Genomic DNA, 111,106 nt, shown 5'->3' with positions numbered 1-111,106 from the left:
CGATCACGCAGAGCGTGCCGAGCGCGTACCCCTCGGTGGTGACCAGCGGCGCGCCGGCATAGAACCGGATGCCGCCCTCCGTGTCGACCCACGGGTTGTCGGCGAACCGGGCGTCCTTGGTCGCGTCCGGCACCACGAGCAGGTCGCGGCCGAGGATCGCGTGCGCGCAGAACGACAGGTCGCGGGATGTCTCGGTGAAGTCGGTGCCGACCCGCGCCTTGAACCACTGCCGGTCCGTGTCGACCAGGGTCACCAACGACATCGGGGTGCCGCAGACGTTCGAGGCGAGTTGCACGATGTCGTCGAAATCCTGTTCGGGCGCACTGTCGAGGATGTCGAGCGCGTACAGGGCGGCGAGGCGGTCGGTTTCGTTGTCGGGCTGGGGAGCTTGCATGGTCACCTCCGGGACTCAATCCAGGAGTACACCGCATAAGTTGCCAAGCGGCGCTTACCGGTAAGTCCCTCGGTCTGACCTAAGCGCCGGCTCAGTGCTGGAAGCGGAACCAGTCGATGTTGCCGAACTCCTCCTTCTGCTTGCTGGTGAACGTCAGATAGACGGTGTGCACACCGGTGGTCGGCCGGATCGTCATGACGTACGTCGTGAACGCGAACCAGTTGCCGTTGTTCGGAATCGTCAACCGGCCGATCGGCGCCTCGGACCGGTCGTCGAGACGCAGCTCGACCTCACCGGTGCCACCCGCCGCCGCCCAATTGGCGGCACTGATCAACAGCTTGGTCGCGGGCACGTCGGTGAATCCGATGTCGTCATATCGCACCCAGTCGCCGGTGGTGATGAAGCCGACGTGAATTCCTGGTCCGCTTTCGTCGGCTTGGATCTCGACGCCGTTCTGCTCGTCGAATCGCTCCGCCTGAATGACGCTGTAGGCGGTCGCGTTCTCCGCCGGTTTCGTGGTGCCGGGCGGCTTGGCCGGTGCGGACCCGGGTCGAGCCCGTCCGGCCGGCTGCGCGGCCGGCGCACTGACCGATATATAGCTGTCCGGCACCGCCCCAGCCGGTGGCACCACCCCAGCCGAGGGCGCCACTGCCGGTGACGGTGCCGCCGACGGCAGAAGCAGGCCGGGAGCCCCAGGGGGGAGCCAGTCGCCGGTGATGCTGTTGGTCGAGGGGCCGGCCTCGGGTCGGTCCGGCCCGTTCAGGGCAAGCACCGCCACGATCGCCGCAACCGCCACGACCGCCCCCGCGACGAGCACCCGCCGATCCATCGGACGCGCCGGCACATCTGTCCGCCGTGCCACCCCCGCGCTCGGGCCGAGCGGCACCTCGGCCGGTCGCGGGTCAGCGACCCGGACGAACTCCGGCGTCTCCGCGGGCATTGTGCGCCACTCCGACGGCTCCTGGTCCGCCCTCATCACATAGGGCCGAAACAGCGAAGGATGCTCCTGCTCCGCCACCGCGATGTATCCCTTTCACCGGCCCCTATTCAGCTTTCGAGCATGATCCTAAGGGAAAGCGGCGAAATTTATCCATATCATTTTGTCGCTCAGAATAGGACAATAAAGCTTCCTACAAAATAGGAAGAACATTAAAAACGCCGCGGCCCGCGCATTTCGCGCGGGCCGCGGCGTTCGAAGTTCTCTTGGTGGAGCTGTGGGGATTTGAACCCCAGACCCCCTCGATGCGAACGAGGTGCGCTACCAGACTGCGCCACAGCCCCTTGCAGCCGTCGAACTCTGTCCGGCGGACCGCAGCAACACTAACAGGTAACCGGTGTGACCCGCGAACCGACCCTCCAGGATCAAGCGGTGTGGTGCCGGCCGCCCGCCTCGTACGCGCGACCGCGTAGACCACCCACCCGGCGGTACGACACCGAGCCGGTGGCCGGCAGCTCGTCCGGCTCGCGGTCCAGGCCCATCGCGGCCCGCCGTACCGCCTCCCGCTGCGCCGCCAGGCGCCGCTGCGCCTCCCGCCGCGCCGCCGCTCGCCGTGCCTGCTCCCGGCGCACCTCGGCCTGCCGGGCAGCCAGCCAGGCCGCTTCCCGCGCCTCCCAGCGCCGACGCCGCCGGTCGGCGACGGCCCGGTTGCGCAGGTGCACCAGGTAAAGGCCGAGCAGCGACACGGTGACCGCGAAGCTGATCCAGAAACCGGCGCTCACGGTCAGGACGCCGACCAGCTCGATGATGTTGAGAAGCAGCAGCGCCGCGAAGACGCGGCGCCGGCGGACCACCGCAGTGGCATGCCGGCGCGGTGGTGGGCGGCGCGTGGGGCGCCGACCCGGTGTCACCAGCCGGAGGCGACGCTGAGGCTTCTCGACTTCGGGCGAAGGCGCCAGGACCGTAACCGAAACGGCCCGGCCGGGGTTTATCGGTCGTCGTCCGGGCACGGTGCGCAGACGGCGGCGGCGCTGCAGCACCCGCGCCGTCGACGACGCCCGCTCCGCGGCCAGGCGCTCGGTGGCGTCGTACCGGCGGACGAGTGCCGGTGCGAGGGCGAGCAAGCCGGCCGCGGCGAGGACGGCGAGGAGCACCGAGGTGGGCACCCTCACCCCTCCCGTCAGCTATGACGGTCCGCTCTACACTCCCCTGGAGGCGGACCGCAAGACCCAATTCCCCGAGGCTACGGGCGCGAGCTGCGGAAATGCGCGCGCCGCGCCGGGCGCGTCGCGCTGCGAAGATCGGCGATCAGGCGCGTACGCGTCGCCAGCGCGCCAGGAGGCCACCGTCCGCGGCCACCTCCTCGCTGGTCAGGGCATATCCAAGATGGTCTCGCCAGCTGCCGTCGATATGCATGTAGCGCTGGTGGTACGCCTCCTCGCGGAAGCCGAGCTTCTCGACGACGCGGCGGGACGGGACGTTTTCCGGCCGGATGTTGACCTCGATGCGGTGCAGCAGACCGGCGTTGAACGCGTGGTCGACCGCGAGAGCGAGGGCGGTGGGGATGACGCCCCGGCCGGCGACCCGGGCATCGACCCAGTAACCCGCGTACGCGGAGCTGAACGCCCGCCGGACGATGTTGCCCAGATTGAGGTGCCCGACCAGCCGATCCTCGAAGCAGACCGCGAACGGCATGCTCTCGCCGCGCCGGGCCGCTCGCTTCATGTCCTGGTAGACGTAGTGGTAGGCGCGCACCGAGTTCATCTCGGCCCACGGTCCGGGCGGCGCCGACTCCCACGGGGCGAGCCATTTCTGGTTGGCGATCCGCACCTCGGACCAGACCTTGCCGTCGCCGCGCTTGTAGGGCCGCAGCAGAACGGGACCGTCGGTGAGGACGGCCGGCCATCCGGGCGTGGAGCCCAGCATCATCGCCTCCGGTCGAGCAACAAGACGTCCACGGTCGAGCCGGCGGCCGCTGTGGTGACCCGCTCGCCGAGGACCAGGAGTCCGTTCGCCTCGGCCAGGCCGGAGAGAGTGTACGGCCCACCGGCCAGCGGCTGCACCGTGTAACCCCCGCCCCGGCGCTCGGCGACGTGGGCGGGCCGGAACTCGCGCAGGCCGCCGGGGGACGAGACGGTCTCCAGCAGATGCGCCTTGACGCTCGGGCGGAACACCGGCTCGGCGCCGGCCAGCACCTGGATGACCGGCCGGGCGAGCACCTCGAAGCCGACCAGGGCGGCGCCGGGTTCGCCGGGCAGGCAGACGACCGGCACCTCCTCACCGCCGACGGTGCCGAAGCCGAGGGCGGCGCCGGGGCAGAGGGCCACGTCGGTGAACTCGACGACGCCGCGGCCGGGGTCACGGCGGGACAGCACCCGGCGCAGCATGTCGCCGGGCCCGGTGCCGGTGCCGCCGGTCGTGATGATCAGGTCGGCCCGCAGCGTCTGGTCCTCCAGCAGACCGCGCAGTCCTTCCGGGTCGTCGTCGCAGATGCCGATCCGGTAGGCCAGGGCGCCGGCCTCGACCGCGGCGGCGGTGAGCGCGTGCGAGTTGGCGTCGACGATCTGACCCGGCTGGCTCGGCCGGCCCACGTCGACGAGCTCGTCCCCGGTCGCCACGACGACGACCCGCGGGCTGGGCCGCACCATCACGTGTCCGATGCCGGACGCGGCGAACGTGGCCACCATGGCGGGCGTGACGTAGGTGCCGGTGGACGCCAGTACCTGGCCCGCGGCCACTTCCTCGCCCGCCCGCCGCACCCCGGAGCCGCGTTTCGGCGCGTGCAGGATCTCCACCGCGGCCATGCCCTGGTCGGTCCAGTGCACCGGCACCACCACGTCGGCGCCGATCGGCAACGGCGCGCCGGCCGCCACCGAGAAGCAGGTGCCGGGGGTGAGCCGCACCGGGCGCCAACTGGCCGCGCCGAGGTCACCGACCACGTTGAGCCGCACCGGCCGGCCCTCGATCTTGCCGAACGACGACGGGTGCGAGCCGACCCGGCCGGCCGACGCGAGGTCTTCCCAGCGGGCCGCGTATCCGTCGATGGCGGCCTGGTCGAAGGCCGGGTAGGGGTGCGGGGCGAGCACGTCACCGGCGAGCACGTTGCCGTGCGCCTGGGTGAGGTCGAGGTCGAGCGGAGGCAGCGCCCGCAACCTGCGCAGCACGCTGCCCAGGTATTCGGCGAGAGGCATCAGCTCGTTGGCGGCCGCCTCGGCATCGGCCGTGGCCGTCATCCCTTCGAACCGCCAGCAGCGGAACCGCGGGCGACGAACTCGGTCAGCCAGGTCCGGAACTCCTCGCCGATGTCCTCGCGCTCGCTGGCCAGCTGAACCACGGCCTGCAGGTAGCCGAGCGGCATGCCGGTGTCGTAGCGGTGGCCGCGGTAGACGATGCCGTGCACCGGCACACCGTCCTGCAGCAGTTGGAACATCGCGTCGGTCAGCTGGATCTCGCCGCCGCTGCCGGGCTTGGTGTTGGCGATCGCCTCGAAGATCGAGCCGGGCAGGATGTAGCGGCCCAGGACGGCCAGCCGGCTGGGCGCCTCCTCCGGCGACGGCTTCTCGACCAGCCCCGTCACCTTGACCACGTCGTCACCGAGGTCGGACGGCTCGACCGAGGCGATCCCGTAACGGGACGTCTCGTGCGGCGCCACCTCCATGAAGGCGAGCACGATGCCGCCGGTGCGGGCCTGCAGGTCGATCATGTCGGGCAGGAGCGGCTTGTCCTGTTCGACGAACTCGTCGCCGAGCAGCACCGCGAACGGGTTGTCGCCGACGTGCGAGGCGGCGCAGCCGACCGCGTGGCCGAGGCCGAGCGCCTCACCCTGGCGCACCGCGTAGATGTCGGCGAGCTCGCTGGTGCGGCGCACCGCGGCGAGCCGGGCCTCGTCGCCCTTCTCCTCGAGGCGCTGTTCCACGTCGGGGCGGCGATCGAAGTGGTCCACCATGGAGGTCTTGCCCCGGCCGGTGACCAGCAGTACGTCGGAGAGACCGGCCGCGGCCGCCTCCTCCACGATGTATTGCAGCACCGGTCGGTCCACGACCGGCAGCAGCTCCTTCGGCACGGCCTTGGTGGCCGGCAGGAACCTGGTGGCCAGACCGGCCGCGGGGATGACGGCCTTGACCGCCCGGCGGCCGGTCGCATGCGCGTTCGTGGTCATCGAGGTAACCGCACCTTTGCTCGGATCGTGCCTGGAAGTATGCCGCGAGACTAGCGGCCGCGTGCCTGACGCGGCGGTTGCGGCCCACCGATGGCGGTGGTCGGGGAATCAAAAAGACGGTAGGTGTCGCGTCCGGCGTTCTTGGCCGCGTACAGAGCGTCATCGGCGGCCCGGAGCACCTGCTGGGCGTCGGCGCCGTGCTCGGGAAAGACCGCCACCCCGATCGACACGGTCACGGTGATCTCGCCGCGGGCCTCGATCGAGAACGGGGTGCCCCGGACGGCCGTGCCGAGGCGGTCGGCGACGATCGCCCCGCCGTACGCGTCGGTCTCCGGCAACAGCACCACGAACTCCTCCCCGCCCTGGCGGAACGCGACGTCCACCTCACGCAACCCGACCCGGATCCGCCGGGCGAACTCGCCGAGCACCGCGTCCCCGGCCGCATGCCCGTAGGTGTCGTTGACCCCCTTGAAGTGATCGAGGTCGAGCACGAGCACGGCGAGCATCCGGCCGAAGCGACTGGCGCGTTCCACCTCCCGGCGCAACGACTCGCGGAGATAACGGTAGTTCCACAGGCCGGTGAGCGGGTCGGTGAGCGAAAGTCGCTGGGCTTCCTCGTGTACCCGAACATTGTTCACGGCAACCCCGGCCTGCCCGGCGAACGTACGCAGGGTCTGCAGATCGGTGTCCTCGAACTCGTCCCCGCCGACCCGGTCGTAGAGCGCGAGCACGCCGATGGTGGCGGGCGTGGAGTCGGCCGGCGCGAACGGGTCGTCGATCAGGGGCGCCCGGATCGGCACAGCCACGTACGTACGGCAGGGTGGCTCGACCGATCCGGTCTCGCCGTGCCCGCGCCGCGCCTCGCCGGCGGCCGCCACGCCGCCGAGAATTCCCGAGCCGACCGGCAGCGCGGGAAGCTCGGGTGCGTCCCAGTCGCCGGTCAGGCCGATCGCACAGCGCGGCATCAGCTTCTCGCCGGCCGGATCGAGCAGCAGCACCAGGCCGGCGCGGGCGCCGGTGGCGACGAGCGCGGTACGCAGGATCACCCGCAGGATCCGGTCGACGTCATGGGTGCTGGACAGCGTCTCGCCGAGGATCGCCAGATGCCCGCGAAGCTGGTCGCGGCTCGCGGTCAACGCCTGCACGTAGGCCTGCAGCTCGCGCGTCATCCGGTTGAACGTGGCGGCGAGGCGGCCCAGCTCGTCCGGGCGCCCGATCGGCACCCGGGTGTCCAGGTCACCGGCGGCCACCTGGTCGGCGGCGTGCGCGAGGTCGCCGAGCGGGCGCGTGGTGGAGGCGGCCAGCCAGCGCGCCACCAGCACCGCGGCGAGGCCGGCCGTGAGCACGACGGCGAGCAGGACGGCGTACAGGAAACCGGGGTTGCTCCTCGGCACGCTCAGCGTGAGCGGTAACGGCTGGCCCGGCTCCGGGCTCAGCGTGCGGCCTTCCGGCAGGTCACGCAGGCCGAGCCGGACTCCGGCACCGCTCGTCGCGGCCAGCCGGGTGAGGAAGTCGGCGTCCACCGACTGCACCGCGGTGATCTTGTCAGCGCCCGCGGTGGCGGTTGCCGAAATCGCGCTGAACTGCTGATTTGCCGGCTCCGCGCAGTCGCCGCGCGCCGTCTCCCCCGCACTCGAGGCCAGCTGCGCCCCCACCGGCGTGACCTCGACCTCGGTGGCCAGGCCGCGCGCGACGAGCTGACGGGCGACGGCGGCACGCTCGGCCGCCGGCACCACCGCGACCGCGTCGGCCGAGGCCTGCAGCTGCCGGCAGATCGCCCCGATTCCGGTACGCACGGTGGTCGCGGCATGATCGAGCCGCTCGGCCGCTCGATCCTGACTGACGGTGGCGACGGTAAGCGCGACGAAAATGGCCCCGAGCAGCACCGGGCCGAACACAACCACCAGGAACGCGGTGGTGAGCCGACCACGAAGCGTCACGCATCCTCCCGGAAGTGGCCGTCTTTGGAGCGATGCTGACATAGTGTGCACCGTTTGCCGCTTTTCGAAAGGGGGTGTTGCGTGCCCGATTTGACCGGTGACGGAAACGGATCTCCACCAGCCAAGGTCGCGCTGCGGAGTCAACTGATTACAGCACGCCGCACCATGTCCCCCGAGACCCGCTTGGCCGCGAATCGGCAACTTCAACGTCAAATCCTTGCTTGCGTACGCCGTGCGCACCCGCCCGTGATCGCTGCCTACGTCCCGATCGGCACCGAACCCGGCGGCCCCGACCTGCCCGAGGTCCTGGCCGCCCACGCCCCCGTGCTCCTGCCGGTCCTGCTCCCCGACGGCGACCTCGACTGGACCCGCTACACCGGCCCCTCCTCCCTGGCCCCCGCCCCCCGCGGCCTCCGCGAACCGACCGGCCCCCGCCTGGGCGTAGCCGCGATCGCCACCGCCGCCCTGATCCTGGTCCCCGCCCTGGCCGTAGACCACCGAGGCCACCGCCTGGGCAAAGGCGGCGGCTCCTACGACCGAGCCCTGACCCGCCTCCCAGCCCGCGTCGCCGCCCACCCCTCCCCACCCGTTTCCTCCCCGCCGACTTCCGCCCCGCCCCCCTCCCGGCCACCCGCCTCCGTGCCGCCTGCCGCCGCCCCGCCCGCCTCCCGGCCACCCGCTTCCGTGCCGCCTGCCGCCGCCCCGCCCGCCGCTTGGCCGTCCCCGGGCGCGCCGCCCGCGTCCGCTGCCGCCGGTTTCGCCCGTTCTGACATTTCCGACTTATCCGTCGGATGGCCCGCTCGGCAGTTGGTGGTGGCACTTCTCTACGACGGCGAGCTCCTCGACGAGGTGCCCGGCGAACCGCACGACCAGCCCGTCGACGCCGTCATCACACCTCGCGGTGGCTTCACTCTCAGCCGGGCCGTCGAGTGGACGAAATGACCTCCGATGGCGCAACATTGGCACTCGGAGTTGGCGAGTGCCAGCAGCCGACCTTTTCCGGAGGAGCCGTGCCCACCTATCAGTACGCCTGCACCGAGTGCGGTCACCAGCTCGAGGCCGTCCAGTCGTTCTCCGACCCGGCCCTGACCGAGTGCCCGAACTGCAGCGGCAAGCTCCGCAAGGTGTTCAACTCGGTCGGCATCGTCTTCAAGGGTTCCGGCTTCTACCGCAACGACTCCCGCTCCGGCGGAGTGAGCGCCGAGAAGCCGGCCGCGAGCGGCAGCGAATCGACAACGAAGTCGGATTCCTCGTCGTCGACCCCCTCGACCTCGACGCCGTCGTCCACCTCGGGCGCCTCGTCGTCGGGCAGTTCCTCGTCCGGCAGTTCGTCCAGCAGTTCGTCGTCCGGCAAATCGTCGTCCGGCGGATCCTCGTCGAGCAGCACCAAGGCCGCTTCGGCTTCCTGAGCAAAGCACTACCGCGGTTCACCGCACACACGCAGCGCGTCCGGCCATCGGCCCGACGCGCTGCTGCGCGTTGCCTCCGAACCCAGAATCGCCGCCCTACCAGAATCGGCGACGCCGTACGCGTTATCCACAGTTCCGGGTTGTCCACAACGCCTCAGCGAGCGATCGCCCAACCCGCCTAACGTCTGCCCCGGCGCCAACGACCACGGCGCCTCGGCAGGGGAGGGCATGAGATGGGCAGACCTCGCACGGCCCGATTCGGGTCTGCTCCACCCAAGGCACACGGGATCGCCGGCCACGACAGTGGCGAGGGGCGCCTTGATCCCGTGCGCTGGCACCGGCCGACCCGCGGCACGCTATTGCGTCTAGCTGCCGTCGCGGCCCTGCTGGTCACCGCAGCCGCGGTGTCGTGGTCACCATCCGCGCGATCCTGCGCGGACCCTCGGGCCGGCGTCGCGGCCGATCCCCCGCCAGTGTCAAGCGCGGCCGCGACGCCCCCGAGGGGCACCCCGTCCTCCGGCCCGGCTCCCCCGGCCGTGCCCGCGGGCAGCGTCGGTGTGCCGATCCGATTGGCCGATCCGGCCGCGTTGCGCCTGGTGCGCCCGGGCAACCGGGTCGACGTGCTCCGGGTGGATGCCGGTGCTCCGCCGGTGGCGACAGCCGCGCTCGTCCTTCAGGTCAGCGACGCCGGTGATCCCACAGCCGGAAGCCTGCTCCTGGCCTTGACGAGGGCCGAGGCCGAGGCAGCCGTTTCCGCACCCGGCCACGGTTTCGCGGTCCTGATCCGACCCGACTGACCGTCATCGTCAGCCGGCGGCCCACCAGCGAGGCCGGCGGCACCGCACCAGCCAGCCAGCCGGCAGCCCACCAGCCGGGCGGGCGGCGGTTCACCAGTGAGGCGGGCGGTCTTCGAAGAGCCGATCGTCGTTGGTGTCGGCGCGCTCGCCCCAGCCGAACTCGGTGTCGTCACGAGTCTGGTCGGGCAGGATCACGGCCTCCTCCGACTCGAAGTCAACCTCGCGCTCGCCGTCGCTGTCGCGCTCCGGCTCATCCAGAATGTCCACGGCTTAGAGGGTAAGCCGCGCCGCTGCGGCCGTCTTCCCCCTTCGGCTGTACCGTCGGTGAACGTGAGCTCCCCCACCGGCGTCCCGGACGACGACGCGTACTGGCAGCGGCCCGACCCGTCGTCCGCCCAACCCGACCCGCGCCCGGCGCCCACGCCCAGCCCTGGCAGCGACTATTCAGGCCCGCCGCAGGCACCGCCGCCCCACCCGGGATGGCGCCCGCCGACGTTCTCACCGCCTCCGCCGCCCCGCGCGCTGCCCGCACAGGACATGGACGCGCTGGACGAGGCCGAGGGCTCAGCGCGCACGGTGACCTACGGGGTGGGCCTGGTAGCCGGGGCGATCGCGATCATCCTGATCTGCCTGCTCTGTGCTCGAGCCCTGTTCTAGGCACACGCCGCTGGACGCCACGCTGCTGGACGCCCCGTTCCAGAAGACCCCGTCACCCGGCCGCCCCCTCAGCGGCCGGGTGACGCGCCCTCTAGTACTGGCCCCACACGGCGGTAGCGCCGGCGTCGCCGGTCCGGAAGACGTAGTAGCCGGACAGCACGGCCAGCACGACCATGACCGCGGCCAGGGCCCACTCGGCGATCTTGGGCAGGGCGCCACGGCCGGTCAGGACGACCATGACGATGCTCGCCACGCCCAGAGCCAGCGACAGCCAGAAAGTCGTCGAGCCGAAATTCATGTGGTTGTCGAGGATCTCCTTGCCCTTGCCCTTGAGCCCCTGGCTGATCAGCCGGTCGTAGAGCTTCTCGCCGGACTCCTTCGCGACGAAGGTCGAGACCGGCGCGGCGATCGACAGCAGCACCAAGGCCCAGCTGATCTTCGGGCGCCACTTGGCGACCAGCGCGTACACGATGGCGCCCAATGCCAGCAGCGGAACGAAGACGACCGCCGCATGCAGCACCAACGCGTGCACCGGCAGGCCATTCACCTGGTCGAACAAGACGCCTCCTTGATCATGTCGGACCGTCAGCTTAGAAGTATCTGACGGCGCAAGCATCCGCTGTGTGCGCTTACGCCCAGTCGCCCGATCCGGTTCACTTGGGGTTTCCCGAGAACCGTGTTGTCATGGAGAAATGTCCACCGGCGAAGACTTGCTGCGCGAACATGGTCTGCGGGTGACCAAGCCGCGCCTCGCCGTGTTGGAAGTCCTCACCGGGGGCGGCCATCTCGAGGTCGACGACATCGCCCGCCAGGTCCGCACCCGCCTCGACTCGGTCTCCACCCAGGCCGTCTACGACGTGCTCGGTGCACTGTCCCGGGCCGGCCTCGCCCGCCGCCTCGAACCGGCCGGCAGTCCCGCCCGCTTCGAGGCCCGCGTCGGCGACAACCACCACCACATCGTCTGCCGTGGCTGCGGGGAGATCGCGGACGTCGACTGCGCGGTCGGCGAGCGGCCGTGTCTCTCCCCGGGCAGCGGGCACGGTTTCGAGGTGGACGAGGCCGAGGTCACATTCTGGGGACTTTGCCCTGCGTGTCAGGCCCGTCGGCGGGCCGAGGCGACCGGCTGAGACGCTCCCGCGGGGGGCCGTTTCTGAACGGGTTCAAGTTTCCCCGGTTTCCGTGGCAACCTGGATCTCATGAGTGAGGACGTCGGGTTGTTCGGGCCGAGCTCGGTCACCTGGAAACTGCATCAGGATCCGATCCTCATGTTGGGCGGGCTCCGCTCGCTCTATCTTCAGGCACTGCACCCGCGCGCGGTCGCGGCCGTCGCGCAGAATTCCCACTATCGGGCCGACCCGTGGGGCCGGTTGAGCCGCACGTCCAATTACGTGGGCACGGTCATCTGGGGCACCACCGCGGAAGCCGAGGCCGCCGCGCTGCGAGTGCGTCGCATGCACGCCCGGATGCGGGCCACCGACCCGCGCACCGGCGAGCTCTTCCGCATCGACGAGCCCGACCTGCTGCGCTGGGTGCACGTGACCGAGGTCGAGTCGTTCCTGACCACAGCGTTACGGGCGGGCGTGCGCCTGACCCCGGCCGAGGTCGACGGCTACTACACCGAGCAGCTCAAAGCCGCCGAGCTGATGGGCATCGACCCGGCCACGGTCCCGACCACCGCCGACGAGACCGCCGACTACTACGCGAAGATTCTGCCCGACCTGGCCCTGACCAAGGCCGGCGTGGAGACCGCCATGTTCCTGACGGTGCCATCGGTGCCGGAGAATTGGGGCAGCCGCGCCTTCCGCCTCGGTCTGACACTGGGCCCGACCCGTTGGGCCTACACCGGCATAGCCGCGACGGCGCTGGCCCTGCTGCCGCCGTGGGCGCGTCGCCTCTACGGCGGCCTGGGCTGGCCCACCACCGACCTGACCGCCGACCTGTCGGCCCGGAGCCTGCGCTTCCTGCTCTCCACCGTCCTGGCCACGGTCCCCCGAAGCCTGCGCGTCGCCCCCATCCGCGAAGCCGCCCTGGCCCGAGCCGCCGCCGCTCGGGCCTGAGCGCCCAGCCATAAGCGCCCCGCCGCAAGCAGCGCCGCACGAAAGCTGCCCGCCGCAAGCAGCGCCGCACGAAAGCGAGCAGCCCCGCAGGTAAGCCGCCGGGCGAAAGCAAGCGAAGGCGGGCCGCGCTGCTAGCCCAGGCGGTCGACTGCCGTCCAAGGCTCCTTGGCCGGGGCCTCCGCGCCGGCCGGGCAGGAGCGGCGGAAGTCGCACCAGCTGCACAGCGAGCCTGGATTGGGGGGGAACTCCGCGTCGGGGTCGGCACCGGCCGCGACCGCCTTCTCGGCGGCCATGATGTCGCGGGCCGTGTCTTCCGCCCGGCGGACCTGGCGGGCCAGGGACTCCTCGGTGTGGTCATGGGCGGCCACCGTGCCGGTGGGCAGGTGGTGGAGCTCGACGCGGTAGCACGGTCGGCGGAAGACCCGCTGCGCCGCCCACGCGTAGAGCGCCAGCGCCATCGAGCCGCGGGCGTCGTCGGCGTCGAGGCCGGAGCGGCCGGTCTTGTAGTCGACGATCACCGCCTCGGCACCGTTGTCGCCGGCACGGGAGTCGATGCGGTCGGCGCGGCCGTTGAAGGCGAGCACCGCCGTCTTGGTGGCGACCACCCGTTCGACGCCGAGGGGCTCCTCAGCCGGGTCGAGGGTGGCGACGTAGGACTCGAGCCACTGCAGCGCCGTCTGGAAGGTCGCCCGCTCCTGATCGGCGTCGCGGTAGCCCTCGCGCACCCAGGTCGACTTGAGCAGGCTCGGCAGCGCGCCGGGGGCTCGGCGGTCGGTCGGCAGGGCATACCAGTTCTTCAAGGCGGTGTGGACGCTGGCGCCCAGCGAGTTGTGCGCCCAGGGCGGTCCCTTGGGCGGGGTGGGGCGGTCGACGTAGGAATAGCGGTAGCGCCGGGGGCAGTCGGCGAAGCTGCCGAGCTTGCTCGGGGTGCAGACGAACAGCCGCTCGGGCATGCCGTCGAAGCCGAGCTGCTCGGGAACCGCGGTGCGGGGTCGGGTGGAAGCCACGGGGTAATCCTGCCAGCACCCTCCGACAAGAATCTCAGGCCGCGAAGGCCGCCGCGTAGAGCTCCACGAACGCGTCGACGGCGTCGGCGATCAGCTGTACGGCGATGGCCGCCAGGAGCAGGCCGGCGATGCGGGTCAGCACCTCGATACCGGCCGGGCGGAGCAGTTTGACGATCCCCCCGGAGAACCGCAGCACCAACCAGACGGTCAGCATCACCAGGAGGATGCCGATGCCGATCACGGCGTACTCGCCCAGGCCCTCGGCCCGGCGTACGAAAAGCATTGTCGCGACGATCGCGCCCGGCCCGGCCAGCAGCGGGGTTCCGATCGGCACGAGCGCGACGTTGGTGGTCTGGCCCTGCGCCTCCGTCTCGTCGGCCTTGCCGGTGAGCAGTTGGAGCGCGACCAGGACGAGCAGCAGACCACCGGCGCCTTGCAGCGCGGGCAGTTGGACGTGCAGATAGTCGAGCAGCGTCTGCCCGGCCACCGCGAAGCCGACGATGACGCCGAGGGCGAGCAGCACCGCCTGCGTGCCCGCTTTCATCCGCTGGCGGGCGGGCATGGCTCCGGTCAGCGCCAGGAACACCGGCACCATGCCGGGCGGGTCGACGATGACCAGCAGGGTCACGTAGACCTCACCGAGGAACTTCAGATTCACCCGAACAAGGTATGGGGATCGGGTCCCGCGCGCAGGCTGGTGCGTCCAGCGTCACCCCAGGACCGGCACTCCGGTCGCGGCGGACACGATTTTCTCGTACGCCTCAAGCGCCGTGCGGAACGCACCCAGCTTGACCGTCTTGTGCGTGCCGTGGAAGTCGGACGAACCGGTGACCACCAGACCGAGGTCTTCCGCCAGGGCCCGCACGTGGGCCCGCTCGATGGGCGTGTGGTCCTCGTGGTCGGCCTCGAGTCCGAAGAGGCCGGCCTCGGCGAGTTCGGCGACCAGCCGGTCCGGCACCACCCGCCCGCGCACGGTGGCCCGGGGATGCGCGAAGACCGCGACCCCACCGGCTTCCCGGACCGCCCGCACGGCCTCGAAAACATCAAGATCATTTTTTGGTACGAAGTAGCGCGCCCCCAGCCAGCGGGAGGCGAACGCCTCGTTGGTCGTGTTGACCAGACCGGCCCGGATCAGCGCCTGGGCGATGTGCGGCCGGCCGACCGAGCCGCCCGCCGCGTAGCCGTGCACTTCTTCCCAGCTGATCGGCACCCCGTCGGCACGCAGTTTCGTCACGATCTTCTCGGCGCGCTGTTCGCGATCTTCCCGGAGGGCGGCGAGATCGGCCGCGAGCCGGGGCTCGGCCGGGTCGAAGAGGTAGGCGAGCAGGTGCAGCGCGATCGGGTAGCCCTCGCCCCCGGACCAGCGGCAGGACAACTCCGCACCACGCACGAGGGTGAGCCCCGCCGGCCGGCCCGCGGCCGCCTCGGCCCAGCCCCCGGTGGTGTCGTGATCGGTGATCGCCATGACGTCGAGGCCGGCTGCGGCTCCCGCGGTGACCAGTTGCGCGGGGGTGAGGGTGCCGTCGCTGGCGGTCGAGTGGCAGTGCAGGTCGATAGAGGTCACCCGAAAACGCTACCGGCCGCGCACAAGGCGCGACCGGGCGGAGACCAGATCACTTGGTCACAGAGTCAATTTGTCAGGCGTCGTCGCCGTCGCCGTCCTTGCCCAGGCGGGCTTCGACGGCCTGCGGTTCGTACATCTCCTCGACGACTCGCAGGTAGAGCTCGTTGGGGTTGGGCAGGTGCTTGACCTCGCGGAGCGCCTGGTCCTGGCCGGCCGACTCGAGCACGAACGTGCCGTAGCTGAGCATCCGGCCCAGGGCGGACTGCTCGTATTTCATGTCGGTCACCCGCAGAAGCGGCATCATGGCCACCCGTCGGGTGATGATGCCGTTGACGACCATCACCCGCTTGTTGGTCAGGATGAACCTGTCGAAATACCAGTCGAAGACCTTCCAGGCGACCCAGCCGATGACGCCCAGCCAGATCAGCACCGCCACCGTGACCAGGCCGTCGACATTTTGGCGGGTCAGGAAGCCGGCGAGGTATCCCAGCAGGAGGGTCGCACCGGCGCCGATGCCCAGCGGTGTGGACAGATGGATCCAGTGCCGCTTCCACTCGCCGCGGTAACGCTCGGTCGGGAAGAGATAGCGGGCGACCAGAGTGGTCGGCTCGTCCTCGAGCGGGAGCACCCGCCGAGGTCCGCCGCCGCCACCTTCGGGGCCTAGACCGGCTAGCTCTTCCTCGGTGATGAGGGGCGGCTCGTATTCGCCCGGGTCGGCATAACCCGCGTCGGGGTTGAATCCGGCGTCCGGCGAGAAACCGGGACCGTCCGAATAGGCACGCCGCCTGGCGTAGTCAGGATCGACATCGTCCTCGTAGCGAAAACCGAAGTTCTCGTCGTCCTCGTCGCGGGGGCGCCCAGCACCCTCGCTTCGAGGCTCGTGCGGCTCAGCAGGACCACCCATGTGGTGATGCTAAGCGACGAGGTTGGTGAAGAACTGGCCGAAGCCCCGGGCAATATCGGCGATCGTCCCTCCGAGGGAGGAGAACACGTCCGCCGCCGAGTTCGGATTGAAGGCAATGAAAAAGATCAAGAACGCGATACCAAGCCAGGTGAGAACCTTCTTGATCATGGCGGGCCTTCTCCTGTGGTTGCGGGTGACGGTCAGCGCCGCGGCAGTACTGACGGTATCAGCTTCGTCGCTCGGTGTGAACAATGTGACCGAAAAGCCGATACCTAACCCGCAGGTCAGAGCCGGTTTTCAGACCCTGCCCTGGAGGTAAGGCGACGGCGCTCCGTACACGAGCTCGGGCGGCACCCCCTCCGCCAGATCATGCAACACCACATGTTCGGCGAGGAAGTAGCCCGCGCTTGCGGGCCACGCTACCGCATAGAGCCACATTCCTTTGGCCTCACTCACGTAGGCGCTTCGATCCTCCGGGGACTTGACGCACCACAGTGGAGTGGGGTGGCCGGCCGCCTTGATCTTGGCGTGCGGGCCGGCATGTCCACTGGGGTCGGCCAGCGCCTCGGCGATCAGATATCCCGGGTCTATACCGGGGATACCGGCGAATCTGGTGCCCAGCCCGACACCCGGTTGCTCGGCGATCAGGACCACATCGGCGAGTCCGCCGCCGAGCGGTTCCGGGCCGCTGCACGAGACCGCGCTCGCCCGCACTCCACGCCGATCGTCGCCGGCCCAGCCGACCCCGGTGACCATCCAGCCGGCGGGCAGCGGCCACGGGCACCAGAACGGCACCCGGTCCGGCGACGGCCGGCGCAGCATGCTGTCGACGATCTCGGCGCTGATGTGCTCGGCGACGTGGAACGGAGGGACGTCGCCGCAGTTGTCACAGCGCCAGTCACTGTGCATCAGGTCCGGCTTGCGAACCTGTGCACTACACCTGGGGCAACTCAGCGTGACACCCACACACATAACCGTGAGCTGCCGCGGGTCCGCCGTCAAGCGGATCGGCAGAACCCGGATGCAACCGCGGAATTCACCCGGGCGGGGGCTCGGCGTGCGCCCGGATCCAGGCGTGCATCGCGATCCCGCTGGCCACCCCGGCGTTTATCGATCTGGTCGAGCCGTACTGGGCGATCGAGAAGAGCTGGCTGCACGCCGCTCGGGCATGCTCCGACAGACCCGGCCCCTCCTGGCCGAAGAGCAGCACGCAGCGCCGGGGCAGCCGGGTCGTCTCCATCGGCCGCGAGCCGGGCAGGTTGTCGATCCCGATCACCGGCAGGTCCTCGGCGGCGGCCCACCAGATGAACTCCTCGATCGTCGGGTGGTGCCGAACGTGCTGGTAGCGATCGGTGACCATGGCCCCGCGCCGGTTCCACTTGCGCAGGCCGACGATGTGCACCTCGGCGGCGAGGAAGGCGTTGGCGTTGCGCACCACGGTGCCGATGTTGAGATCGTGCTGCCAGTTCTCGATCGCGACGTGGAAGTCGTGCCGGTGCGTGTCCAGATCGGCCACCACGGCCTCACGCCGCCAATACCGATAGCGATCCACGACGTTGCGGCGGTCACCCTGCGCCAGCAGTTCCGGGTCGTAACGCGGGTCGACCGGCCACTCGCCCACCCAGGGGCCCACACCGACCTCGACGGAGTTGTCCTCGCCCGCAATCATGGGCCGTTACGCTACCCATCCGGGGGGAGACGCAATGAGCGGCGGGGCCCTCCCCGGCACCCGCCGCCCACGCTCTGTGAAAAAGAAGTCTGCCTTACCCTGCGTATCTACGTGAAGGTCTCTCGCATGTGAGGCAAATCACATTTAAGAATCTTTACTATTACTCTCAGCGACCAAGAAAGACCTGCTCAGCAGGGGTAACACCGGGCGCAGACGGCGATGTCCCGGTATTCGTCTCCAAAACGGACGTCGCAACTTGTTCGATAACTGAGAGCGCTCTCCTCACTTATCGTTACGATAAGTGGTCTAGGGTCAACATTGCGTTCCGAAAACGTGCCGCATGACACGTGTCGCCAGCCCGTCCCCGGGAATGGCACAAGGGGACGATGGGTTTCATCGCACGCAAGCCAATTTTCCCGCGGACGGAGACATCATGGCGACGGTTGCGCTGACCGCAGAGAACTTCGACGAGGCGACCAGCAAGGACGGCATCGTTCTGGTCGACTTCTGGGCCAGCTGGTGCGGCCCGTGCGTTCGCTTCGCACCGACGTACGAGCGGTCCTCGGAGAAGCACCCGCAGATCACCTTCGGCAAGGTCGACACCGAGGCCGAGCAGGCGCTCGCCGCGAAGTTCGACATTCGCTCGATCCCGACGATCATGGCCGTCCGAGACGGCGTCATCGTCTTCTCCCAGCCGGGCGCCCTGCCCGAGTCGGCCCTGGAAAACCTGATCGAGCAGGTCGAGAAGCTCGACATGGACGACGTGCGCAAGCAGCTGGCGGCCCACAGCCACTGAGCTCGGCCCCAAGCGACGGCCCGCGGACCATCCGGTCCGCGGGCCGCTTTTTGTCCGCCCGCCGACACGCCCCGATCGACTGGACAACGAGATCGAACATGTGTTCGAATTCTCGCCATGCGATGGTCCAACCTGTCGGCCCCCTCGGGCGGTCAAGGGCACGACGGCGACTCGCTCCCCGACAGGGCAGCGCCGGCGGCTCCACCCCTGCCGCTGGCGCTGCCCGGCGCCACCGTCCGCACCTTCGACACTCCTGGCTTCGCCGGCATGACGTTCTACGAGATCGAGGCCAAGAGCCTGATCAACCGGGTCCCGGGCCAGTCGCGGGTGCCGTTCCAGTGGACCATCAACCCCTATCGCGGCTGTTCGCACGCGTGCTCCTACTGCCTGGCCGGGGACACTCCGATCCTGCTGGCCGACGGCACCACCCGTCCCCTCGCCGAGCTGCGCACCGGTGACGCGATCATGGGCACCATGGGGGCCGGCGCCTGCCGGCGTTATGTGCCCACGACCGTCCTCGACCACTGGGAGACGCGCAAACCCGCCTTCCGGGTCACCCTGGCCGACGGCACCCGGCTGGTCGCGAGCGGCGACCACAGGTTCCTCACCGACCGCGGCTGGCGGCACGTCAGCCCGGCCGAGCCGCACCTGCCGGCCCTCGCCGTCGGCGACCTGATGTTCGGGGTCGGCCACTTCGCCGAGCCGCCCAAGGAGTCTCCTGACTACCAAGCCGGCTTCCTGTGCGGCCTCGTGCGGGGCGATGCCTCCGGCGGCCGCGCGGCCCGCGAGGGCGACGCCTGGGTGCGCGCCGACACCTACCTCGAAGACATCCCGCTGCACGAGGCGCTGCGCTGGCCCGAGCAGCCGAGCGGCGGCTGGTTCCGGGGCTTCCTGGCCGGGGCGTTCGGCTCCACCGGGCAGGCCGACCGGCTCGCGATCACCTTCACCAGCGGCGATCAGCAGTTCCTGAGCCGGATCACCGACGCGCTCACCCGGCTCGGCCTGCCCAGTCGGGCCCCGGTCCGCACCCGGCCCGGCGGGTCCGCCACCGTCGAGCTCGACCGCGACCTGTGGGCTGCGCTGCGTTTCCGGCACCTTACCGGGGCGGCCGGCGCGCCGCTCGATGCCTCCGGGGTGGGCGTGCGCAGCAGCCGCGAGCTGGCGGTGGCCGACATCGCGGAGCTCGGGCTGACCCTGCCGCTGTTCGACATCAGCACCGGCACCGGCGACTTCATCGCTGACGGCGTGGTCAGCCACAACTGCTTCGCCCGCAACACGCACACCTATCTCGACCTCGACGCCGGCCGCGACTTCGACACCAAGATCGTGGTGAAGGTCAACGCGGGCGAGCTGATCCGCCGCGAGCTGGCCGCGCCCCGGTGGTCGGGTGCGTCGATCGCGATGGGCACCAACGTCGACGTCTACCAACGCGCCGAGGGGCGCTATCGCCTGATGCCGGAGATCCTGGCGGCCCTGCGCGATCACGCCAACCCGTTCTCGATCCTCACCAAGGGCACGCTCATCCTGCGCGACCTCGAGCTGCTCCAACAGGCAGCCGAGGTGACCCGGGTCGGGCTCGCGGTCTCGGTCGGGTTCGTCGACGAGACGGTCTGGCGGGCGGTCGAGTCGGGTGCGCCGAGCCCGCGGCGACGACTCGAGGTGGTGCGGCGGCTCACCGACGCCGGTTTCGACATCGGCGTTCTGCTGGCCCCGATCCTGCCCGGCCTGACCGACGGCGAGGAGTCGATCGACCAGACGGTGGCCGCCATCGCCGCAGCCGGCGCCACCAGCGTCACGCCCATCCCGCTGCATCTGCGCCCGGGAGCCCGCGAGTGGTATGCAGCTTGGCTCACCCGCAACCATCCGGAGCTGGCGCCGCGTTACCGCGATCTCTTCGGTTCCGGTTCCTATTCGCCCCAGGCCTATCAGCACGAGATCGGCGCGCGGGTGCGCATGGCGGCCCGCCGACACGGCCTGCACCGCCCCGACCCGGTGCAGCTCCGTTCCGTCGACGCCCCGGCGACGCAAGCCGCCCCCGCGACGAGGGAGGACCGGCAGCTGACACTGTTGTGATGGCTACAGTCGGACCATGAGGGATGCGCAGCAGATTCTGGCCGAGGCCAACGTCATCGCCGTGGTCGGCGCCTCACGCGACCCCTTCAAGTCGGCTCACACCGTGCCCCGGCAGATGCTGCGGCACGGCTGGCGGATCATTCCGGTCAACCCGTTCGCCGACGAGGTCTTCGGAGTGCCGGCGGTTGCGACGCTTGCCGACATCGGCGAGCCGATCGACCTCGTCAACGTGTTCCGGCCGGCGCGCGACGCGGTCGACGTGGTCCGGCAGGCGATCGAGATCAAGGCACCGGCGGTGTGGCTGCAGAGCGGCATCTTCTCGACGGAGGCGCGGCGACTGGCCGAGGAGGCCGACATCGACTACATCGAAGATCGTTGTCTGGCTGTCGAACGGGCCGCGGGAAATCTCAGCAGACTGCCCTGACCGGGGCGCCTATCCTGCTCGCGGCCTAGTACGGTGCCGGGAAACGTAGGAGGACCCTGTGACATACCCGCCCTCCGGTGGTACGCCGGATCCATATCAGCCCGCCCAGCCGTACGGCCAGTCGAGCGACCCCACGACGCCGTACAACGCGGCGCCGGACCCGATAAGCGGCCAGCCCGGTGGCTACCCGCCGCCCACCAGCGGCCAGCCCTACGGTCAGCCGCCGCCCTACGGTCAGCCGCCGTACGGTCAGCCGGGCCCCTATGGACAGCCCGTCTACGTGCAGACGCCGGGCACCAACACGATGGCGATCCTGGCCCTGGTGTTCGCGTTCATCTTCGCGCCGGTCTCGATCATCCTCGGGCACATCGCCAAGAAGCAGATCCGGCAGAGCGGTGAGCAGGGCGACGGCCTGGCCACGGCCGGTCTCTGGCTGGGTTACATCTTCACCGGCTTGATGGTGCTCGTCTGTATCGGCTACGGCATCATCATCGCCTTCGCGGTCAGCAACAGCAGCAGCACGTACTGATCCGGATGCGGAGAGCCGGGCCGGCCCGGCTCTCCGGAAGATCAGCGGAACTCCGCCTCGCGCACGCTGTTGCCACCGTCGACGACGAGCATCTGGCCGGTGATGTAGGACGCCGCCGGCGAGCAGAGGAACGCGATCGCGGCCGCGACCTCGTCCGGCGCTCCGGGACGGCCGATCGGCGTACCCAGACCCTGTTTGATCTCCGTCACGGTGGACGCGGCCGTGTAGATCGTGCCGGGCGCCACACAGTTGACGTTGACGCCGTCGGCGACCAGCTCCATCGCCAAGGCCCGGGTGAGGCCGACGACGCCCGCCTTGGCCGCCGCGTAGGCCGCCTCGGTGGGCAGCGCGTTCACCGGGCCGGCGGTGGCCGCGAGGTTGACGATGCGACCCCAGCCCTGCTCCGCCATGCCGCCCTGGAAAGCACGACTGCACAGGAACGCGGTGCTGAGGTTGCGGTCGATCTCCGACTTCCACTCGTCGTAGGTCAGCTGCGACACCGGGCGGAGCACCTCGGGCGAGGCCCGGCTCGCCAGGCCCGCGTTGTTGACGAGCACTTCGACGTCACCGAGCTGGTCGACGATCGCGTCGGCGAGCGCACCCACCTCGGCCTCGTCGGTCAGGTCGGCCACGAAACCGGTGACACCCAGCTCGGCGGCCCGTTCGTGAATGCGCCGGGTGGTCGAGACGATCGCCACCCGGGCGCCGAGGTCACGCAGGCGGCGAGCGGTCGCGTAACCGATGCCGTCGGGGCTGCCCGCCCCCGTGACCAGCGCGACCTTCCCGTCGAGGCGGAGCGTCACCGGAGCCTCGTCCGGGTCGCCGGCCTCGGCGAGGGCGGATTCGGATGCCTCCGTGAGGGCGGGATCCGCTGCCTCGGCGGAGCTGGCGCGCGGCCGTCGACCGGCGGCCGGTCGAGTCGCGTCGCGGCGGGAACGGCTTCCGCTGGAGGAGCGGGCGTCGAAGACCATGCGAGCGATCCTGCCCGGTCAGTTGGGCAAGGGCAAACATCGCACCCCCGTGGCGCACGAGACCTGCTTGTTTACAGTGACTTCGCAGAAACCGCACGGAGGACCCGATGACCGACCCCTACCAGCCGTACCAGCCGTCGAACCCGACGCCGCCGCCCCCGGACCCCTATCAGCCGCCGATGCCGCCGATGTCGGCCCCGATGCCGCCGGACCCGTACGCCCAGCCGGCCTACTACCAACCGTCGGCCTACCCGTACGGTTATCAGCCGCCGCGGGAGACCGAGGGCCTGGCCATCGCGTCGCTGGTGGTCTCGTGCGCGGCGGTGCTCGGCATCTGCCTCTACGGCTTCGGGGCGCTGCTCGGCATCGTCGGTGCGATCCTCGGCCACGTCGCCCGCAGCCGGATCAAGCACAACGGCAACAACGGTGCCGGCATGGCACTGGCCGGCATCATCGTCGGCTGGACGATCAGCGGCATCGCCGTCGCCGCGATCGCCGCCATCGTGATCTACGGCGTGGCCGGCGGCGGTTTCTCCTGACGCCGTCGCCCCGGGGAGCTGCCACTCCCCCGAATCAGGTCACGAACCGGGTGGGGGCGCGATCCGGCTGGTGGGCGAGGGCAGCGGGCGGACCGGGTCGGCCGGGACGAAGACCAGCGGCGCCCGCGAGCCGTACCGGGCGAGCAGCGCCGTCCGGGCCTTGAGCGGGTCGACGGTGCCGATCTCGACGCCGCTGCCGTCGTGGCGGGCGCCGAGGCTGACGATCGAGACGTTCTGGTGGCCCCAGTACGGCAGGTCGGCCAGGATGCGGTCGTGCCAGACGGCCAGGGACGTGGCGGTGTGGTCGGCGTCCTGGACGAGGACGCAGGTGTCCTCGGCCACCTTGCGGATGACGTCGTCGAAAGCGCCGGACGGCACCCGGTAGACGACGGCCCGCACCCGCTCCTGGTCGACTTCGATGCCGGCGTAGCTGTCGGCGAACCGGGACCGGCCGGCCTCCTCGATGCGGCCCATCACGGCCTCGAGCTTGGCCGGCGTGGTCGGCATGGTGACACCGCCCATCGTGACCTGCTCGGGCGTGCGCTCGACCGCGCAGCCGGCTGTGCTCCAGCCTCCGGTCAGGCCCGGGGAGTCGACGATCTCGCCGTCGCCGGGGTCGCCACACCCGCCGATCATGAGAGCCATCCCGAGCACCAGACCCGGCCCGATCCGCAATCGATCGCGATACATCGCATGCCCCCTATCTACCCGCCCCCGACCGCGGCCGCCAACCAGCGCCCCGATCAGTTCAACGAACGAGCCGGGCGTCAGTCGGTGCGGGCGGGGTCGACCACCGGCCGGTTTGCCCTGGTGGCGCCGAGGATGACCACCACCACGCCGGCCAGGAGCAGGCCCAGGCCGGGCAGTGCGTCGACTCGCGGCTGCTGACCGAGCCAGAGCCAGGCCAGCAGGGCCGCGCCGGGAACCTCGAGCAGGATCAACACGCTCACCGTCGTCGCCGAGGTGCGCTGCAGGGCGTAGTTGAACATCGAATGGCCGAGCAGTTGGGCGCCCGCCACCAGGGCCAGGATCGCCGCCCAGGTCCGATTGTCGTAACCGCCCAGCCGTACCCCGCCGATCAGGCAGACCAGAAGCAGCAGAACCGCGCAGGACCCATAACAGATCCAGGTGTACGTGGTGGTGCTCAACGTCGCGCGGGCCTGCTCGCCGAGCGCCGTGTAGACCGCGGCGAAGATCGCTCCGAACACGGCGAGCACGTCGGCGAGTACGGCCGTGCCGGAGACGCCGACGTCGAGGCCGGTGGTCCAGGCGGCCCCCCCGACCGCCAGTGCGATGCCGATCCAGCCCGCGGTCGAGGGACGACGGCCCTGGCCGGCGGCGATCAGGCCCTGCCACACCGGCTGGGTGGCGCCGAGCGCGGTGGCGGTGGCCACCGAGCCCAGCTGGACGCTCGGCATCCAGGTGGCGAAGTGCGCGGCCAGGGCGACGCCGGCCAGCAGGCAGAAGGTCAGCGCACGCCGGCCGCCGCCGGTGAGCTCGCCGCGGCGGCGGCCGAGGGTGACCGGGGTCAGCACCACCGTGGCCAGTCCGTTTCGCCAGAAGGCGATAGCCAGTGCCGGAGCGGTCGCGAAAGCGATGAGCGGCCCCGAGGAGGAGACTGCCAGAACCGCCACTACCAGGGAAAACGCCGTCAGTACGCGTGGTGAGCGAGCATTCATCCCCGGCCGTCGCTTCTTGCAGAGTTGTTCAGCACATTTATCGACTGCTATTGAACGGAAAGTAACGTGGCGACTACAGTCGCCAACGCTTCTTCGCCCTTTTTGAACCATCCGATGCCCGGGAGGCTGATTTACCATGCCCGCATACCGTGCGGTCGTGTTTGACTTTTTTGGCACGTTGACCCGCGCGGTCCAACGCGGACCACAGCACGCCGAGATCGCCCGATCCCTCGGCGTCGACCCGGAAGCGGTGCGCGGCGTGCTCGACCGCACCTTCCGGGCGCGGGCCCGGGGCCGGTACGGCAACGCGGAAGCCACCCTACGGTGGGTCATCGAGCAGGCCGGCGGGCGGCCCCGGGCGTCGCAGGTCCGAGCCGGGGTGCCGGCCCGGATCAACGCGTTGCGGGCCGACACCCGGCTGCGCTCCGATGCGGTCAGCGTGCTCACCGCCCTCCAGCGGCGCGGCCTCGCCACCGCGGTGATCAGCGACTGCACCCACGAACTGCCGGCCTTCCTGCCGAGTCTGCCGGTCGCGCCGCTGCTCGACGCGACGATCTATTCCGTACGCCAGGGGGTCTGCAAGCCAGACCCGCGCATCTACCTGGCCGCCTGCGATGAGCTAGCAGTCCGCCCGGCCGAATGCCTGTACGTCGGGGACGGCGGCAGTCACGAGCTCACCGGAGCCGCCGCGGTCGGCATGACACCGGTCCGGCTGGCCGCCCCCGACCTGGCCCGTCACCTGGTCTTCGACTCGGACACCAACTTCGCCGGGCGCACCGTGCGGTCGCTTTCCGAGGTGATCGGCTTGATCGACAGTCTGCAGCCGGCGTCGCAGCCGGTAGCCTGATGCGGTGACGTCTGCGGTCTTGGATGAGGCACTGAAGAAGGCGGCGCTGGCCTGGGTCTCGATCGGGGACGGGCCGGCGCTCGGGCTCTGGTGCATGCCGCTGGAGGGCTCGCTGATCGTGGTCAGCGGGCCCGGTGAGCAATACGCCCCGGGCCTCGCCGAGGCGAGCACGGCGTCGGTGCGCCTGCGCGGTGACAACGGCGGCCTGATCGTGGTCAGCGACATGGCGGTGACCCGTCTCCAGCCCGGTTCCGAGGAATGGACGACGGTTGCCCCGCAACTCGCGCAGAAGCGACTCAACGCCTCCGGCACGTTCGACGAGCTGGTGGCCCGGTGGGCCGCGGCGGGTTGCGCGATCGTCCGGCTGACCCCGCCGGAGCAGCACGCGCCGCTGGCTTCACCCGACCTGCCCACCGACTCCGGCGCCGCCGTCCCCCGGCAGACCCCGGCCCGCAACCAGACCCGCAAGCCGTTCAAGCTGCACCGGGTGCGTCGCTCCTGACCGGTCACCGGGCGGAGATCAGCCGACGAACGGGGGGACGACGATCTCGCCTCGGGCGATCGGGACCACGTGGCCGGCCACCGTCGCGGCGACGGCGCGCCCCTCGACCGCGGTCACGGTGCAGTCCAGCATCGACGGGCGCTTCACCTCGGAGCCCTGGTGGACCCGGTAGCCCGAGACCTCGGACGGGGGCAACCAGCCCGCGGCGACCAGCCAGACGCCCAGGCCCAGGGCGGCCGAGCCGGTCGCCGGGTCCTCCGGGACGGCGCTGCCCGGGCACATCACCCGGGAGTGGGCCTCGCGCGACTCGGGTGACCAGGCGAAGTAGCAGATGTCGGGGACGCCGAGCCGAGCCGCGGCGGCGCCGTCGATCTGGATGTCGGCGAGCTGCTCCCGGCGTACGGGAAGAAACACCCAGCTCAGGCCGCACCCGGCCGGACGTGGCGCGGCGAGCGCACTCTCGGCCGGCAGGCCGGCCACCGCCAGCAGCGGGGCCGCGTCCAGGGGTTCGCCGAGCGTCGGCTCACCACCGGTGAGCGTCGCCGAACCGGCCGGACGCACCTCGAGTGACAGCAGGCCGGCGCCGCACTCCTGAACCACCCGACCGGCTGGGAACTCGCCCCGGCGCATCAGGGTGACCGCGGCGCCGACGCTCGGATGGCCGGCGAACGGGAGTTCCGACTCCGGGGTGAAGATCCGGACTCGATAGGTCGCGCCCGGCCGGGAGGGCGGCAGCACGAACACGGTCTCGGCGAGGTTGAACTCCCGGGCCAGGGTGTGCAGCTGAGCACCGGCGAGGTCGTCGGCCCCGTAGACGACCGCCAGGGGGTTGCCGGCGAACGGGCGGTCGGTGAACACGTCGACGATCTCGTACGCCAAGGTGGACATGTCGGGACCCTAACCTAGGCTGGTTCGGTGACCATGGGGACGAGGGTTTATCTGGCCCGGCTCGCCGGCCTGGGTGTGTTCGACCCCAACGGCGACCGGGTGGGCCGGGTGCGTGACGCCGTCGTTCGGCTGCGCACCACCAACCGGCCGCCGCAGGTGGTGGGGCTGGTCGCCGAGATGGCGCTGCGCCGGCGGATCTTCCTGCCGATCGGCCGGGTCACCTCGATGGATTCCGAAGCGGTGGTGCTGAGCACCGGCACGCTCAACCTGCGCCGGTTCGAGAAGCGGCCGAACGAGTTGCTCGTGGTGGAGGACCTGCTCGACCGCCGGGTCACGGTCATGCCGGAAACCGGCGACGGACCCGGCCAGCCGGGCAATGTGGTCGACATCGGCATGGACCTGACCCGCAACAACGAGTGGGTGGTCACCCGGCTCGCCGTGCGTGAGCACACCGGGCGGCTGGCCCGGCGCGGGCACGTCTACCAGGCCGAGTACGAACGCGTTCACAACCTGTTCGGCCCGACCGACACGCAGGGCACGTCCAACCTGCTGGCGCTGCTCGAGCCGATGCGCCCGGCCGACATGGCGAACGCGCTGCAGGACCTGCCGGACGCCCGCCGCAACGAGGTGGCGGCCGCCCTGAGCGACCGTAAACTCGCCGACGTGCTGGAGGAGCTGCCCGAGCACGACCAGGTGGAGATCCTGGTGCAGCTGGACCGGGAACGGGCCGCCGACGTGCTCGAACGGATGGACCCGGACGACGCCGCCGACCTGCTCGCCGAGCTGCCCAAGGCGGAGCAGACGGTGCTGCTCGACCTGATGGAGCCGGAAGAGGCAGCCCCGGTCCGCCAGCTGATGAGCTACCAACCGGGCACGGCCGGTTCGGTGATGACGTCCGAGCCGGTGATCATGACACCGGACGCGACGGTGGCCGAGGCGCTGGCCCGCATCCGCGAACCCGATCTGTCGCCGGTGGTGGCCGCCCAGGTCTTCGTCGCCCGTGCGCCCTCGGCCACCCCGACGGGTAAGTACCTCGGCATGGTGCATTTTCAGCGGCTGCTGCGCGAGCCGCCGGCCTCCATCCTGGGTGGCATCGTCGACAACGACCTGGAACCGCTGCGGCCGCAGATCGGGCTCGCCGAGATGACCCGGCGGATGGCCACCTACGACCTGGTGGCGATGCCAGTGGTGGACAGCACGCACCGACTGCTGGGCGCGGTGACGGTCGACGACGTGCTCGACCATTCGCTGCCGCGCGACTGGCGCGACCGGGACACCGCCGACGATGACGAAAACGGGATCGAGCTGTGAGCACGGAGCCACGCCGGGACCGGCTGGACCAGCCGGTCGAGCCGGGCCGGGTGCGCCTGCCCCGGTTCAACCCGGAGACGTTCGGACAGTGGTCCGAGAACATCGCCCGCTACATGGGCACGGCCCAGTTCATCGTGTGGATGACGCTGGTGATCGCGGGCTGGTTCCTGTGGAACACGCTGACCCCGGCGCACCTGCAGTTCGACCCGTACACCTTCACGTTCCTGACCTTGATCCTGTCCTTGCAGGCGTCCTACGCGGCCCCGCTGATCCTGCTCGCGCAGAACCGGCAGACCGACCGCGACCGCCTGACCATGGAGGAGGACCGGCGCCGGGCCGCGATGCAGAAGGCGGACACGGAATACCTGGCCCGGGAGATCGCCTCGCTGCGGATCGCGCTGGGCGAGGTGGCCACCCGCGACTTCCTGCGCAGCGAGCTGGCGCGACTGGCCGACGAACTGGACGAGGCGGCCCACCGGCGGGAGAAGCGGGCCCGCTCGGAGTGGGAGGAAGAGCGCACCTGACGCCGAAGTAAAGTTGTTCATATGGCTACGCCGGTTACACCTGCTCCCACGCTCGAGGATGCGATCCAGGCCGCCCTGGCGACCGTCGACGACCCCGAGATCCGCCGCCCGATCACCGACCTCGGCATGGTCAAGGGCTTCACCGTCGCCGGCAGCACCGTCAAGGTCGAGCTGCTCCTCACCGTGGCCGGCTGCCCCCTGCGCGACAAGCTCAACAACGACATCACCGCCGCGCTCACCGCGATTCCGGGGATCACCGGGGTGGTGGTCGACTTCGGGGTGATGTCCGAGGAGCAGCGCAAGGCGCTGCAGAGCACGCTGCGCGGTGGTTCCGCGACTGCCGAACCGGTGATTCCGTTCGCCCAGCCCGGCTCCCGCACCAGGGTGTACGCGGTGGCCAGCGGCAAGGGCGGGGTCGGCAAGTCGAGCGTGACCGTCAACCTGGCGGCCGCCCTGGCCCAGCGTGGCCTGTCGGTCGGCGTGCTCGACGCGGACATCTACGGCCACTCGGTACCCCGCATGCTCGGCGTCGACGGCCGGCCCACCCGGGTCGAAGAAATGATCATGCCGCCGCAGTCGCACGGCGTGAAGGTGATCTCGATCGGCATGTTCACGGCCGGCAACGCGGCAGTGGTGTGGCGTGGCCCGATGCTGCACCGCGCACTGCAGCAGTTCCTCGCCGACGTCTACTGGGGCGACCTGGACGTGCTGCTGCTCGACCTCCCGCCGGGCACCGGTGACGTGGCGATCTCGCTGGCCCAGCTGCTGCCCAACGCCGAGATCCTGGTCGTGACCACCCCGCAGGCGGCGGCCGCCGAGGTGGCCGAGCGGGCCGGCGCGATCGCGCTGCAGACCCACCAGCGCCTCGTCGGTGTGGTGGAGAACATGTCTTGGCTGGAGATGCCGGACGGCTCCCGCATGGAGGTCTTCGGCTCGGGCGGCGGCCAGACCGTGGCCGACTCGCTGACCCGGACCGTCGGCGCCTCGGTGCCGCTGCTCGGGCAGATCCCGCTCGACACCCGAGTGCGTGAAGCCGGCGACGCCGGCACCCCCATCGTGCTGGCCGACCCGGAGGCACCGGCGGCCAAGGCCCTGGACGCGGTGGCCGACCGGCTGGCCCTGCGACGCGAGTCGCTGGTCGGCAAGCCGCTGGGCCTGATGGTCAACGCGCGACGCTGAGGACCTAGGTCGCGTCGAGGTCGAAAGCCCGCTTCTCCACCGCGCCGGTCCTCGGTGCGGTGGAGGCGGGCTTCTTGATGTCGGCCGCGGCCGCCACGTCGGTCAGATCCGCCTTGACCCCGTTGAGGTCGGTCTTCACATCCTCCAGCAGACCCTGCAGCGGCTTGCGGAGCGCCGCCTCGTCCTCCTCGCTGAGGATGTGCTTGCGGATGAACGCCTTCGGGTGCAGGTCCTGCAGCTGGAGGTCGGTGCCCAACTCGCGGTTGAGGTCGGTGGTGGCGTTCTGCGCCATCGCCCGCAGACCGCGCAGCATCTTCAGGCCGTCGCCGATCACCTTGGGCAGGCGCTCACCGAAGATCAGCAGCGCCAGCAGCAGCAGCGCGCCGATCTCCCACCAGTTCAGGTTCTCGAACATGAGGCGGCCTCCCTCTCGGTCCGGCGCCTAGCCTACGGCCTAGTTCGAGTCGGCGACCAGAGTGACCGATGCGGACTCGGTCTTGGTCCCGCGGCGGTACTCGACGGGGATCACCGTACCCGGTGCGTACTTACGGACCAGCGCGATCAGATCGCTGCCGTCCTCGAGGATGTGGTGGTCGAGACGGGTCACCACGTCACCGGCCTTGAGCCCGGCGGAGCCCGCGGGACCGGCCGGGTCGACCGAGCGCAGCCGGGCCCCGGCCGTGGAGGTGCCGGTCACGACCTCGGCGCCGATCACGGTGCGGCGGGCCTTGCCGTGGTCGATGATGTCGCCGGCGATCCGCTTGGCCTGGTTGATCGGGATCGCGAAGGCCAGACCGATGTTGCCGGCCTGGGTCTCGGTGCCGCTCACCGAGCGGATCACCGAGTTGACCCCGACGACCTGACCGGCCGCGTTGACCAGCGGGCCGCCGGAGTTGCCCTGGTTGACCGCGGCGTCGGTCTGCACGGCCGCGTAATAGCGGGTGGTGCCGCCCGGCTCACCGGCCTGGATGGTGCGGTCGAGCGCGCTGACGATGCCTGCGGTCACGGTGTTGACCAAGGCCAGCGGCGAACCGAAGGCGAACACCGGGTCGCCGACCGCGAGCTGGTCGGAATCGCCCAGCGAGACCGCGGGAAGCCCGGACTTTGCGACCTTGATCACGGCGATGTCGGACTCGGGGTCACGGCCGACCAGTTTGGCCGAGGCGGTCGAGCCGTCGCTGAACGACACCGACATGGTCTCGCCGGCCCCTTCGACCACATGGTCGTTGGTGATCACGTAACCGTCGGTGGAGACGATGAAGCCGGAGCCGATCGCCCCGGTCACCCGGACCGTGACGACGCTCGGCAGCACCTTGCTGACCACGCCGGCGTTCGAGTCGGGCGCCCGGTTGACCGCGGCCGGAGCCTCGGTCGGGGACGCGCCCAGGCTGCTGCCGGAGGAGTTGGCGAAGCCGCCCTTGACCGCGAAGACGAACCCCAGGGTGCCGCCCAGGCCACCCGCCAGCAGGGAGGTGACCAGGCAGATCAGCAAGATCGGGGTGAGCGAGCGGCGCGGCGCGTCGGGGTCGGTGACCGGCTCGGGGGCGGGCCCGACGCTCTCCCGCGCGGCCGGCAGCACGACATGTGCCGGGGTGTAGGGGTCACGCCACGGGTCGGCCAGCGCGTCCGACCACCAGGGCGACGTGCCCTGCGACGGCATGGGCTGACCGGTGGCAGGCGGCGGAGCGGAGCGCGCGTTCCAGCCGTCGGTCACGTCGGTGCCTCCCTCACGGTCCCTCAGGAGCCCGGCTCCCCCTCCAGGATGACACGGATCTCGGACACCGCCCGGCCCCGGCCCGTTTATCCCATCGACAGCCCACTGTGAGCCGTTTCGCCGGCCCCGCGAATGGCGAACGGAAGGCAGCCCCGCGATCGTGAACGGAAGGCGGCTCGGCGATCTGGTCGGGCATCGCTTTACTCTCATATCCGATGTACGCAAGTTCCGCACGTACATCCCCCTCACGCCCGGAGGTCGTCATCGTCCCCCCACTTCGCCCGCAGACGACCCAACCCGCTGCGCTGGCCTTCGCGGAGGCGTACGCGAACGAGGACATCGTGTTGCAGACCGCTCGCAGCCTGACCCATGAGCTCGGTCTGGACAGCGTCAGCCCGGCCGCGGGCTCGGTGCTGCGCCTGCTGGCCGCCGCGGGCAACGCCAAGGCGGTGGTGGAGATCGGTACCGGTACCGGCGTGAGCGGCGTCTGGCTGCTCCGGGGCATGCGGACGGACGGCGTACTCACCACCATCGACGTGGAGAACGAGCACCAGCGGATCGCCCGGCGGATCTTCCTGGAGGCCGGCTTCGCCTCGTCGCGCACCCGGATCATCACCGGCCGCGCCCTGGACGTGCTGCCCCGGCTCGCCGATGGGGTCTACGACCTGGTCTTCGTCGACGCCGACGCGACCGAGTTCACCGCCTGCGCCGAGGCGGCCCTGCGGCTGCTGCGCCCGGGTGGGGTGCTCGCGATCAACGGTGCCCTGGCCAACGGCCGGATCAGCGACCCGGCCGCCCGCGACGTCGGCACGCTGACGATCCGGGAGACGGTGCGGGTGGTGCGCGAGTCGGAGGAGTGGATCCCGGCGATCATCCCGTCCGGGGCGGGCCTCCTCGCGGCCGTCAAGCGGTGAGGTCCTCGAGGTAGCGCAGCAGCGTGCGCGCTCCCCAACCGGTCGCGCCACGGGTCACGTCGAGATCGCTCTCGGTGGCCCAGCTCGGCCCGGCGCTGTCGATGTGCGCCCAGTTCGTGACCTTGTCGCCGAGAAATTCGCGCAGATAAAGCGCGGCCACCACGGCGCCGGCCCCCTGGGTGGGCGAGCTGTGCCGGTCGGCGATCTCGCTGCGCAGGTATTCGTGGTAGTCGTCGGGCAGCGGCAGCCGCCACATCTTCTCGCCGGCCCGCCGGCCGGCCTCGCTGAGCGCGTGGGCCAGCTCATCGTCGTGGCTGAACAGAGCGGCCAGGCCGGAGCCGAGGGCGACCTCGGCCGCGCCGGTGAGGGTGGCCAGGTCGACGATGACGTCGGGGTCGAGCTCGGCGACCGCGTAACCGAGCGCGTCGGCGAGCACCAGCCGGCCCTCGGCGTCGGAGTTGGTGGATTCGCTGGTGCTGCCGTCGTAGTGGGTGATCACGTCACCGGGGCGGAACGCGTCCGCCCCGACCGCGTTCTCGGCCAGCGGGAGCAGGGCGGTCACGCGTACCGGAAGGTCGAGGTCGGCCGCGCCCAGCGTGGCCGCCGCGACCGAGGCCGCGCCGCTCATGTCGATCTTCATGTTCTTCATGCCGGGGCGGGTCTTGATCGAGATGCCGCCCGAGTCGAACGTGATGCCCTTGCCGACCAGCACCACGTGCTTGCTGGCGGCCGCCGGCTGCCAGCTCATCTGGACCAGGCAGGGCGGGAATTTGGATGCTCCACCGACGGCTCGCAGCCCGCCGAAGCGGTCCAGCTCGGGGCCGGTGCGGATGCGGACGGTCACGCCGGCGCGCCGCGCGGCCGCTCCGACGATCTCCTCGGCCAGCCAGTCGGGGCTCTTCAGCGAGGACGGTGTGTTGGCCAGGTCGCGTGCGAACCAGGTGGCGGTGGCCGTCGCTCGCGCCCGGGTGAGGCTCACGGCGTACGCCTCGGGGTTTTGGACCGCGAGATCGACCGGAGCCGTCCGTGGCTCCTCGCGGGCATCGCGATAGCGATAGCCGCCCAGCCAGAGGCCCTCGGCCAGCGCACGCACCGCCGACGGCTCGACCGCACCGAGCATGATCTGGGCCCGCTCGACACCGGACAACGTGCGGCTGACCGCCGCGCCGGCCGCTCGCCAGCCCGCCTCGTCGCCCGCGCCGATCCCGGCGAGCAGCACCTTGGCCGGCCGCCGGAGCGGACGCGGCAATATCCGGACCTCACCGGCTTTGTCGAGACCCTCCGCCAGCGCGGCGATTTCGGCCTCGACTTCTCCCCCGCCATGCGACAGTGAGCCCGAGATGGCGATCGGGAAAACCCAGGTCCGGTCGTCGTCACGCGGGTTGGCTTCTGGTCCGATCAAGGGCGGTGGCGGGGTGGTTGGACGGGCACTCAGCCTGATCGGAAACACGAGAGCGTGACCTTTCTGGAAGACGTGGAAAGCCCGCCGGTACGGGCGGTACCGTACCGGCGGGCTCGCGCGAAACGTCAGCCCGCGATCGACTTCAACGCGTCGCCAAGCGCGTTGGCCTCGTCCGGAGTCATCTCAACGACGAGACGGCCACCACCTTCCAGCGGGACGCGCATCACGATGCCCCGTCCCTCCTTGGTGACCTCCAGCGGACCATCGCCCGTCCGCGGCTTCATCGCCGCCATTTCGTCTCCCCTCAGACCCACATCAGGGTGTCGGTGGGTTACCCCACAGCCACATCTATCGCCACACGCTCAGCCCCGCGTGACGCTCACAGCTCGTATATCCGACCGGCGGCCGGGGACCATTGCGCGTGCTCACGCGACCCAGCCCACCGTGCCGATCAAACATTTTCCCTGATGAACACCGACGAACCCAAACGCAGCCCGGACGGATGTGACAGCGTCTAGCATATCGTCTTTTGGGCTGTCACAATGTGCGGTCATGCAGGCGCGGTCGGCACTCTTCGACCTGTACGGCGACTACCTCCGTCCACGAGGGGGCCGTGCACCCGTTGCGGCCCTGGTCAGGCTGCTTGCGCCGCTCGGCATCGCGCCCCCCGCCGTGCGCACCGCGGTGTCCCGAATGGTGCGACAGGGGTGGCTGCACCCGATGCGTCTGGTCTCCGGACCGGGCTATCTGCTCACCCCCAAGGCCGCGCGTCGACTCGACGAGGCCGCCGCCCGGATCTACCGCACCGGGCGCGCCGGGTGGGACGGCCGGTTCGATCTCGTCCTGCTGCACGGTCCGCTGCCCAAGCGCGAGGCCAACCGGCTGGCGTTCCTCGGCTACGGCTCGCTCGGTGAGCATGCCTGGGTCGCGCCCCGGGCGGCCGACGAGGTCGACCTCGTCCTGGCCGAAGCGGCGGTCGGCTACGAGCGGTTCAGCGCCGCGCACGCGGCCGGGTCGCCCGGCGCCGCCGAGGTGGTCGGCAAGGCGTGGGATCTGGACGAGCTAGCCCGTTCCTACGAGGGTTTCGTCGCCGACCTGCGGCCGGTGGTGACCACGGTCACCGCGCGCAGCAGCGACGAGGAGGCCTACGCGGCCCGGTTCCGGCTCGTGCACGCGTGGCGCTCGTTCCTGTTCCGCGATCCGCAGCTGCCGCCGTCGCTGCTGCCGCCGCGCTGGCCGGGAGCGAGTGCGGCCGGCTTCTTCGACCGGCACTCGGCCCGGCTGCGGCCGGCCGCGGACCGATATGTCGAACGCTGCCTGCAATCGGTGACGAGGGGCGGTCGTGTGGGATTCTCGGAACCATGACCGACTCCCTGCTCGTCGACCGCACCGACGCGGTCGTCACCCTCACCCTCAACCGGCCCGACGCGATGAACGCCCTCGACGTCGAGCTCAAGGTGGCCCTGCGGGACACGCTCGCCGCGCTGGAGACCGACAGGTCCTGCCGGGCGATCGTGCTGGCCGGCGCCGGCCGCGGCTTCTGCGTCGGGCAGGACCTGCGCGAGCACGCCGAGCTGCTGGAGTCCGGCCACACCGACCTGGACACCGTGCGGGCGCACTACAACCCGATCGCGCAGCGGCTGGCCAACATGCCGAAACCGGTGGTGGCGGCGGTGCGCGGGATGGCGGCCGGGGCCGGGGCGTCGCTGGCGCTGCTCGCCGACTTCCGGATCGGCGGGCCGTCGACCGGCTTCCTGATGGCGTTCGCCAACGTCGGGCTGGCCGGGGACACCGGAATCTCGTGGTCGCTGCCGCGGATCGTGGGCCACGCCCGCGCGGTCGAGCTGCTGCTGCTCGCCCAGCCGGTCAAGGCCCAGCGGGCGGCCGAGATCGGTCTGCTCTCCCAGCTCGTGGCGGACGACGACCAGGTTCTTCCGGTCGCGCGGGAACTGGCCGCCAAGCTCGCCGCCGGCCCCACGGTCGCCTACGGCGCGATCAAGCGCGAGCTGTCCATCGGCGACGCCGGCACGCTCTCCGACGCCCTCGCGGCCGAGGCACAGGCGCAGTCGATCTGCGGCGGCACCGCCGACCACAAGGCCGCCGTCGCGTCGTTCCTGGCCAAGCAGAAGCCCGCGTTCGACGGCAGGTAGCGGATGTTATGACGTTTTTGGGATCGCCACATTCATAACAATCTATTCATAGGCTCCTCCCGACGCGTTCTACCGGACGCGCTTTCCCCTTTGGGAGGAACTACATGGCCAGGTGGCGGATTCTGGTGAGCGTGGCGGTTGCCACCCTCACCGCTGCGGCGATGGGCGCGACCGCGTCCCCCGCCGCAGCGGCACCGACCGGCTCCGACGACTTCGGGGCACCGACCACGAACGTCGTCGGCGGCACCCGTGCGGCGCAGGGCGAGTTCCCGTTCATGGTTCGCCTGTCGATGGGCTGCGGCGGCGCCCTCTACAGCTCGAAGCTCGTCCTCACCGCCGCCCACTGCGTCAACGGGACCGGCACCAACACCTCGATCACCGCCACCCTGGGCGTGGTCGACCTCAACTCCTCCAGCAAGATCACAGTGAAGTCGAACTACGTCTACCGGGCGCCCGGCTACAACGGCAACGGCAAGGACTGGGCGCTGATCCGCCTGGCCAGCCCGGTGACCACGCTGGCCACGCTGCCGATCGCGACCAACAGCACGTACGACACCGGCACGTTCACGATCGCCGGCTGGGGCGCGGCGACCGAGGGCGGCGGCCAGCAGCGCTACATGCTGAAGGCCTCGGTTCCGTTCGTCAGCGACAGCACCTGCAACTCGTCGGCGATGTACGGCGGCGAGGTCATCCCCACCGACGAGATCTGCGCCGGCTACGCGGCCGGGGGCACCGACACCTGCCAGGGTGACTCGGGCGGCCCGATGTTCCGCACCGGCGCGAACGGCGCCCTCGTCCAGGTCGGCATCGTGAGTTGGGGCGACGGCTGCGCCCGCCGGAACAAGCCGGGCGTCTACACCCAGGTCAGCTACTTCTCGTCGGCCATCGCCTCGGCGGCCGCGAGCCTCGGCGGCTGAGCGCGCCCGGCGGTTCACCCCACACCGCGATCTCGCAGCTCAGCTGCGGGGTCGCGGTCGGCGTCTCAGTCCTCGTCCTCCTCTTCCGGATCCTGGTTGGCCTCGGCGCCCAGCACGAACGCCAGCATGGCCAACTCGTCACCGGACGGCCAGACATAGGCCGGCAGCTCGGCCGGCCCCAGCTCACGCACATGCGACCAGAACTGGCGCACCGCGTCGGCCGGCGAGCCGGCCTCGATCGGCAGCGCGACGCTTACCAGCCAGCTGGGCAGGCCGGCCGCGTTCGCCCCGCTCAACTGCGACACCAGCCGGCGGAAAAACTCGGGGTCGACCTCGACCGGGCCGGCCCCACCCACGCCCTCAGCCGGCACCGGGGCGTCGAACTGGCGGCGAAGGTAGGTCAGGACCAGGTCGTCGCCGTCGGTCTTGGCGGCCCGGCACAGGGCCACCACGTGGCCGTCGGCGACCAGCAGCACCTCCTCGTCGGGCGCGACCGCGCCCGCCGCACCGGCGACGGCCAGACCCTCGTTGTGAAAGAGCCGCTCGGTCGCCCACTGCGGCCCCGGAAGAATCACCGCCCACTGCGCCATGCGCTCCATCTCATCACGCGGCGATCGGAGCCACCCAGCAGCCCGCCAGGTGGTCGTCGACCATGCCGGTGGCCTGCATCAACGCATAGGCGGTGGTGGGGCCCACGAACTTGAAGCCCCGCTTCTTGAGCGCCTTGGCCAGGGCGATCGACTCGGGCGTGGTGGCCGGCACGTCGCCCCGGCCCACCGGGCGCGGCGGTTTCGGCTGCGGCGCGAACGACCAGAGCAGCGCGGACAGACCGTCGGGCAGGTCGGCGGCAACCCGGGCGTTGTGCATGGTGGCGTCGACCTTCATCCGGTTGCGGACGATGCCCACATCGGCCATCAGCCGGGTCGCGTCGGCCTCGGAATAGGCCGCCACCTTGTCGATCCGGAAGCCGTCGAACGCGGCCCGGAACGCCGGCCGCTTGCGCAGGATGGTGATCCAGGAGAGCCCGGACTGGAACGCCTCGAGGCTCATCCGCTCGAAGAGGGCGTCGTCACCGCGGATCGGCTGACCCCACTCGGTGTCGTGATAGCTCACATAATCGGGGGTGCTGCCGCCCCAGAAGCAACGGGCCCGCCCGTCAGCGCCGACGAGCAGCCCGGTTTCGTCTGTCATGGCGACCACCGTAGGGCCACCCCCCGACAGTTCTAGGTCAGCTTGCCCTGCTCGACCAGCCGGCCGAACTTGCGCAGCGCGGCGGTGAAGCTCAGCTTGGAGCCGGGCCAGAGCACCGGCCAGGCGACCTTGCCGACCGGACCGGCCGGAAGATGGAACCACTCGTGCAGGACGACCTGGGTGCGGTCGCCGGACATGGCGGTGCAGCGGACCGAGCCGGGGCCGCGGAGCACCTTGCCGCAGTGCACGACGCGGACCTCGAACGGTGCGTTGACCTTGACGACCCGGATCTCGTCGCGCAGCGACGCCGGCCCGATCGCCGTGATCGCCTCGACCAGGCTGCCCTCGCCGCCGTCGCCCTCGACCACCCGAACCTTGGTGAACGGGATCCAGGCGGACTGCCTCTCCCAGTTCATGAACGCGGCGAAGACGCGCTCGGCGGGCGCGTTGACGATGACCGTGGCGGTCACCTCGCCCGTTCCGGGGCTGGCGGCGTCACCCAACCCGTCGCTCATCGGGGCTCCGCCGGCTCGGATTTCTTGGCGTCCACCGGCACGTCCTGCACCGGGACGGCGGGGTCGAGCTCGATGACCGCGTCCGGCTCGCCCGGCTTGGCCACTCCGACCGGTGCCACGGCCGCCTCGCGGGCCTTGCGCAGCGCGTCGGCGTCGGCGGTGCGGCCCTCGCGCAGCGCGATGACCTCGGCCTCGAGCACGCTGATCAGCTCGCCCTTGTAACCGATGTCATAGGCGGCCCGCTGCAGCGCCTGGTCGACCTGGGACATGCGGTAGCCGCGCCAGGTGGTGTCGAACATCGTCTGGGAGATGTCGTCCTCACCGAGCGGGCGGTCACTGGGAAGCGGCACAGCGCGGCCGTCGGGTTCGACGGGCGTCAATCCGGAGTCGCCTCCGCTCATCATCACAGTCACACCGAAGACGATCGCACCCACCACCAAGGCGACGACGATGAACAGGAGAAGCTGACCCATGCGGACGATGTTGGCATGTCCGCTCGAACCTGGCGAGCCCGCCACCCCGGCCGGAGTCTCAGGTCCAGGTCAGGATCTTCTTGCGCCAGGCGTACAGAATGCCCAGGGCCAGCACCGCGACGAAGATCGCCATTTCGGTGAGCGTGGCCGCGCCGAAACCCGGCAGGTCGAACACGACTGCCCACGGGAAGAGAAAAACGGCTTCCACGGCGAAAAGCACATAGAGGTACGCGTACACGTAATACCGGATCTGCGCCTGTGCCCAGTCTCCGCCGACCGGGTCGATGCCGCTCTCGTACGAGATGTACTTGCCGCTCGGCTGGGCCGGATCGGACGGACGGAGCAGCCGGTTGGCCGAGAACGCCCCCACGAAGACGAGCACGCCGGCCGCGATGACCAACCCCAGCGTGGCGTACGAACCCAGATAGCCGTCCACGATCTGACAGCTTAGTTGACCGACTGGTGGACTCAGCTGGAAGAGGCAAGCCTTACCTAGCTAGTGTGGTCAACGGCCTACCGCAGCCGTAAGGGGCAGCGACGTAGGCTGGAAGTGACAACTGCGGGCCGGCCCATCGACGTGCTTCCACCCGCTTGGCCGGCGCCCTTTGGAGGTTGGAACGTGGCCGCTGGAGCAAAACGAGTCGAGCAGCTGGACCGGGTGGTCATCCGGTTCGCGGGCGACTCGGGCGACGGCATGCAGCTGACGGGGGATCGGTTCACGTCCGAGACGGCGCAGCTCGGCAACGACATCTCGACGTTGCCCAACTTCCCGGCCGAGATCCGCGCACCAGCCGGCACCCTGCCCGGTGTGTCGAGCTTCCAGGTGCACTTCGCCGACTACGACATCCTCACCCCCGGCGACTCGCCGCACGTACTCGTCGCGATGAACCCGGCCGCGCTCAAGGCCAACGTCGCCGACCTGCCGCCGGGCGCCGACATCATCGTCAACACCGACGAGTTCACCAAGCGCAACCTGCAGAAGGTCGGCTACGCGGCCAGCCCGCTCGAGGACGGCTCGCTCGAGAGCTTCTCGGTCCACCCGGTCGCGCTGACCTCGATGACCGTCGGCGCGCTCGCCGAGCTCGGGGTCGCCAAGAAGGACGCCGAGCGGGCCAAGAACATGTTCGCGCTCGGGCTGCTGAGCTGGATGTACTCGCGCCCGTTCGAGTCGACTCTGCGGTTCCTCGAGCGCAAGTTCGTCAAACGCCCCGATCTGGTCGCGGCCAACAAGGCGGCCTTCCAGGCGGGCTGGAACTTCGGTGAGACCACCGAGGACTTCTCGGTCCGCTACGAGGTGAAGCCGGCCAAGATGCGCCCGGGCACCTACCGGAACATCACCGGCAACCAGGCGCTCGCGCTCGGCCTGGTGGCCGCGGGCGTGCGGGCCAAGCTGCCGGTCTTCCTCGGCGCCTACCCGATCACCCCGGCCTCCGACATCCTGCACGAGCTGTCCAAGCACAAGAAGTTCGGCGTCACGACGGTCCAGGCCGAGGACGAGATCGCGGCGGTCGGTGCGGCCCTGGGCGCGTCCTACGGCGGCATGCTCGGCGTCACCACCACCTCCGGCCCCGGCGTGGCGCTGAAGAGCGAGACCATCTCGCTCGCGATCGCGCTCGAGCTGCCGCTGGTGATCGTGGACGTGCAGCGAGCCGGCCCGTCGACCGGCATGCCGACCAAGACCGAGCAGGCCGACCTCAACATGGCGCTCTACGGCCGGCACGGCGAGGCACCGCTGGCGGTGATCGCGCCGAAGTCGCCGTCCGACTGCTTCCACGCGGCCATCGAGGCGGCGCGGATCGCGCTTACCTATCGCACGCCGGTGATCCTGCTCTCCGACAACTACGTGGCCAACGGCTCCGAGCCGTGGCTGCTGCCCTCGTCCGACGAGCTGCCCGACCTCTCGGTCTCGTTCGCCACCGAGCCCAACGGCGAGAACGGCCGCTTCCTGCCCTACCTTCGGGATCCGGAGACGATGGCCCGGCCGTGGGCGATCCCCGGCACGCCCGGCCTCGAGCACCGCATCGGCGGCCTGGAGAAGGCCGACAAGACCGGCGACATCTCGTACGACCCGGCCAACCACGAGTTCATGGTGCGCACCCGGGCGGCCCGCATCGAGGCCATCCCGGTGCCCGACGTCGAGATCGAGGACAACGACGAGAACGCCCGGGTGCTCGTGCTCGGCTGGGGCTCCACCTACGGTCCGATCGGGGCGGCCTGCCGGGCGCTGCGGCAGCGAGGGCTGCCGATCGCCCAGGCGCACCTGCGTCACCTCGCACCGCTGCCGGCCAATCTCGGCGAGGTGCTCGGGGCGTACGACAAGGTGGTCGTCCCCGAGATGAACCTGGGCCAGCTCGCCCACGTCATCCGGTCGAGGTTCCTGATCGACGTGGTTCCGTTCAACCAGGTAAGCGGCCTGCCCTTCACCGCCGCGACCCTGGAAAGCATGCTCGAGGACGTGGTCAAGAATGGCTAGCCCGGTTGTTGAGTTGAAGCTCACCGCCAAGGACTTCAAGTCCGACCAGGAGGTGCGCTGGTGCCCCGGCTGCGGTGACTACTCGATCCTCGCCGCCATGCAGCGCTTCATGCCCGAGCTGGGCATCCCGCGCGAGAAGATCGTCTTCATCTCCGGCATCGGCTGCTCGTCGCGCTTCCCGTACTACATGAACACGTACGGGATGCACTCGATCCACGGGCGTGCCCCGGCGATCGCGACCGGCCTCTCGTCGTCCCGCCCCGACCTGACGGTCTGGGTCGTCACCGGCGACGGCGACGCGCTGTCGATCGGCGGCAACCACCTGATCCACGCGCTGCGGCGCAACGTCAACCTGAAGATCCTGCTGTTCAACAACCGGATCTACGGCCTGACCAAGGGGCAGTACTCACCGACCTCGGAACTCGGCAAGATCACCAAGTCGACGCCGGCCGGTTCCGCGGACGCCCCGTTCAACCCGCTGTCGCTGGCCCTTGGCGCCGAGGCCACGTTCGTGGCGCGCACCATCGACTCGGACGCCAAGCACCTGCAATCGGTGCTGCGCCGGGCCGCCGAGCACGAGGGCAGCGCGTTCGTCGAGATCTACCAGAACTGCAACATCTTCAACGACGGCGCGTTCGAGCTGATCAAGGACTCGGCCACCCGCGACGACCACCTGATCCGCCTCGAGCAGGGTCAGCCGATCACCTTCGGCAGCGAGTCGCAGTTCTCCGTGGTGCACCCGGCGGGCGCGTTCGGCCTGGCCGTACGTGACTCCGCGGCCCTCGACGGCGAGACCCCGGTGGTGCACGACGCCACCGTCGACGACCCGGCCTACGCCTTCGCCCTGACCCGTCTTTCCGGCTCCGATCTGGGCACCACCCCGATCGGCGTGTTCCGCGACGTCAAGCGCCCGACCTACGACCAGCTGATCCAGAAACAGCTGGAAGACGCGAAGGCCCAGGTGACGGGTACGCCCGACGAGATGCTCGACCAGCTGCTGAACGCGGGCGACACCTGGACCATCATGTAGCTCGCCCGCTAGGTCAGACCGCGGTGCCGGTGGTGCTGCCTTCCTCGGCGCGAATGTAGACGAGCATGTCGCCGGTCTCGATCTGGACGCTCTGACCGCCGCCCAACGGGAGCACCTTTCCGCGGCGGATCAGAGCGACGACGAGCGTGGCCAATGCTCGGGGGTTCTCGCCGACCTCGCTGCGTTCCGCGCTTCGCATCGCCAGGGCCATGCCCTGCCCCGGCGTCAGCAGATCCTCGACCACGTCGATGAGCGGCGGGGCCGTGGTGGTCAGGCCCAGCAGGCGGCCGGCGGTGGCCGAGCTGACGATGACGTGGTGGGCGCCGCTCTGCTTGAGCAGCGCGGCGTTCTCCTGCTCGCGGACCGCGGCGATGATCCGCACCTGGCCCGCGGTCAGCTGGCGCACGGTGAGGCTGATCAGCACGGACGCCTCGTCGCTGTCGGTGGCGATGAGGACGGCCTTGCAGTTCTTGACGTCGGCCTCGTTGAGCACCGAGGAGCGGGTGGCGTTGCCCTCGATCGTCACCAGGCCGTTCGAGGTGGCCTGTCGGACGCCTTCCGGGCGGCTCTCCACCACGACGATGCGGCTCTTGTCCCAGCCGCTCTCGAGCAGCGCGCCGACCGCGGCCCGGCCTTTGGTGCCGTAACCGCAGACGATGATGTGGTCTTTCAACTTCCGCCTCCACCGGCCCACGCGCAGGCTGTTGCGATATTGGTCGGTGAGCACCTCGAGGGTCGTACCGACCAAAATGATCAGGAAGAGCACCCGTGCCGGGGTGATCACCAGGACGTTCACCAGCCGGGACTCGGCAGTGACCGGGGTGATGTCGCCGTAGCCGGTCGTGGAGAGCGTCACGACCGCGTAGTAGAAGCAGTCGAGGAGGCTCAGGCCGTCCTCGTTGATGTCACGGTAGCCGTCACGGTCGAGATAGATGATCGCAACCGTGACCAGGACGAGCAGGACGGCTAACGCCACCCGGACCGCGAGCGCGCGCAGGGGGCCCTGACGGACCAGGGGCAAGTGGATCATTTAGCGTCCCGCACACGCACACCATAGCGGCCGGGTGCGGAACCGCCCCTCAGGACATCACATAAACGATCGTTTAGGAATACCCGCGGGTAGGTTGCCACGCACGGCAGCAAAGCCGATCGACAGCCTTGTATGCGGATAGTGGCCCTGCGAACACTTTCCGCATGGTCCGACGTTTCGTCCTCGCCGCCCTGTTGGCTGCCGGCATCCTCCTGGTCCCGACCGCCGCTGCCGCCGCCACCGCTGACAAAGCCTCCGTCCTGGCCGACTGGACCCAGCCCACGACGAGCAGTTGGAACGCCTGGAACGGCGCCCGGCTCAACCGCGCACCCTGGCAGTCCTACAACTTCGACTGGTCCACCGACTACTGCTCGGCCAGCCCGGACAACCCGCTCGGCTTCAACTTCACGCTTCCCTGCTGGCACCACGACTTCGGTTATCGCAACTTCAAGGACATCGGCACCTTCCCGGCCAACAAGGCCCGCGTCGACGACACGTTCTACACCGACCTACGCCGGGTCTGCGCCACCTACAGCACCCTGGTGCGGCCCGCCTGCTACAGCCTGGCCTGGACCTATTACGAGGCCGTCCACGTCTTCGGCTCGCTCGCCTGGGTCACGCAGGCCGACATCAAGAGGGCCGAAGCACAGATCCGATAAACCGCGCCGCGCCGTCCTCCAGGTCCGGATGCTCCACAGCCAACGCCATTGCCACGATCCGATCAAACCCGAGGCCCACCCCCTCGGCGTACGCGGTGTCGAATCCCGCGTCGCCGAGGGCGGTCCGCAGCCCCAGCTGCTGAGCCGACCAGAAGGTTCCGAACATCGACGTACGGCGTGCGCCGCGCGCCGCCTCCGCCCCGCCGAACAGCACGGCCGCGGTCGCCGTGTCGCCGCCCAGCGCGCAGCGCACCGCGATGGCCGCGACCGCATCGGCCGCCGCACCCCGGAATCCGTGCCGTAACCGCGACCGCAGCGCCACCACCAGATGGTCGTGCGCCGCCACCAGGTCACGCCGGCGCAGCGCCACGATGCCGAGCAGCCAGTCGACGGTCCGCCGGCCACGGTCCTCGGGCCGGCTCGCCTCCCACTGGCGGGCCCCGCCGAGCAGGTCGGCCGCCTCGTCCAGCGCGTCCCGCCGGCACAGCAGCTCGGCCAGCGTGATCACAGCGGGCAGCGCCGCCTCGGCCGCGCCGGACTGTTCGGCCTGCTCCATCAGTTCGCGGCAGAACCTTTCCGCCCCCTCGTAGTCCCGGTTCTCCAGCAACGTCAGCCGCCGGCCGACCACCGCACGCATGAGCGTGACCCGGTCACCGGTCTCCAGCGCGAGGCCCTCGGCCCGCTCCAGGAAGCGCACCCGCTCGTCGCGGTCGTCGGCCAGGCCGGCGTGCACCAGGTAGGCGGCGGCCAGGTCGGCCGGGGCGACCTCGGCCTCGTCGAGCCGCCGGTAGAGCCGGAACAACTGGTCGCGACCCTCGCGGGCGCCGCCGTGCTCACGCCACCATGGGTCGAGCGCGGTCGCGAGGCGCAGACCGGCGGTGACGTCACCCTCGGCGGCCGCCCAGCGCAGCGCGGCCCGCCACTCGGTCACGTACGGGGTGAACTCGGTAAGCGACGTGGTCCGCATCTCGCCGTCGGTGTCGGTCGCCACCGCGTCCAGGCTGCGCAGCGCCCAGGCGACATGGCGGTCACGGGCCGAGTGCTCGTCACCGGACTTGCTCAACTGCCGACTGGCATAGGACTTGACCTGCTCCGACATCCGGTAGCGCGGCCCCGGCACGACCTCGATCAGCGACTTCTCGGTCAGCTCGGACAGCGAGCCGAGACCGTCCGGACCGCACCACTCCACCGTCGACAGGTCCACCGGGCCGGCGAAGACCGACAGCCGGCGCAGCAGCCCCGCGGCGCGCACGCTCAACGTCCGATAAGACCAGTCGAGGCTGGCCGTGATGCTGTCGTTGCGCTCGCCGGACTCCCCCGACACGGGGTCCAGCGCGGCGATCGGGTCGTTCAGCCGAGCCACCAGTTGCCCCGCCGTGAACAGCCGCAACCGGCTCGCGGCCAACTCGGCGGCCAGCGGCGAACCCTCCAGCCGCGACGCCACCCGGGCCAGGTCGGTGCTCTCGTCCACCGGTCCCGGCCGCCCCCCGCGGGCCGCCGTCGCCCGCTCGCTCAGCAGGGTGAACACGTCGGCCGGCGACATCGGCGGGATCCGCCACACCACCTCGCCGTGCACGCCCAGCGGCTCGCGGCCGGTCACCAGCACATCCATCCGCGGGCAGGCGGCCAGCAGCATCCGCACCAGCCCCGCACAGGCCGCCGGGGCCGCGTCGCACGTCTGCAGCAGAAGCAGCATCCGCCGGTCCGCGCACTGCTCCAGCAGCGTCTCCAGCATCGGCCGGCCCGGCTCCGGGCGCAGCCCCAGGGCCGCGGCCAGGGCGGGGGCCAGGCCGGTTGCCGCGCTCACCGCGTCGACCGTCCAAACACCTTGCGGGTACGTGTCCAGCAGCTGCTCGCCGACCGCGAGGGAGAGACGCGTCTTGCCGGCCCCACCCGGACCCGCGATCGTCACGATCCGGTGGCTGTCCAGCAGGTTCACCAACTCGGCCGCCTCCGGCCGCCGGCCCACGAACGACGTCAGCGCGGCCGGCAGGTTGTGCCGGGCGCCGCCCTGCGCCCGCGGACGCGGGAAATCCCGGTCGAGGCCCGCCGCGATCACCTGGAAAAGGCGCTCGTCGTCGTCGAACCCGCGCAGGCGATGCGGCCCCAGGTCGAGCAGGTCCACGCCCACCGTCGGAGCCGGGAGCGTCGCCACCGTGCCGAACGGGACCGGAACACCGTCGGTGAGAATGGACAACGCCGTAGCGCCGGAACACAGGATCTGACCACCGTGCGCAGCCGCCGCCACCCGGGCCGCGCGGTGCACCTCGAGGCTCGCGTACTCGCCGCCGACGGGTCTCGCCCACCCCGTGTGCATGCCCATCCGCACCCGCGGCATCGCGTCGCGACCCGGCCACTCATGTGCGGACAGTCGCCGTTGCGCCTCCACACAGGCGGCCATCGCGGCGCTCGCATCCTGGAAAGCAACGAAGAAAGAGTCACCCTCAGTGAAAAGCTCGACACCGTCGAAGTCACTCAGCGCAGCGCGCAATACCGAACGATGCGCGCCGAGTACTGGCCCATAGTCGTCCCCGAGCATCCGGGCCAAGCGCGTCGAGCCCTCGATGTCGGTGAACATGAAGGTCACCAGCCCGCTCGGCAGCTCGGTCCGTCCCGCCACGGTGAACCTCCGCCTCCTCCGGGAAGTCGAGTCTCATGCTGACGTATCACTCTGTCACCGCGCATCGTAGGAACGGACGGTGACGATCTATACGCCTCGACCTACCCCGGGCGGTAACCCGCCCCTCCGAAGTCATCGACGCTGTTATGCACTACGCGTGACGTAACGAAATCGATCGAGCCTAGTCACGCCTCAGTTGGTCACATCCGCCAGACCGTTCGGACGTACCCGATGGAGTCACTTCCCGCGACATCTCTCCAAGTCGCACAGTCACTCCGCACAGTAACCACAACCACCCCGCTCGCTAACCGCGAGCGACCGTAGCTCACCCAAATGATCACCACCCCGACCCCAGCCAACCGGCGAGTAACGCACGCCCCTCAAACGGCGTCCGACGCCCCCCGGTTCAACCTTCTGGACAACCCAAAGGACGCGCCCCACCGGCCCGCGCTCCCGCCCCGCCGCACCCGGACCCGACGTCCCCACTCGCTTCGGACCACGGGGATTGGCCGCCCTGGACCTACGAGCCGCGCTGGGCCACCCAGTCGACCGCCGCGCTTTCCGCTGCCCAACTCCCGGGCCCGCGCTTTCGGTGCCCGACTTCCCAGGTGGCTGTCCGCGCTCTCGGGCGCCCAGCCTCCCGGGGCCACTCCCACCCAGTTACCCGCTCGTACCTCTTGGTGCCTTGATTCCCGGATCACTTCGACCCGGTGAACTGCCCGCGATCGCCCCGTTGATCAGGGGCGATCGCGGGCAGCGAAGCGGAGCCAGCAAGCTCAGCAACCGCCGCCGCAGCATCCGCCGCCTCCGCATCCGCCGCCTCCGCCGGCCCGGGGCGCAGCCGGACGGCCACCGCCTCGGCCGGTGACGGCGACCGTGGACAGGAGCTTCACCGTGTCGCTGTGGCCTTGGGGGCATGGGGCCGGGGTCGACGCTTCGCTCATCGGCCGGCTTACCTCATATGTGTCGCCGCACGCGCGGCAGCGGAACTCGTAACGCGGCATCGGCACAGCGTAGGCCCCCGGCATGACGTTGATGCACGTCGCGGATCCGAGGGCGGTCCGGTGGTGCTCTCGCCGGCTCTGCGGGGCCTCTGCCGCGAGCCGGCGGCGGGTATCGTCGGGCCGTGGCGAACGGGCGGGAGAGACCGGTGGAGAAGGCTGAGCTGCATGCGGCAGCCCCGCACCAGGGCGGGCCGCTCGGGAGTTCCGGTGCCGCCCCGGCGAGCTTCGATTCGACCCGGGCGGGCGGTGCTGAGGGCTCCACCGGATCGGCACCGGTTTCGCCGGCGGCCGAGCCCGGCGGCCCCGCCATGGCGGGCCCGAAGCCAGACAGCACGTCCAAGCCGGAGAGCACGTCCAAGCCGGACGGCGCGGCCGCGGCGAGTGCCGCAGCTGGCAGAGAGAGCGCGGTCAAGCCGGCAGCCCCGGTCGACGCGGGTGCCGCAACCCCGGCCAAGAGCCCCGACGAAGCCGGAACCCCGACCCCAGCGCAAAGCCCGGCGCAGCCAGAAAGCACGAGCCCGGCCGGGACCCCCACGCAAAACCCGGCGCAGCCAGGAAGCGCGGCCCCGGCCCAGAGTCCGGCTGAGGCCGGGAGCGCGGCGGGAGTGGCGGGGCGGGGGCTTCGGCGGGCTCATCCTGTGCTGGCGGCGAAGAAGGTGGGCCGCAACACCTCGGAGTGGGCCAGGCGGCCGAGTGGGCGGCTTGTGCTTCCGGGAGTGGTGGCGCTGATTCTGCTCGGGGCGGCGGGGGCCGCGGGGGCTTATCTCGTACCGCAAGCTCTGCAGGCCGCACCGTCGCCGAGCGCGAGTCCTATTTTTCCGGAAGCGACCGCTTCGGCCGGGGGTGGCTTTCCGACCGGGCCGGCTACCGGGTCGGCGCCGGTGGGCGCGGGCGGGCTTCCGTCGAGCGTCACCACCGCGCCGGTTCAGCCGGTGCAGAACGGTGGGGGCCGGCCGGCCGACGCGCTCGGTGGGTGGGCGCAGCAGGTGGGGACCAAGGTCGGCATTCCGGTGGTGGCGGTGCAGGCGTACGGATATGCGGAACTTGTTCTTGCTCGGACGACGCCCACGTGCCATTTGAACTGGACGACCATCGCGGCCATCGCCAGTGTCGAGTCGGGGCACGGCAGCGCGAACGGGGCCGTGCTCGGGGTCGACGGGTTGGTGACGCCGCCGGTCTACGGACTGCCGCTCGACGGCAAGGGTGGGCGGCAGCTGATCAAGGACACGGATCAGGGTGTGTTGGACGGGGACACCACCTATGACCGGGCGGTCGGCCCGCTCCAGTTCATTCCATCCACCTGGAACAGCTACAAGGTGGACGCCGACAACGACGGGGTGGCCAACCCCAACGACATCGACGATGCGTCACTGACCGCGGCGACCTATCTCTGCCAGGGCGGCCGGGACATGTCCAAGGCGGAGTCGTGGTGGGAGGCGATTCTCTCGTACAACGCGGTTCAGCCGTACGCTCAGAAGGTCTTCGAGACCGCCAACGACTACGGCGCTCGAAGCCGCTGATCAAAACGCACAGTGATGGAACCCGCACATTTCCGTGGCCAGCACTTCCCAGTTGGACCGCTGCACGGCAAGCTGTACGGGTGAGGGTGCGTGAATGGGATCCCCGGGCGGCGTCGGCCGAGGAGATCAGATCGCTCGTGGAGACGGTCAACTCGGTGCTGTCCACCGATCTCCCCGGCGATCCACCATGGCAGGACGTTCAGATTCGCGATTACCTGGCCGAGACCATGCCCGGCGAGCGCCGGATCAGCTGGGTCGCCGAGGATGACCGTCTTCCCGAGGGCGAGAGCGAGATCTTCGGGCACGTCAGCATCCTGCTGCTCGGCGACATCGGCGTGCTCGAGGTGATGGTCCAGCCGTCGCTGCGCCGCCGCGGCCTGGGTCGGGAGCTGGTCGCGGTGGCCGCCCGCCGGGCCTACCTGGAGGGTTTCTCGTCGATCGGGGTCGAGGCCATCGGCGGCACCCCGGCGATCCCGTTCTACGAGGCGCTCGGCTTCGAACGGGAGTATGTCGAGACGCGCAGCGTCCTCAACCTGAGCTCGGTCGACTGGCCGGCGCTGCACCAGATGGCCGACGGCATCGCCGCCGGTTATCGGGTGGAATACCATCCGGGCGGCCCGCCGGCGGCGCTGCTCGAGGCATACGCGCAGGCGAAGCTCGAGGCGCAGGACGACGACGAGGATCTCGACCTGGCGCCACGGTCGTCCGACCCGCAGCGGCTGCGTGACTCGCTGGACACGCTGCACAAGCGTGGCCTGAGGCCGTACATCGTGATGGCCATGCACGAGTCGAGCGGGGTGGTGGCCGGCCTGACCGAGGTGGTCGTGCCGGTGCAGCACCCGGAGCGCGCCGACCAGTACGACACGATCGTCGTGCGGGCGCATCGGGGTTACGGCATCGACCGGGCGATCAAGGCGCGCATGCTGTTCGAGCTGCAGGCGGCCGAGCCAGGCCTGCGTGAGGTGCAGACCTGGAACGCGCACAACAACGAGTCGATGCTCAAGGTGAACGCCGAGCTGGGCTATCAGGCCGACCGTGACTGGTTCGAGTACGGCGTGGACGTCGCCCAGCTGGTGCAGAGCCTAGAAGCGGTGCAGTAACTGGGCGACCTCGGTGGCCCAGTAGGTCAGGGTGATCTGCGAGCCGGCCCGCTTGATCGAGGTAAGCGATTCGAGGATGGCCCGTTCGCGGTCGATCCAGCCGTTCGCGGCGGCTGCCTCGATCATCGCGTACTCACCCGAGACCTGGTAGGCCGCGACCGGGACGTCGACCCGCTCGCGGACTGCCGCGATCACGTCGAGGTAGGCCAGGGCCGGCTTCACCATGACGATGTCGGCGCCTTCGGCCACGTCGAGGTCGACCTCGCGGAGGGCCTCGCGGAAGTTCGGCGGGTCCTGCTGGTATTGCCGGCGGTCACCCTTCAGCGACGACTGGACGGCCTCACGGAACGGGCCGTAGAACGCACCCGCGTACTTCGCCGAGTAGGCCAGTACTGAAACGTCCTGGTAGCCGGCTTTGTCCAAGGCGCGCCGGACGACGCCGACCTGGCCGTCCATCATCCCGGAGGTGCCGACCATGTGTGCTCCGGCGGCGGCCTGCGCCACTCCCAGCTCGGCGTAGAGAGCCAGGGTGGCGTCGTTGTCCACCGAACCGTCGGCGGCCAGAACCCCGCAGTGGCCGTGCGAGGTGAACTCGTCCAGGCACAGGTCGCTCATGATGACGGTGGAGTCGCCAACCTCGGCGACGAGATCCTGGATGCCGACGTTCAGGATGCCGGCCGGGTCGAGACCGGCCGAACCGGTCTCGTCCTTGTGGTCGTCCGTCGGCACGCCGTACAGCATCAGGCCGCCGACGCCCGCGCTCACCGCCTCGTGCGCGGCCTTGCGCAGCGACTCACGTGAGTGCTGGACGACGCCGGGCATCGAGCTGATCGGCTTGGGCTCGATCAGCCCCTCCTTGACGAAGAGGGGCAGAACGAGCTCGGCCGGCGACAGCCGGTTCTCCTCCACGAGACGGCGAAGAGCGGGCGTACGCCGCAACCGGCGCGGGCGGATCTCCGGGAACATGGGCAATCCTCAGCGGAAGCGAAGGGCGGTGGGTCCCTGGACCTTGGAGCCACGGCGCTGCTTGGCCGGCATAGCGGCCAGCTTCTCGCGCAGCTCGATCGCGTACGACGCGAGCGCCTCGACCAGATCGGGCACGCTTGCGTGCTGCGGCTGGACGTCGACGCGCAGGCCGAACTCGGTGGCGGTCTCGGCGGTCTTCGGGCCGATCACCGCGACGACCGTGCGGGCGTGCGGCTTGCCTGCGATACCGACCAGGTTGCGTACGGTCGAGGACGAGGTGAAGAGCACCGCGTCGAAACCACCCGACTTGATCGCGTCGCGGATCTCGGCCGGCGGGGGTGCCGCGCGCACCGTCCGGTAGGCGGTGACGTCGTCGACCTCCCAGCCCCGGTCGATGAGCCCGGCCGCGAGCGTCTCGGTGGCGATGTCGGCGCGGGGCAGCAGCACCCGGCCGACCGGGTCGAGGATCTCGTCGTGCGGCGAGAACTCGGCGAGCAGACCCTCGCTCGACTGTTCCCCGGCCGGGATCAGCTCGGGCTGGATGCCGAACGAGCGGACCGCCTCGGCGGTGGCCTCACCGATGCAGGCGATCTTCACGCCGCCGAAGTGGCGGGCGTCGAGGCCGTGCTCGTCGAACTTCTCCCAGACCGCGCGGACCGCGTTCACCGAGGTGAAGACGACCCACGCGTACCGGCCGTCGACCAGGCCCTTGACCGCGCGCTCCATCTGGGCGGGGGTGCGCGGGGGCTCGACCGCGATGGTCGGCACCTCGCACGGGATCGCCCCGTACGCCCGCAGGCGCGCGCTCATCGCACCGGCCTGCTCCTTGGTGCGCGGGACGAGGACCTTCCAGCCGTACAGCGGGCGGTTCTCCCACCAGCTCAGGGCGTCGCGCTCGGCGATGTCCTGCCCGACGGAGAGCACCACGCGGCCGGTGAAGCCGAGCGCCGCCGCCACGAAACTGTCGACCGTGGACGTGGTCGTGTACTGCGTCTCGCCGGTCCCGTCTCCGGTCACCGCGACCGGCGTGCCGGGCTCGATGCCGGCCGCGAGCAGGCCGTCGCGGACGGCGGCCAGGTCACCGGCGTCGACCGAAACGGCGAACGAGCCCTTACGGGCCGACGCGGCGAGCGCGTCGAAGTCGAGGGCGCTCACATCGCCGACGTCGGCCGTGGTGCGCACGGCCGGCAGCGGCACACCGGCGTAGGTGGCGACGCCTTCGGCCTGGCCGATGCCGGGCACGACCTCGAAGTGCACGGCGGTGCGAGCGACCGCTTGCACCTCCTTGACCACGGACTCGTGTCCGAACGGGTCGCCGGCCACGAGGTGCACGGCGGACAGACCGGACTTGGCCGCGGACAGCAGCACCTTGGCGACGTCACCGGGCGCGCCCTCGGCCGGGCTGAACTGGGCGTCGTTCTTGGCTTCCGACTTGATCGCGGTGAGCAGCGAGTCGGGCACGCCGCGGTCGTAGACCACCTGGTCGGCATCGGTGAGCGCGGCGTGCGCTCGGCGGGTCAGCAGCTCCGGGTCGCCGGGGCCGGCCCCGACGAACGCGATGCGTCCGGCTGGCTTGCGGGCGGTGCTCATTCTTTGCCTTCCTTACGCATGCGCTCCTGGCCCTCGTCCACGAGGCCGTCGTAAGGCGCGGCCTGGTGCCGCTCGGTGCAGTCGCTCATGCATTGCTCCCCAATAGGGTGTCGGCGCCGTTCTCGAGGAGATCGGCGGCGAGTGCCTTGCCGATCTCCGCCGCGTCGGCGGGCGTTCCGGTGCGCGACAGGCGGATGGCTCGGGACCCATCCGGGCTGATCACCGCACCGCGCAGGTAGATCTCGTCGCCTTCCTCGCCCTCAGCGAGTTCGGCATGTGCCGCGACCGGGGCGGAGCACCCGGCCTCGAGCGTGGCCAGCAACGCCCGTTCCGCAACGACAGCGGCGCGGGACGGTGCATGATCGAGTGCGGCCAACAGCTCGACCAGGTCTGCGTCGTCGGACCGGCACTCCACCGCCAGTGCGCCCTGGGCGGGGGCGGGCAGCATGAGCATCGGATCCAACGTCTCGGCGATCTCGCTCGCGCGGCCGAGGCGCGCCACACCGGCTCGGGCGATCACGACGGCATCCAGATCGGCCTCGGGTCCGAGGACCCGGGCGATCCGGCTGTCGATATTCCCGCGGATCGGCGTGACCTGCAACTCTAGGCCCAAAGCATGCAGTTGCGCGATTCGGCGCACCGCTCCGGTTCCGATGGTCGACCCCGGCGGCAGCTCGGCCAGCGTCCGGTCACCGCGCGAGATCAACACGTCACGCGGATCCTGGCGCGGCGGGACGGCCGCGATGTGCAGGCTGGCGGGCAGAGCGGTGGGCAGATCCTTGTACGAGTGGACGGCGAAATCGATCTCGCCGGCCAGCAGTGCGTCCCGCAATGCCGACACGAAGACGCCCACACCCAGGGTGGCGACGGGCGCGTTGGACCGGTCGCCGGAGGTGACGATGCGCACCAGCTCGACGGGCCGGCCGGTGGCGGCGGTGAACGCGTCGGCGGTCTGCTGCGACTGCGCCAGCGCCAGCGCGCTGCCACGAGTGCCGAGACGAAGCGGTGAACTCACGATTTGCCTCCGATCTCGGGTACGGCGTCGGCCTGGGTGGCGTACTGCGGCACGTCCAAGTCGAACAACTCACGTAACATGGCGGCGTACTGGTCGCCACCCGGTTCGGCGGCGAGCCGGCGCACCCGCACGGTCGGCGAATGCAGCAGCTGCTGGACGACCCGATGCAGCGTACGGGAAACCTCGCCCCGTTGCTCCTCGGTGAATTCCGGCTTGCGCGACCACAACTTGCGCAGCTCGGCCGACACGATGTCCTCGGCCCGGGTCCGCAGCGCGGCCACCGTCGGCGCGATCTCGGTGCCGCGCAGCCAGCCGAGGAAATGGTCCACCTCGGCGGTGACGATCTGCTCGACGGCGGCGGTATCGGCGGCCGCCGGCAGGGCCCGCCGGGACGTGGCCAGGCTGTCGATGTCGATGATGGTGATGCCGTCGAGGCCGGTCACGTCGGGCGCCACGTCGCGCGGCACCGCGAGGTCGAGCACCACGAGCGGCCCGGCCGAGGCGAGACGGTCGCGGGTCAGCACCGGCTCGGTCGACGCCGTGGCGGAGATGACCAGGTCGGCCTCGCGAAGGGCGAGGTCGAGGTCCGCGAAGGGTACGGCCACCGCGCCGTACGCCTCGGCGAGTCGGTCGGCGCGCGCGCCGCTGCGGTTGGTGATCCGCACCGGCCCGATACCGGCCCGGGTCAGCGTGGCCACCGTCAGCGCACCCATGGCCCCGGCGCCGATCACGAGGGCCGACTTGCCGTCGAGATCGCCCAGGTAGGAGGAGGCCACCTCGAGCGCGGCCGTGACCACGCTCTGCCCGGCTTTGTCGATGCCGGTCTCGGCGTGCGCCCGCTTGCCGACCCGCAGCGCCTGCTGCATCAGCTCGTGCAGCAACCGGCCGGCGGTGTCCGACTCGGTCGCCGAGTGATAGGCGTCCCGCAACTGGCCGAGGATCTGCGCCTCGCCCACGACCATCGAGTCGAGGCCGGCCGACACCCGGAACGAGTGCAGCACCGCCGCCTCGTCGTAGTGCACGTAGAGATGACCGGCCAGCTCGGTGGCCGGGATGCCGGACGCCTCGGCGAGCACGTTGCAGACGTCGCCGAGACCGCCGTGGAAGCCGCTGACCGCCGCGTAGATCTCCACCCGGTTGCAGGTGGAGAGGAGGACGGCCTCGCCCACGTACGGCTGGCCGACGAGTTTCTGCAGGACCCGTGGGACGTCGGCCTCGGCGATGGTGAGCCGTTCCAGCGTGCTGACGTCGGCGGTGCGATAGGACGCACCGACGCTGAGCAGGTTCACGACCCGACCGCCTCCTGGTTTCCCGCCCCCGTGGCGGAACGGCCGCCCGGCAGCGCCGTGAGCGAAGCCTTGCGGTGCTCATGGAATGAGAGGATCTGCAGCTCGATGGCGAGGTCGACTTTGCGTACGTCGACGTTTGCCGGCACCGAGAGGACACACGGCGCGAAGTTGAGAATGCTGGTGACGCCCGCCGCGACCAGTTCGTCGGCGACCGCCTGGGCGGCGCCGGCCGGGGTGGCGATGACGCCGATCGCGAGGGTCTCCTCGGCGGCGACCGCGGGCAGCTCGTCGATGTGCCGCACGACCAGACCGTGTATGCGCTCGCCGACCTTGGCCGGGTCGGCGTCGAACAGGGCCACTATTTTGAAACCGCGGCTGGCGAAGCCGTCGTAGCCCGCGAGGGCGTGCCCGAGGTTACCGACTCCGACCAGGCCGACGGCCCGGCGCTGGTCGAGACCGAGGACGTACTCGATCTGCTCGATCAGCAGGGCGACGTCGTAGCCGACGCCGCGGGTGCCGTACGACCCGAGGTGGGAGAGATCCTTGCGAAGCTTGGCCGAGTTGACCCCGGCGGCGGCCGCGAGACCTTCGCTCGAGATCGTGTCCGCACCACCCTCGCCGAGGTTGTGCAGTGCGCGTAGGTATTCCGGTAGCCGGGCGATCGTCGCCTCCGGAAGATCCGGGAAGGCGGGGACGGCGCCGGCCCGATCGCCGTTACCGGACGTGCTTCCGTGCCGCTGCTGACTCATCTGACTCCGTGCCGACGAGGTGTCGAACCCTGAATGCGAGCCCCCTGGACGCCTGGCTTATCAGCCTGTGGTACCGGAGCTCGTCGCAGTCACAGAGTAGGCGCTTGTGAAGGCGTGCACAAATCGCGATCTTGGCCCCACGAGTGGACAAAGATCCACTAAACGTGCTAGTGAGCCCCGCCGCTGAAAGTATGCCCGCTGATCGGTCCGCTCGGCCACTTCGCTACAGCATCCGGGCCATCTCCACGGCCTCGAGCAGCGTGTCCGCAACCGGATAGCCCGACGCGCGGAGCCGGTCGGGGTGGGTGAAGCCTCCGGTGTAGAGCACGACCTTGCCGCCGACCGCGTCGGCCGCGGCCGCGTCGTCGAGCGAGTCGCCGATCAGTACGACGTCGTCGCCGGCGACCCCGAGCTCGTCGAGATGGGTGGCGAGGTGACCGGCCTTGAGGTGGCCGCCGACCTCGGTCCGCAGGCCGTCGACCCGGGTGAAGACGCCCGCCAGCCCGTACGTCTCGACCGCCGGGACCAGCTCGTTGTGGAACCACATGGACAGCAGCGACTGGGAGCCCGGCCAGGCCTTGATCGCGGTCATCGCGTCGGCGGCCAGGGTCATGCTGGTCAGCCCCAGCCGGTAGGCGTCGTGGAAGATCCGGTCGAGCTCGCCGAACTCCGCCTCGTCGATCGCCCGCCCCAGGATCTCCGCGTAGAAGTCGGCCACCGGCCGCCGGAAGCGGGACCGATGCTCGTCGGCGTCCACGTTGCGCCCGCCGATCGACTCGAACGCCGTGTTGGTCGAGGAGACCACCAGACTGAGGTCGTCGAGAAGAGTGCCGTTCCAGTCCCAGACAAGATGAGTGCGCGCCACGGCCAACAACCTATATGCGGGGCTCCCCCGGCGGTCGAGCCAAATCCCGTAACAGCCGCGTTTCCTCGACCCGCCAGTAGCCGTGCTCGGTGCCGTCGAGCAGCACCACCGGCACCCGATCGCCGTAGTCACGCTGCAGTTCGACGTCCGAGTCGACGTCCACCCGATCCCACCGGCCAGGAACTATGCGATCGAGCACACCCTCGGCCTCGGCACAGAGATGGCAGCCGTCCCGGCTGATCAGAACAACCCGATTCATGACGACAGATCCCCCTTGCGCACCTTGCCGATGGCCGAGTGCGGAAGTTCACGCACCAGCTCGACGCTCGGCAGCTTGAACCGGGCCAGCCGGGCCGCGCAGAAGACCTGCAGCTCGGCGGGAGTCGGGGCGGGATCGAGGGCGGAGACGACGTACGCGTGCGGGCGCTGACCGCTCGCCTGGTCGGGCACCCCGACCACGGCCGCCTCGGCCACCCCCGGATGCGCGGTGAGCACCCGCTCGATCTCCGCCGGGTAGACGTTGAAGCCGTTCACCAGGATCAGCTCGCCGATCCGGTCGACCAGGTGCAGATCGCCGTCGGCGTCGGCGTAGGCGATGTCCCCGGTCGGCCACCAGCCGTCGGCGTCGGGGCCGCCCGCACCGTCGGGCCAGTAACCGGCGAACAGATTGGCTCCGCGCACCACGATCTCCCCCGGGTCGGTGCCGGCCGTGTCCTCGATCGACAGGTCCAGCTCGGCCAGGTCCTCGTCGGCCGAGGCGGTGCCGTCCTCCCACAGCACGTCGCCGCCGGCCGAGCGCAGTCGCAACGAGACGCCCGGCAGCGGCCGGCCGATCGAGCCGGCCTTGGACCGGTCGCTGACCGCCGTCGTGGTGAGCACCGGGGCGGTCTCGGTCAGCCCGTACCCGATCAGGATGGTCTTTCCGGTGGCCGCGCCGAAGCGGGCCGACTCGGCCCGGTCGAGCGGTGCCGCGCCGCACACCGCGGTGCGCAGACTGCTGAACGCCTTGCCGACGTCAGGTTGGCGGGACCACGCCGAGTACATGCCCGGGACGCCGATCGTCACAGTTACCGCACGCTCAGCAATCACGGACAGTGAGGCAGCGGCATCGAAGCGGTCGATCAGCACCCCGGTGGCCGCATGGTGGGCGACGGTGCCGAGCCCGGTGTTCAACCCGTAGGCGTGAAACAGCGGCATGGCGAGCAACACGACGTCGTCCGGCCCGACGACCGGCGGCTCGATCGCGTCGAGCTGCTCATGGTTGGCGGCGAGCGCGGCGTGCGTGAGCATCGCGCCCTTCGGACGGCCGCTGGTCCCCGAGGTGTAGAGCAGCACGGCGACCTCATCGGCGGCGACTTCCGGCAGGTCACCGGTCGCGGTTCCGAGATCCGGGGGTACGCACGGGGGCGTCGACGACTGCAATCGGGCCCGCACCGCCGGCTCGGCGACCACCACCGCGGCCCGGCAGTCGGTGACCACATGTTCTAGCTCGTCGGCGGTGTATCCGGGGTTGAGCGGGACCGCCACCCGGCCCGCCCGGAGGGTGCCGAAGTAGGTCACCGCGAAATCGACGGAGTTACCGAGCACGATGGCCACCCGTTCGCCGGGCCGGGCCAGCATGACGATCCGACGGGCCGCGGCGTCCACCTTGGCGTCCAGGTCGGCCCAGGTCAGCGCGCTTTCCGGGGTGATCAGAGCGGGATGACCGGGCCGGCGTGCGGCAGCGGCGGCGACTACGTCCTCCACGAGGGACGAGTCTCGCACAGAAGGGCCGAGATTCCGACGGCGGACAGACAGTCCGTCGCGGTCGCGAGAGTGTCCACCATCGTGGCATGCGTTCCTTGTGTCTTGTCTGCGCCACTTCGTATGCTTTTCGCGCAGCGCACATGGTGTGCGACTCCGTGTATTCGGAGCCCGTGATACTTCGTGCCTGAGTAACGGACTCCAAAGCCCTGGGTGAGGTCGGCCGACGATTTGGCGGCTGCCTTCACCCGTTTTGCTATGAGTGATCACCCCTCATCCCGAGGAGGCCGCTGTGCCACAAAAAGCACGGAATTACTGCCAATCCATGTCTGGCGGGACGGATTCGCGGTTGGACCAGGCCCGCCGGGTCGAGGAGGCGCAGTGAGTCATGTGTACGCCGGGGATCCGTACCACCCGCGCCTCGCTGTCTCCGAAGGGTTGAGCTCCCTCCGGCGCTCGGTCGACGACCTGATCGCCAACACCATCCGCGGCGACGGCGGGAAGCGGACGAGCAACCGCCGACATGTCAACGAGTCACCCGGGGTCCGGATGCCACCCACCGGCAATGCCAAGCCGCTGCCGGGTGGTGGCCGGGTCGCGGTGCCCGGACGCCCGTCCATGCCCGCCCAGCCGACCGCCGGCCAGCGCAGCCAACTGCCGGAAAACCCGGTGGTCGGCGACCAGACAGTGGTCGTACCGGCGCAGAGCACCACCGGGCCGCCCAGCGAGAGCGAGCCGCCGAAATATCCGGCCCGCCCCGACCCGGGCGACGCTGCCGCCGAGGTGTGGGCTCTGGTCGAGCGCGCCCAGGCCGGCGAGGCGGAGGCGTTCGGCCTCATCTACGACAGGTACGTGGACACGGTTTTCCGGTTCGTCTACTTCCGGGTCGGCAACCGCCAACTCGCCGAGGACCTCACGTCGGACACGTTCCTGCGGGCCCTCAAGCGGATCGGCAGCTTCACCTGGCAGGGTCGCGACCTCGGGGCCTGGCTGGTCACGATCGCCCGCAACCTGGTGGCCGACCACTTCAAGTCCGGTCGCTACCGCCTCGAGGTGACCACCGGCGACGTGCTCGACGCCGACCGCGAGGACCGCGGGCCGGAAGGCAGCCCGGAGTCGGCAGTCGTCGACCACATCACCAACGTCGCCCTGCTCACCGCGGTCAAGCAGCTCAACCCGGAGCAGCAGGAGTGCATTGTGCTGCGCTTCCTGCAGGGCTTCTCGGTGGCCGAGACGGCGCGGACGATGGGCAAGAACGAGGGCGCGATCAAGGCCCTCCAATACCGGGCCGTACGGGCGCTCGCCCGGTTGTTGCCCGAAGGGTTTCAGTGGTGACCGGGGCCGCGAACATGTCGATCTACGGGTCCCGATATCAGCAGTTGGCCCCCGTAACCGGGGACGAGTGTCACGCGTTTGTCCGGGTGCGACCCCGGAGGGCTTCCAGGACCACCGGTTTCGTCGCTACCGTCGGCGACTCTGCCGACGAGACAGTCACTAGCGAGGGGAGGTGCCCGCTATGAGCTTCGATTTCCTCGACCGGCGGAGCGCCGAGCGCTTCGCGGAGCTTCTCGACGAGAGCACCGGCGGCCGGCGGCATCACAGCCACGGCCCGGCCGACGAGCGACTCGCCGAACTGGTCGCCATCGGTTCCAGCCTCAGTACGGCCAGGCCCGGGGCCCAGGTCGACCCGGAGTTCCGCGTCGGCTTGCGCGCCATGCTGGTCGCCACCGCCGAACGGGACGGCATCGGCCGTACCGCCGCCGACGCCCAGTCCGGGATCGGTGCCGCCGCGGCGGCACCGGCCGGTGGCGGTCTGAAGGCCAGGATTCTCGGCCGGGCGGGCCGGCGGATCCGGGCCCGCGGCGCGATAGTGATCGGCGTCGCGGCCGGCGCCCTGGCGGTCTCCGGAATCTCCGCGGCGAGCGAGAACGCGTCGCCCGGCGATGCGCTGTACGGGGTGAAGCGTTCGACCGAGCGCGCCCAACTGGCCATGGCCGGTTCCGACGTGACCCGGGGTCAGCTGTCGCTCGACTTCGCCCGCACCCGGCTGGCCGAGGCGGTCTCGATGCCGGGCGACGCGGCCGGCTTCCCCGGTGTGCTGACGGACATGGACGCCAGCACCCGCAAGGGCGTCCGGCTGCTCTACACCTCGTCGGTCGCCCACCGCGACCTCAAGCCGCTGGCCACCGTCGAGGCGTTCGTCCAGCAGCAGAGGCAGACCCTGCTCCCGGCGCTGGACCCGCTGAACATGGCCAACCAGCAGCGGGCCTTGGATTCGCTGTCGCTGCTCGACGAGATCGGCAAGCGCGGCGACGAACTGCGCACCGGCCTGAACTGCGCCCAGGTTCTCTCGGCCGGCTCGGACGAACTCGGGCCCAAGCTGAAGGACTGCACCAGCACGGCGGACGGCGCCGCGACGACCCGGCCCAACGGGCACAGCGGCAAGTCGACCACCAAGGCCGAGCAGAAGGAGCCGAAGGCAAGGCCGCAGCGGACCAGCCCGACCGCGAAGCCGAGCATCGGACACTCCGACAAGGGCGGCTCGCCCTCCCAATCGCCGGCTCCCGGCCTGGGACCGGTGGGCGGAACACCGATGCTGACTCCGTCGGAAACACCGGTCGATGAGGGCAGCGAAGACGGCGGCCCGGTCGGTGGGCTGCTCGGCGACATCTTCGGCGACTAGCCGGCACTAGATATGGCGAGGGGCGGTTGCCGGGAGTTACCGGACCGCCCCTCATCTGTCACTATAGCCACTTTCGGCCGGTTATCTCACAGGCCGAACGGGTCCGGTCGCTTCTCCAGAAGCTCCAGCAAGGTGGCCTGAATGGTTTCACGCACCTGGTCGGCGAGGTTGTAGACGACCATCGGGTCGTCCGCGTGCTCGGTCAGGTGAGCGGTGGGGATCGGCGGGCAGAACCGCATGAGCCACTTGCTCGGCAACGGCACCAGACCCAGCGGGCCCAGCCACGGGAACGTGGGCGTGATCGGGAAATAGGGCACCCCCAGCAGCCTGGCCAGCGGCTTGATGTCGGCGAGGATCGGATAGATCTCCTCGGCGCCGACGATCGCCACCGGGACGATCGGGGTGCCGGTGCGCAGGGCCGCCGACACGAACCCGCCCCGGCCGAACCGCTGAAGCTTGTAACGGTCGGCGAACGGCTTGCCGATGCCCTTGAAGCCCTCGGGGAAGACGCCGACCAGCTCGCCCTGGCTCATCAGCCGCTCGGCGTCGGGGTTGCAGGCCACCGTAGCGCCCGACTTGCGGGCCAGCTCGCTGACGAACGGCATCCGGAACACCAGGTCGGCGCCGAGCAGCCGAAGGTGCCGCTCGGCCCTGGTCTGGTCGCGGATCGCGGTCGAGAGCATCAGCGCGTCGAGGGCGAGCGTGCCGGAGTGGTTGCCGACGATCAGCGCCCCGCCGTCGACCGGTACGTGCTCGACACCGAACACCTCGGTGCGGAACCAGTCTCGATAGAGCACCCGCAGCATGGGGTGGAAGAGCGCGTCGGTCAGCTCGGGGTCGAACCCGAAGTCGTCGACCTCGTAGTTGCCGGCCAGCCGCCGGCGCAGGAAGGCGAGGGCCCCCGCGACCCGCTGGTCCCAGACGTCGATCGGCTCGGCCGGCTTTTCACTCCGGGTCGGCTGGGGCGCTTCGTTCGCGGGCGGCACTTCGTTCGCGGACGGCGCCTCGGAATGCCCGTTCATCTGCGGCACCTCCGGGATCGGCCGCCGGCCGTTGAGCCGGACCGGAGCCGCGGGCGCGGGCAGGGCGAAGTCGGCATGGCCAGGCAACATGTCACGGTACTCGGGCTGGCTCAAGCCCGGTCACCCCCGCCGGCGGTGGACCGCAGCGTGCGGACCCCGTCAAGGATCGCGCGCTCGGCCGCTTCCAGCCGGGCGGCGGTCAGCGACGAACCGTTGGCGTGCGCCGCGATGAAGTCGTTGAAGGCGGCCTCGGTGGTGCGCGGCGTGAAGCCGAACTCCCGGACCAGCCGGGCGGTGTCGACCACCCGGCCGTGCACGAAGAGGTCGACCTGGTCGAGGCCGATCTTGCCGATGCCGAGGTTGCGAGCCAGCCCGAGCACCGCGGAAAAGGTGCCCTCGGGCAACGGCACGGACACTCGCCCGGCCCGCCGGACAGCCTGGGACAGCGTCAGGACACCGGCGCCGGCCACGTTGAAGGTGCCCGGGTGGTCTTCGACCACCGCCCGGTTCGCCACCTCGAGTGCGTCGTCGACGTGCACGAACTGGAGCCGGGCGTCCCGACCCAGGACGGTCGGCACCAACGGCTGGGCGAACAGGCGGGTGAGCGTGGTGTCGGCGGTGGAGCCGATGAACGGCGCGAACCGCAGCACCGTCGCGGTCACGTCGGGCCGGCGACGGCGGAACCCCCGGACGTAACCCTCGATGTCGAGGATGTCCCGGGCGTACGAGCCGCGTGGCACCGCCCGCGGTTCGGTGTCCTCGGTGAAGACCGCCGGGTCACGAAACGAAGCGCCGTAGGCAGCCGTCGACGAGCGCACGATGATCTTACGCAGGCCGGGGGCACCCTGAGCTGCCGCGAGCAGCTGCATCGTGCCGATGACGTTCTGCTCCTTCATCGCCTGGCGTCCGCCATGCTGCGAATCCGGAGCACTGGTCACCGCCATGTGCACGACCGCCTCGGCACCGAGGTCGGCCATGGCACCGGCAGCCACGCGAGCATCGGCCCGGACCAGCTCGACGTCCTCCAGGACAGCCCGGAGGGCCGGTGGAGGATCTTGCGGGTCCAGGCCGACGACGCGCTCGATACGCGGATCGGCCGCCAAGCGGGCAGCCACCCGGGCGCCGAGAAAACGGCTGACGCCGGTCACCACGACGACGCGGGGCGGTGAGGTCACCACGGGGAGGACCTTCCGATGCGACTTTCGAAGCGGCGAAAGGCAAGTCGGGCCCGGTCAGGTGCTTGGGTCAACCCGCGGCGGAAAACGCCGAAGGTGAACCCGAGGACACCCGACCGCCCGTCACTTGCCCAGACGGCGACGCTGGACGCGGGTCTTGCGCAGCAGCTTGCGGTGCTTCTTCTTCGCCATACGCTTGCGGCGCTTCTTGACCACGGAGCCCATACGAATTTGCCTCTCGAAACCATGTGGCTCGGACCCGGGTGCCCACCGGGCACGGCCGCATCCGATCTGGACGGCGTCCCGATCTCCTCGCCGCGCGAAGCAGCGGCGGGGGCTGGACCGGGAACCAACCGCACCAGCGTACCGGCCCGGTCGGGGCAGAGCCAAAAGGGCCCCTAGGCGGTCTGAGAGAACGCACCCCGCAGGTAGTCGTGCACCGCGTGCTCCGGCACCCGGAACGACCGGCCCACCCGGACGGCGGTCAGGTCACCGCCGTGCACCAGGCGGTAGACGGTCATCTTCGAGACCCGCATGAGGGCGGCCACCTCGGCAACGGTCAAAAACCGCACCTCGGATAGGCGTTCCTCGGTCTGGGCTGGACCCGTCATCTCGTCGCACCGATCCTTTCCCGGGCACGGCCACCGGCGACTCTCGGCTTCGCGACGCGGCGGCTGACGTGCGTTTCATCAGAACGGTATCGATACCTCTGTGACCAACGCGATGCGTTCCGTGAAATGCGCCAGAAAAAGTCAAGGCCGACACGCCAGTTATGGCACGATTTAGCCCTAAAGAGCTACTTTCCCGCTTCGCGGCGCGGCACGAGAGCGCGCCCGAGCACGGAGATGGTCGAGGGACGTTCGGCCAGGCGACGCATGAGGTACGCGTACCACTGCTCGCCGTACGGCAGGTAGACCCGGACGATGTTGCCGCCCGCCGCCAGCCGCGCCTGCTCCTCCGGGCGCATGCCGTGCAGCATCTGGAACTCGTACTCGTCGGCGGAGCGGTCGAACCAGCGGGCCCGGTCCTCGGCGATCGCGATCAGCCGGGGGTCGTGGGTCGCCACCATCGGATAGCCCTCGCCCGACATCAGAATGTTCAGGCAGCGGACGAACGACTTGTCGATGTCCAGCGCGTCCTGGAACGCCACCGACTCGGGCTCGGCATAGGCGCCCTTGCACAGCCGCACCCGCGAACCCGCCGTGGCCAGCTCCCGGCAGTCGCCCTCGGTGCGACGAAGGTGGGCCTGAAGCACCGCGCCCGTCGACGGATAGTCCTTACGCAGCTCGGCGAGGATCTCCAGAGTCGAGTCGGTGGTGGTGTGATCCTCGGCGTCGAGCGTCACCGAGGTGCCCGCCTCGGCCGCCGTCGCGCACACGGCCTCGGCGTACTCGTACGCCATCCGGTCGTCGATGCGCTGGCCCAACGCGGAAAGCTTGACGCTCACCTCGGCCGCCGGCGTCAAGCCGGCCGTCTTCAACCGGCCGAGCAGGGCGACATATTCGTCGCGGACCACGCGCGCCTGTTCCGCCGTCACGGTCTCGGCCCCGAGCCGGTCCACGGTGATCCCGAGACCGTCGTCGGCCAGCTCACGGGCCGCGCGCAGGGCGTCGGCCACGTCGGCCCCGGCCACGAAGCGGCGGGCCGCCTTCTTGCTGACGGACGCCGAGGAGACCAGCCGGCCGAGACGCGACGAATCCGCGGCGGCCAGGAAGACGGAACGGAGCATGGGCCGAGGGTATCGCCCGAAACCGCGCCGGTCGCGGCAACCATGTCCGTCCGAGCGTGGTGCGGCTACCGTTGTCGGGTGAACTTCGATGCGTACGCCCGCACGGCGGTCGATCTCGTCAACGCGGAGCTCAGCGACATCACCGGGCTGCGTGCTCTGTTCGCCGACGAACAGGGCTGGATGCGGGAACACATCACGGAGAAGGACCTCGGCGTCTTCCGGCGCGCCCAGCGGCGCCTGCGCGACGTCTTCCAACTGGGCACCGCCGGCCGGGACGCCGAAGCGGTGAACGAAATCAACGTGCTGCTCGAGACTTTCCCGGTGCAACCGCGCATCTCCGGCCACGACGCCAGCGACTGGCACATGCACGTGACCAGCCGCGGTGCCTCGGTAAGCGCGGAATATCTGGCCGGCGCCGCCTGGGGCCTGGCCGTCTGGCTGTGCGAGTACGGCAGCGCCCGGTTCGGCATCTGCGCCGACGAGCGCTGCGGCAACGTCTACCTCGACACGTCCTCCAACAACTGCCGGCGATTCTGCTCGGAGCGGTGCGCCACCCGTTCGCACGTGGCCGCGCACCGGGCCCGCAAGCGGGCCGCCAACCTCACGCTCGCCTGAGCTCGCCTCAGGCGCGGGTGATCGCCGGCGCGGCGCTGGTCGCCGGGGCCAGGTGGCGCCGGGCGAACTCCAGCGATTCGCGCAGGTCCTTCTCCCGGGCCGGGCGGCTCGTCGCCTTGCGGGTGGAGACCTCCAGCGCCACCGAACCGGTGAACCCGCGCGCCACCAACGAACGCAGCACCTCGGCGCACGGCTGATTGCCGCGCCCGGGCACGAGATGTTCGTCCCGGCCGGCCCCGGAACCGTCACCGAGGTGGACGTGCTTGAGGCCGGAACCCATCTTCCGCATCATGTCGAGCGCGTCGATGCGGGACGCGGAACAGTGCGAGATGTCCAGCGTGTACGCGTCGAAGCCGGTCTCGGTCGGATCCCAGCCCGGCGTGTAGGGCACGAACCAGCGGCCGGCCATCTTCACCGGGAACATGTTCTCGATCGCGAACGACAGGTCGGGATGGCGCTGCTGGACCTCGGCCAGGCCGGCGGCGAAATTCTTGGCGTAGTCGCGCTGCCAGGTGAACGGTGGATGCACCACCACGGTCGGGGCACCGAGGGTCTCGGCAAGCTGGGCGGCCCGGTTGAGTCGCTCCCACGGATCAGGACTCCACACCCGCTGGGTCACCAGCAGGCAGGGCGCGTGCACCGACAGGACCGGCACGCCGTAGTGGTCGGACAGACCCTGCAAGGCGCCGGCGTCCTGACTGACGGCGTCGGTCCACACCATTACCTCGACGCCGTCGTAACCCACGGTGGCGGCCATCTCGAACGCGGCAGCGGTCGGCTCGGGGAAAACCGAGGAGCTGGACAGAAGCACAGGAACGCGGGAACTCACCCTTTGAAGGGTAGACCCGTTTGTCGCGCGGGCACGCCACACGTAGGGAGTAACCGGTCATACCGGGCGGCAGCGCGGCATTAGGCACCTGCGCGCGTACGCTGTCGCAAGTGACCCGCCGTGACCAGATCCGCCCCGAGGTCGGCCTTGATTTCCCTCGTGAGTGGATCGAGTTCCAAGACCCGGCCGACGATCAACATCTCGTTCGAGCCGACCTGACCTGGCTTCTCTCCCGCTGGACGTGCGTGTTCGGGTCAGCCTGCCACGGCATCGTGGCCGGTCGCGCACACGAGGGCTGCTGCACACACGGCGCGTTCTTCACCGACGCCGACGACGAGAACCGGGTCAAGGCGGCGGCGCAGAAGCTGACCCCGGAAACGTGGCAGCACTACCGGCGCGGTTTCAAGAACTACACCGAGATCGACAGCATCGACGGGGCCAAGCCCGCCCGCCGCACCGCCATCCAGACCCAGGACGGCCCCTGCGTCTTCCTCAACGACGCCGACTTCCCGGCCGGCGCCGGCTGCGCACTGCACGCCCAAGCCCTGCGCGACGGCGTCCACCCGCTGACCTACAAGCCGGACGTCTGCTGGCAGCTGCCGGTCCGCCGGGCCCAGGACTGGATCAAGCGCCCGGACGGCACCAAGATCCTGCAATCCACCCTTACCGAGTTCGACCGCCGCGGCTGGGGCCCCGGCGGTGCCGACCTCGACTGGTGGTGCACCTCCTCGCCGGAGGCCCACGTCGGCTCCGACCCGATGTTCATCACCTACGGCCCCGAGCTGAACGCCCTGATCGGCAAGGCCGCGTACGACAAGCTTGCTGAATTGTGCACAGCGCGGCTTAAAACCGGTCTGATCGCTATCCATCCGGCTACCGCGGCGGCGGCCGAAAGGCCGCGCGAGCGGGGCGGCCGGGAGCCGGCTACCCCGACGGCTCCGGCTACCCCGACGGCTCCGGGCCCGCCGGCCTAGGGCTCGAATTTGTAGCCCAGGCCGCGGACGGTGACGATGTAGCGGGGCGCGGAGGGCTCGGGTTCGACCTTCGAGCGCAGCCGCTTCACGTGGACGTCGAGGGTCTTGGTGTCGCCTACGTAGTCGGCACCCCAGACGCGGTCGATCAGCTGGCCGCGGGTGAGCACCCGGCCGGCGTTGCGGAGCAGCAGCTCGAGGAGTTCGAACTCCTTCAGGGGGAGCTGCACGCCGGCGCCGTCGACGGTGACGACGTGGCGTTCCACGTCCATCCGGACCGGGCCGGCGGCCAAGGTCGGGGTGGACACCTCGGCGGCCTCGGTGCCCTGGCGGCGCAGGACGGCGCGGATGCGGGCGACCAACTCGCGCGGGGAGTACGGCTTGGTGACGTAGTCGTCGGCACCGATCTCCAGGCCGACCACCTTGTCGATCTCGCTGTCCCGGGCGGTGACCATGATGATCGGTACGGCGGAGCGCTGCCGCAGCTGGCGGCAGACCTCGGTGCCGGACATTTCCGGAAGCATCAGGTCGAGCAGCACGATGTCGGCACCGGTCCGGTCGAACTGGGTGAGTGCCGAGGTTCCGGTCGGGGCGACCGACACCTCGAAGCCCTCCTTACGCAGCATGTACGACAGGGCGTCGGAGAACGACTCCTCATCTTCGACCACGAGCACGCGGGCCAATGTGGTTCCTTCCATCTTCCGGACTCCGGGACTAGCGCCCGGCCGCACCGGACTCGATCTCAATTGCCGCTGGTAACGGCAAAGGGGCTTCGGGGGGTTGCGCCGGCAGGCGCAGGGTGAACGTCGAGCCGTCGCCGAGCGCGCTCGTCACGTCGACGCGGCCGCCGTGGTTGGTCGCGATGTGCTTGACGATGGCCAGGCCGAGTCCGGTGCCGCCGGTGGCCCGTGACCTGGCCTGGTCGGCCCGGTAGAACCGTTCGAAGATGCGGTCGACGTCGTGCGCGGCGATACCGATGCCCTGGTCGGCCACGTCGATCTCGACCCAGTCGTCGTCCTGACGCAGGGTGATCGACACCTTGGTGTCCTCGCCCGAGTAGGCGATCGCGTTCTCGACGAGGTTGGTCACCGCGGTGGCCACCTGGCTGTCACTGCCGTAGACCATCGCGCCCTTGGGACCGGCGTACGTCACTTCGATGGTCTTCGCCGACGCGGTGGTGCGCGTGCGGTCGATCACCTCGGCGATCACCCAGTCGATCGAGACGGGCTCGGGCGTGGGCAGCGGCTCGGCGCCCTGGAGCCGGGTGAGTTCGAGGAGTTCGTTGACGAGGCGACCCATCCGGGCCGACTCGTGGTGGATGCGCTCGGCGAACCGGCGGGCCGCGGCCAGGTCCTCGGACTGCTCGTCGGTCGACTTGGCCTCGCTGGCCGACAGGTCGGTCGCGTCGAGCAGGGCCTCGGCGAGCAGCTGCAGCGCGCCGATCGGGGTCTTCAGCTCGTGACTGACGTTGGCGACGAAGTCCCGGCGGACCCGGGCGAGCCGGTGCGCCTCGGTGACGTCGGCGGCCTCGATCGCCACATGTGTCGAGTTGAGGGCCACGGCGCGCAGGTGCAGGCCGAGCGGGGCGGAGGCCCCGCCGGCGCGGCCTCGCGGGAGGTCGAGCTCCACTTCCCGACGCACGCCGGTGCGGCGGACCTGACCGGCGAGGGTACGCAGAATGGGGTGCGCCGCGATCGTGCCGGGCGCGCCGCCGGAGCGGAGCAGACCCATCGCCCGGGCGGCCGGGTTGACCAGCACCGGGTGGTCTTCGGCGTCGAGCACGACCACTCCGACACGCAGCGAGTCGAGGCTCTTGCGGCCGAGCCCCTTCATGCCGTGCTTGACGGCGGCGGCCTCTTCCTCGATGTCGATGGCGGGTCCTTTCTCGTCCGACCGGGAACCGGTGGAAACGGCCTGGTCCGGCGTTTTGCGGGCACGGGCGTACAGCACACCGGCGGCCGCGCCGGCGCCGAGCGCGACGAGAGCCAGGAGGATGCTGTATGCCAAGTCCACGCAGCGATCGTAGGGTCATTGTTTACCTGGGCCCTACGCCTTATCGGACATATCGGACGCGCGTCGAATAATGTTCACCACTGCGCCCGGCGTCGTTCACCGGTGTTCACGTTCAAGCAGTCGGACCGACCTAGCGTAGGCACCAACCAAGGTCATGCCCTGCCCAAACGGCATGACCCCGACCCCCGGGACGACAACATGCGCGAGGAGTTCCAGGCGGATCTCAACGAGGTCAGCCGCCTGCTGGTGACCATGGCGGAGGCCGTGCGGGCTGCCCTGCGCAAGGCCACCTCCGCCCTGCTGACCGCCGATCTCAAGGCAGCCGAGTCGGTGATCGAGCAGGACATCCAGATCGACAAGATCTACAGCCAGGTCGAGAGCAAGGTGGCCGACACCATCGCGCGACAGGCACCGGTCGCCGGCGACCTGCGCATGGTGATCACCGCCCTGCACATCTCCGCCGACCTCGAGCGGATGGGCGACCTGGCCGAGCACGTGGCCAAGACGGCCAGACGGCGGCACCCGTCGCCGGCCGTGCCGGCCGAGCTGCGGCCGGTGTTCAAGGATATGGCCGAGGTCGCCGACCAGATGGCGGAGAAGATCGCCACGCTGCTCGCCAAGCCCGACGCCGAGCAGGCGGCCGCGCTCGAGGGTGCCGACGACGCGATGGACGACCTCGAGCGCCGCCTCTTCCAGGTGATGCTCGACGACGACTGGCCCTACGGCGCCGAGACCGCGATCGACGGTGCGCTGCTGGGCCGGTTCTACGAGCGGTACGCCGACCACGCCGTGAACATCGGCGGGCAGCTGGTCTTCCTGGTCACCGGCGAACCGGTGGACAACCAGAACTGAGGACTCGGCGAAGGAGGAGGCCGGGACGCCACGGGGGCGGCCCGGCCTTTCCGTGTCACGGGAAGGTCAGCGGCCCTGGTTGGCGACCGCGGCCGCGGCGGCCTTGGCGGCATCCGGGTCGAGGTAGGTGCCGCCCGGGTTGGTCGGCCGGAAGTTCTCGTCGAGGTCGTAACGCAGCGGGAAGCCGGTCGGGATGTTCAGCCCGGCGATCGCCTCGTCGGAGACGTCGTCGAGGTGCTTCACGATCGCGCGCAGCGAGTTGCCGTGCGCCGCGACCAGGACCGTCTTGCCGGCGGCCAGGTCCGGCACGATCGCGTCGTACCAGTAGGGCAGCGCGCGCTCGAGCACGTCCTTGAGGCACTCCGCCTTGGGCATCAGCTCGGGCGGGAGGGTCGCGTAACGCGGGTCACCGAACTGCGCGAACTCCGAGTCGGCCTCGATCGGCGGCGGCGGCACGTCGTACGACCGGCGCCACAGCATGAACTGCTCCTCGCCGTACGCCGCAAGCGTCTGCTTCTTGTCCTTGCCCTGCAACGCGCCGTAGTGGCGCTCGTTGAGGCGCCAATGCCGCTTCACCGGAATCCAGTGCCGGTCGCTGATGTGCAGAGCGATCTCGCTGGTCCGGATCGCGCGGCGGAGCAGGCTGGTGTGCACGACGTCGGGCAGAACCCCGTGCTCCCTCAGCAGCTCGCCGCCGCGGCGGGCCTCGTCCTCACCCTTCGCGTCCAGGTCCACGTCGACCCAGCCGGTGAAGAGATTCTTGGCGTTCCACTCGCTGTTGCCGTGTCGCAGCAGCACCAAAGTCCCTGTCATGACCTTCATCCTGCCCCAGCCGGGATCGGCGCGGGCGGCGACCCGGCAGTGGCGGCCGACACGTGGAAAAGCGATTGCCCCAGCCCCTAGGTTGTAAGTGTCAGCAACGCCTTTCGGCACTTACGGGGGACAGCGTGCGGGGTTGGTTCCAGCAGGCCGTGGGCGGATTGCCCAGGCAGTTCTGGTTCCTCTGGACCGGAACGCTGATCAATCGCCTGGGCTCCTTCGTGGTGATCTTCATGGCCATCTACCTGACGACCCAGCGGCACTTCAGCCAGAGCCAGGCCGGCCTGGTCATCGGTTTCTACGGGGTCGGTGGTGCGATCGGCACCACCGTCGGCGGCGTCCTGGCCGACCGCTGGGGCCGCCGGCCCACCATGCTCAGCGCGCAGTTCGGGGCGGCGGCTCTGATGCTCGCGCTCGGTTTCGCGTACGGCTATTGGCCGGTCCTGGCCGTGACGTTCCTGCTGGGCGTGGTCACCGAGGCGGTGCGGCCGGCGTTCTCCGCGATGATGGTCGACGTCGTGCCCGACCGCGACCGGGTCCGCGCCTACTCGCTGAACTACTGGGCGATCAACCTCGGCTTCGCGCTCTCGGCGGTCGGCGCCGGCCTCGCCGCCAAGGCCGACTACCTGTTGCTTTTCGTCATCGACGCGGGCAGCACCCTGATCACGGCGGTCATCAGCCTGATCTTTCTGGCCGAGACCGGACCGGCAACCCCTTCTCCGGTACGCGCCCGGCGGTCGCCCGGCATCGGGGCCGCCCTGCGTGATCGCACCTTCGTCGTCTACCTGGTCATCAGCCTCGGCTCGATAGTCGTGATGATGCAGCACCTGTCCACGCTGCCGATCGCGATGGCCGCCGACGGGCTGTCGGCCGCCACGTACGGCTGGGTGATCGCGGTCAACGGCGTGCTCATCGTGCTCGGCCAGCTCTTCGTCCCCAAGCTGATCGAGGGCTTCGACCGGTCCCGCGTGCTGGCTCTCGCCGCACTGATCATCGGAGTCGGGTTCGGCCTCGGCGCGTTCGCGAACACCGCCTGGTTCTTCGCCCTGACCGTGGTGATCTGGACGCTCGGCGAGATGCTCCAGTCACCCTCCAACGCGGCCACCGTCGCGGCGCTCTCGCCGGCCTCGTTGCGCGGCCGCTACCAGGGATTGAACTCGCTGAGCTGGTCGGCCGGCACGGCCCTGGCCCCGATCGTCGGCGGCTTCACCCAGGAGCACCTCGGCGACACCGCACTGTGGAGCGGTTGCTTCGGGGTCGGCGCCCTGGTGGCGATCGGGCATCTGGTGACCGGGCCGCGCCGGGAACGGCGGATCGCGCAACTCCAGGCGACGCCGGCCTCCGATGCTCCCATCAGGGTTGCCACCCCGGCCACCACGCCGGCCGCCACCCCGGTTCCGCCGGCGGCCGACGATCCGGTCACCGAGTCGCGCGTCTGATCGACCCCCGGTAGCGTCTGTTAAGACGGTTTCCAATCGGGGGTTTGGCGTGCGGGGTTGGCTGCGGACCACGGCCGGTGGCTTGCCCTCGACCTACTGGTACCTCTGGGCCGGGCTGCTGATCAACCGGCTGGGCGGCTTCGCGGTGCTGTTCCTGTCGCTCTACCTGACCGCGGAGCGGGGCGCGAGCACCGCGGTGGCGGGACTGGTCGTCGGCACGTACGGCCTGGGCGGCGTGCTCGGCACCCTGGCCGGCGGCGTCCTGACCGACCGCTGGGGCCGCCGGCGCACGCTGCTCTGCTCGCACCTGGCCGGCGCGGCCGCCCTGGCCGCCCTGGCGTTCGCCGGCAGTCTCCCCCTGATCGCCGCCCTGTGCGCGCTGCTGGGCCTGGCCCAGGCGATGCCGGCGCCCGCGTTCGTCGCCGCGATCATCGACATGGTCCCGGCCGACAACCGATTACGGGCGTTCAACCTGGAGTTCTGGGCCTTCAACCTGGGCGCGGCGGGCGCCTCCCTGGTGGCCGGCCTGCTGGCCGAGTGGAGCTATGTCGGCATGTTCCTGCTCGACGCGGCCTCCACCCTGGCCGCCGTCGCGGTGATCGCCTGGAAGGTCCCCGAGACCCTGCACCGCCCGGCCGCGCCCGACCCCGCGCTCGGGCCAGCGCGCCAGAGCGCCAGGGGCCGGGATGACGGCGGCCGGGATGACGGCGGGCCGCGTGACAGCGGCCGGGGTGACGGCGGGCTGCGGGCGGTGCTCGGGGACCGGATCTTCCTGGCGTTCGCCGGGCTGACCCTGCTGCAGGCGCTGGTCTACACGCAGAACAGCACGATCGTGCCACTGGCCATGCGGGCTGACGGGTTGAGTCCCTCCGCCTACGGCACGGTCGTCGCCGTGAGCGCCGCACTGATCGTGGTGGGGCAACTCTTCGTGCCCCGGCTGATTGACAACCGCCTCAAGGCTCGGGTGCTCGCGACCGCCCAGGCGATCACGGCGGTCGGCTTCGGCCTGCTGGCGGTGGCCGATCGGCTGCCGAGCTATCTGGGCGCGGCGGCCATCTGGACGGTCGGCAGCATGCTCGCCGCTCCGCCGAACGCCGCGATCAACTCCGAGCTGGCTCCGGCTTCGCTGCGCGGCCGTTACCAGGCGGTCTTCTACCTGACCTTCCCGGCCGCGGCCTTCCTCGCACCCGCGCTGGGCGGCGCCGGTCTGCAATACCTCGGCGGCCTGCACTGGCTGGTGGTGGCCGGGGTGGCGCTGCTGGCGGCGGCGCTGCACCTGGTGGCCGGCCCCAGCCGCGAGCGGCATGCCGCCACCATCCGCACCGAGACGGCGGCCACCGCGAAGGTCCGGTAGCGAACAGAGCCCCTGGCGACCAGGCGCGTGGCCCAGAAACACAGCACCGGCGGCGGCGGACGACGCCCATCCCCATAGGCGTCGCCCGCACTAACCGCCGGTCTCGGGTCGCGCCGTCCCCCAACGGCATATGCCACCCGTCCCCAAACGTCGGCCGCGGCGATCATTTCTGATCAACCAGTTCCCCGAACTAACGGTCCGACGTCCATTGATTACGCTAGTTGGGCCGGTCAACTCGTACAAGCCACTTGGCTGTCTGCCATCTGTCTGCACCGTCACAGTCACCCACAAATGGCCGATCGGCGGAGCGCCGCTCAATCATCCGGGCGCCCGGCACCCCCACCGCAACCATTAGTTCACTCAAAAACCGCACAGCATTTGATATTCGGGACCGGCCGCATCAGCCGGCCCCGGAGGTCATCAATCGTGGCTCGAGCGGACAGCCGGGCAGCAATCAGTCATTTTCGGGCACGTCCGGGGCCAAGTGCTTGAAAGCCTGAAGGTTGGCCAGGGACTCGCCCCGCTTTACCCGCCACTCCCATTCGCGGCGGATCGAGGAGCCGAAGCCGATCTCCAGCATGGTGTCGAAGGACTCGTCGGCGTAGGTCAGAACGGAGCCCAGCAGGCGATCCAACTCATCCTCGTCCAGGGATTTCAGCGAGACCCGGCCGGTCAGGTAGACATCACCGGCGGCATCGATCGAGAACGATACGCCGAACATCCTCGCATTGCGCTGCAACAACCACGCCCACAACTCCTCGCGGCGTTCGTCGGGCCGGCGCATCACGAATGCCTCGATGCGCAACGCGTGCTCGCCGACGATCAGATTGCAGGCGGTCTTGAGCTTGTGCGTGCCGGGCAACGAGACCACGTAGGCGCCGGGGCCGGTGGCCTCCCACTCCAACTCGCGCTCGGTGAAGACTCTCTCCAACAGTTCGGTCACCATGCGTACGCCTCCAAGCGAGCGGCGATCATCGCGCGATGCTCGAGCACCGCCGCGCGGTAGATCCGGAGCAGACCTTCGGCCGTACGGTCCCAGGAGAAGCCGGCCGCGTGCGCCGCCGCACCCTCGGCCAGGGCGGCCAGATGGCGCGGCGCGGCGAGCAGGGAATCGAGCGCCCGCGCCCAGTCGCGCGGGTCGTGCCCGTCGACCAGCATCCCACTGACCCCGTCGCGGACCGCTGTCACCAGGCCGCCGACCGCGGCCGCCACCACCGGCGTGCCGCAGGCCTGTGCCTCCAGCGCCACCAGCCCGAACGACTCGCTGTAGGACGGCACCGCGACGACGTCGGCACTGCGGTAGAGGGCGGCGAGGTCGTCACCGGTCTGCGGGGGCAGGAACAGCACCCGGTCGCTGACCCCGAGCGAGGCGGCCAGCTCGATCAACGCGGTCGGCCGGTCCAGGCCGCTCCCGCTGGGGCCGCCACAGATGACCACGGTCACCGCGGGATCGGTCATGAACGGCAACGCCGAAATAAGAACGTCGGGTGCTTTGAGCGGCTGAATTCGACCGACGAAGGCGACGATTTTGTCGGCCGGCGGGAGTCCCAGACGCGCCCGAGCGGAAGGACCCGGGCGGAACCGGTCGAGATCGACCCCCGGCTGCACCACGGCGGTCCGGCTCGGTGACGCGTCGTAACAGGAGACGAGGTCCTGGAACTCGAAGTGGGTGTTCGCGACGAGCCGGTCGGACTCGGCGATCACCTGCTCCTCGCCGATCACCCGGGCCTTGGGCTCGGGGCGGTCACCGGCTGCGAGCCAGCGGTTCTTCACCTTGGCCAGGGTGTGCGCGGTGTGCACGTGCGGCACTCCCCAGCGCTCGCGGGCCAGCCAGCCGACCTGGCCGGAGAGCCAGTAGTGCGAGTGGATCAGGTCGTACCGGCCCGGTGGGTGCGCCGCCTCGGCCCGCAACACGCCGTTGGCGAACGCGCACAACTGGGACGGCAGATCCTCCTTGGCGAGACCCTCGTACGGACCGGCGGTGACGTGCCGCACCGTGACGCCGGGGGCCATCTCGACGACCGGCGGCAGTTCGCTTCGGGTGGCCCGGGTGAAGATCTCCACCTCGACGCCCAGGCGGGCGAGCCGCTTGGAGACCTCGACGATGTAGACGTTCATGCCACCGGCGTCGCCCGTGCCGGGCTGTTCCAGCGGGGAGGTGTGCACCGAAAGGGTGGCGATGCGCCGCGGGGTCGGCCACTCAACCACGATTTTTCCTCCCGAAGCGGTCAAAACTTTGTTACGTCCTTGTCAATCTTCCCCGTCCTTGCATGAGCAATCACTATGCGGAGCCCCGCGCGTGACTGAAGTCATCGGCCCCCGCAAGGATGGGGGCATGCAGAACATCGCAGTGGTCACTGGTGCGTCGAGCGGGATCGGGGCGGCCACGGCCCGCCGGCTGGCCACCGAAGGCTTCCACGTGGTGGCGGCGGCCCGCCGCGCCGATCGGCTCGCGGAACTGGTCAAGGAGATCGGCGCCGACGCCACCGCTGTCGAGTGCGACGTGACCGACGACGACTCGGTGGCCGGCCTGGCCGCCGCCGTGGCCGGCCTCGACGGGGTGCTCACCCTGCTGGTCAACAACGCCGGCGGGGCCCGCGGCCTCGACCCGGTCGCGGCCGGCGGCGTCGACGACTGGCAGTGGATGTACGACGTCAACGTGCTCGGCACGCTGCGGGTGACCAGGGCGCTGTTGCCGGCGCTCGAGGCGAGCGGGCGCGGGACGATCGTGACGGTGGGCTCGACCGCGGCGTTCACGGTCTACGAGGGCGGCGGCGGATATACGGCGGCCAAGCACGCACAGGGCGCCCTGGTCGGAACGCTGCGACTGGAGTTGGCCGGCAAGCCGGTGCGGGTCACCGAGATCGACCCGGGCATGGTGCGCACCGACGAGTTCTCGCTCAACCGGTTCGACGGTGACCGGGCCAAGGCCGACTCGATCTACGACGGGGTCAAGGAACCGCTGGTCGCGGACGACATCGCCGACTGCATCGCGTTCATGGCGACCAGGCCGCAGCACGTCAACATCGACAAGCTGGTGGTCCGCCCGATCGCCCAGGCCGCCCAGCACAAGGTGCACCGGGAGAAATAGGTGACGAAGCCGGTCGGTGCGATCACCCGGGGGACGACCAATCCCAACCGGCTGCGCCGAGTCGACAACTTCATCGCGTACCGCTGCGGTGCGCTTCTGGCCGAAGCCACCGAGCCGCTGGTCGTCGACCTGGGTTACGGTGCGACGCCGGTCACGGCGGTGGAGTTGCGCAGCCGGCTGGCGACGGCGGTCCGGGCGGACCTCGCGGTGGTCGGTCTGGAGATCGATCCGGTACGCGTGGAGGCCGCCGAGCCGTTCGCCGATCCGCCCGGCCTCGACTTTCGCCGCGGCGGGTTCGAGCTGGCCGGCCTGCGGCCGGTCGTGGTGCGCGCCTTCAACGTGCTGCGGCAGTACCGCGAGGACGAGGTCGACGCGGCCTGGCAGCAGATGACCGCGACGGGGGCGCTGCTGGTCGAGGGCACCTGTGACGAGCTGGGCCGGATCGCCACGTGGGCGGTGGTCTCGGCGGGCCGGCCGGCGACGCTTACCCTTTCCGCCCGGTTGTCCGATCTGGATCACCCGGCGACGTTCGCCGAGCGACTGCCGAAGGCGTTGATCCACCACAACGTGGCGGGTGAGCCGATCCATGAGTTGCTGCGTGCGCTGAGCCGCGCGTGGGAGACCGAGGCGACCCCGTTCGGGCCGCGACAACGCTGGGCGGCGACCTGCCGACGGATGCGGGACGAAGGTCATCCCGTACTCGATGGTCCCGGTCGTTGGAAGTTGGGTGAGCTCACGGTGCCCTGGCCGGGCCGGCGGCGGCCGGGATAGAAGGTCGGGCCGGTCCTCCGCAGCGGACCGGCCCGACCCCAGGGGGTGAGTAAAGATCAGTTCTTCAGTTCGACGTCGAAGATCGGGGCGGCGGCGACCTTGCGGAACGCGGTGAGGCTGTCGGCCGTCGAGTTCACCGCGATGTTGCGGTCACCCTCGTCGTCCTTGGCGGTGTCGAAGTAGACGATCGCCTTGATCTTCGGGTGCTTGGCCAGCTCCGGGAGGACCGTGTTGAACGCGGCGGCTTTGCTGGTCGGGGACGCGACGCGGTGGTACATGCCCCACTCGGCCACCATGATCGGCTTGTTCGGGTGGTTCTTCACCGACCAGTCGTAGAAGCCGAGACCGCCGCCGGTCGGCTGCCGGTCGAGCAGGCTGCTGAAGTCGCCGAAGTGGTAGTAGCCCTTCTCCACGCTGACGTACGAGTCGAGGCCCACCCAGTCGACGACGTCGTCGCCCGGGTAGAGGTCCTTCCACCAGGACTGCGCCATCCACTTCTCGTTGCCCATGTAGGCGAGCACGTTGACCATGTTCGTCACCTTGTCGGCCCGCAACCGCTCGATCACATGCCGGTACATGGCGGCGAAGTCCTTCGCGGTCATCCCGGACGCCGTGCCGGTCTGCACGTCGTTCTCCGGCTCGTGGTGCAGGGCCAGGAAGAACTTCTGGGTGCCGTAGTTGGCCCGGACGTAGTCGGCCCACGCGTCGATGCGGGCGTCCTTCTGGCCGGCCGCGACCTTGGCCCAGGTGGTGCCGTAGGCGACCTTCCAGTTGAGCAGCAGAATGCGCGGACGGGCGGCGTCGCGGGTCATCGCCATCTCGGCCTTGGTGGGGAACTTCTCGTCACCCTTGTGGTAGGCGTGGAAGATCGCCGCGGTCCGGCCGGTAAGCGCCTCCCAGTCCTTGAGGGCCTGGTCACGCGGCGCGTCGGTGAAGCCGCCGGCGGCTGCCCCCCAGAGCACGCCGCAGTCGGGCACGAGCAGGTCGCCGGTGGCGCAGGTCGCCGGGGCCGGCGCGGGCAGCGGGGCCGGCTCGGCGGAAGCGCCGGCCGGGTAGTTCAGCACCAGTCGCGGACCGCCCTGGACACCGGATTCGGCCGACCGGAAGCGGGTCACCTCGGTCGTCGACGCCGAGCGCAGCGCGAACGTGTACGTCCCGGCCTTGGTCACCGCGTTGCTGAGGTCGATCGTCACCGTCTGGTCGGTGGCGCGCGGCACCGCCGACCCGATCGCGGTCGCGCCGATCTGCGGCTGGTTCGCCGTGGTGACGGTCCGCTGGTTCCAGTCGCCGGTCACCGGGAAGACGCTCACCCGGTCCTCGGTCGGCTTGCCGTCGTAGGGCAGGATCAGCCGCGCGTCGGCCGGCGTCACGCCCGCCGGGAAGGTACCGGTCGAGAATTTCACCAGCGTGGTCTTGGTCTCGCCGTCGGCGACGCCGATCACCAGCTTGGCGGCCGTGCCGAAGTTGGTGTCGACCCGGGTGCTGGACACGTAGGCGTCGTCGCTCGCGAAGACGGTCCGGATCGCCGGGGTCGCGGTCGCCGCCTCGGCCTGCCCGGTGACGAGGAAGCCGGCGCTCACCGCCGCTCCGATCGCCGCACCCACGGCCGCTTGCTTGCGCTTCACTTCGTGTCTCCCCGCTTCGGTTCGGTCGTTGCTCGACCTCACCGTCGGCGGGATCCGGGTCCCGGTTGGGGTAAGAGCGGGTGCAGCACGGGAGCGGACAATGTGGATTCCGGGGACGACGAAAAGCGCCGCCGTCAGGATGACGGCGGCGCCTCACATGGGACAGGTGTTACTCAGGGGGCGGCGCTCTCGATCAGAACCGAGCGGAGCGCCTCGATCAGCAGTTCGGTGCTGAACGGCTTCTTCACCAGCAGCGCGTCCGGCTCGATGAGGCCGTCCGCGACAGCTAACTCCTTGGGCAGTCCGGAGATGTAGACGACCCGCATGCCCGGACGCAGCTCGGTGGCGGCCTGGGACAGGTCACCACCGGAGACGCCGGGCAGCCCCAGGTCGGTGACCAGGATGTCGATCTCGCCAGGGTGGTCCCGGCAGACCGCGATGGCCTGCTGCGAATCCGCGGCGATCAGGGTAGAGAAACCACGGCGCTCGAGCATGCGCCGCATGATGTCGCGGAGATCCTCCTCGTCGTCGACGACAAGGACGGTTGGCCGGTTCTCCGCGTCGGGCGCCTGAGACATGTGGTCCTCCAGGATTCGCGGTCGGGTTCGGATTCACGCTATCCGCGCCCGGTTGCACCGCTCGTGCTTCAGCGCTTTTTGGCCGCCGAGACAGTGCTCAGATAACCGGTGTAGAGCAGCTTGTTGGGAGAGCCGGTGCCGGGGTTACGCACGAGGCCACTGCCCGCGTTGCCGACCAGGCTTTCCCGGACCTGGGCCGGGCTCTGATCCGGGTGGGTGCCGAGCGCCAGGGCCGCCGCCCCGGCCACGTGCGGGCTGGCCATCGAGGTCCCGCTCATCGTCTTGGTGGCCCGGTCCGAGGAATTGGACGCCGACACGATCCGGGCGCCCGGCGCGAAGATGTCGAGACAGGACCCGTAGTTGGAGAAGGAGGCACGGGTGTCGTTGGCGTCGGTAGCGCCCACCGTGATCGCGGCCGAGGCCCGCGCCGGCGATTGCTTGCACGAGTCCTTGTGATCGTTGCCGGCTGACACGACGTAGACGACACCGCTGTTGATCGAGCGGGTGACCGCGTCGTCGAGGGCTTTGCTGGGGGTGCCGCCGAGGCTCATGTTGACCACGGCCGGCTTCTTCGCGTTCTTGGTGACCCAGTTCACGCCCGCGATGATGTTCGAGTACGACCCGCTGCCGTTGCAACCGAGCACCCGGACCGCGACGATCTTGACGTCCTTGGCCACGCCGTACGTGGCGCCGCCGATCGTGCCGGCCACGTGCGTGCCGTGCCCGGTGCAGTCCTGGGCGACCGGGTCGTTGTCGACGAAGTCCCAGCCGTTGCTCGCCCGGCCACCGAACTCCTGGTGCGAGATCCGGACGCCGCCGTCGAGGACGTAGGCGGTGACGGTGGCCGCCGACGGGGCGGCGAACGACTTGGACAGCGGCAGCGCGCGCTGGTCGATTCGGTCGAGGCCCCAGGTCACGGCCGGGTCGGCGGCTCCTCCGGTGGCAGCCGCTCCGACGGTGGCATCGGCCGCGAGGCCGGCATCGACTGTCGTCACCGACGGAGCAAATGCGGCGCCGGCGGGGCCACTGAGCGTGGCGACGAGAGCTCCCGTGAGAAGGGCAAGACGGCCGGTGTCGATGCGCAAGCTGGTTTCCCCCAAAGTGACAGGCATGCCGAAGGCGGCTTGAGGGAAATGGTGGAAAGAGTTCCCGAGCGATCGGGGACCCGTCCGGTAGTAGCTGCGGTGCAGGGTTTTCGCCCAGCGCGGACGGCCCGCAAGTGCCGAGGGAAAGAGCTAAGGCTGTGTAGTGCAGGGCCGATCTACCCGCTGTACCGCTGCACACCGCCACCGAGCAAGGAGAGCGATATGACCAGCCTGCTGTCGCCTGAGATCACCACAGTGCCCGCGATGACCGACCGCTGCGACCGTTGCAGCGCTGCCGCGAGGCTGGTGGTCGAGCTGTCCAGCGGCGGCGAGCTCGCCTTCTGCGGGCACCACGCCAACCGGCACAGGGACGACATCGTCAAGGTCGCCGAGCGCATCAAGCTTGAAGAGGGCTACGAGTGGGCGGGTAAGTAACAGCATTTGTCACAAAAGCCGCGTTATGCTCATTTCCTCGAACTGAGGGGCTTATGTGCGGATCGCGGCTCATGACATGAGCAGGCTCGCCCGGCTGACCGCCGGGGGCGCCGGTGTCGCCGCCGCCGTTATCGGCGCCGTGACCACCATCTCCAGCGCGCCGCCGGGTCTGCATCCGGCGGCCGCGCTCGTTCCGGCCGGACTCGCCCTGCTCCTGCAGGTGCTGCCCACCGGCCGGGTCGTGCGCGTGGCCGCCCCGATCCTGGCCTTCACCGCCCTCGTGATCGGCGCCCTCTCGTTGCGCCATCACCCGGCCGCCGGAGCCGCCACCATGGTGGCCGGCCTCGCCCTGGCCCTCGGTGCGGTGCTCACCCGGCCCGACACCGGGCCGACCGCGGCGATCCGCCGGGAGTCCGACGACCGGCAGGAATTCGCCGCCACCCTGCTCCAGTCGATGAACGAAGCAGTAATGGTGCTCGACGCCAACCACCGGGTGATCGACGTCAACCGGCGCTGGCGGGAGCTCACCGGGCACGGGCCGGACGAGCCGATCCGGCTCGATCCGCCCCCGCTCCCACCGGCCGGCGGCGGCGACTGGCTGATGCCGCGGGTCGACGGCACCGCGGTGCCGGTGCTGGCCACGGTCGCGACGATCGCCGACGAACAGGGCGAGCCGCGCGCCTACGTGGCCACCTATGTCGACATCGCCGACCGGAAACGGGCCGAGGAATCACTCGGCGAGCAGAACACTGAGCTGCGCGAATCGAACGCCCGGCTCGAGGCTGCGCTGTCCTTCAAGAACGACCTGACCTCGATGCTCACCCACGACGTGGCCCAGCCGATCAGCTCCATCGCGAGCCTGGCCGAGCTGCTCCGGGCCGACTGGGACGACCTGCCCGACGACATCCGGCTCGAGCTGGCCACCAAGATCGACAAGAACACCCAGCGGCTGATCAAGATGATGAACGACCTCCAGCTGCTGTTCCGGCTGGACACCGGGTCGGTCACGGCGCGGCAGGCGCCGGTCTCGCCGGCCGAGGTGGCGGCGCAGGTGGTCGGCGACGCGGACGTGCGAATCTCGATCGACGACGACCTGGCCGCGCTGGCCGACCGGGGACACCTGACGGTGGTGATCCAGAACCTGGTCAAGAACGCGCTCACGTACGGGGATCCGCCGGTCCGCCTGCTCGGTTCCCGCCGTGGCGATCAGGTGGAACTGGTCGTCCAGGACAGCGGACCCGGCATCCCGCCCGAGCTGGTGCCGACGATCTTCGGCCGCTTCGCCCGGGGCTCCGGGCTCGGCCTGTTCATCGTCCGCCACCTGGTGGAGGCGAACGGCGGCACGATCACCTATGAGCCGATGGAGCCGCGTGGCGCCCGATTCGTCGTGACGCTGGAGTCGGCACCCATCTGAAAAGGGGCTCCCCGCATCGCGCGGAGAGCCCCTTCTCACACCGATCCGGTCAGGCCGAGCCCCGATCCTCTTCGTTGATCATGCCGTCCCCCCAGGTGTCCTTGCGTGCGGTGCGTCCGCCCATCGGCGCACTGCCGGCCGCGCCCCCGCTGATCGGACCGGACTTGGCGATCCGGCGTCCCGGCGGCAGCACGTCGTCGAGATCGTGCTCGCTGCGGATGCCGGGCGCGGTGGTGATGTCCACATTGGTGCCGAGGTTGTGCCGCGGGAGGCTCACCCGGCTCGCGTTGCTCTGCTCACCGGCGCTGGTTCCCCAGCCGGCCCCCGGATGCGGGTTCCGGTTCCGGATCCGGGCCGCCACCGCGGCCGGGCTCGCGTTCGGCGTCAGCGACTTCGTGCTGGCCCCCGGCAGCGGACGCTTCGGCGACGGGCGAGCCATGCTGAACGGCTTCGGCCGCCCGCCCAGCACCCCGCTCTCCACCAGGCCCTTGAACGTGGTCAGGTCCTCCTTGAGGCGCCTGGTCAGCGAGGCCTGGCCGTGCCGGTCGCTCGGCATCAGGAACGCGATGTCCGCCTCGAGCTGGGCCACCACCTGCGTCTTGAGCTCACCCAGCGGACGCAGGGTGAGTGTCTCGGCGAGAACCGGCCCCTCCATGGTCGACCAGGAAACCCGCTCGTCCAGGGTGCGCTCGGTGATCCGCGCGTCGAACTCGCGCTGCTTCCCGTCGACCTCCATGATCCAGTGTGTCTGGTCGGCACCGATCGGGGTGACCGCACGAACGCCGCTCATGAACCTTGGATAGTTCTCGAACGCGGCGAGCTGCTCGTACACCGTGTGCAGCGGTGCACTCACCTCGATGGCCTGCTGAACCATACTCATCGCATCTCTCCCATGCCTCGGATGCTCCAACCCGGCATGATCGAGCGTACGGAGACGGTTACTGATCGTGTCTGCTTTCGGCTAGACCCGGCGCAGGTACTGCCAGTGGCCGACCTCGGCCGCGTACCGGGCGTCACTCGCGGGAACGAGCGTCACCCGGGCCGCGCGCAGCAGGGCCACGATCCGCGCCGACGGACACCGCCAGGCCTCGCTGACCTCGACGATCGTGCCGGTCTCGCGACAGGCGGCGGCGAGCGCGTCGACCATGTCCGGCTGGATCGCGGCTTCGTCCAGGCCGACCTGGGCGAGCAGGCTGAGCGGGCGGGCGAGCTGGGTCGGGGCATAGCGGGAGGCCCGCTCGAGGCCACGCACCGTGGCCGCGACGAGGCCCTCGGTGACCTGCTCGGCGGCGAGCTCACCGGTGGCCAGCATCGCCCGTACCTCGCGGGCACCGAGGAGGCCGGCGGCCAGCGGCAGGCGGGACACGGCGACCGAGACGGCCTCCAGCTGACCGAGGTCGGCGGGCAGGGCCAGCCAGCCGTCCGGCTGCACGACCTCGACCTCGGCGGCCACCCGCAGCGTCATCTCGGTGCGCACCTGGGCCCGGCGTACGGCGTCGGCGTAGGCCGGCAGCCAGGTGGTCTCCGGGGTGACCTGGTCGGCGAAGGTGAGCGCGGTGAGCCCGGCCCGGTCGGCGGCCGAGACGACCACGCCGACGCTGTCGCGACCGGCCGCGAACCCGGTGTGCACATGCGCGTCCACCGTGAGGTCCAAGGCCTCGATCACCATTTCCCGCTCTGCGCCCACCATTGCTCCAAGGCTCGAGGTCTTTGTCCTGAACCAGAGTGCCGGGGTGGGGTTGACAGGCGCGGTCTTCGGGTGGTGCAGTCCGGGTGCGTGCCTACAGCCGGAAGGCGCCGACGAGTCCGCGCAGCTCGTCCGCGGTCCGGGCGACCTCACTGGAGGCCTCGCGGGTCTGCTCGACGCCCTGCACCGTGGAGGCGCTGGCGGCCGAGACGTCGGCGATGTTGTGCGCGATCCGGGACGAGCCGTTGGCCACCTCGGCGATGCTGCGGCTCATCTCGCCGGTCGTGGCGGTCTGCTGCTCGACCGCGCTCGCGATGGTGGTCTGGAAGTCGTTGATCTGCGCGATGACCTCGGAGATGCGGGAGATGACCTCGACCGCGCCGCCGGTGTCCTGCTGGATCGCGTTGACCCGGCTGCCGATGTCCTCGGTTGCCTTCGCGGTCTCCTGGGCGAGGTCCTTGACCTCGGAGGCGACCACGGCGAAGCCCTTGCCCGCCTCGCCGGCGCGAGCGGCCTCGATCGTCGCGTTCAGGGCGAGCAGGTTGGTCTGCTCGGCGATCGAGGTGATCAGCTTGATCACGTTGCCGATCTCCTCCGAGGAGGCGCCGAGCTGCCGGATCGTCTCGGTGGCGCGGGCCGCCTCGGCCACCGCGATCCCCGCGATCTGGGCCGCCTCGCTGGTGTTGCGGGAGATCTCCCGGATCGAGAGGCCCATCTGTTCGGAACCGGCCGCCACCGACTGCACGTTGCGGGAGATCTCCTCGGCCTCGGCCGACGCCGCCGACGTCTGCCGGTCGGTGTTGCCGGCCGCCTCGGCGATCTGACCGGCCACCGCGGAGAGCTCCCCGGCCGCGCTTGCCAGCTGGTCGGCGTCCTTGCCGATGGTCTGCAGGGAGGTGTGGATGGAGTCGAGGGCGACGTCCAGACCGGCCGCCATCCGCCCGACCTCGTCGCGACCGGTGATGCCGCTGCGTGTGGTGAGGTCGCCCGCGGCCACCCGCTCGATGACGGCCCCGAGCTTGCGGACCGGGATCAGGATCGAGCGAGCCATCGGCACCGCCAGCGCGATCATCAGGATCAACCCGACGGCGGCCACCGAGAGCACGGTCACCTGGGTCCTGTCGGAGATGCTGTTCATCTCGGCGCGCCCCGTGACGACCAGGGCGTCCACCTCGTCGACCAGCCCGCCGAGTTCGTCGTCGGTGACGTGGTTGCGCTCGGAGATCTCGTCGAGCCGCGACCGCACCGACCTGACGTTGGTCTTGGCGTCGCTCGCGAACTGGGTGATGAACTCGCTGAACGCGGTGAAGTCGGTCCGGTAGCCGGCGAACTTCGCGGTCTGCGCGGCCGGCATCCCGGCGGCCTCGACGGCGTCGGCGGCCTCGACCGACGACTGCACGTCGTCGATGACGTCCTGGGTGACGTCCTGGCCGAGCGCGGCCCGGTAGCCGTCGACCTTCAGTTCACTCTGCCGGGTGTCCAGGTGGTTGAGCGCCGCCGCACCGGCTTGCAGACCGACGAGCATCCGGCTGTGGGCCGTCATCCGGTTCTGGCTGATCATCGTGATGATCCCGAGGGCCGTCAGGATGACCGCCCCGAGCGTCACGATCAACGTGAGCCGCTTCGCGATCCCGAGATCAGCCAGTCTCTTCATCATCGGTTACCCCCTGAGACTGGTACGCCCCGGCGCGGCGCGCCGGGGCGTACCCGATCAACCGGATTCCTCCGGCGACTGCAGCATCTTCGTGACCGCCCGAACCGCATCTTCGGTGGGCGAGGCCGCCTCGCGGTTGGCCGCCTGCAATTCCCGGAACACTTCCTCACGATGGACCTGGACGTCGCGCGGGGCTTGGATGCCCAGCCGGATGACGTCCCCGCGGGCCTCGAGCACCGTGATGATCACGTCGTTCCCGATCATCACGCTCTCCCCGGCCCGGCGTGTCAGCACTAGCATCGTCCGGTGCCCTCCCCCATCCGTGGACGGACAGCATCGTGAGAGGCGCGACCGCGGACCGGGCGGCCGCGCCGGCGCCGGGACGTCAGTAGGCCCGGTGCATGATCGCGCGGACCGGGTACCCGGAGCCGCTGAGCACGACCTGCACGGCCCGCATGGTGTCGCGGTCGACCACGATCGGCGCCATCAGGTTGGCCGTGGTCTCGTCGGTGCCGGCCGTGATGACCGCCATCAGCAGGAGCCGGTCCGGGTCCTTGGTGTTCAGAGCCTGGAAGACGTCCTGCTCGATCTCCGGGGCGTAGTCCGGGAAGAACGGCTCCGGCGGGGCCACCAGGAAACGCAGGTCCGGGTCCTGGATGGACGTGAAAGCGTAGAGCAGTCCGTCCTCGTTGAGCCGCACCAGGACGAAGTCGCGGTGTGCCGGGAATCCGGGCATGGGTACCGCCATGTGGATGGTCGGCAGACCCAGCGACGGGTCGATCATGGACGCCTCAATCGGTCGGGACGCGGTGCGAGTAGTCATGGTCACCTCAGGAAATCGATGAGCGAGGGCTGGATCACCTTGGCCGTGGCGGCCAAGGCGGCCTGGTACGAGGTCTGCTGGATCTGCAGTTCCATGATCGCCTTGGGCAGATCGACATCTTCGATGTCGGAAAGCTGCGACGTCACGGACAACAGATGGTCGTCCGCGGACTGCTTCATCTGTTCAATCCGATTATATCGGGCGCCTACGTCGGAAAGGGCCGATTTTAGTAAGTCGTGGGCGCTATCGAGATTTTCCAGGCCATCGCTCATGCCGGCCGAATCGTTGTTCTTGATGCTGTCCGAAATCTTTTGCAGAACACCGAAGAGCTCGGTGTCCGTGCCAGGCGTTCCGAATGCCTCCGGGCCGCTGACCTCGATACGCACTTTGGCATTCGGGCCGACGGTCCGGGTCGTCTGATTCTGGTTGCCGCTGAACGTGACCGCGCCGGTCGTGCCGTCCTTGGTGTAGGAGGTCGAGCCCGGGGTCGTGCCACCGAAGACCGGCCGGTCCATGTACTTGGCGTTGGCCTGGCCCATCAGCTGGTCCCGGATGTTCTGGATCTCGTCGACCAGCGCCTGCCGGGAACCGCCGTCGTTGGCCGTGTTCAGGGCCTGGACGGTCAGGTCGCGTACGCGGATGATCTCGCCCGACGCGTCACCCAGGGTGTCCTGAATGGTGCCGAGCCAGCCGAGACCGTCATTGGCATTACGGCTGTACTGCTGGGTCGCGCGCACCTCGCCGCGCAGTTGCAGCGAGGTGACCGTGCCGGTCGGCGAATCCGACGGCCGGGTCAGCAGTTTGCCGCCGGAGATCTGGGACTGCAGCTTCTGCGAATTGGCGAGGCCGCGTTGGAGATCCCCGATCGCCTTCGTCATCATGCCGGTATTCGTGACCCGGCTGGAAATTGTCATTGCCGATTACCCCCGCGATTTATCGGCCGACCATGCCGGTACGGTTGATGAGCTGGTCGAGCATCGAGTCGATCGTCGTGAGCACCCGCGACGCCGCCTCGTAACCGCGCTGGTACGTGAGCAGGTGGGTCATTTCCTCGTCGAGGTTGACCCCGGCCTCGCCCTGTCGGGACACATCCACCTGATCGGTGACCGCGTTCTGGATCTCGCTGCGCCGCGACGTTGCCTGGGCCGCGACCCCGAGCCGGCCGATCACCGCCTGATAGGTCGCGTCCGGCCCGCTGCCGGAAGCGCCCACATCGGACAGCGCGTCGGCGACGCCGTGGTCGATCGCGGCCACGTTCGGGTCCGGGTCGGTGGGATTGCCGGTCGAGAAGGCGACCTGGCTCGGGTCGGTGATGTTCACCTTGATCGTGGCCGCCGTCGTGCCCATGAAGAACGGGGTGACGTCGCCCTTGGTGCCGTTCATCGTGTAACCGTCGGCGGTGGCGGTGTTGACCGAGGTCGTGAGGCTCTCGGCGACACTGTCGAGGTCCCTGGCGACGCCCGACAGCGTGGAGTTCATCGTGTCGAGCATCGCGCCCATGGTGCCGCCGGCGCTCGCTTTCAGGCCGGGACTGTCGGTGAACTCCAACGCCACCTTGTCGGTGTCGTTGATGCCGTCCAGGGTGACCGGGCCGGTCATCGTCAATTGCCGGGACTGGAATCCCTCGACCAGCGCGGCGCCGCCGACATAAACGTTGGCGGACCCGTCCGGCTTGATGTGTGCGGACGCTCCGACCAGCTCGGACAGGTTCATGACCTTGAGGTCGCGCTGATCCTGGAGCTCGTTGGAGGGCAGGCCGGCCTTGGTCGCGACCACGATCTGGTTGTTCATGTCGGCGATGCTGCTGGAGAGCGTGTTGATCTGGTCGACGTAGGCGCTCATCTGGGAATGCGTCGCGTCGAACTGGTTGGACAGCGAGGTGTGCGCGTCGTTGAGCGAGATGGCCACGGTGTGGCTGCGCTCGATGAGGGCACTACGCGTCGACGGGTCCTGCCAGTTGTTGGCGACGTCGTTCCAGCCGTCCCACATGTCGTGCAGGCGGGCCTGCAGCGCGGTGTCGCTCGGTTCGGCGAGCACGCTCTCGATCTGGTCGTACGCCGCTTTCGAGCTGGTCAGATAAGCCGAATTGCCGTGTTCGACGCGGCCGCGGTCCTCGAGGTACTGGTTGCGCCCGCGTTCGATGGAGGCGACCCCGACACCCCCGGCGACCGCGTCGGTCGTGGAGTAGATGCCCGGGTTCACCCCGCCCTGCGCCTGCATCCGGACGCGCTGGCGGGTGTAGCCCTCGGTGTTGGCGTTCGCGATGTTCTGCCCGGCTATGTCGAGCCCGCGCCGCTGCGCGTAGAGCGAGCTGAGCGCCGTGTTGATACCGCCGAAAGTGCTGGCCATTTCAGATCGCCTCGTCAACCAGGCTGGAGCGGCGCACGCCGCCGGAAACGGACTGGCCCTGCGGTCCGTACGTTTCCACAGTTTCGGCGAACGCGAGCATGGTTTCGCGTGCTGCGCGTTGACCGGCGGTGAGCAGGTCACGATTCACGTCCGCGAGGGCGCTGATCTCGGAGGTCAGCATCAGGAACGCCTTTCGGTGCTGGTGCAGAAGGTCCGACCAGGGCGCCGGGGCGGCATCGGCGAGCTCGCCGAGGGAGGCTTCCGGCTCGAGCCCGAGTTCGACCGCGACGTCCTGGGAGTAGGCGGCCCGGATGACCTCGGTCTGCCGGATCTGATCCAGCACGACTTCCACCTCGCGGGTGGCGTGGCTGAGCCAGCGTGAGCGGTTGGACGCGAGGAGCAGCTGCTCCTCCTCGAGCTTGAACAGCAGCATTTCCAGTAGCTCACGTGATCGCCACAGGACGCTGGCCAGGTCGGTCAGACTCACCCTGGTCCTCCGTCTCGCTTCCGGTCGGGCCGAGATACCCGCTCATTCGGACAGGTCGGCACGCCCGCCGCTCCGCTGAGGAATTTCCCCCGATCCGGCCTTTTCACGTTTTTTCGCGTTTGCCGGAGAAGGGCGAAGAAATCTCAGAGACTGCTCATGACCGTCGGTGCTGCGCCGATCGGACCCGGCGTAACGCCAGCGGCTCATGGATGGGCCGGAAAGACCCCACTCAAGGAGGATTCACCAATGGGTCTCCGCATCAACCAGAACATCGCTGCTCAGAACGCCTACCGGAACCTGTCGATCACCGACGGGCAGATGTCGAAGTCGCTGGAGAAGTTGTCCAGCGGTTTCCGCATCAACCGGGCGGCCGACGACGCGGCCGGCCTCTCGATCTCCGAGGGCCTGCGTGCGCAGGTCGGTGGCCTGAAGGTGGCCGTGCGCAACACCCAGGACGGCGTCAGCGTCGCGCAGACCGCTGAAGGTGCGCTCAACGAGGTCACCACGATCCTGCAGCGCATGCGTGACCTGTCGGTCCAGGCCGCCAACAACGGCGCCACCGACGCGGAGGCGGCCGGCGCCGCCAACAAGGAAATGACGCAGCTGAACGCGGAGCTCGACCGCATCGGCAGCACCACCGCCTTCGGCAAGGCGAAGCTGCTCGACGGCAGCTTCGGCGCCACCACCCGCTCCAAGCTGGACACCGCGACCCCGGCCAACACCTCCCTCTCGCCCGGCACCGACGGGCAGCCGGTGGTTCCGGCCGCCGCGCAGGGCACGTACACGCTGACCCTCAAGGGCGTCAACGGCCAGACGTCGATCACCCAGAAGGACGGCACCAAGCTCGACCTGACGGCGACCCCGCTCACCATCACGGTCAACGGCGCTGCCACCGACACCGCTCCGGCCGACGTCCTCAAGCGGGCGAACGAGGCGATCGGCTCGGCCCTGCGGGACATCAACCTGAGCGGCAACGAGATGTCCATGACCGCCACGGTGGCCAAGGACGGCACGTCGACCTACCAGATGCAGGGGGTCGGCAACTTCGAGGTCGCCGACGGCACCGGTGGTGCCCTGGCCGCCCTGAAGATCGACGCCACGTCGACCATGGCCGCCTCGACCCTGAACGCGGTGACCGGTGGCAACACCGGCCAGTTCCAGGTCGGCGCGAACGCCAAGGAGCGCATCGCGTTCAACATCGGCGCGACCGACTCCGGCACGCTCGGCACCAAGACGGTCGACCTGACCAAGGACCCGACGTCGGCGATCACCGTCCTGGACAAGGCGCTCTCCACGGTCTCGGACCAGCGCGCCTCGCTCGGTGCTTACCAGAACCGTTTCGAGCACACCATCAACAACCTCAACGTCGCGGTGGAGAACCTCTCCGCCTCGGAGTCCCGCATCCGGGACACCGACATGGCGCAGGAGATGGTGTCCTTCACCCGGTCGCAGATCCTGACCCAGGCCGGCACCTCGATGCTGTCGCAGGCGAACCAGTCCGCGCAGAACGTGCTGTCGCTGCTGCGCTAACCGAACTGCCACCGGTTGGCACTGAATACACAGCTCGTACGACCGAATAGGTGGGGGTAGCCGGCGCACCAAGCCGGCTGCCCCCACTCTTGCGTTCCGCACGAAAGGCAGGGCCTCACGTGAGCAGCTCGGTTGATGGACTCGTCAGTGGCCTGAGCACCTCCTCGATGATCACCCAGCTGATGCAGGTCGAGGCGGCCCCGCAGACCCGGCTCAAGGTCAAGGTGGCCGGCGCGCAGACCGCCGTGTCCTCCTACCAGGCGGTCAACACGAAGATCGCCGGCATCAAGTCGGCCGCGGACACGCTGAACCAGCTCGGCACCTGGCGGGCTATCTCGGCGACCTCCAGCTCCCCCTCGGTCACCACGTCCACCTCGACCAACCTCAGCGCCACCACCGGCAGCCTGACCTTCGACGTGACGTCGCTGGCCAGCAAGCAGTCGAGCACGATTCCGGTGACCACCTACACGGACGCCGACGCCGACGGCAAGCTGGACACCACGCCGGCGCCCATCACGACCGCCTCGTCGATCACCCTGAAGAAGGGCACGTACGACACGTACGGCAACTTCACCCAGGTCGGCGACCCGGTCACGATCGACATCAGCGCGGACAAGTCGGCCGCCGGCGTGGCCAAGGCGATCAACGCGGCCTCGGCCGGCGCGTCGGCGTACGTCCTGAAGACCTCGGACTCCACCGGCGTCCTGCAGATCAACGGCAGCAAGACCGGCGCCAACAACGGCTTCGTGATCGAGGGCCTGGAAGGTGCCGGCCAGAACGGCGAGTCGATCGCCACCACGCCGCCCAAGAGCGCGCAGATCCAGGTTTCCGGCGGCGGCGGCACCACCTACACGGTCAGCAGCGACAGCAACACCTTCAGCAACCTGATGAACGGTGTGACGGTAAACGTCAGCAAGGTGGAGACCGGGGTGACCGTCGACGTCTCCAACGACGTCAGCTCGATCGCCGACAAGATGCAGGCGTTCGTCGACGCCACCAACGCCGCGCTCGGCGAGATCAGCAACCAGACCGCCTACGACCCCGCCACCAAGAAGGGCTCGCCGCTGACCGGCGACTTCTCGGTGCGTGACATGTCGCAGAAGCTGCTCAGCGCGATCAGCACCGGCCTGACCTACCCGAACCCGGACTCCACCGACCTGGTCCCGCTCGCCCCGATCAAGTTCGGCTCGCTCAAGCAGCTCGGCATCCAGCTGGACCGCTCCGGTCAACTGACGTTCAGCAAGTCCGACTTCGTGGCCGCCTACAACGACGACCCGGCCAAGATCAAGCAGGCCGGCATGGCCTTCGGCGAGCAGACCACCAAGCTCACCAAGACGATGACGACGAACCTCCAGTCGGTCATCACCGGTCGCAACAGCGAGATCGACAGCCTCAACAGCCAGATCAGCAACTGGGACATCCGGCTCGCGGCCAAGAAGACGGCGCTGCAGAAGCAGTACTCCGACCTCGAGGTCTCGCTCGGCAAGCTCAAGGACCAGTCCAACTGGCTCTCCGGCCAGCTCGCCGGCCTTTCCTGACCCTGACCGCCAAGACCGAGGAGCCCGATGACCGCCGCCCCGCATCTTCGTGACCGATACCTGCAGGACTCCATCAACACGGCGTCACCCGCCAAGCTCCTGCTGATGCTGTACGACCGCCTCGTGCTCGATCTGATGCAGGCCGAGCAGGCGCTGCAGAACGGCGAGCGCGAAGAGGCGCACGACAAGATCACGCACGCCCAGGAGATCGTCATCGAGCTGCGCACCAGCCTGGACGTCGACGCCTGGTCGGGGGCGCCCGGCCTGGCCAACCTCTACGCCTGGATGCTCACCGAGCTGATCGGCGGCAACATCGCCCGCGACCACGAGCGGGTGGCCGCCGTCCGCAAGCTCGTGGAGCCGCTGCGCGACACCTGGCGGGAGGCGGCCGCCGCGGCCGTCGCCGGCTGATGACCAGCGACTGGCACGGTGCCTGGACCGGAGCCCTGGACGAGCTCGAGCTCGACGTCGCCCACATCGAGTCGATGCTGGCCGACGAGCACCGGTACGCCGAAACTCCGCCGGCCAGCCTCTGGAAACCGCCCACCGAGCTCGGCGCCCTGCCGCTCGAGCTCAAACCGCGGGCCGACGAGATTCTCACCCGCCAGCTCAAAGCGGCCGAGGAGATCGCCCGCCGGCTGACCGCCAACCGGCGGCAGACCGCGGTCACGGCCCGGATCGAGACCGGCGAGGCGATCAAACGCCCGGTCTACGTCGACCGCGCGATGTAATCCCGACAACCCGGACGTCCCGGAGCCCGAAGTGGGTTCCGGGACGTCTTCGTGTGTGCAACCTCGCAGCAACCATTACGCGCTCAGCGGATCGCCGGTCAGGCCGAACTGCATGATACGAGCAACGGAATGCTCCCCGGAAAGCCACGGATCGGCACCTGGACTCATCCTCCAAGGAGCTGCTGTGTTCGACGACATCTCATCGTCTTCGCTGCGCGTCGCCGCCGCCGGTCTCGCCGCCCGTCAGTCGGCCATCGCGAACAACATCGCGAACATCGAAACCCCCGGCTACCGGGCCCGTAAGGTGGAATTCGAGGACGCTCTCGCGGGCGCGATCAAGCGGGGGGATTCGCCGTCGAGCGTCGCCCCGAGCACGAAGTCCTCGCTGGAGCCGACGCGGCTCAACGGCAGCAACGTCAACCTCGACGAGGAGACGTTGTCGCACATCGACACCACGATGCGCTACCAGCTGACGCTGCGGGCTCTGGACACCAAGTACTCGATGCTGCGCGACGCGATCAAGGGGGCCTGATAGATGAGCACGTTCAACGCCATCGGAGTGGCCGGCACCGGCGTCACCGTCTACCGCAAGTGGCTCGACGCCGTGTCCGACAACATCGCCAACATGGACACCGTCACCCGTACGTCCGAGAAAGCCTTCCAGGCCCGTTACGTCGTCGCCCAGGAGGCGGCAGACGGCAACGGCGCCCAGGTCGGCGGGGTTGCCTTCGGCAGCGCCCAGGGCATCGTGACCTACGACCCGGACAACCCGCTCGCCGACAACAAGGGTTACGTCCGCCGGCCCGACATCGACCTGGGCAGCCAGATGGCCCAGATGATGATGGCCCAGCGGGCCTACCAGGCAAACCTCGCGGTCGTCGACCGCGCCAAGGACTCCTACGCCGCAGCGATCAACCTGGGGAAGTGAGTTAGATGACCTCTCCGATCAGTGCCATCAGCGGACTTTCGTCCATCGGCGGCCTGGACGCCGTCTCCAGCGTCGCCGGTCTGGGCGGGTCCAGCCCGGCCACGAACGCCAACGACGCGGTCAACGGGCCCAGCGAGAGCTTCACGAGCATGCTGTCGAAGGGCCTGGAAAGCGTGCAGGGCGCCCAGACCAAGGCCAGCGACCTCGCGGTTCAGGCGGCCGAGGGGAAACTGCAGGACCCGGCGCAATACACGATGGCGGCCACCGAGGCCCAGCTCGGCCTTCAGCTGACGCTGGCCGTGCGCAACAAGGCCGTGGAAGCCTTCCAGGAAATCATGAGGATGCAGGCCTGAGATGACGGACCGCCTTCCCGCTCCGGTTCGCCGCGTCACGGACACCTTCCGGTCTTTCACGCCCGGACAGAAGGCCGTCACGATCGCGGCGGTGATCGCTCTTGCCGTCGGCGCGTATTTCTTCGCCACCTGGGCGTCGAAGCCGACCTACTCGATCCTGTTCAACAATCTGTCGACCAAGGACGCGAGCGCGATTGTCGAGTCGCTGCAGAAAGCCGGCACCAAGTACGAGCTCGCCAACGACGGGCAGACCGTGCTGGTGCCGCAGGACCAGGTGAACAACCTGCGCCTGTCGCTGAGCTCCGAGGGCCTGCCCGGCGACGCCGGCACCGGCTACTCACTGCTCGACCAGCAGGGCATCACCACCAGCGACTTCATGCAGCACACGAACTACCAGCGGGCTCTGGAAGGCGAGCTCTCCAACACGATCAAGTCGATCGACGGTGTCGAGGCGGCCACCGTGCACCTCGTCATCCCGCAGAAGGACGTCTTCGCCGACTCGCAGGACCAGCCGACCGCGTCCGTCCTCGTCGCCTCGAGCCAGACCCAGCCGCTGAGCAGCCAGCAGGTGCAGGCCATCGTGCACCTGGTCGCCTCCAGCGTCGAGGGCCTGGACCCGACCGAGGTGACCGTGGCGGGTGCGGACGGCAAGATCCTCTCGACCGGCGGCGGTGCGGCCGTCGGTACCGGCGGGGACAGCGGTAACGAGGGCCAGACCGTCGCCTTCCAGAACCGGATGAACAGCTCGCTCCAGAAGATGCTCGACAGCGTGGTCGGTCCGGGGCACGCGGTCGTCACCACGACCGCCGAGCTGGACTTCGACACCACGCAGACGTCCAGCAAGTCGTACAACGCCGATCCGTCGCTGCCGGCGCTGTCGGAGAGCAACAACCGAGAGGCGTACAACGGCTCCGGGAACTGTGCCGGCGGTGTCCTCGGCCCGGACAACGTCTCCGGCCCCGGTTGCGCCGCCGGGAGCAGTTCCGGCGGCCCCGGCCAGTACGAGAACAGCAACACCGTGCGCAACAACGCGATCAACGAGACCAACGAGGTTCGCAAGAACGCGCCCGGCAGCATCAAGCGGCTCAACGTCGCCGTCCTGCTCGACAGCACCGTTGCCGGCACCGTCGACCCGGCTCAGGTGCAACAGCTGGTCAGCGCGGCCGCCGGCATCGACGCCACCCGCGGCGACACCATCGCGGTCAGCGCCATGCCGTTCGACACCAGCGCCGCCCAGCAGGCCCAGCAGGCCCTCAGCGCGGCCTCCGCGGCCGAGCAGGCCGCCAAGCAGACCTCGCTGATCAAGACGGGTGCCCTCGCCGCGATCGTCCTGGCCCTGCTCTTCCTGGCCTGGCGGGCGACCCGCCGCGCCAAGAAGCGCAAGGCGTTGACCCCGGAGGAGCGCAAGCACCTCGAGGACATGCAGGCCGCGCTCGAGCAGCAGCGCCTCGCCGAGCTGAACCAGGCGATCCCCGCGCAGATGCTCGAAGCCGCCCCGGAGAGCTACTCGGACGGGGAAGCTCGCGACGAACGCGTGCGCGAGATCGAGCAGATGGTCAAGGATCAGCCTGAGGAGATGGCGGTGCTGTTGCGCGGCTGGCTCGCCGCCGACGCGACGCACTGACGGACCGGGCGGCCCGGCTCGCGCCGGCCGCCCTTCTCCGCTTGGTTTCGCTTGAGGGATTCGCCGACGGGCTGAGGAGAGTACGCGTTGAGCACACCGCAGCTAACGACGCTGTCGATGACGGGCGTGCGCAAGGCCGCGATCATGCTGGTCCAGTTCGGCAAGGAACAGTCCGCGCAGATCATGGCCAGCATGTCGGAGAAAGAGGTCGAGATGGTCTCGGCCGAGATCGCTCGGCTGGGCAAGCTCGACCCGCACCAGGTCGACGACGTCATGGACGAGTTCTACGCCATGGCGACCACGCGCTACGCCGGCTCCGGTGGCATGGAGTACGCCCGTGAGCTGCTCGAGGCGTCGCTCGGCAAGGAGCGCGCGGCCCTGATCCTGGACCGTCTCGAAGCCTCGATGAACGACATCCCGTTCAACTTCCTCAGCCACGCCGACCCCCGCCAGTTGCTCTCCTACGTGCAGTACGAGCATCCGCAGACGATCGCGCTGATCCTGGCGCACATCCCGGCCGCGCTCGCCTCGTCGATCCTGGCCGGCCTCTCGCTGGAGGTGCAGACCGAGGTCGCGCACCGGATCGCGGTCATGGACCGCACCTCCCCCGAGATCATCCGCCAGGTCGAGGCGGCCCTGCAGCGCAAGCTCTCGTCCGTGCTCCAGCCGGACGAGCTCTCCTCGATCGGCGGCCTGGCCCCGCTCGTGGAGATCATCAACCGGGCCGACCGCACCACCGAACGCCTCATCCTGGAAGCCCTGGACGCCCGCAGCCCCGAGCTGGCCGAGGAGATCCGGCGCCGGATGTTCATGTTCGAGGACATCATCAACCTCGAGGACCGCGCCATTCAGCTGGTGCTGCGGCAGGTCGAGCCGGCCGACCTGGCCACCGCCCTCAAGGGGGTGCCGGACACGGTGCGCGACAAGGTCACCAAGAACCTGTCCGAGCGGGGCCGGGAGAACCTGATCGAGGAGATCGACCTGCTCGGCCCGGTCAAGGTCAAGATGGTCGAGGAGGCCCAGGCGAAGATCGTCTCGGTGATCCGTTCGCTCGAGGACTCCGGCCAGATCGAGGTCCAGCGTGGCGGCGAGGCCGATGAGCTCATCGCCTGAGTCCCGCCACCCGTTCCTGCGGGGCACCGTGGCGGAGACCGCCGAGACCGCCCGGTTCGCCGTCGACCTGCGCAACGACAAGCCCGGCTCGGGCTCCGGCGCGGTGTCGGCGAAGATGCGCGAGGAGGCCCGGGTCGCCGGGTACGCCGAGGGCTGGGCCCAGGGCCAGCGCGACTCGGCCGCCGCCGCGGAGGAGTCGGCCGCCCGCCATCGGGCCGCCGAGCAGGCGCACGAGCAGCGCCGCACCGCCGCCCTGGCGCAGGCCGTGAACGCGCTCGGCCGGGCGGTCACCACCATGGAGAACCAGCTCATGCCGACCTTCACCGAGCTGCAGGAGGTGGTGCTCGCGCACGCCTTCGAGCTGGCCGAGGCGATCGTCGGACGCACCCTGGACGACCCGCAGCGACGCGGCGCCGACGCGCTGCGCCGGGCCATGGCGGCCGCGCCCGAGGCCGGTGCGCTGATCGTCAGCCTCTGCCCGGACGACTACCAGACGCTTGTCGGCGACGGCCCGGCCGACTACGACCACGAGGGGCGCCGGATCACCCTGCGCTCCGACCCGGCGCTCCGGCCCGGCGACGCGGTCGCCGACACCGGGATGGCGTCGGTGGACGCCACCATCGGGGCCGCGGTCACCCGCGCCCGGGAGGCGCTTCGCATCTCTTGACGGGAGGCTTCCATGACCGACCTTCTGCGGAATCGGATGACCGCCGCGCTGGCCGCCGCCAAGCCGCTCACCCGCGGCCGGGTGACCGGGGCGGTCGGCCTGCGGGTCACGGTGAGCGGGCTGGCCGCCCGGGTCGGTGACCTGGTGCAGATGGGCGAGGGCGACGACGCGATCTTCGCCGAGGTGGCCGCGCTCGACGGTCAGCATCTCTCCTGCCTGCCGCTGGGCCCGCTGGCCGGCATCGGCTCGGGCACGCCGGTGCTCAACACCGGCGGCCCGCTGCGGGTGGCGGTCGGCCCCGACCTGCGCGGCCGGATCCTGGACGGGCTGGGCCGCCCGATGGACGGCGGGCCACCGCTGCGCGGCGACCTGGTCGGCATCGAGAGCGCACCGCCGTCGGCGATGGAGCGCCAGCTGGTCGACAAGCCGATGGCGTTGGGCGTACGCGTCCTGGACACGCTCGTGCCCTGCGGCCGCGGCCAGCGCATCGGCATCTTCGCCGGTTCCGGCGTCGGGAAGTCGAGCCTGCTGAGCATGATCACCAGAGGCACCTCGGCCGAGATCAACGTGGTGGCACTGGTCGGCGAGCGCGGCCGCGAGGTGCGCGAGTTCATCGAGCACGACCTCGGCCCCGAAGGACTGGCGCGCTCGGTGCTGGTGATCGCCACCTCCGACGCGGCCCCGCTGGTGCGCCTGCGTGCCGGTTCGGTGGCGACCCGCATCGCCGAGTACTACCGGGACGAGGGCAAGGACGTACTCCTGCTGATGGACAGCGTGACCCGCGCCGCCATGGCCCAGCGTGAGGTGGGTTTGTCGGTCGGCGAACCGCCGGCGACCCGCGGCTATCCCCCGTCCGTCTTCGCGATGCTGGCGTCGTTGCTGGAGCGGGCCGGTCCGGGCGCCCACGGCAGCATCACCGGCCTCTACACGGTGCTCGTCGAGGGCGACGACCACAACGAGCCGATCGCCGACGCGGCCCGCTCGATCCTCGACGGCCACGTGGTGCTGGACCGCAAACTGGCCACGGCCGGCCACTTCCCGGCGATCCAGGCCCTCGACTCGATCTCCCGGGTGGCCAACAAGATCACCACCCGGGAGCAGCGAGCCGACGCCACCGAGCTGCGCCGCCTGATGGCCGCCCACCGAGAGGTACGCGAGCTGGTCGAGATCGGCGCCTACGTCCCCGGCACCAACCCCGAAGCCGACCGGGCCAACGCGCTCTGGTCCCACATCACCGCCTTCCTGCGCCAGGACATGGACGAGAAAACCGACCCGGCGGACGCCTGGGCCATGCTCCACGCCCTGGTCACCGCCGCCTGAACGGCGCACCCACAGCCTCCGTTGCAGGTCGGGTGCAGCACTCAGAGTTTTGCCACCCAGGCCGAACCCAACTGTGTGGAGTCCTGACCCGGACCGTCGCTTGGAGGCCTGGACCTTGAATCGCTTCTTTCGACTTCAGCCTGTTCTTCGTGCCCGCAAGGCTCAGGAGGACGCTGCCCGCGGCGCCGTCAACGCCTCGCGGGCCGAGGTTCGTGACGCTCAGGCGCTTGTCAAGCGCCGTTCACTTCAGCTGGTGGGGGCCGACGCGCCCACCGAGGGCACCGCCCGCGCCATGGTCGCCTCGCTGGTGGCTCGGCAGTCGCTGGCGGCGACGCTGTTCGACGCGCAGCGCATGGTGACCGATGCCGAGGAGGTCGAGCGCGAGCGGTTGGCCGTGCTGGCCGATACCGCCAAGCGCCGCCGGGCCGTCGAGATGATGGCGGAGCGGCATGCCGAGCTCGTCCGCACCCACGACCTGCGGGTCGATCAGGCGTCGCTGGACGAGCTCTCCACTACCGCGAAGGCCCGTAATGCCGCCCGGGGCCCGGCATGACGATGATGGGGGTCTCCGGGGTTCTTTCCCGGATCCAGGAGCTTCAGAGTCAGCTGGGTCTGAACCCGATGAGCGTCGACCCGAACAACACTGTGGTGAACGGCTCGGCGGGGGCGAAGGGCGACAAGACGTTCGCCTCGATGCTGGCCGGGGCGACCGATTCGCCGCTGGTGCCCACGGCGGGTGGCGGCACGTCGGGCGGCGATGTGGTGGCGGCGGCGAAGAAATACCTGGGTACGCCGTACGTCTTCGGAAGTACCGACCCGGCCAAGGGCCTCGATTGTTCCGGCCTGGTCCAGCGCGCCTACGGCGACATGGGCATTCAGCTCCCCCGCAACTCGTGGCAGCAGGCGAAGGCCGGCCAGCCGGTGGCGAGCATGGCCGAGGCCAAGCCGGGTGACATCCTCGCGTTCGATTCGCCGGTGGATCACGTCGGCATCTATCTCGGCAACAACCAGATGATCGCGGCTCCGAAGCCCGGCGATCACGTCAAGATCCAGAAGGTGTACGAGACCCCGACCCACATCCGCCGGGTAGTGACCGACACCGCCGCCGTGGCCGCCCAGAACCTGGCCTCGGTCCGCCCGGCGGCGCTGTCCGGCTCGGGGGCACTGGCCGGTGTCCCGTACGGCGATCTGTTCGTCAAGGCCGGCACCAAGTACGGCATCTCGCCGAAGCTGCTGGCCGCGGTGGCCAAGGTCGAGTCGGGCTACAACCCGCAGGCGGTCAGCAAGGTGGGCGCCCGCGGTCTGATGCAGCTGATGCCGTCGACCGCGAAGGGCCTGGGCGTCGACAACGCGTTCGACCCCGAGCAGGCCATCTTCGGCGGGGCCAAACTGCTGGCCCACAACCTGCGGGAGTTCAAGTCGCTTCCGTTGGCGCTGGCCGCCTACAACGCGGGCGGCGGCGCGGTCAAGAAGTACGGCGGCATCCCGCCGTTCGCCGAGACCCAGGCGTACGTGCCGAAGGTTCAGAAGGCCCTCGCCGCCCTCGGCGGCTGATCATCTTCCAAGGAGAGCCGCATGAAGACGCCGAGTTCCGTCACCGGAGCGGATCGCCCGAACATCATCGATCACGGACGCCGGACCAGCGGTAAGCGGGACGGCGGCGACGAGTTCGGTTCGGCGCTGACGGCGGCGCTGGACCGGCCGGATCGCGACGAGGACGACGCCAGCTCGGCGCGACGGGCCACCGCCCCGGAGACGGCCGAGCGGGCCGGCATCGCACGAGCGGCTCGCGCCGACGCCGACCGGACCGCCGCGGCCCGGGCCTCGCTGGACCGGGTGGCCGCCAACCGGGCCGCCACCGACCGGGCCGCCACCGACCGGGCTACCACCGATCGGGCCGCCGGTCGTGCGGCCGATGACCGCGCCGCGAGTCGGGCCGCCGACGAGCGGGCCGGGGACCGGGCCGTCGCCAACCGCGGCGCCCAGTCGCGGGAGGCCGTCAACCGGGCCGCCGCCGCCCGCGCCGCCGACGCCGCCACCCGCCGCGCGGACGCCGACCGGGCCGACGCGAACCGGGCCGACACGAACCGGGCCGGCGCGAGCCGGACGGCCGCGGACCGAGCGGATGCGAGCCGGGCCGACATGGACCGGACGGCCGCCGATCGAGCGGCCGGCGACCGGTCGGCAGCGGACCGGCCGGACAGCCGCCGCGCCGCCGACGACCGCGCCCGGACCGACCGGAGCGACATGGATCGCGACCGGCCCGAGGTGACGCAGGCCAAGAGCGACCCGAAGACCGATGAGGCCAAGACCGCCGACGCCGACCAGGCCGGGGACGCGACGAAGACGGACCCGGCGACGGCCCCGCCCGCAGACGCCAAGACCGGGGAAACTCAGCCCCTGCCCACGCCCGCCACGGCCGGCCCGCTCGCGGCGACTGCCGCGCAATCGGCCCAGGCCCAGGTGCAGGCCCAGGTGCAGGCCCAGACACCGGCGCCGGGACAAGCGGCGGGCACGACCGGCACTGTCTCCGGGGTCGGCGGCGTCTCGCCCGACGGCCGCCCGGCCACCCCGGCCGCCAAGCCGGCCACCGGTCCGCAGACCACCGCCGCGACCTCGGCCGAGGTCGCGAACCTGCCGGCCGGCGACCTCCGGGACGCCTCCGGCAAGCCGGTGACCGGCGCCGGAACCGGCCCAGCCGGCCAGGCCCTGGCCGCGGAGCTCGGCCAAGCCGGACGGACCGGATCGGAGGCGCAAGCCGTGGGCCAACTCGCGGCCCGGCCGGGCGCCCAACCCGACGCCCAACTCGGCGGCCCGACCGGCGCGCCGGCGACCACCGCGGCACCGACCCAGCCGAGCACGACGACGCCCGCTCCGGCCCAGCCGGCCCCGGCGACCACCCCGGCTCCGGGTCCGGCCGCGACCATCCAGCCGGCCGCCCCGGCGCCCGCTCCGACCACGCCGGCCCAGGGTCCTAGCCAAGCACCGCAAGCCGCTCCGGACGCCCCCACCGGGCCGCCGGCTCCCGTCGGCGCGCAACCCGACCGGGCCACTCCCGAGGCCACCACCGGCATGCCGCCGGCCGTGGCGACCACCCCGGGGATCGCACCGGACGGGACGACTGCTCCGGGCGTACTCGGGCAGGCCGGTCTTGCTGGGGTGACCGGACCGCAGGCCACCACGCCGGCCGCGCCCACCGCCCCGGCCGCGCCACCGACCGCGCCGCAGGCCCCGCTGCACCCCGCCGCCGCCCAGATGGCGATGCGGATCACGCCGCTGCGGCTGGAGGCCGACGGCATCCACCGGCTGACCGTCAACCTGCATCCGGCCGACCTCGGACCGGTGCAGGTGGTGGCCGAGATCCGCAACGGCGACATCAACCTGCAACTGACCGGAACCACCGATGCGGGGACCGACGCGCTGCGTAACGCGCTCGGCGATCTGCGCCGGGAGCTCGAGGACGCCGGCTTCGGCAACTGCAACCTGGACCTGCGGCAGGGCAACGCCCAGCAGGAGCAGGCGCGGCAGCAGTTCTCGGCACCGGGCCGGCCGGGAGGCGGACAGCGGGACGGCGGGTCGAACGGACCGAACACCCCGGCTACCGAGCCGGCCACCGTGCCGCGTCGCGCGCCCGGCAACAGCCGGATCGACATCCAGGCGTAGACCCAGCGAAGCCGGTGGACACCAACCGTGTCCACCGGCTTCGTCGTTTCCTCAGGCCGGTCTTTCGTGCCTCTCGGTCGGGGTGGGCGTGACAGCGGTGGCTTCCCCTCCGTCGCCGTTGCGCCCGTACCCCGCCGTGACGAATCGCAACGCGGCCAACAACAGTGCCGCGATCGGCACCGCGATGATGAACCGGATGAACACGTCGGTGAGGTCCAGCTGGTCGAGCACGTACCGGTACAGTGCCGGGGCGCTGATCACCAACGCGAACAGCAGGACCGACGGACGGATCACTGCCGCACCGGGCGTACGGCCCGGCGAGGCGGCGCCGCTACCGGCATCACCTCGGTGGCGATCCGCGCGCAGAGCATGGCAGCCCAGGCGTGCGGGGTGGCCGGCTTACCGTCAAGCGAGTAGATCGGCAGGTCCAGGCCGAGAACCGAGGCCGGGTCCTGGGTGAGCTCCACGCCGTGCACCACGAGCGCCTCGACCTCGCCGAGCGTACGCAGGTGGCGAGCCGTGTCGGCGGTCTTGCGGGTGGCGTCGACGATCGCCCAGACCGCGGTGGCGCCGATCGCGTCGCACATCTCGTTGACCCACAGCGGGTCGGTGCCCCCGACCGGCGAGTCCAGCACGACGACCCAGGCCTGCTCGGCGTTGTGCAGCTTGTCCACACGCGACTCGGCGGCATCCCGGTTCGGGATCAGCCGGGACGAGTGCAGCCCGGTGCCGGCGACCGACGGGGCGGCCAGCAGCAGGTGGTTCTCCGGCACGCCGATCTGGTCGAGCAGGTGCCGCGCGATCGGTACGCCGAGGTTGATGTCCCCCGCCAGCACCAGGATCTCGCCCGGACCGTCCGGGATGCCCGGCGCCGAGGGCCGCGCGGCCAGCACGCTGAGCACCCCCGCGTACGTGTCCGCACCGGTGATCTGGTTGGCCATCTCCGCCGGCATGCCGACCGACATGAGGTTGCGGATGACCGGGTCGCTGTCGGCCACCGGGGCGACCGGTGCGACCGGCGTGCTCGGCGCGATCGGCTTCAGCCCGAACGCCTCGGCCACCGAGGGGGCCGGGGTCACCGGCTCCTCGATCGCCTCGATGGGCGTCTCGTCGATCTCGACCTCACTCGCCCCGAGACCCCCGATGCGCTCGGCCAGGCTCGGCTGAGTGACGGTCGGCGCCGCGTGCTGGGCGACGTGCACCGGCTCGGGAACCGGCGCGGGCGGAGCCGACGCGACCGGCATGGTCGGCTTCGGCGGGTGGTTCACCGCGGCCTCGGTGGTCGCGGCGGGCCGGAACGGGCGCACCGTCGGCGTGTCCTCGCCCCGCAGCGGTGACGTCGCCTTCGGCCGGGGAGGGTGACGTTCCTCGTCCGGCTGGGGCGCGTGCCCGGTCTGGCTCAGACCCGCCATCAGCTCGGCGAAGGCCGCATTGGTGTCGCTGTGCGCGGCACCCCGTCCCTCGTCGGCGCCGAAGTTGTCGTCCTCGGCCGGCCGTGGCACCGCGGCCGGGCGGGGCGGCCGGGAGAACGTCGTCTCCCCGGGCCGCACCTGACCGAAAGCGGCAGGTGTCACGTTCCGGGCCGCCGGGCGGGCCGGTTCGTCGAGCCGATCCTGCGATTCGGCCCGTTCCAGAAGTCGTTCCAGCGTGTGGCCGGTCTCCCCGGTCGTTGTCCGTTTCGCCATGTCAGTCCTGTCCTCGTTCGGGTCCGGCACCTCCACGGAAAGCTCGTAATGCTGCTTCGCGAAGAAGCCCCCGACTCCGCCACTGCGGACCTTGTCGGCTGAGATGATCCGGACACCGGAGCCGTACTCATCACGTACCTGAGCCAACAATGGCTCGATGGCCGGTCCCTCAAGCAGCACCCGCGTAGGCACCGTTCACCACCCCTATCGTCTCGATCTGTGCTGTGGAACCAGAGATTTCGCCGTACGACAGCACCTGCACCCGGCGGGAGCCGGCGCGGAGCAGTCGCATCAGTGGGAGCCGCAGCTGTGGCGAGCAGGCGAGCACGGGCGTCAAGCCCTGTTGCTCGGCGGTCTCGGCCAGGCGGGCGGCCTCCGTGACGATCGCCTCGGCGCGCAATCCGTCGATCGCCATGAAGGCTCCCGTCTCGCTGGGCCGCAACGATTCGAGCAGTTGTTGCTCGAGCATCGGATCGAGGGTGATCACCGTGAGCCGTCCGCCCGCGACGTACTGGGCGGCGATGGCCGGGCCGAGTGCGGCGCGCGCCGACTCCACCAGGCTGTCCTGGTCGACGGAGACCTTCGCTCTCAGGGAGAGCGCCTCGAAGATTCGGACCAGGTCGCGGATGGGCACGCCCTCGTCCAGCATGGCCTGCAGCACTTTTTGGATCTGACCGAGGCTGAGCACAGCCGGGGTCAGTTCCTCCACGACGACCGGGTGCGAACGCTTCACCATCTCGGTAAGCGCCCGGACGTCTTCGCGGCCGAGCAATCGGCTCGCGTTGCTGCGGACGACCTCGGCCAGGTGCGTGATGATCACGCTGGCCCGGTCCACGACCGTGGCTCCGGAGAGCTCGGCCTGATAGTGCAGTTCGGCCGGCACCCATTTGCCGGGCAGGCCGAAGACCGGTTCGACACCGGCGCGGCCGGGCAGCCCGTGCAGGCCGTCCCCGATCGCCAGCACGGTGCCGGGTGGGGCCTCGCCGGTTCCCGCGTCGACCCCGGAGATCCGGATCGCGTACGAGGACAGCGGCAGGTCCAGGTCGTCCCGGGTGCGTACGGGCGGCATGATCACGCCCAGTTCCATGGCCATCTTGCGGCGCAGGGCGCGAACCCGGTCGAGCAGGTCGCCGCTGCTCGTGTCGACGAGGTCGACGAGGTCGGGTGAGAGGGCGAGTTCGAGCGGGTCGACCCGCATCTCGCCGAGCAGTTGCTCGGGCGAGTCGGGGGCCGGCATGTCGACGGCCTCGGCGGCGGCCGCGGCCGCGGCGGCGTCGGCCTCCGGTTCCGGTTCCTTGACCCGCTGGGCGATCGCCAGCACCGCCACCCCGATGATCAGGAACGGGACCTTGGGCAGACCGGGGATGACGCAGAGGGCGAGCGCGGCACCACCGGCGATGCGCAGCGCGAGCTTGTTCTGGCCGAGCTGGGCGGTGACGCTGGAACCCATGTCGCCGGAGGTGGCCGAGCGGGTCACGATCAGACCGGTGGCGACCGAGAGCAGCAGGGCCGGCACCTGGGAGACCAGGCCGTCGCCGACGCTGAGCATGCTGTAGTGGTTCATCGCGTCGCCGGCCGACATGCCCTGCTGGATCAGGCCGATGGCGAATCCACCGACCAGGTTGACCAGGGTGATGATGACGGCCGCGATGGCGTCGCCCTTGACGAACTTGGAGCCACCGTCCATCGCGCCGTAGAACTCGGCCTCGGCGGCCACCTCGGCGCGGCGCTTCTTGGCCTGGTCCTCGTCGATCAGACCGGCGTTGAGGTCGGCGTCGATGGCCATCTGCTTACCGGGCATGGCGTCGAGGGTGAACCGGGCGCCGACCTCGGCGACCCGCTCGGCACCCTTGGTCACCACGACCATCTGGACGATCACCAGGATCAGGAAGATCACCAGGCCGATCACCAGATTGCCGCCGACCACGAAGCTGCCGAACGCGTGGATCACCTTGCCCGCGTCACCGTCGCGCAGCACCAGCCGGGTGGCGCTGATGTTGAGTGCCAGCCGGAACAGCGTGGCCACCAGCAGCAGCGCCGGGAAGACCGCGAAGTCCAGCGGTTTCTCGACGAACATGCTGGTCAGCAGGATGAGCAGGGCGGCGGTGATGTTGAGCGCGATCAAGAGGTCGAGGAGGAACGTCGGCAACGGGACGACCATCATGATGATGATGCCGATGACCCCGACGGGTACGGCCAGTCGACTGATGTTGCGCTTTTTCACGGCACCTTCCCGAGCACAGGGTGTACCTCACCCCTCACGCAGAGTCTCCCTCTTTCGAGGGACGCATGTGAGGAAATCTCCTGAAAACTCGGTTATGCGGCTGATGAGGCAGAATTGGGGTTGCGGTGCATTCCTGCCGCCGAGCCCCGCGCCTTCAGGCTCATCACGAAGGCGAGCACCTTGGCCACCGCACCGAAGAACTCGGCCGGGATCTCCGCCCCCACCTCGACGTTCTGGTGCATGGCCCGAGCCAGCGGCACGTCCTGGACCAGCGGAACCCGCGCTTCCAGGGCGATCTCCCGGATCTTGGTGGCGATCGGGCCCTGGCCCTTGGCCACCACCCGAGGCGCGCCCTTGGTCGGCTCGTAGCGCAGTGCCACGGCCACGTGCGTCGGGTTCACCAGCACCACGTCGGCCATCGGGATGTCGGCCATCTGCCGGTTCCGGGACATCGCCATCTGCCGGGCCCGGATCTGGGCCTTGACCAGCGGGTCGCCATCGGCGTTCTTGTTCTCCTGCTTGACCTCTTCCTTGGTCATCCGCAGCTGCTTGTTGGTGCGGCGGCGCACCACGAAATAGTCGGCGGCGGCCATCACGATGCCGGCCGCGGCGGCGGCCCGGATCAGGCCGAGGGTGGAGTCCTTGACCACCGACACCAGCGAGCCGAGCGGCAACTGACCGGCGGTCATCAGGATCGGGATCTTGTCCTTGGTCGTGGTGTACAGCACGGCGGCCAGCACCGCCGTCTTGACCAGGGCCTTGACCGCCTCCCAGAGGGCCTGCGGGCCGAACATCTTCTTGATGCCGGGCAGCGGGTTGAGCCGGTTGAACTTCGGGATGAACAGCTTGGTGGCGACCCGGATGCCGCCCTGCGCGCCCGCCGACGCGATGCCGACCAGCATCAGCGTGCCGGCCAGCGGCAGCACCGCCCAGGCGATGCCGAACCCGGCATCCTTGAGCATCCGCATCGCGATGGCCGGCTCGGGCCGGTCGATCACCTGGGGCACCTGGGAGAACAGTTCCTCGGCGTGCTGCACCGCGGCGCTGAGGGTGCGGGGCAGCAGGATGCTCGCGGCCAGCATGCCGAACCAGGCCCCGATGTCCTGGGTGCGGCCGATCTGGCCCTCGCGCTTGGCCTTCTTGAGCTTCTGCGGTGTCGGCTGTTCGGTCTTCTCACCGGACATGGCTCACCACCCTCAACCCCCGGTCAATTTGAGTACGCCGGTGACCGCCTTCTCGACGATCGACTCGATGACCGGAGGCAGCAGCGTGATCGCCATCCCGGAGAGCAGCAGGAGCACCAGGATCTTGGCCGGGAACCCGAGCTGGAACGCGTTCAGTGCCGGCGCGACCCGGTTGAGCAGGCCGAACGCCACGTCGGTGAGGAACAGCACGATCACCAGTGGGCCGGCGATCTGCAGTGCCGCCACGAACAACTCGCCGAGACCCTTGAGCAGCAGCTGGCTGAGCGTGGGCAGATCGAAGTGCAGGTTCAGCGGCATGGTCCGGAACGACTGGAGGAACCCGCGCAGGATCATCTGGTGGCCCTCGGTGGCGAACAGGATGGTGACCGCGATCAGGTTGTAGAACCGGCCGAACACCGAGCTCTGGTTCATCGACAGCGGGTCGTAACCCATCGCCAGGGTGAACCCGCCGAACACGTCGAGCAGGTCACCGGCCGCCTGCAGGGCGGCGAACAGCATCGCCACCAGGAAGCCGAGCGAGGCTCCCACGAAGACCTGCAGCGCGGCACTGGCCAGGATGTCGGCCGTCTCCAGACTCGGGATGGTGCCCCGCAGGTACGGCGCGAGCGGCAGGGTGAGCCCGATCGACAGCAGCACCTTGACGTTCCCCGGGATGAACCGCGAGTTGAACGGCGGGCTGATCATCAGGAAGGCCCCGGTCCGGGCGGAACCCAGCATGATCGCCAGAAGGTCCGCGATCGGGACGTTCCAGTTCATCGGTACGACGCCACCAGGGCGGTCAGAATCAGCCCCCAGCCGTTGACCATCACGAACAACAGCAGCTTGAAGGGCAGGGAGATGGTCACCGGGGGCAGCATCATCATGCCCAGCGACATCAGTGACGCCGAGACCACCATGTCGATGAGCAGGAACGGGATGAAGATGACGAAGCCGATGATGAACGCGGCCCGCAGCTCGGACAGCACGAACGCGGGGATCAGCGTGGTCAGCTCGACGTCGTCCTTGTTGCGGGGCTGCTTGGAGTCGGACAGCTTGAGCATGAGGCCGACCTCGTCCTCACGGGTCGTCTTCCACATGAACTCGCGCAACGGCTTCACGCCGTCCTTGAACGCCTGCGTCTGGGTCTTGTCGCCCTTGAGATAGGGCTGCACACCCTGCTCGTTCATGGCCGAGACGGTCGGTCCCATGATGAACAGGCTCAGGAACAGGGCCAGCCCGGCGAGCACCTGGTTGGGCGGCATGCTGGTCAGGCCGAGCGCGTTGCGGGTGATGCCGAGGACCATGAAGACCTTGGTGAAGGACGTGCAGAGCAACAGTACGGCCGGGGCCACCGACAGCACGGTCAGACCCAGCATGATCACCAGTGACGAAGCCGGCCGGCTGCCGTCCGGATTGGTGCCGTTGACGTTGAGGTTGATGCTCGGCGGCGACGGCGGGGTGGGCGCCTGGGGCACCCGATCCGGCATCGCGACGGTCACCACCGCCGGGGCCATCGGCATGGGCACCGGTCTCGGCTCGGCCTGAGCCGCACCGGGGGCCAGCACCAGGGCCAGGCCGAAAGTGACGAACAGCAGCAGGATCGCGCGTCGCATGGCTTATCGCCTCGATGTCCGGTCGCGAATGAGGTCAAGCGTCGAAGTCCAGGTGCGCGGGGTCGGTCGGCCGTCACCGGCCGGGTGCATGCCGGGCAACTCGTCCGGGTCGAGGTGTACGTGTTCCTCGTGCTCGTGTCGCTCGAAGGCCGCCACCTCGGCCTCGCCAAGCAGGCTGACCTGGGTCTCGGTGACACCGAGGACGAACGCCCGGTCGGCCACCTTGACCACGGTCACCGCCGCGTTGCGGGTGAGCTGCTGATGGTTCAGCACGGCGAGCGAGCCGTGCGCGCGGCGGGCGCTCAGCGGGCGGCGTAACACCCGGGCCAGGGCCCACATCAGGCCCAGCACGATGAATACCGAGAAGCCGATCCGCAGCGCGAGCTCGAACACGGCGGTTACTCCCGCTCGGTGCCGGGCGCGACGATCTCGGTGATCCGGATGCCGAAGTTCTCGTCCACCACCACGACCTCGCCGCGGGCGATCAGCCGGCCGTTGACCAGCAGGTCGGCCGGGCTGCCGGCGGCCCGGTCCAGCTCGACGATGGCGCCCGGGTTGAGGGAGAGGAGTTCGCGCACGCTCATCCGGGTGCGGCCGAGCTCGGCCGAGACCTCCATCTCCACGTCGTGGAGCATGTCCAGGCCGTGGGCCATGGCCATGGCGGACGACGGAGCCGGGGCCCGGGTGGCCGCGAGGTTCATCTGACCCGGCTCCTCGGTGGGCCACGGGCTGAGCGCGAGCCCGAGGA

General features: G+C 70.0%; 119 protein-coding genes, 1 tRNA gene and 2 pseudogenes (2 of these 122 cut by a window edge). 50 read left to right on the top strand and 72 right to left on the bottom strand.

Features of this window, described 5'->3' with window-relative positions; translation table 11 throughout:
- The 8 genes from Afe05nite_RS01895 to Afe05nite_RS01860 form a co-directional block, all read right to left on the bottom strand.
- Positions 1-394, bottom strand: the beginning of a protein-coding gene (locus tag Afe05nite_RS01895) for a GAF domain-containing sensor histidine kinase (RefSeq protein WP_203815135.1). 851 nt of this gene lie to the left of the window's left edge; 394 of the gene's 1,245 nt are visible here — the first part of the coding sequence; it begins with the start codon at positions 392-394; the stop codon falls past the left edge of the window.
- 91 nt (positions 395-485) lie between these two features.
- On the bottom strand, positions 486-1,334 hold the full coding sequence (locus Afe05nite_RS01890) for a carbohydrate-binding protein (protein ID WP_203815134.1): 849 nt from the start codon (positions 1,332-1,334) through the stop codon (positions 486-488).
- 264 nt (positions 1,335-1,598) lie between these two features.
- Positions 1,599-1,675: transfer RNA gene (locus Afe05nite_RS01885), tRNA-Ala, on the bottom strand.
- A gap of 81 nt (positions 1,676-1,756) precedes the next feature.
- Positions 1,757-2,503, bottom strand: coding sequence for a divisome protein SepX/GlpR (gene sepX / locus Afe05nite_RS01880; protein WP_203815133.1), 747 nt, complete (start codon positions 2,501-2,503; stop codon positions 1,757-1,759).
- A 136-nt stretch (positions 2,504-2,639) separates the two neighbouring features.
- Positions 2,640-3,257, bottom strand: a complete 618-nt coding sequence (locus Afe05nite_RS01875; protein ID WP_239117478.1) for a GNAT family N-acetyltransferase — start codon at positions 3,255-3,257, stop codon at positions 2,640-2,642.
- Positions 3,257-4,564, bottom strand: a complete 1,308-nt coding sequence (locus tag Afe05nite_RS01870) for a molybdopterin molybdotransferase MoeA (protein ID WP_203815131.1) — start codon at positions 4,562-4,564, stop codon at positions 3,257-3,259. Before Afe05nite_RS01870 ends, Afe05nite_RS01875 begins: the two co-directional genes overlap by 1 nt.
- Positions 4,561-5,490, bottom strand: coding sequence for a UTP--glucose-1-phosphate uridylyltransferase (locus tag Afe05nite_RS01865; RefSeq protein WP_203815130.1), 930 nt, complete (start codon positions 5,488-5,490; stop codon positions 4,561-4,563). Before Afe05nite_RS01865 ends, Afe05nite_RS01870 begins: the two co-directional genes overlap by 4 nt.
- Positions 5,491-5,540: 50 nt before the next feature.
- Positions 5,541-7,430: a diguanylate cyclase gene (locus tag Afe05nite_RS01860; RefSeq protein WP_239117477.1), complete on the bottom strand. Its 1,890-nt coding sequence runs from the start codon at positions 7,428-7,430 to the stop codon at positions 5,541-5,543.
- A 45-nt stretch (positions 7,431-7,475) separates the two neighbouring features.
- Between Afe05nite_RS01860 and Afe05nite_RS43590 the strand changes: the two genes are divergently transcribed.
- Together Afe05nite_RS43590 and Afe05nite_RS43585 are read left to right on the top strand one after the other, a co-directional pair.
- Positions 7,476-8,372 (top strand): 5-formyltetrahydrofolate cyclo-ligase, encoded by an 897-nt coding sequence (locus Afe05nite_RS43590; RefSeq protein WP_307835600.1) that lies wholly within the window; start codon positions 7,476-7,478, stop codon positions 8,370-8,372.
- Positions 8,369-8,533, top strand: a pseudogene (locus Afe05nite_RS43585) (FmdB family zinc ribbon protein); the annotation flags it as partial. The gene Afe05nite_RS43590 and the pseudogene Afe05nite_RS43585, both read left to right, overlap by 4 nt.
- A 62-nt stretch (positions 8,534-8,595) precedes the next feature.
- Here the strand turns inward: Afe05nite_RS43585 and Afe05nite_RS43580 are convergent.
- On the bottom strand, positions 8,596-8,817 hold the full coding sequence (locus tag Afe05nite_RS43580; protein ID WP_239117494.1) for a hypothetical protein: 222 nt from the start codon (positions 8,815-8,817) through the stop codon (positions 8,596-8,598).
- 579 nt (positions 8,818-9,396) lie between these two features.
- On the opposite strand from Afe05nite_RS43580, the gene Afe05nite_RS44805 reads away from it, so the two are divergent.
- Positions 9,397-9,636, top strand: coding sequence for a hypothetical protein (locus Afe05nite_RS44805; RefSeq protein ID WP_307835599.1), 240 nt, complete (start codon positions 9,397-9,399; stop codon positions 9,634-9,636).
- A gap of 90 nt (positions 9,637-9,726) precedes the next feature.
- Here the strand turns inward: Afe05nite_RS44805 and Afe05nite_RS01835 are convergent, their stop codons facing one another.
- Positions 9,727-9,903 carry a hypothetical protein gene (locus Afe05nite_RS01835; RefSeq protein ID WP_203815126.1) on the bottom strand — a complete coding sequence of 59 codons (177 nt, stop codon included), beginning with the start codon at positions 9,901-9,903 and terminating at the stop codon, positions 9,727-9,729.
- 63 nt (positions 9,904-9,966) lie between these two features.
- Between Afe05nite_RS01835 and Afe05nite_RS01830 the strand changes: the two genes are divergently transcribed.
- Positions 9,967-10,293: a translation initiation factor 2 gene (locus tag Afe05nite_RS01830; RefSeq protein WP_239117475.1), complete on the top strand. Its 327-nt coding sequence runs from the start codon at positions 9,967-9,969 to the stop codon at positions 10,291-10,293.
- Between the two features lie 91 nt (positions 10,294-10,384).
- On the opposite strand, the gene Afe05nite_RS01825 is transcribed toward Afe05nite_RS01830, so the two are convergent.
- Positions 10,385-10,852: a DUF2231 domain-containing protein gene (locus Afe05nite_RS01825; RefSeq protein ID WP_203815124.1), complete on the bottom strand. Its 468-nt coding sequence runs from the start codon at positions 10,850-10,852 to the stop codon at positions 10,385-10,387.
- Between the two features lie 133 nt (positions 10,853-10,985).
- Here Afe05nite_RS01825 and Afe05nite_RS01820 point away from each other — a divergent pair, with 133 nt between their 5' ends.
- Both Afe05nite_RS01820 and Afe05nite_RS01815 read left to right on the top strand, forming a co-directional pair.
- Positions 10,986-11,420, top strand: a complete 435-nt coding sequence (locus Afe05nite_RS01820; RefSeq protein ID WP_203815123.1) for a Fur family transcriptional regulator — start codon at positions 10,986-10,988, stop codon at positions 11,418-11,420.
- Positions 11,421-11,489: 69 nt separating this feature from the next.
- A complete protein-coding gene (locus tag Afe05nite_RS01815; RefSeq protein WP_203815122.1) occupies positions 11,490-12,350 on the top strand; it encodes an oxygenase MpaB family protein in 861 nt (286 codons plus the stop codon).
- 131 nt (positions 12,351-12,481) lie between these two features.
- Here Afe05nite_RS01815 and Afe05nite_RS01810 read toward each other — a convergent pair whose 3' ends face one another.
- From Afe05nite_RS01810 to Afe05nite_RS01780, 7 genes are all read right to left on the bottom strand, one after another.
- Positions 12,482-13,303: a RecB family exonuclease gene (locus Afe05nite_RS01810; protein WP_203815251.1), complete on the bottom strand. Its 822-nt coding sequence runs from the start codon at positions 13,301-13,303 to the stop codon at positions 12,482-12,484.
- A gap of 88 nt (positions 13,304-13,391) precedes the next feature.
- Complete coding sequence (locus tag Afe05nite_RS01805) at positions 13,392-14,015, bottom strand: MarC family protein (protein WP_203815121.1); 624 nt, start codon at positions 14,013-14,015, stop codon at positions 13,392-13,394.
- A 51-nt stretch (positions 14,016-14,066) separates the two neighbouring features.
- The gene (locus tag Afe05nite_RS01800; RefSeq protein WP_203815120.1) at positions 14,067-14,921 is read right to left on the bottom strand and encodes a PHP domain-containing protein; all 855 of its coding nucleotides are present in this window, start codon (positions 14,919-14,921) and stop codon (positions 14,067-14,069) included.
- 73 nt (positions 14,922-14,994) lie between these two features.
- The gene (locus tag Afe05nite_RS01795) at positions 14,995-15,825 is read right to left on the bottom strand and encodes a PH domain-containing protein (RefSeq protein ID WP_203815119.1); all 831 of its coding nucleotides are present in this window, start codon (positions 15,823-15,825) and stop codon (positions 14,995-14,997) included.
- Positions 15,826-15,834: 9 nt separating this feature from the next.
- Entirely contained in the window at positions 15,835-15,993 is a 159-nt protein-coding gene (locus Afe05nite_RS01790) for a hypothetical protein (protein ID WP_203725175.1), read from the bottom strand.
- Positions 15,994-16,122: 129 nt separating this feature from the next.
- Positions 16,123-16,797, bottom strand: coding sequence for a DUF6758 family protein (locus Afe05nite_RS01785; protein WP_344223012.1), 675 nt, complete (start codon positions 16,795-16,797; stop codon positions 16,123-16,125).
- Positions 16,798-16,861: 64 nt separating this feature from the next.
- Positions 16,862-17,494: a TrmH family RNA methyltransferase gene (locus tag Afe05nite_RS01780; RefSeq protein WP_203815117.1), complete on the bottom strand. Its 633-nt coding sequence runs from the start codon at positions 17,492-17,494 to the stop codon at positions 16,862-16,864.
- 433 nt (positions 17,495-17,927) lie between these two features.
- Here Afe05nite_RS01780 and trxA point away from each other — a divergent pair, with 433 nt between their 5' ends.
- The 4 genes from trxA (at position 17,928) to Afe05nite_RS01760 (ending at position 21,316) form a co-directional block, all read left to right on the top strand.
- Positions 17,928-18,290 (top strand): thioredoxin, encoded by a 363-nt coding sequence (gene trxA / locus Afe05nite_RS01775; protein ID WP_203815116.1) that lies wholly within the window; start codon positions 17,928-17,930, stop codon positions 18,288-18,290.
- Positions 18,291-18,407: 117 nt separating this feature from the next.
- Positions 18,408-20,363 (top strand): intein-containing Rv2578c family radical SAM protein, encoded by a 1,956-nt coding sequence (locus Afe05nite_RS01770; RefSeq protein WP_203815115.1) that lies wholly within the window; start codon positions 18,408-18,410, stop codon positions 20,361-20,363.
- Positions 20,364-20,379: 16 nt separating this feature from the next.
- Positions 20,380-20,787 (top strand): CoA-binding protein, encoded by a 408-nt coding sequence (locus tag Afe05nite_RS01765; protein WP_203815114.1) that lies wholly within the window; start codon positions 20,380-20,382, stop codon positions 20,785-20,787.
- 58 nt (positions 20,788-20,845) lie between these two features.
- On the top strand, positions 20,846-21,316 hold the full coding sequence (locus Afe05nite_RS01760) for a DUF4190 domain-containing protein (protein WP_203815113.1): 471 nt from the start codon (positions 20,846-20,848) through the stop codon (positions 21,314-21,316).
- A gap of 41 nt (positions 21,317-21,357) precedes the next feature.
- Here Afe05nite_RS01760 and Afe05nite_RS01755 read toward each other — a convergent pair whose 3' ends face one another.
- A complete protein-coding gene (locus Afe05nite_RS01755; protein WP_203815112.1) occupies positions 21,358-22,287 on the bottom strand; it encodes an SDR family NAD(P)-dependent oxidoreductase in 930 nt (309 codons plus the stop codon).
- A gap of 107 nt (positions 22,288-22,394) precedes the next feature.
- Here Afe05nite_RS01755 and Afe05nite_RS01750 point away from each other — a divergent pair, with 107 nt between their 5' ends.
- Positions 22,395-22,826 carry a DUF4190 domain-containing protein gene (locus Afe05nite_RS01750; protein ID WP_203815111.1) on the top strand — a complete coding sequence of 144 codons (432 nt, stop codon included), beginning with the start codon at positions 22,395-22,397 and terminating at the stop codon, positions 22,824-22,826.
- 39 nt (positions 22,827-22,865) lie between these two features.
- Here the strand turns inward: Afe05nite_RS01750 and Afe05nite_RS01745 are convergent, their stop codons facing one another.
- Together Afe05nite_RS01745 and Afe05nite_RS01740 are read right to left on the bottom strand one after the other, a co-directional pair.
- On the bottom strand, positions 22,866-23,516 hold the full coding sequence (locus Afe05nite_RS01745) for a hypothetical protein (RefSeq protein WP_203815110.1): 651 nt from the start codon (positions 23,514-23,516) through the stop codon (positions 22,866-22,868).
- Positions 23,517-23,593: 77 nt separating this feature from the next.
- Positions 23,594-24,505 carry a DMT family transporter gene (locus Afe05nite_RS01740; protein WP_203815109.1) on the bottom strand — a complete coding sequence of 304 codons (912 nt, stop codon included), beginning with the start codon at positions 24,503-24,505 and terminating at the stop codon, positions 23,594-23,596.
- Positions 24,506-24,641: 136 nt separating this feature from the next.
- Here Afe05nite_RS01740 and Afe05nite_RS01735 point away from each other — a divergent pair, with 136 nt between their 5' ends.
- Both Afe05nite_RS01735 and Afe05nite_RS01730 read left to right on the top strand, forming a co-directional pair.
- Positions 24,642-25,352, top strand: coding sequence for an HAD family hydrolase (locus tag Afe05nite_RS01735; protein ID WP_203815108.1), 711 nt, complete (start codon positions 24,642-24,644; stop codon positions 25,350-25,352).
- Between the two features lie 4 nt (positions 25,353-25,356).
- On the top strand, positions 25,357-25,854 hold the full coding sequence (locus Afe05nite_RS01730) for a hypothetical protein (RefSeq protein WP_203815107.1): 498 nt from the start codon (positions 25,357-25,359) through the stop codon (positions 25,852-25,854).
- An 18-nt stretch (positions 25,855-25,872) separates the two neighbouring features.
- Here the strand turns inward: Afe05nite_RS01730 and Afe05nite_RS01725 are convergent, their stop codons facing one another.
- On the bottom strand, positions 25,873-26,742 hold the full coding sequence (locus Afe05nite_RS01725) for a PhzF family phenazine biosynthesis protein (protein WP_203815106.1): 870 nt from the start codon (positions 26,740-26,742) through the stop codon (positions 25,873-25,875).
- Between the two features lie 27 nt (positions 26,743-26,769).
- Here Afe05nite_RS01725 and Afe05nite_RS01720 point away from each other — a divergent pair, with 27 nt between their 5' ends.
- From Afe05nite_RS01720 to Afe05nite_RS01710, 3 genes are read left to right on the top strand one after another with little or no spacing between them, the layout of a single operon-like run.
- Positions 26,770-28,053, top strand: coding sequence for a magnesium transporter MgtE N-terminal domain-containing protein (locus Afe05nite_RS01720; RefSeq protein WP_203815105.1), 1,284 nt, complete (start codon positions 26,770-26,772; stop codon positions 28,051-28,053).
- Positions 28,050-28,577, top strand: a complete 528-nt coding sequence (locus tag Afe05nite_RS01715) for a DUF1003 domain-containing protein (protein ID WP_203815104.1) — start codon at positions 28,050-28,052, stop codon at positions 28,575-28,577. The genes Afe05nite_RS01720 and Afe05nite_RS01715 overlap by 4 nt, the downstream gene beginning before the upstream one ends.
- 21 nt (positions 28,578-28,598) lie before the next feature.
- A complete protein-coding gene (locus tag Afe05nite_RS01710) occupies positions 28,599-29,756 on the top strand; it encodes an Mrp/NBP35 family ATP-binding protein (RefSeq protein ID WP_203815103.1) in 1,158 nt (385 codons plus the stop codon).
- 4 nt (positions 29,757-29,760) lie between these two features.
- On the opposite strand, the gene Afe05nite_RS01705 is transcribed toward Afe05nite_RS01710, so the two are convergent.
- The gene (locus Afe05nite_RS01705; RefSeq protein ID WP_203815102.1) at positions 29,761-30,171 is read right to left on the bottom strand and encodes a twin-arginine translocase TatA/TatE family subunit; all 411 of its coding nucleotides are present in this window, start codon (positions 30,169-30,171) and stop codon (positions 29,761-29,763) included.
- A 39-nt stretch (positions 30,172-30,210) separates the two neighbouring features.
- Complete coding sequence (locus tag Afe05nite_RS01700; protein ID WP_203815101.1) at positions 30,211-31,470, bottom strand: S1C family serine protease; 1,260 nt, start codon at positions 31,468-31,470, stop codon at positions 30,211-30,213.
- Between the two features lie 341 nt (positions 31,471-31,811).
- On the opposite strand from Afe05nite_RS01700, the gene Afe05nite_RS01695 reads away from it, so the two are divergent.
- Complete coding sequence (locus Afe05nite_RS01695; protein ID WP_239117474.1) at positions 31,812-32,384, top strand: O-methyltransferase; 573 nt, start codon at positions 31,812-31,814, stop codon at positions 32,382-32,384.
- Here Afe05nite_RS01695 and Afe05nite_RS01690 read toward each other — a convergent pair.
- Together Afe05nite_RS01690 and Afe05nite_RS01685 are read right to left on the bottom strand one after the other, a co-directional pair.
- On the bottom strand, positions 32,374-33,834 hold the full coding sequence (locus Afe05nite_RS01690; protein ID WP_438867385.1) for a leucyl aminopeptidase family protein: 1,461 nt from the start codon (positions 33,832-33,834) through the stop codon (positions 32,374-32,376). The genes Afe05nite_RS01695 and Afe05nite_RS01690 overlap by 11 nt on opposite strands.
- Positions 33,835-33,911: 77 nt before the next feature.
- Positions 33,912-34,079: a DUF3117 domain-containing protein gene (locus tag Afe05nite_RS01685; protein WP_014447667.1), complete on the bottom strand. Its 168-nt coding sequence runs from the start codon at positions 34,077-34,079 to the stop codon at positions 33,912-33,914.
- A 259-nt stretch (positions 34,080-34,338) separates the two neighbouring features.
- On the opposite strand from Afe05nite_RS01685, the gene Afe05nite_RS01680 reads away from it, so the two are divergent.
- The 3 genes from Afe05nite_RS01680 (at position 34,339) to Afe05nite_RS01670 (ending at position 36,853) form a co-directional block, all read left to right on the top strand.
- Positions 34,339-35,151 carry a PaaX family transcriptional regulator gene (locus Afe05nite_RS01680; protein WP_203815098.1) on the top strand — a complete coding sequence of 271 codons (813 nt, stop codon included), beginning with the start codon at positions 34,339-34,341 and terminating at the stop codon, positions 35,149-35,151.
- Complete coding sequence (locus tag Afe05nite_RS01675) at positions 35,148-35,936, top strand: enoyl-CoA hydratase-related protein (RefSeq protein ID WP_203815097.1); 789 nt, start codon at positions 35,148-35,150, stop codon at positions 35,934-35,936. The genes Afe05nite_RS01680 and Afe05nite_RS01675 overlap by 4 nt, the downstream gene beginning before the upstream one ends.
- Positions 35,937-36,040: 104 nt before the next feature.
- A complete protein-coding gene (locus tag Afe05nite_RS01670; protein ID WP_203815096.1) occupies positions 36,041-36,853 on the top strand; it encodes a S1 family peptidase in 813 nt (270 codons plus the stop codon).
- Between the two features lie 65 nt (positions 36,854-36,918).
- Here the strand turns inward: Afe05nite_RS01670 and Afe05nite_RS01665 are convergent, their stop codons facing one another.
- From Afe05nite_RS01665 to ndhC, 5 genes and pseudogenes are all read right to left on the bottom strand, one after another.
- Positions 36,919-37,443 (bottom strand): hypothetical protein, encoded by a 525-nt coding sequence (locus tag Afe05nite_RS01665; RefSeq protein ID WP_203815095.1) that lies wholly within the window; start codon positions 37,441-37,443, stop codon positions 36,919-36,921.
- A gap of 13 nt (positions 37,444-37,456) precedes the next feature.
- Positions 37,457-38,044 (bottom strand): DNA-3-methyladenine glycosylase I, encoded by a 588-nt coding sequence (locus tag Afe05nite_RS01660; protein WP_203815094.1) that lies wholly within the window; start codon positions 38,042-38,044, stop codon positions 37,457-37,459.
- A gap of 32 nt (positions 38,045-38,076) precedes the next feature.
- Complete coding sequence (locus Afe05nite_RS01655) at positions 38,077-38,559, bottom strand: SRPBCC family protein (RefSeq protein WP_203815093.1); 483 nt, start codon at positions 38,557-38,559, stop codon at positions 38,077-38,079.
- 118 nt (positions 38,560-38,677) lie between these two features.
- Positions 38,678-39,032, bottom strand: a pseudogene (locus Afe05nite_RS01650) (DivIVA domain-containing protein); the annotation flags it as partial.
- A 58-nt stretch (positions 39,033-39,090) separates the two neighbouring features.
- Positions 39,091-39,468: an NADH-quinone oxidoreductase subunit A gene (ndhC, locus tag Afe05nite_RS01645; protein WP_203815091.1), complete on the bottom strand. Its 378-nt coding sequence runs from the start codon at positions 39,466-39,468 to the stop codon at positions 39,091-39,093.
- A gap of 183 nt (positions 39,469-39,651) precedes the next feature.
- On the opposite strand from ndhC, the gene Afe05nite_RS01640 reads away from it, so the two are divergent.
- A complete protein-coding gene (locus Afe05nite_RS01640) occupies positions 39,652-41,505 on the top strand; it encodes a 2-oxoacid:acceptor oxidoreductase subunit alpha (protein ID WP_203815090.1) in 1,854 nt (617 codons plus the stop codon).
- On the top strand, positions 41,498-42,535 hold the full coding sequence (locus Afe05nite_RS01635) for a 2-oxoacid:ferredoxin oxidoreductase subunit beta (RefSeq protein WP_203815089.1): 1,038 nt from the start codon (positions 41,498-41,500) through the stop codon (positions 42,533-42,535). The genes Afe05nite_RS01640 and Afe05nite_RS01635 overlap by 8 nt, the downstream gene beginning before the upstream one ends.
- A gap of 13 nt (positions 42,536-42,548) precedes the next feature.
- Here Afe05nite_RS01635 and Afe05nite_RS01630 read toward each other — a convergent pair whose 3' ends face one another.
- Positions 42,549-43,565, bottom strand: a complete 1,017-nt coding sequence (locus Afe05nite_RS01630; RefSeq protein ID WP_203815088.1) for a potassium channel family protein — start codon at positions 43,563-43,565, stop codon at positions 42,549-42,551.
- Between the two features lie 164 nt (positions 43,566-43,729).
- Between Afe05nite_RS01630 and Afe05nite_RS01625 the strand changes: the two genes are divergently transcribed.
- Positions 43,730-44,224 carry a phospholipase gene (locus Afe05nite_RS01625; RefSeq protein ID WP_203815087.1) on the top strand — a complete coding sequence of 165 codons (495 nt, stop codon included), beginning with the start codon at positions 43,730-43,732 and terminating at the stop codon, positions 44,222-44,224.
- Here the strand turns inward: Afe05nite_RS01625 and Afe05nite_RS01620 are convergent.
- Together Afe05nite_RS01620 and Afe05nite_RS01615 are read right to left on the bottom strand one after the other, a co-directional pair.
- Positions 44,196-46,844 (bottom strand): adenylate/guanylate cyclase domain-containing protein, encoded by a 2,649-nt coding sequence (locus tag Afe05nite_RS01620; RefSeq protein ID WP_203815086.1) that lies wholly within the window; start codon positions 46,842-46,844, stop codon positions 44,196-44,198. The genes Afe05nite_RS01625 and Afe05nite_RS01620 overlap by 29 nt on opposite strands.
- Before the next feature lie 776 nt (positions 46,845-47,620).
- Positions 47,621-47,848, bottom strand: coding sequence for an FmdB family zinc ribbon protein (locus Afe05nite_RS01615; RefSeq protein ID WP_203815085.1), 228 nt, complete (start codon positions 47,846-47,848; stop codon positions 47,621-47,623).
- 716 nt (positions 47,849-48,564) lie between these two features.
- Here Afe05nite_RS01615 and Afe05nite_RS01610 point away from each other — a divergent pair.
- Entirely contained in the window at positions 48,565-49,368 is an 804-nt protein-coding gene (locus tag Afe05nite_RS01610) for a lytic transglycosylase domain-containing protein (RefSeq protein WP_239117472.1), read from the top strand.
- 80 nt (positions 49,369-49,448) lie between these two features.
- Positions 49,449-50,468 (top strand): GNAT family N-acetyltransferase, encoded by a 1,020-nt coding sequence (locus tag Afe05nite_RS01605; protein WP_203815084.1) that lies wholly within the window; start codon positions 49,449-49,451, stop codon positions 50,466-50,468.
- On the opposite strand, the gene hemB is transcribed toward Afe05nite_RS01605, so the two are convergent.
- The 8 genes from hemB to Afe05nite_RS01565 form a co-directional block, all read right to left on the bottom strand.
- On the bottom strand, positions 50,451-51,434 hold the full coding sequence (hemB, locus tag Afe05nite_RS01600; protein ID WP_438867378.1) for a porphobilinogen synthase: 984 nt from the start codon (positions 51,432-51,434) through the stop codon (positions 50,451-50,453). The genes Afe05nite_RS01605 and hemB overlap by 18 nt on opposite strands.
- A gap of 9 nt (positions 51,435-51,443) precedes the next feature.
- A complete protein-coding gene (locus tag Afe05nite_RS01595) occupies positions 51,444-53,024 on the bottom strand; it encodes a bifunctional uroporphyrinogen-III C-methyltransferase/uroporphyrinogen-III synthase (protein WP_203815082.1) in 1,581 nt (526 codons plus the stop codon).
- Between the two features lie 85 nt (positions 53,025-53,109).
- Positions 53,110-54,039: a hydroxymethylbilane synthase gene (hemC, locus tag Afe05nite_RS01590; RefSeq protein WP_203815081.1), complete on the bottom strand. Its 930-nt coding sequence runs from the start codon at positions 54,037-54,039 to the stop codon at positions 53,110-53,112.
- A complete protein-coding gene (locus tag Afe05nite_RS01585; RefSeq protein WP_203815080.1) occupies positions 54,036-55,328 on the bottom strand; it encodes a glutamyl-tRNA reductase in 1,293 nt (430 codons plus the stop codon). The genes hemC and Afe05nite_RS01585 overlap by 4 nt, the downstream gene beginning before the upstream one ends.
- Positions 55,325-56,077 carry a redox-sensing transcriptional repressor Rex gene (locus tag Afe05nite_RS01580; RefSeq protein ID WP_203815079.1) on the bottom strand — a complete coding sequence of 251 codons (753 nt, stop codon included), beginning with the start codon at positions 56,075-56,077 and terminating at the stop codon, positions 55,325-55,327. Before Afe05nite_RS01580 ends, Afe05nite_RS01585 begins: the two co-directional genes overlap by 4 nt.
- A gap of 223 nt (positions 56,078-56,300) precedes the next feature.
- Positions 56,301-56,942, bottom strand: coding sequence for an HAD family hydrolase (locus Afe05nite_RS01575; RefSeq protein WP_438867375.1), 642 nt, complete (start codon positions 56,940-56,942; stop codon positions 56,301-56,303).
- 10 nt (positions 56,943-56,952) lie between these two features.
- The gene (locus tag Afe05nite_RS01570; protein WP_203815077.1) at positions 56,953-57,201 is read right to left on the bottom strand and encodes a glutaredoxin family protein; all 249 of its coding nucleotides are present in this window, start codon (positions 57,199-57,201) and stop codon (positions 56,953-56,955) included.
- A complete protein-coding gene (locus tag Afe05nite_RS01565; protein WP_239117471.1) occupies positions 57,198-58,688 on the bottom strand; it encodes an AMP-binding protein in 1,491 nt (496 codons plus the stop codon). Before Afe05nite_RS01565 ends, Afe05nite_RS01570 begins: the two co-directional genes overlap by 4 nt.
- 378 nt (positions 58,689-59,066) lie before the next feature.
- On the opposite strand from Afe05nite_RS01565, the gene Afe05nite_RS01560 reads away from it, so the two are divergent.
- Positions 59,067-60,020 carry an ECF subfamily RNA polymerase sigma factor, BldN family gene (locus Afe05nite_RS01560; RefSeq protein ID WP_203815075.1) on the top strand — a complete coding sequence of 318 codons (954 nt, stop codon included), beginning with the start codon at positions 59,067-59,069 and terminating at the stop codon, positions 60,018-60,020.
- 181 nt (positions 60,021-60,201) lie between these two features.
- On the top strand, positions 60,202-61,368 hold the full coding sequence (locus Afe05nite_RS01555) for a DUF5667 domain-containing protein (RefSeq protein WP_203815074.1): 1,167 nt from the start codon (positions 60,202-60,204) through the stop codon (positions 61,366-61,368).
- Between the two features lie 86 nt (positions 61,369-61,454).
- Here the strand turns inward: Afe05nite_RS01555 and Afe05nite_RS01550 are convergent, their stop codons facing one another.
- From Afe05nite_RS01550 to Afe05nite_RS01530, 5 genes are all read right to left on the bottom strand, one after another.
- Positions 61,455-62,504 (bottom strand): lysophospholipid acyltransferase family protein, encoded by a 1,050-nt coding sequence (locus Afe05nite_RS01550; RefSeq protein ID WP_203815073.1) that lies wholly within the window; start codon positions 62,502-62,504, stop codon positions 61,455-61,457.
- Positions 62,501-63,568, bottom strand: coding sequence for an NAD-dependent epimerase/dehydratase family protein (locus Afe05nite_RS01545; RefSeq protein WP_203815072.1), 1,068 nt, complete (start codon positions 63,566-63,568; stop codon positions 62,501-62,503). Before Afe05nite_RS01545 ends, Afe05nite_RS01550 begins: the two co-directional genes overlap by 4 nt.
- Before the next feature lie 120 nt (positions 63,569-63,688).
- Positions 63,689-63,790, bottom strand: coding sequence for a 30S ribosomal protein bS22 (locus Afe05nite_RS01540; protein ID WP_007465623.1), 102 nt, complete (start codon positions 63,788-63,790; stop codon positions 63,689-63,691).
- Between the two features lie 173 nt (positions 63,791-63,963).
- Positions 63,964-64,176, bottom strand: a complete 213-nt coding sequence (locus tag Afe05nite_RS01535; RefSeq protein WP_020512985.1) for a helix-turn-helix domain-containing protein — start codon at positions 64,174-64,176, stop codon at positions 63,964-63,966.
- A gap of 185 nt (positions 64,177-64,361) precedes the next feature.
- Positions 64,362-65,294, bottom strand: coding sequence for a proline dehydrogenase family protein (locus Afe05nite_RS01530; protein ID WP_203815071.1), 933 nt, complete (start codon positions 65,292-65,294; stop codon positions 64,362-64,364).
- Between the two features lie 78 nt (positions 65,295-65,372).
- On the opposite strand from Afe05nite_RS01530, the gene Afe05nite_RS01525 reads away from it, so the two are divergent.
- Positions 65,373-65,909: a CGNR zinc finger domain-containing protein gene (locus Afe05nite_RS01525; RefSeq protein WP_203815070.1), complete on the top strand. Its 537-nt coding sequence runs from the start codon at positions 65,373-65,375 to the stop codon at positions 65,907-65,909.
- Between the two features lie 7 nt (positions 65,910-65,916).
- Here Afe05nite_RS01525 and Afe05nite_RS01520 read toward each other — a convergent pair whose 3' ends face one another.
- The gene (locus Afe05nite_RS01520; RefSeq protein ID WP_203815069.1) at positions 65,917-66,738 is read right to left on the bottom strand and encodes a sugar phosphate isomerase/epimerase family protein; all 822 of its coding nucleotides are present in this window, start codon (positions 66,736-66,738) and stop codon (positions 65,917-65,919) included.
- Between the two features lie 110 nt (positions 66,739-66,848).
- Between Afe05nite_RS01520 and Afe05nite_RS01515 the strand changes: the two genes are divergently transcribed.
- A complete protein-coding gene (locus Afe05nite_RS01515; RefSeq protein ID WP_203815068.1) occupies positions 66,849-67,712 on the top strand; it encodes a DUF3109 family protein in 864 nt (287 codons plus the stop codon).
- Here Afe05nite_RS01515 and Afe05nite_RS01510 read toward each other — a convergent pair.
- On the bottom strand, positions 67,709-68,392 hold the full coding sequence (locus Afe05nite_RS01510) for a response regulator (RefSeq protein ID WP_020512993.1): 684 nt from the start codon (positions 68,390-68,392) through the stop codon (positions 67,709-67,711). The genes Afe05nite_RS01515 and Afe05nite_RS01510 overlap by 4 nt on opposite strands.
- A gap of 31 nt (positions 68,393-68,423) precedes the next feature.
- The gene (locus tag Afe05nite_RS01505) at positions 68,424-69,698 is read right to left on the bottom strand and encodes a sensor histidine kinase (RefSeq protein WP_438867430.1); all 1,275 of its coding nucleotides are present in this window, start codon (positions 69,696-69,698) and stop codon (positions 68,424-68,426) included.
- A 222-nt stretch (positions 69,699-69,920) separates the two neighbouring features.
- On the opposite strand from Afe05nite_RS01505, the gene phoU reads away from it, so the two are divergent.
- Positions 69,921-70,574 carry a phosphate signaling complex protein PhoU gene (gene phoU, locus Afe05nite_RS01500; protein ID WP_203815067.1) on the top strand — a complete coding sequence of 218 codons (654 nt, stop codon included), beginning with the start codon at positions 69,921-69,923 and terminating at the stop codon, positions 70,572-70,574.
- Between the two features lie 66 nt (positions 70,575-70,640).
- Here the strand turns inward: phoU and Afe05nite_RS01495 are convergent, their stop codons facing one another.
- Positions 70,641-71,387: a phosphoglyceromutase gene (locus Afe05nite_RS01495; protein ID WP_203815066.1), complete on the bottom strand. Its 747-nt coding sequence runs from the start codon at positions 71,385-71,387 to the stop codon at positions 70,641-70,643.
- Positions 71,388-71,521: 134 nt separating this feature from the next.
- On the opposite strand from Afe05nite_RS01495, the gene Afe05nite_RS01490 reads away from it, so the two are divergent.
- Together Afe05nite_RS01490 and Afe05nite_RS01485 are read left to right on the top strand one after the other, a co-directional pair.
- Positions 71,522-72,832, top strand: a complete 1,311-nt coding sequence (locus tag Afe05nite_RS01490; RefSeq protein WP_203815065.1) for an MDR family MFS transporter — start codon at positions 71,522-71,524, stop codon at positions 72,830-72,832.
- Positions 72,833-72,881: 49 nt separating this feature from the next.
- A complete protein-coding gene (locus Afe05nite_RS01485) occupies positions 72,882-74,186 on the top strand; it encodes an MFS transporter (protein WP_239117470.1) in 1,305 nt (434 codons plus the stop codon).
- Between the two features lie 454 nt (positions 74,187-74,640).
- Here the strand turns inward: Afe05nite_RS01485 and Afe05nite_RS01480 are convergent, their stop codons facing one another.
- Together Afe05nite_RS01480 and mshA are read right to left on the bottom strand one after the other, a co-directional pair.
- Positions 74,641-75,132 carry a type III secretion system chaperone family protein gene (locus tag Afe05nite_RS01480; protein ID WP_203815063.1) on the bottom strand — a complete coding sequence of 164 codons (492 nt, stop codon included), beginning with the start codon at positions 75,130-75,132 and terminating at the stop codon, positions 74,641-74,643.
- Complete coding sequence (gene mshA / locus Afe05nite_RS01475) at positions 75,126-76,397, bottom strand: D-inositol-3-phosphate glycosyltransferase (RefSeq protein WP_438867428.1); 1,272 nt, start codon at positions 76,395-76,397, stop codon at positions 75,126-75,128. Before mshA ends, Afe05nite_RS01480 begins: the two co-directional genes overlap by 7 nt.
- A gap of 124 nt (positions 76,398-76,521) precedes the next feature.
- Here mshA and Afe05nite_RS01470 point away from each other — a divergent pair, with 124 nt between their 5' ends.
- Together Afe05nite_RS01470 and Afe05nite_RS01465 are read left to right on the top strand one after the other, a co-directional pair.
- Positions 76,522-77,277 carry an SDR family oxidoreductase gene (locus Afe05nite_RS01470; protein WP_203815061.1) on the top strand — a complete coding sequence of 252 codons (756 nt, stop codon included), beginning with the start codon at positions 76,522-76,524 and terminating at the stop codon, positions 77,275-77,277.
- On the top strand, positions 77,278-78,048 hold the full coding sequence (locus tag Afe05nite_RS01465) for a class I SAM-dependent methyltransferase (RefSeq protein ID WP_203815060.1): 771 nt from the start codon (positions 77,278-77,280) through the stop codon (positions 78,046-78,048).
- A 56-nt stretch (positions 78,049-78,104) separates the two neighbouring features.
- Here the strand turns inward: Afe05nite_RS01465 and Afe05nite_RS01460 are convergent, their stop codons facing one another.
- From Afe05nite_RS01460 to Afe05nite_RS01450, 3 genes are all read right to left on the bottom strand, one after another.
- Positions 78,105-79,673: a CBM96 family carbohydrate-binding protein gene (locus Afe05nite_RS01460; RefSeq protein ID WP_203815059.1), complete on the bottom strand. Its 1,569-nt coding sequence runs from the start codon at positions 79,671-79,673 to the stop codon at positions 78,105-78,107.
- Between the two features lie 173 nt (positions 79,674-79,846).
- Entirely contained in the window at positions 79,847-80,251 is a 405-nt protein-coding gene (locus Afe05nite_RS01455) for a response regulator (protein ID WP_203815058.1), read from the bottom strand.
- Between the two features lie 68 nt (positions 80,252-80,319).
- Positions 80,320-81,246, bottom strand: coding sequence for a S8 family peptidase (locus Afe05nite_RS01450; protein WP_307835593.1), 927 nt, complete (start codon positions 81,244-81,246; stop codon positions 80,320-80,322).
- A gap of 312 nt (positions 81,247-81,558) precedes the next feature.
- On the opposite strand from Afe05nite_RS01450, the gene Afe05nite_RS01445 reads away from it, so the two are divergent.
- Positions 81,559-81,771, top strand: coding sequence for a DUF7455 domain-containing protein (locus tag Afe05nite_RS01445; RefSeq protein WP_203815056.1), 213 nt, complete (start codon positions 81,559-81,561; stop codon positions 81,769-81,771).
- A gap of 76 nt (positions 81,772-81,847) precedes the next feature.
- Positions 81,848-83,185, top strand: coding sequence for a PAS domain-containing sensor histidine kinase (locus Afe05nite_RS01440; RefSeq protein ID WP_203815055.1), 1,338 nt, complete (start codon positions 81,848-81,850; stop codon positions 83,183-83,185).
- Between the two features lie 49 nt (positions 83,186-83,234).
- Here Afe05nite_RS01440 and Afe05nite_RS01435 read toward each other — a convergent pair whose 3' ends face one another.
- The 8 genes from Afe05nite_RS01435 to Afe05nite_RS01400 all read right to left on the bottom strand — a co-directional run bounded on the left by Afe05nite_RS01435 (position 83,235) and on the right by Afe05nite_RS01400 (position 90,185).
- Positions 83,235-84,065 carry an SRPBCC family protein gene (locus Afe05nite_RS01435; RefSeq protein ID WP_239117468.1) on the bottom strand — a complete coding sequence of 277 codons (831 nt, stop codon included), beginning with the start codon at positions 84,063-84,065 and terminating at the stop codon, positions 83,235-83,237.
- An 81-nt stretch (positions 84,066-84,146) separates the two neighbouring features.
- Positions 84,147-84,875, bottom strand: a complete 729-nt coding sequence (locus Afe05nite_RS01430) for a hydrolase (RefSeq protein WP_203815054.1) — start codon at positions 84,873-84,875, stop codon at positions 84,147-84,149.
- Between the two features lie 91 nt (positions 84,876-84,966).
- Positions 84,967-86,529 carry a methyl-accepting chemotaxis protein gene (locus tag Afe05nite_RS01425; RefSeq protein ID WP_239117467.1) on the bottom strand — a complete coding sequence of 521 codons (1,563 nt, stop codon included), beginning with the start codon at positions 86,527-86,529 and terminating at the stop codon, positions 84,967-84,969.
- A gap of 54 nt (positions 86,530-86,583) precedes the next feature.
- Positions 86,584-86,826, bottom strand: a complete 243-nt coding sequence (gene csrA / locus Afe05nite_RS01420) for a carbon storage regulator CsrA (protein ID WP_203815053.1) — start codon at positions 86,824-86,826, stop codon at positions 86,584-86,586.
- An 85-nt stretch (positions 86,827-86,911) separates the two neighbouring features.
- A complete protein-coding gene (gene fliW / locus Afe05nite_RS01415) occupies positions 86,912-87,310 on the bottom strand; it encodes a flagellar assembly protein FliW (protein ID WP_239117466.1) in 399 nt (132 codons plus the stop codon).
- Positions 87,311-87,351: 41 nt separating this feature from the next.
- Positions 87,352-88,263, bottom strand: a complete 912-nt coding sequence (locus Afe05nite_RS01410) for a flagellin N-terminal helical domain-containing protein (protein WP_203815051.1) — start codon at positions 88,261-88,263, stop codon at positions 87,352-87,354.
- A gap of 19 nt (positions 88,264-88,282) precedes the next feature.
- Entirely contained in the window at positions 88,283-89,698 is a 1,416-nt protein-coding gene (gene flgK / locus Afe05nite_RS01405; RefSeq protein ID WP_203815050.1) for a flagellar hook-associated protein FlgK, read from the bottom strand.
- A gap of 1 nt (position 89,699) precedes the next feature.
- On the bottom strand, positions 89,700-90,185 hold the full coding sequence (locus Afe05nite_RS01400) for a flagellar protein FlgN (RefSeq protein WP_203815049.1): 486 nt from the start codon (positions 90,183-90,185) through the stop codon (positions 89,700-89,702).
- A 246-nt stretch (positions 90,186-90,431) separates the two neighbouring features.
- Here Afe05nite_RS01400 and Afe05nite_RS01395 point away from each other — a divergent pair, with 246 nt between their 5' ends.
- The 14 genes from Afe05nite_RS01395 to Afe05nite_RS01330 all read left to right on the top strand — a co-directional run bounded on the left by Afe05nite_RS01395 (position 90,432) and on the right by Afe05nite_RS01330 (position 103,652).
- The gene (locus Afe05nite_RS01395) at positions 90,432-91,715 is read left to right on the top strand and encodes a flagellin N-terminal helical domain-containing protein (protein ID WP_203815048.1); all 1,284 of its coding nucleotides are present in this window, start codon (positions 90,432-90,434) and stop codon (positions 91,713-91,715) included.
- A 119-nt stretch (positions 91,716-91,834) separates the two neighbouring features.
- Positions 91,835-93,253: a flagellar filament capping protein FliD gene (gene fliD, locus Afe05nite_RS01390; protein ID WP_203815047.1), complete on the top strand. Its 1,419-nt coding sequence runs from the start codon at positions 91,835-91,837 to the stop codon at positions 93,251-93,253.
- 27 nt (positions 93,254-93,280) lie between these two features.
- A complete protein-coding gene (fliS, locus tag Afe05nite_RS01385) occupies positions 93,281-93,664 on the top strand; it encodes a flagellar export chaperone FliS (protein ID WP_203815046.1) in 384 nt (127 codons plus the stop codon).
- Positions 93,664-93,984: a hypothetical protein gene (locus Afe05nite_RS01380; RefSeq protein WP_203815045.1), complete on the top strand. Its 321-nt coding sequence runs from the start codon at positions 93,664-93,666 to the stop codon at positions 93,982-93,984. The genes fliS and Afe05nite_RS01380 overlap by 1 nt, the downstream gene beginning before the upstream one ends.
- Positions 93,985-94,168: 184 nt before the next feature.
- A complete protein-coding gene (locus Afe05nite_RS01375) occupies positions 94,169-94,516 on the top strand; it encodes a flagellar basal body rod protein FlgB (RefSeq protein WP_203815044.1) in 348 nt (115 codons plus the stop codon).
- Between the two features lie 3 nt (positions 94,517-94,519).
- Complete coding sequence (locus tag Afe05nite_RS01370; protein ID WP_203815043.1) at positions 94,520-94,912, top strand: flagellar basal body rod protein FlgC; 393 nt, start codon at positions 94,520-94,522, stop codon at positions 94,910-94,912.
- Positions 94,913-94,917: 5 nt separating this feature from the next.
- Entirely contained in the window at positions 94,918-95,265 is a 348-nt protein-coding gene (gene fliE, locus Afe05nite_RS01365) for a flagellar hook-basal body complex protein FliE (protein ID WP_203815042.1), read from the top strand.
- A 1-nt stretch (position 95,266) separates the two neighbouring features.
- Positions 95,267-96,889, top strand: a complete 1,623-nt coding sequence (fliF, locus tag Afe05nite_RS01360; RefSeq protein ID WP_203815041.1) for a flagellar basal-body MS-ring/collar protein FliF — start codon at positions 95,267-95,269, stop codon at positions 96,887-96,889.
- A gap of 87 nt (positions 96,890-96,976) precedes the next feature.
- The gene (gene fliG / locus Afe05nite_RS01355) at positions 96,977-98,002 is read left to right on the top strand and encodes a flagellar motor switch protein FliG (RefSeq protein WP_203815040.1); all 1,026 of its coding nucleotides are present in this window, start codon (positions 96,977-96,979) and stop codon (positions 98,000-98,002) included.
- The gene (locus Afe05nite_RS01350; protein WP_203815039.1) at positions 97,986-98,669 is read left to right on the top strand and encodes a FliH/SctL family protein; all 684 of its coding nucleotides are present in this window, start codon (positions 97,986-97,988) and stop codon (positions 98,667-98,669) included. The genes fliG and Afe05nite_RS01350 overlap by 17 nt, the downstream gene beginning before the upstream one ends.
- A 12-nt stretch (positions 98,670-98,681) precedes the next feature.
- Entirely contained in the window at positions 98,682-99,989 is a 1,308-nt protein-coding gene (locus Afe05nite_RS01345; protein ID WP_203815038.1) for a FliI/YscN family ATPase, read from the top strand.
- A 100-nt stretch (positions 99,990-100,089) separates the two neighbouring features.
- The gene (locus tag Afe05nite_RS01340) at positions 100,090-100,542 is read left to right on the top strand and encodes a flagellar FliJ family protein (protein WP_239117465.1); all 453 of its coding nucleotides are present in this window, start codon (positions 100,090-100,092) and stop codon (positions 100,540-100,542) included.
- Positions 100,539-101,543 (top strand): transglycosylase SLT domain-containing protein, encoded by a 1,005-nt coding sequence (locus Afe05nite_RS44445; RefSeq protein ID WP_203815037.1) that lies wholly within the window; start codon positions 100,539-100,541, stop codon positions 101,541-101,543. The genes Afe05nite_RS01340 and Afe05nite_RS44445 overlap by 4 nt, the downstream gene beginning before the upstream one ends.
- 21 nt (positions 101,544-101,564) lie before the next feature.
- On the top strand, positions 101,565-103,652 hold the full coding sequence (locus Afe05nite_RS01330) for a flagellar hook-length control protein FliK (RefSeq protein ID WP_203815036.1): 2,088 nt from the start codon (positions 101,565-101,567) through the stop codon (positions 103,650-103,652).
- Between the two features lie 51 nt (positions 103,653-103,703).
- Here the strand turns inward: Afe05nite_RS01330 and Afe05nite_RS01325 are convergent, their stop codons facing one another.
- From Afe05nite_RS01325 to fliN, 8 genes are all read right to left on the bottom strand, one after another.
- Positions 103,704-103,946, bottom strand: a complete 243-nt coding sequence (locus Afe05nite_RS01325) for a hypothetical protein (protein WP_203815035.1) — start codon at positions 103,944-103,946, stop codon at positions 103,704-103,706.
- Positions 103,943-105,484, bottom strand: coding sequence for a hypothetical protein (locus Afe05nite_RS01320; RefSeq protein ID WP_239117464.1), 1,542 nt, complete (start codon positions 105,482-105,484; stop codon positions 103,943-103,945). The genes Afe05nite_RS01325 and Afe05nite_RS01320 overlap by 4 nt, the downstream gene beginning before the upstream one ends.
- Before the next feature lie 22 nt (positions 105,485-105,506).
- A complete protein-coding gene (gene flhA / locus Afe05nite_RS01315) occupies positions 105,507-107,561 on the bottom strand; it encodes a flagellar biosynthesis protein FlhA (protein ID WP_203815033.1) in 2,055 nt (684 codons plus the stop codon).
- Between the two features lie 92 nt (positions 107,562-107,653).
- Positions 107,654-108,745, bottom strand: a complete 1,092-nt coding sequence (locus Afe05nite_RS01310) for an EscU/YscU/HrcU family type III secretion system export apparatus switch protein (RefSeq protein ID WP_203815032.1) — start codon at positions 108,743-108,745, stop codon at positions 107,654-107,656.
- A 12-nt stretch (positions 108,746-108,757) separates the two neighbouring features.
- A complete protein-coding gene (locus Afe05nite_RS01305) occupies positions 108,758-109,522 on the bottom strand; it encodes a flagellar biosynthetic protein FliR (RefSeq protein ID WP_203815031.1) in 765 nt (254 codons plus the stop codon).
- Positions 109,519-110,358, bottom strand: coding sequence for a flagellar type III secretion system pore protein FliP (fliP, locus tag Afe05nite_RS01300; protein ID WP_203815030.1), 840 nt, complete (start codon positions 110,356-110,358; stop codon positions 109,519-109,521). The genes Afe05nite_RS01305 and fliP overlap by 4 nt, the downstream gene beginning before the upstream one ends.
- A 3-nt stretch (positions 110,359-110,361) precedes the next feature.
- Positions 110,362-110,751 (bottom strand): FliO/MopB family protein, encoded by a 390-nt coding sequence (locus tag Afe05nite_RS01295; protein ID WP_203815029.1) that lies wholly within the window; start codon positions 110,749-110,751, stop codon positions 110,362-110,364.
- Between the two features lie 5 nt (positions 110,752-110,756).
- On the bottom strand, positions 110,757-111,106 hold the end of the coding sequence (gene fliN, locus Afe05nite_RS01290; RefSeq protein WP_203815028.1) for a flagellar motor switch protein FliN. The gene runs 415 nt beyond the window's last position; only the last 350 of its 765 coding nucleotides appear in the window; its start codon lies off the right edge, out of view; its stop codon occupies positions 110,757-110,759.

Source organism: Paractinoplanes ferrugineus, assembly GCF_016862195.1.
Lineage (GTDB): Bacteria > Actinomycetota > Actinomycetes > Mycobacteriales > Micromonosporaceae > Actinoplanes > Actinoplanes ferrugineus.
This window is presented reverse-complemented; position numbering and strand designations above follow the sequence as displayed.

Bases quoted from the DNA above. Each gene is read 5' to 3' on its own strand.
- Afe05nite_RS01890 (WP_203815134.1), bottom strand. From the start codon at position 1,334: ATGCCCGCGGAGACGCCGGAGTTCGTCCGGGTCGCTGACCCGCGACCG.
- Afe05nite_RS01875 (WP_239117478.1), bottom strand. From the start codon at position 3,257: ATGCTGGGCTCCACGCCCGGATGGCCGGCCGTCCTCACCGACGGTCCC.
- Afe05nite_RS01870 (WP_203815131.1), bottom strand. From the start codon at position 4,564: ATGACGGCCACGGCCGATGCCGAGGCGGCCGCCAACGAGCTGATGCCT.
- Afe05nite_RS01865 (WP_203815130.1), bottom strand. From the start codon at position 5,490: ATGACCACGAACGCGCATGCGACCGGCCGCCGGGCGGTCAAGGCCGTC.
- Afe05nite_RS01820 (WP_203815123.1), top strand. From the start codon at position 10,986: ATGTCCACCGGCGAAGACTTGCTGCGCGAACATGGTCTGCGGGTGACC.
- Afe05nite_RS01815 (WP_203815122.1), top strand. From the start codon at position 11,490: ATGAGTGAGGACGTCGGGTTGTTCGGGCCGAGCTCGGTCACCTGGAAA.
- Afe05nite_RS01810 (WP_203815251.1), bottom strand. From the start codon at position 13,303: ATGCCCGAGCGGCTGTTCGTCTGCACCCCGAGCAAGCTCGGCAGCTTC.
- Afe05nite_RS01795 (WP_203815119.1), bottom strand. From the start codon at position 15,825: ATGGGTGGTCCTGCTGAGCCGCACGAGCCTCGAAGCGAGGGTGCTGGG.
- Afe05nite_RS01790 (WP_203725175.1), bottom strand. From the start codon at position 15,993: ATGATCAAGAAGGTTCTCACCTGGCTTGGTATCGCGTTCTTGATCTTT.
- Afe05nite_RS01785 (WP_344223012.1), bottom strand. From the start codon at position 16,797: ATGTGTGTGGGTGTCACGCTGAGTTGCCCCAGGTGTAGTGCACAGGTT.
- Afe05nite_RS01780 (WP_203815117.1), bottom strand. From the start codon at position 17,494: ATGATTGCGGGCGAGGACAACTCCGTCGAGGTCGGTGTGGGCCCCTGG.
- trxA (WP_203815116.1), top strand. From the start codon at position 17,928: ATGGCGACGGTTGCGCTGACCGCAGAGAACTTCGACGAGGCGACCAGC.
- Afe05nite_RS01770 (WP_203815115.1), top strand. From the start codon at position 18,408: ATGCGATGGTCCAACCTGTCGGCCCCCTCGGGCGGTCAAGGGCACGAC.
- Afe05nite_RS01765 (WP_203815114.1), top strand. From the start codon at position 20,380: ATGAGGGATGCGCAGCAGATTCTGGCCGAGGCCAACGTCATCGCCGTG.
- Afe05nite_RS01755 (WP_203815112.1), bottom strand. From the start codon at position 22,287: ATGGTCTTCGACGCCCGCTCCTCCAGCGGAAGCCGTTCCCGCCGCGAC.
- Afe05nite_RS01750 (WP_203815111.1), top strand. From the start codon at position 22,395: ATGACCGACCCCTACCAGCCGTACCAGCCGTCGAACCCGACGCCGCCG.
- Afe05nite_RS01745 (WP_203815110.1), bottom strand. From the start codon at position 23,516: ATGTATCGCGATCGATTGCGGATCGGGCCGGGTCTGGTGCTCGGGATG.
- Afe05nite_RS01740 (WP_203815109.1), bottom strand. From the start codon at position 24,505: ATGAATGCTCGCTCACCACGCGTACTGACGGCGTTTTCCCTGGTAGTG.
- Afe05nite_RS01735 (WP_203815108.1), top strand. From the start codon at position 24,642: ATGCCCGCATACCGTGCGGTCGTGTTTGACTTTTTTGGCACGTTGACC.
- Afe05nite_RS01725 (WP_203815106.1), bottom strand. From the start codon at position 26,742: ATGTCCACCTTGGCGTACGAGATCGTCGACGTGTTCACCGACCGCCCG.
- Afe05nite_RS01710 (WP_203815103.1), top strand. From the start codon at position 28,599: ATGGCTACGCCGGTTACACCTGCTCCCACGCTCGAGGATGCGATCCAG.
- Afe05nite_RS01705 (WP_203815102.1), bottom strand. From the start codon at position 30,171: ATGTTCGAGAACCTGAACTGGTGGGAGATCGGCGCGCTGCTGCTGCTG.
- Afe05nite_RS01685 (WP_014447667.1), bottom strand. From the start codon at position 34,079: ATGGCGGCGATGAAGCCGCGGACGGGCGATGGTCCGCTGGAGGTCACC.
- Afe05nite_RS01680 (WP_203815098.1), top strand. From the start codon at position 34,339: ATGCAGGCGCGGTCGGCACTCTTCGACCTGTACGGCGACTACCTCCGT.
- Afe05nite_RS01675 (WP_203815097.1), top strand. From the start codon at position 35,148: ATGACCGACTCCCTGCTCGTCGACCGCACCGACGCGGTCGTCACCCTC.
- Afe05nite_RS01670 (WP_203815096.1), top strand. From the start codon at position 36,041: ATGGCCAGGTGGCGGATTCTGGTGAGCGTGGCGGTTGCCACCCTCACC.
- Afe05nite_RS01665 (WP_203815095.1), bottom strand. From the start codon at position 37,443: ATGGCGCAGTGGGCGGTGATTCTTCCGGGGCCGCAGTGGGCGACCGAG.
- Afe05nite_RS01660 (WP_203815094.1), bottom strand. From the start codon at position 38,044: ATGACAGACGAAACCGGGCTGCTCGTCGGCGCTGACGGGCGGGCCCGT.
- Afe05nite_RS01655 (WP_203815093.1), bottom strand. From the start codon at position 38,559: ATGAGCGACGGGTTGGGTGACGCCGCCAGCCCCGGAACGGGCGAGGTG.
- Afe05nite_RS01635 (WP_203815089.1), top strand. From the start codon at position 41,498: ATGGCTAGCCCGGTTGTTGAGTTGAAGCTCACCGCCAAGGACTTCAAG.
- Afe05nite_RS01630 (WP_203815088.1), bottom strand. From the start codon at position 43,565: ATGATCCACTTGCCCCTGGTCCGTCAGGGCCCCCTGCGCGCGCTCGCG.
- Afe05nite_RS01625 (WP_203815087.1), top strand. From the start codon at position 43,730: ATGGTCCGACGTTTCGTCCTCGCCGCCCTGTTGGCTGCCGGCATCCTC.
- Afe05nite_RS01615 (WP_203815085.1), bottom strand. From the start codon at position 47,848: ATGCCGCGTTACGAGTTCCGCTGCCGCGCGTGCGGCGACACATATGAG.
- hemB (WP_438867378.1), bottom strand. From the start codon at position 51,434: ATGTTCCCGGAGATCCGCCCGCGCCGGTTGCGGCGTACGCCCGCTCTT.
- Afe05nite_RS01595 (WP_203815082.1), bottom strand. From the start codon at position 53,024: ATGAGCACCGCCCGCAAGCCAGCCGGACGCATCGCGTTCGTCGGGGCC.
- Afe05nite_RS01580 (WP_203815079.1), bottom strand. From the start codon at position 56,077: ATGAGTCAGCAGCGGCACGGAAGCACGTCCGGTAACGGCGATCGGGCC.
- Afe05nite_RS01570 (WP_203815077.1), bottom strand. From the start codon at position 57,201: ATGAATCGGGTTGTTCTGATCAGCCGGGACGGCTGCCATCTCTGTGCC.
- Afe05nite_RS01555 (WP_203815074.1), top strand. From the start codon at position 60,202: ATGAGCTTCGATTTCCTCGACCGGCGGAGCGCCGAGCGCTTCGCGGAG.
- Afe05nite_RS01540 (WP_007465623.1), bottom strand. From the start codon at position 63,790: ATGGGCTCCGTGGTCAAGAAGCGCCGCAAGCGTATGGCGAAGAAGAAG.
- Afe05nite_RS01535 (WP_020512985.1), bottom strand. From the start codon at position 64,176: ATGACGGGTCCAGCCCAGACCGAGGAACGCCTATCCGAGGTGCGGTTT.
- Afe05nite_RS01530 (WP_203815071.1), bottom strand. From the start codon at position 65,294: ATGCTCCGTTCCGTCTTCCTGGCCGCCGCGGATTCGTCGCGTCTCGGC.
- phoU (WP_203815067.1), top strand. From the start codon at position 69,921: ATGCGCGAGGAGTTCCAGGCGGATCTCAACGAGGTCAGCCGCCTGCTG.
- Afe05nite_RS01495 (WP_203815066.1), bottom strand. From the start codon at position 71,387: ATGACAGGGACTTTGGTGCTGCTGCGACACGGCAACAGCGAGTGGAAC.
- Afe05nite_RS01480 (WP_203815063.1), bottom strand. From the start codon at position 75,132: ATGGTGACCGAACTGTTGGAGAGAGTCTTCACCGAGCGCGAGTTGGAG.
- Afe05nite_RS01470 (WP_203815061.1), top strand. From the start codon at position 76,522: ATGCAGAACATCGCAGTGGTCACTGGTGCGTCGAGCGGGATCGGGGCG.
- Afe05nite_RS01455 (WP_203815058.1), bottom strand. From the start codon at position 80,251: ATGTCTCAGGCGCCCGACGCGGAGAACCGGCCAACCGTCCTTGTCGTC.
- Afe05nite_RS01445 (WP_203815056.1), top strand. From the start codon at position 81,559: ATGACCAGCCTGCTGTCGCCTGAGATCACCACAGTGCCCGCGATGACC.
- Afe05nite_RS01440 (WP_203815055.1), top strand. From the start codon at position 81,848: ATGAGCAGGCTCGCCCGGCTGACCGCCGGGGGCGCCGGTGTCGCCGCC.
- Afe05nite_RS01435 (WP_239117468.1), bottom strand. From the start codon at position 84,065: ATGAGTATGGTTCAGCAGGCCATCGAGGTGAGTGCACCGCTGCACACG.
- Afe05nite_RS01430 (WP_203815054.1), bottom strand. From the start codon at position 84,875: ATGGTGGGCGCAGAGCGGGAAATGGTGATCGAGGCCTTGGACCTCACG.
- Afe05nite_RS01425 (WP_239117467.1), bottom strand. From the start codon at position 86,529: ATGATGAAGAGACTGGCTGATCTCGGGATCGCGAAGCGGCTCACGTTG.
- csrA (WP_203815053.1), bottom strand. From the start codon at position 86,826: ATGCTAGTGCTGACACGCCGGGCCGGGGAGAGCGTGATGATCGGGAAC.
- fliW (WP_239117466.1), bottom strand. From the start codon at position 87,310: ATGATCGACCCGTCGCTGGGTCTGCCGACCATCCACATGGCGGTACCC.
- Afe05nite_RS01410 (WP_203815051.1), bottom strand. From the start codon at position 88,263: ATGACAATTTCCAGCCGGGTCACGAATACCGGCATGATGACGAAGGCG.
- flgK (WP_203815050.1), bottom strand. From the start codon at position 89,698: ATGGCCAGCACTTTCGGCGGTATCAACACGGCGCTCAGCTCGCTCTAC.
- Afe05nite_RS01395 (WP_203815048.1), top strand. From the start codon at position 90,432: ATGGGTCTCCGCATCAACCAGAACATCGCTGCTCAGAACGCCTACCGG.
- fliS (WP_203815046.1), top strand. From the start codon at position 93,281: ATGACCGCCGCCCCGCATCTTCGTGACCGATACCTGCAGGACTCCATC.
- Afe05nite_RS01380 (WP_203815045.1), top strand. From the start codon at position 93,664: ATGACCAGCGACTGGCACGGTGCCTGGACCGGAGCCCTGGACGAGCTC.
- Afe05nite_RS01370 (WP_203815043.1), top strand. From the start codon at position 94,520: ATGAGCACGTTCAACGCCATCGGAGTGGCCGGCACCGGCGTCACCGTC.
- fliE (WP_203815042.1), top strand. From the start codon at position 94,918: ATGACCTCTCCGATCAGTGCCATCAGCGGACTTTCGTCCATCGGCGGC.
- fliF (WP_203815041.1), top strand. From the start codon at position 95,267: ATGACGGACCGCCTTCCCGCTCCGGTTCGCCGCGTCACGGACACCTTC.
- Afe05nite_RS01350 (WP_203815039.1), top strand. From the start codon at position 97,986: ATGAGCTCATCGCCTGAGTCCCGCCACCCGTTCCTGCGGGGCACCGTG.
- Afe05nite_RS01345 (WP_203815038.1), top strand. From the start codon at position 98,682: ATGACCGACCTTCTGCGGAATCGGATGACCGCCGCGCTGGCCGCCGCC.
- Afe05nite_RS44445 (WP_203815037.1), top strand. From the start codon at position 100,539: ATGACGATGATGGGGGTCTCCGGGGTTCTTTCCCGGATCCAGGAGCTT.
- Afe05nite_RS01330 (WP_203815036.1), top strand. From the start codon at position 101,565: ATGAAGACGCCGAGTTCCGTCACCGGAGCGGATCGCCCGAACATCATC.
- Afe05nite_RS01310 (WP_203815032.1), bottom strand. From the start codon at position 108,745: ATGTCCGGTGAGAAGACCGAACAGCCGACACCGCAGAAGCTCAAGAAG.
- Afe05nite_RS01305 (WP_203815031.1), bottom strand. From the start codon at position 109,522: ATGAACTGGAACGTCCCGATCGCGGACCTTCTGGCGATCATGCTGGGT.
- fliP (WP_203815030.1), bottom strand. From the start codon at position 110,358: ATGCGACGCGCGATCCTGCTGCTGTTCGTCACTTTCGGCCTGGCCCTG.